Genomic DNA, 113,794 nt, shown 5'->3' on the forward strand with positions numbered 1-113,794 from the left:
GGACAAACACACCAAACATTCAGCACACTGTTGAGTTCTCAAAGGACAACCACACGCGCCTCGCCACGACCGATTCGGTCGAGTTCATCGCGGTGATCCCACCCTACACGATCCACCGTGGTGGACCCGCCGGTAGGGCGACCTCCTAGCTTAGTTGTCCGCAGGACCCGGGGGCAACCCCGTTCTTGCGATGACCAGAACTCTACACACGCCCGAAACCCGCCCTGCACCGGGGGGTCGATCTCCGCGTCGTTGCTGGTCACACCTGGTTCCCGCCCCGGACGGGGCCGAAACCGCCCGTCAGGACCCCACGAGCTCCACGCCGGCGGTGTTGCGCTTGCCCCGCCGGACGACGAGCCAGCGGCCGTGGAGCAGGTCACCGTCGGCCGGCTCCCAGTCCTCGGTCTCGATCTTCGTGTTGTTCACGTAGGCGCCGCCCTCGGCGACGGTGCGCCGCGCCGCGCCCCGGCTGGCGGACAGGCCGCTGCCCACGAGCAGGTCGACGATCGTCGGCTTCTCCGACCGCGTGGCGGTGAACGACGGGATCTCCGCGACGGCCGCCGCGAGCGTCGACGCGTCCAGCGCGGCCAGCTCCCCCCGCCCGAACAGCGCCCGGCTGGCCGCCTCGGCCCGCTCGACCTCGTCCTCGCCGTGCACGAGCGCCGTCACCGACCGGGCCAGCGCCCGCTGCGCCTCGCGCGCCTGCGGCTTCTCCTCGGTGTGGCGCTCGAGCTCGGTGATCTCGTCGTGGGAGAGCCAGGTGAACGCGCGCAGGTAGGTGCCCACCATCGCGTCCTCGGCCTGGATCCAGAACTGGTAGAAGGCGTACGGGCTGGTCAGCTCGCGGTCGAGCCAGACGGTGCCGCTCTCGGTCTTGCCGAACTTGGTGCCGTCGGCCTTCGTGACGAGCGGCGTCCCGAGCGCGTGCAGCGACCGTCCCTCGACGCGGTGGACGAGGTCCGTGCCGGCGGTGAGGTTGCCCCACTGGTCGCTCCCGCCGGTCTGCAACGTGCAGCCGTAGCGGCGGAAGAGCTCGAGGAAGTCGTAGGACTGGAGCAGCTGGTAGGAGAACTCGGCGTAGCTGATGCCCTCCTCGGACTCCATACGCCGGCTCACGGCCTCCTTGGCGAGCATCCGCCCGACCCGGAAGTGCTTGCCGACGTCGCGCAGGAAGTCGAGCGCCGAGAGGCCCTCGGTCCAGTCCAGGTTGTTCACCAGCAGCGCGGCGTTCGGCGTCCCGGACGAGAAGTCGAGGAACGGGCGCAGCTGGGCGCCGAGCTTGTCCACCCAGCCGACGACGACGTCGCGGTCGTTGAGCGTGCGCTCCGACGTCGGCTTCGGGTCGCCGATGAGCCCCGTCGCCCCGCCGACCAGCGCGATCGGGCGGTGGCCCGCCTGCTGGAAGCGGGCGAGCGTGAGCCACTGCAGCAGGTGCCCGATGTGCGCGCTGGGCGCGGTGGGGTCGATCCCGGAATAGAGCGTGACCATCCCCGCGTCGAGGTCCCGGCGCAGCGCGTCGAGGTCGGTGCTCTGGGCGATGAGGCCCCGCCAGGCGAGGTCGTCGAGGATGTGCGGTCCGGTCACGCGTCCAGTCTGCCGAACCCCGTCACCAGTCCGGTCCCTCGGCCCGGGCTCGGCCCGCCTTGTACGGCGTCACGGCCCGGGAGCCGGCGACCCAGAACCGCCACGGCCGCTCCTGACCCGCGGCGACGCCGACCCGCGGGCCGGTGCGGACGTCGTCGTCACCGACCGGCTCCCCCGCCAGCAGCCGCACCGGCGACGACGGGGACAGGACGTCGACGCCGTTGGCCTTCCGGTCGAGCCCGAGCAGCGTGCACAGCCGCGCGGGGCCCCGGGCGAGCTCGGCGTCGCGGCCCCGGGCCGTCGGGCGGCGGGCGTGGGCCGCGCCGGCGTCGGAGAGCACCTCCCCCGCCCGCAGCAGCACCGCACCCGCGACGCCGTCGCGCAGGCAGACGACGTTCGCGCAGAAGTGCATGCCGTAGACGAAGTAGACGTACAGGTGACCCGCCGGGCCCCACATCACCGCGTTGCGGGCGGTCTTCCCGCGGTAGCAGTGCGAGCCGGGGTCGTCGGCGCCGCGGTAGGCCTCCACCTCCACGAGCCGGACGCGGACCTCGCCCTGTGGCGTGTCCGCGGCGATCTCGCAGCCGAGCAGCCGGCGCGCCGCGGGGAGGACGTCGTCGGACAGCGCCGACCGGTCGAGCAGCATCGGCCGCGATCCTGCCCCAGGCGACCCACCGTCACCGCGCGAGGTAGTCGACCGCGCGCACCGGCTCCGCCTCGTCGTACCCGACGGGCAGGTGGACGCGCCCGGCCGTGGTCCGGAAGTAGACCTCCCAGGCGTGGAAGGCCAGGTAGGCGCGCTCGTCGTCCTGCATCACCGCGGCGTAGGCGCGGACGGCGCGGACGTAGCGCTCGTCGTCGTTGTAGCGCTCCAGGGCCCGATCGAGGCCGTCCGCGGTGGCGCCGCCGTTGGCGCGCAGGTAGTTGGCCGCGCCGAGGATCGCGTCGTGCGGGTCGGTGACGTCGCCGCCGAGCCCGTAGCTCGCCCACGTCGCGGGCATGAACTGCATGGGCCCCCGCGCGCCGGCCTCGGAGTGCGAGGCGATGCGGCCCATGCGGCTCTCGACGAGGTTCACCGCCGCAAGCACCGTCCACGGCACCCCGAAGCGCTCCTGGGCCTCGGCGTAGTGCGCCCGCAGGCGCTCGGGCGGCAGCGGCGCGGCGATGCGCCAGGCCGGGAGCATCTCGCCGGGCCCGCGCTTCGCCATCGCGAGGAGGTCGCGCCCGGCGCCGACGATGCGCCCGGTGGCCTCGGCGGTCTCCGGCGACAGGGCCGCGAGCACGGGCGGGAGCCGCTCGGGGTGGAAGGCGAGCTCCTCGTACGCCACCTGGGCCGTGCGCCCCGCGGCCGCCACGTCCTGGGGCGAGCGGGTGGGGTCGGCGACGGTGCGCCGGGCCTCCTCGAGCACGGCGGCCAGGGCGGCGGGCTCGGTGGGGACGCTCGGGCCGTGGGGGCCGATCGGGTCGGACGACGAGATCGACGACGGGGGCGACGACGCCGGCGACGGGGTGGCGGGCGTGCTCGCGGCGGGCGACGGGGGGCCGCTCGCACACCCGCCCAGGGCCGTCAGCACGGCGGCGAGCAGCGCGACGACCCCCACCCACGCACGGCCCCCGCCCACGGGATCCAGCCTAGGCGTCGGGAGATCCCCGAGCTGATCTGCCGGGTGATCCACGTACCGATACGGACGTCCGATGTCAGCGACGCCACTTCGCTGACACGAGCGTCAGCGGCGCTCGATCGGGCGGCCGGCCCAGGCGTGGGCCTCGATCGCGGCGGCGAAGACGCGGTCGAGCTGCTCGGAGACCCGCTTCGGGGCCGTGCCGCCGTGGGCGTCGCGCGAGGCGATCGAGCCGGCGACGGTGAGCACCGCGCGGACGTCCGGGGTCAGCGCCGGGTCGCACGCGGCGAGCTCGTCGTCGGTGAGCTCGTCGAGCCCGACGCCGCGTTCCTCGGCCGCCCGCACGCACGCCCCCGCCGCGGCGTGGGCCCGCCGGAACGGGACGCCCTCCCGCACCAGCCACTCGGCGAGGTCGGTGGCGAGCGTGAAGCCGGCCGGGGCGAGCTCGGCGAGGCGGTCGGTGTGGAAGGTCAGCGTCCTGATCATGCCGGCCATCGCCGGGAGCACCATCGCGAGCTGGGCCGCCGAGTCGAACAGCGGCTCCTTGTCCTCCTGCAGGTCGCGGTTGTACGCGAGCGGGAGGGCCTTGAGCGTCGTCATCAGCCCGGCGAGGTTCCCGACGAGCCGCCCCGCCTTGCCGCGCGCGAGCTCCGCGACGTCCGGGTTCTTCTTCTGCGGCATGATCGACGACCCGGTCGACCAGGCGTCGGCGAGCGTCACGTATCCGAACTCCGCGGTCGCCCAGAGGATGACCTCCTCGGCGATCCGCGAGAGGTCCACCGCGATCTGGGCCAGCACGTACGCGCCCTCGGCGGCGAGGTCGCGCGACGCCGTGCCGTCGATGGAGTTGTCGACGGCGTCGACGAAGCCCAGGTCGCGGGCCACGGCGGCCGGGTCGAGGCCCAGCGAGGTGCCGGCGAGCGCCCCCGACCCGTAGGGCGAGTACGCCAGCCGCCGGTCGAGGTCGCGGCACCGGCCGACGTCGCGCAGCAGGGCCTGGGCGTGCGCCCCGAGGTGGTGGGCCAGCAGCACCGGCTGGGCGTGCTGCAGGTGCGTGCGCCCCGGCATGGCGGCGTCCGGGTGGGCGCGGGCCTGGATGAGCAGCGCGTCGACCACGCCCGCCACGCCCCGCACGACGTCGCGCAGCTCGTCGCGCAGCCACATCCGCAGCTGCGTGGCGATCTGGTCGTTGCGCGAGCGCCCGGCGCGCAGGCGCCCGCCGACGTCCTCGCCCGCCCGCTCGATGAGGCCGCGCTCGAGGGCGGTGTGCACGTCCTCGTCGTCCTCGGCGGGCTGGAACGCGCCGGACTCGACGTCGTCGGCGAGCCGGCGCAGCCCGTCGAGCATGGCCTCGAGCTGGGTGTCGGTGAGCAGCCCCGCGCCGTGGAGGACCCGCGCGTGGGCCCGGGACCCGGCGATGTCGTACGGCGCGAGCACCCAGTCGAACTGGGTCGACTTCGACAGCGCCGCCATCACCGCGTCCGGGCCCGAGGCGAACCGCCCGCCCCAGAGGGCCGAGCCTTCCGGCATTACTTCAGGTCCCGCTTGGCCGCGATCTTCGACGGGAGACCCCAGAGCTGCACGAAGCCCTTGGCCAGCGACTGGTCGAACAGGTCGCCCTCGTCGTAGGTGGCGAGGTTGAAGTCGTAGAGCGACTGCGCGCTGCGCCGGCCCGTCGGGACCGCGCGCCCGCCGTGCAGCGTCATCCGGACCTCGCCGGTGACGTGCTCCTGGGTGGTGTCGACGAAGGCGTCGAGGCTGCGGCGCAGCGGCGAGAACCACAGGCCGTCGTAGACCAGCTCGCCCCAGCGCTGCTCGACCTGGCGCTTGAACCGCGCCTGCTCCCGCTCGACGGTGACGTTCTCGAGCTCCTGGTGCGCGGTGATCAGCGCGATCGCGCCCGGCGCCTCGTAGACCTCGCGGCTCTTGATGCCGACCAGGCGGTCCTCGACCATGTCGAGCCGCCCGATGCCCTGCGCGCCCGCGCGCTGGTTGAGCTGCTCGATGGCCTGCAGCACCGAGACCTTCTGACCGTCGATGGTCACCGGCACGCCGGCCTCGAAGCCGACGACGACCTCGTCGGCGTCACGCGGCTCGGCGGGGTTCGCGGTGTAGGAGTAGACGTCCTCGATGGGCCCGTTCCAGATGTCCTCGAGGAAGCCGGTCTCGACCGCGCGGCCCCAGACGTTCTGGTCGATCGAGTAGGGCGAGCGCTTGCTGACGTCGATGGGCAGCGAGCGCTCCTCGGCCCACTGGATCGCCTTCTCGCGGGTCCAGGCGAAGTCGCGGACCGGGGCGATGACGTCGAGGTCCGGGGCCAGCGCGCCGACGCCGACCTCGAAGCGGACCTGGTCGTTGCCCTTGCCGGTGCACCCGTGGGCGACGGTCGAGGCCCCGTGGGCGCGGGCCGCCTCGGCGAGGTGCTTGACGATCAGCGGCCGCGACAGCGCCGAGACCAGCGGGTAGCGGTCCATGTAGAGCGCGTTGGCGCGCAGCGCCGGGAGGCAGTACTCCTCGGCGAACTCGTCGCGCGCGTCGGCGACCGCGGCCTCGACCGCGCCGCAGTCCAGGGCCCGCTTGCGGATGACCTCGAGGTCCTCCCCGCCCTGGCCCACGTCGACGGCGACCGCGACGACCTCGCGGCCGGTCTCCTCGGCGATCCAGCCGATGGCGACCGAGGTGTCGAGGCCCCCGGAGTACGCCAGCACGATGCGCTCGCTCACTGCTGTCCTTCTTCCGTCTCGTTCTCGTGTGCGGAGGACGACCGCGCCGTCGTCCTGGTGCCCAGGGCCCGCAGGCGGGCTGCGAGCCCGGCCCCGTCGAGGGGCTCGCGGGCGACGACGAGCACCGTGTCGTCGCCGGCGATGGTGCCGACCACCTCGGCCAGCGACGCCCGGTCCAGGGCGCTGGCGAGGTAGTGCGCGCCCCCGGGCGGGGTGCGCAGGACCGCGAGGTTGCCGGAGTGGTCGGCGGAGACCAGCAGCTCGGCGAGCAGCCGGGACAGTCTGTCGGTGCCGCCGGTGATGCCGCGCACCGGGCTCCCGTCGTCGGGGACGACGTAGCGCCCGACGCCGCCGTCGGCGCCGCGCAGCTTCACCGCGCCCAGCTCGTCGAGGTCGCGCGAGAGCGTCGCCTGCGTGACCTCGACGCCCTCCGACGCGAGCAGCGCGGCCAGCTCGGCCTGGCTGTGCACCTCGCGCTCGGTGAGCAGCGCGACGACCCGGGCCTGGCGGGAGGCCCGGCTCGTCACACCCTTCGCGGTCTCGGTCACGAGTGCTCCAGCAGCCACGTGAGCACCGCCTTCTGGGCGTGCAGGCGGTTCTCCGCCTCGTCCCAGACCGCCGACGCCGGGCCGTCGATCACGCCGGCGGTGATCTCCTCGCCGCGGTGGGCGGGCAGGCAGTGCAGCACGGTGACGTCGGACGCCGCCCGCGCGACCGCCTCCTCGTCGAGGCGGAACGGTTCGAGGGTGGCGCGGTCGCGGCCGTCGGACTCCTGGCCCATCGAGGTCCAGGTGTCGGTGACGAGCACGTCCGCGTCCGCGGCGGCCGCGGCGGGGTCGTCGGTGACGACGACCGAGCCGCCGGTCTCCGCGGCCCGCGCCCGGGCGTCCTCGACGACCGACGGGTCGGGCGTGAAGCCCGCCGGCGCGCCGACCCGCACGTGCATCCCGGCGGTCACCCCGCCGAGCAGCAACGAGTGGGCCATGTTGTTGGCGCCGTCGCCGAGGTAGGCGAGCACCTGGCCGGCGGTGCGGCCGCGGCGCTCGACGACGGTCTGCAGGTCGGCGAGGACCTGGCAGGGGTGGAAGCCGTCGGTCAGCGCGTTGACCACCGGGACGGTCGCGTGCGCGGCCATCTCCTGGATGCGCTCCTCGGCGCCCGTGCGCCAGACGATGGCGTCGACGTAGCGCGAGAGCACCCGCGCGGTGTCGGCGATCGTCTCGCCGCGACCGAGCTGGGCGGCCTGGCCGTCGATCATGACCGGGGTGCCGCCGAGCGCGGCGATGCCGACCTCGAACGACACCCGCGTGCGGGTCGAGGCCTTGTCGAACACGACCGCCACCGCCCGCGGCCCGTCCAGCGGGCGGAAGCGGAACGGGTCGGCCTTCATCGTGGCCGCCAGCTCGAGCACCTCGGCCTGCTCGGCCGGGGTGAGGTCGTCGTCGCGCAGGAGGTGGCGGACGCGCGTCTCGGTGCTGGTCACGAGCCCGCCGCCTCGGCGGCCGCGACGCCCTGGTCGAGGATCTCGGGCAGCGCGGTGAGGAAGCCGTCGACCTGCTCGTCGGTCACCACGACCGGCGGGGCGAGCCGGACGCGCTCCGGGACGGCGTTGTTGATGAGGTAGCCGGCCTCGCGGCCCGCGGCGGCGACCTGGGTGGAGACGGGCTCGTTCAACGCGATCCCGATGAGGATGCCGACGGCGTCGACGTGGTCCACGGCGCCGTGGCCCAGGCCCTCGACCCGGGTCGCGACGTCCCGGCCCAGGGCGGTGGCGCGGTCGAGGAGCCCCTCGGACGCGATGGTGTCGAGGACCGCCAGCGCGGCCGCGCAGCACACGGGGTTCCCGCCGAACGTCGTGCCGTGCTGGCCGGGGCCGAGCAGGTCGCCGGCCGCCCCCACGCCGATGCAGGCGCCGATCGGCAGCCCGCCGCCCAGGCCCTTGGCCAGGGTGACGACGTCCGGCACGACGTCGGTGCGCTGGTGGGCGAACCACCGCCCGGTGCGCCCGACCCCGGTCTGGACCTCGTCGAGCACCAGCAGGGCGCCGCGCGCCGTGGTGATGTCGCGGGCGGCGCGCAGGTAGCCGTCGGCCGGGACGATGACGCCGGCCTCGCCCTGCATCGGCTCGAGGAACACCGCGGCCGTGTCGTCGTCGACGGCCGCGCGCAGCGCCTCGACGTCGCCGTAGGGCACGAACTCCACGCCGGGCACGAGCGGCTCGAACGGCGTGCGCTTGGCCGGCTGCCCGGTCAGCGAGAGCGCGCCCATGGTCCGGCCGTGGAACGCGTTCTCCGCCGCCACGACCTTCTGCCGCCCGGTCCGCCGAGTGATCTTGAACGCGGTCTCGTTCGCCTCGGCGCCGGAGTTGCAGAACAGCACCCGGCCCGGGTGGCCGAGGAGGTCCAGCAGGCGCTCGGCGAGCTCGACGGTGAGCGGGTTGATCACGAGGTTGGAGGTGTGCCCGAGGGTCGCGACCTGCCGCGAGACCGCCTCGACCACGGCCGGGTGGGCGTGGCCGAGCAGGTTGACCGCGATGCCGCCGAGCAGGTCGAGGTACTCGCGCCCGTCCGCGTCCCACACCCGCGCGCCCTCGCCGCGCACGAGGCTGATCGGCGGGGTGCCGTAGTTGTCCATCAGCGAGGCGCTCCAGCGGCGGCGGAGGTCCTCACCCGAGATCGTCGTGGTCATCCGTCACGCCTCCTTCCCGTCGGCCGGCACGACCATCGTCCCGACACCGGCACTCGTGAACACCTCGAGCAGCACGGAGTGCGCCACCCGGCCGTCGATGACGTGCGCCCGCGGCACGCCGCCCTGCACGGCCCGCAGGCAGGCCTCCATCTTCGGGATCATGCCGCTGGCCAGCGTCGGCAGGAGCGCGGCGAGCTCGACGTCGTCGATCGTCGAGCGCAGGCTCGAGCGGTCCGGCCAGTCGGTGTAGAGCCCCTCGACGTCGGTGAGGACGACGAGCTTGCGGGCGCCGAGCGCCTCGGCCAGCGCGGCCGCGGCGGTGTCGGCGTTGACGTTGTGCACGACGCCGTCGACGTCGGGGGCGACGGTCGAGACGACGGGGATGCGCCCGCCGGCGACGAGGTCGAGCACGGCGGCCGGGTTGACCTCGACGACGTCGCCGACGAGGCCGACGTCGACCTGCTCGCCGTCGACGGTCGCGGTGCGCCGCGCGGCGGTGAAGAGGCGAGCGTCCTCGCCGGAGAGGCCGACGGCGTAGGGGCCGTGGGCGTTGATCAGGCCGACGAGCTCGCGGCCGACCTGCCCGACGAGCACCATCCGGACGACGTCCATCGTCTCGGGCGTCGTGACCCGCAGGCCGCCGCGGAACTCGCCCTCCATGCCGAGCCGGCCGAGCATGCTCGTGATCTGGGGGCCGCCGCCGTGGACGACGACCGGGCGGATGCCGGCGAGGCGCAGGAAGACCATGTCCTCGGCGAACGCGCGGCGCAACGCGTCGTCGGTCATCGCGTTGCCGCCGTACTTGACGACGACGACCGCGCCCTGGAAGCGCTGCAGCCAGGGCAGGGCCTCGGCCAGGACGCCGGCCTTGGCGGCGGCCTCGTGGTAGCGGTCGGGCACGTCGGCGGGGACGGGGATGCTCGTGAGCGCCTGATCGATGTCGGTCATGTGGAGTACGCGCTGTTCTCCTCGACGTACGCGTGCGAGAGGTCCGTCGTCAGCACCGTGGCCTGCCCGTCGCCGAGCCCGAGGTCGACCTCGACGGTGACCTCGGGCCCCGAGAGGTCGGCCTTGGACCGGTCGCCCACCGCCGTGGCCGCCTCGCAGAGCAGCACGCCGTTGACGGTGACCGACAGGGTCCCGGGCTCGACCGTCGCCTCGCTCGCCCCGACCGCGGCGGCGATCCGGCCCCAGTTCGGGTCGGAGCCGAACAGCGCGGTCTTCACCAGGCTGTCGCGGGCGATCGCGCGGGCGCCGACCAGCGCGTCGTGGTCGTCGCGGGCGCCGGTGACGGTGACCGCGATCCGCTTGGTGACGCCCTCGGCGTCGGCCTGCAGGCCGCGCGCCAGGTCGGCGCACACCTCGGTGACGACCTCGGTGAACGCGTCGGCGTCCGCCTCGACCCCCGAGGCGCCGGAGGCGAGCAGCAGCACCGTGTCGTTGGTGCTGGTGGAGCCGTCGATGTCGAGGCGGTCGAAGGTCCGGGCGGTGGCGTCGCGCAGGGCGGCGTCGGCGGTGCCGGCGTCCACGACCGCGTCCGTCGTCACCACGACCAGCATCGTCGCCAGGCTCGGGGCCATCATCCCGGCGCCCTTGGCGAAGCCGCCGACCGTCCAGCCGTGGCGGCTCGCGGCGGCCTGCTTGTCGACGGTGTCGGTGGTGAGCACCGCGGTGGCGGCGCGCGTGCCCGCCTCCTCTCCGTCGGCGAGCTCACCCGCGGCCGCGTCCACCCCGGCCAGCAGCTTCTCGAGCGGCAGGCGCTCGCCGATGAGGCCGGTGGAGCAGACGGCGACCTCGATGGCGCCGCAGCCCAGGACCTCGGCGACGTGCTCGGCGGTGCGGTGGGTGTCGCCGAACCCGTCGGGCCCGGTGCAGGCGTTGGCGCCGCCGGCGTTGAGGACGACGGCGCGCAGGTCGTGCTCCTGGAGCACCTGCTGCGACCACAGCACGGGCGCGGCCTTGACCTGGTTGCGCGTGAACACGCCGGCCGCGACCTGCTGGGGGCCGTCGTTGACGACGAGGGCGAGGTCGGGGCGCTCTCCGTGGGCGCGCAGGCCGGCGCGGACGCCGGCGGCCCGGAAGCCCTGGGGCGCGGTGACGCTCACGGGTGCAGTCCCGTCGTCGGGAGACCGAGGGTCTCGTCGAGGCCGAGGGCGAGGTTGACCGACTGGAACGCGCCGCCGGCGGTGCCCTTGGTGAGGTTGTCGATGACGGCGGTGACGACCAGCCGGCCGGCGTCGGGGTCGACGGCGACCTGGATCTGCACGCTGTTCGACCCCACGACCGACTTGGTCTGCGGCTGCACGCCGGCCGGGAGCAGGTGCACGAACGGCTCGGGGTCGTAGGCCTTGGCGTAGGCCTCGCGGGCCTGCTCCTCGGTGATCCCGTCGTCGGCCAGCGGGGCGCTCGCGACGGCGAGGATACCGCGCGGCATGGGCGCGAGGACCGGCGTGAACGACACGCGCACGGGCTGCGGGCTCACCGTGGCGAGGTTCTGGGTGATCTCCGGGGTGTGCCGGTGCCCGCCGCCGACGCCGTACGCGGTGGCCGAGCCCATGACCTCGGCGCCGAGCAGGTGCGGCTTCGCGGCCTTGCCCGCGCCGGAGGTCCCGGAGAACGCCACGATGCTGACCTCGGGCGCCACCAGCCCGGCGGCGACGGCCGGGAAGGCGGCCAGGGTGCTCGCCGTCGGGTAGCAGCCGGGGACGGCGATGCGTCGGGCGTCCCGGAGGGCCTCGCGGGCGCCGGGCAGCTCGGGCAGCCCGTAGGGCCACGCCCCGGCGTGCTCGCCGCCGTACCAGCGCTGCCAGGCGGCCGTGTCGGTGAGCCGGTGGTCGGCGCCGCAGTCGACGACGAGCACGTCGTCCGGCAGCTGGGCCGCGAGCTCGGCCGAGCGCCCGTGGGGCAGGGCGAGGAACACGACGTCGTGCCCCGCGAGCTGCTCGGGCGTGGTCTCGGCGATCACGCGATCGGCGAGCGAGGGCAGGTGGGGCTGGTGGGCGCCCAGGGCGGTGCCTGCGGACTCCCCCGCCGTCACCGCCCCGATCTCGACCTCGGGGTGGCCCAGGGCGAGCCGCAGCACCTCACCCCCGACGTACCCGCTGGCTCCGGCGACCGCGACGCGCATACGCATCACTATGCATGTTCACGGAAACCCATGCAACGCGGGGTCGGGTGGGCCCGGTTACTGGCTCGTATCGCTCGGTGGGCGAGCGATACGAGCCAGTAACCGCCGTCAGTTCGTGTCGCGCAGGGAGTGCCGGGGCTTCGTGGTCGACGGGTAGGGCGCGCGGGGGCCAGCGTCGACGCCGGTGCCGGCGCTGCCGCGGGGCGCCGACGGGAACGACGGGTGCGGCTCGCGGAACGCGCCCGACGGCTCCCCGAACGCCAGCGACGGGGTGGGCTCGCGGAAGGGGTCCGACGGCAGGGGCTCGCTGAACGGCTCGCTGAACGGCACGCTGAACGGCTCGCCGAACGGCAGCGACGGGTGCGGCTCGCGGATGCTCTCGAAGCTGCCCGACCGCGTCATCTGCATCGCGGGGATGCCCTGGGAGTCGGTGGCGCTGCCGGTCGGGACGCGGGTCCCGGACGGGGGCGTCGGCGGCACGAACGGCGCGGACGGGACCGACGGCATGCGCCGCGGGCCTGTCACCGACGGGTCGGCGCCCCAGGTCGGCACCACCGGCGTGGCCCCGGTGGGCAGGTCCTCGGCCCCCTCGCCGCGAGTGGCCGGGGCGGGGTCAGGGGCGGCGTCCGGAGCGGCGTCCGCCACGCGCGGCGCCACCGTCGGCGGAGCGTCGGTGTCGGGCAGGGGGGCGGCGTCGCGGCGGCCGACGGCGACGAGGTCGCGGCCGAGGAGCCCGGAGACGACCCAGTCCAGGGCGATGCGCACGGTCCGGTCGGCCGTCGGCACGGCCCACAGGTGGTAGGCGCGGTGCAGCGCGAACGCGGGCCACCCGGTCACGCGCAGCGGGCCGATCTGGGCCGCACCGCGCCGGCGGCCCAGACCGGCCACGGCGCCGGCGTTCTGGTGGCGGTAGCCGCGCAGCAGCCGGCCGGCGAGGAAGGCGTCGACGTTGCGCGCGAGCAGCCGGGCCTGGCGCACGGCGTGCTGGGCGGTCGGGGCGGTGGTCACCGGCTCGCCGTCGCGCGGAACGGGCACGGTCACGTCGGGCACCGCGGCGCAGTCGCCGGCGGTGAAGACGTGGGCGCGGTCGCGGACCTGCAGCGTCGTCGCGCAGCGCACGCGGCCGCGCGGGTCGAGGGGCAGGTCGGTGCGCTCGAGCAGCGGGTTCGGCACGGAGCCGGCGGCGACGACGATGGTGTCGGTGGCGAAGGTCGGCCCGCCGGCGAGCACGACGCGCCCGCCCTCGGCCGACGTGATCTTCGCGCCGACCCGGACCTCGATGCCGCGGCGCAGCAGCTGGGCGTGCACGCGGGCGGCGAGCGCCGGGCTGACCTCGGGCATGATCCGCCCGGCGGCCTCGAGGAGCACCCACTGGATCTCCTCGGCGATGTGCCCGGGCTGGTGCTTCGCGGCGCGGCGCGTCATGTCCTCGAGCTCGCCGAGCACCTCGAGGCCCGCGAAGCCGCCGCCGATCACCGTGAAGGTCAGCAGGCGCCGGCGCTCGGCCGGATCGGTCGTGGACGACGCGGCGTCGAGGCGCGAGAGGACGTGGTCGCGCAGCGCGAGCGCGTCGGTGACCGACCGGAACGGCAGCGCCCGCTCGTCGAGACCCGGGATCGGCAGGCGCCGCGGCGACGTGCCGGGGGCGACGACGAGGACGTCGTAGCCGATCTCGCGGGTGCCGCCGTCGGGCAGGCTCACCACGGCGCGGCGGGAGGCGTCGTCGATCGCGGCGACCGAGCCCGTGATGACGTCGCAGCGGCGCAGGACCCGCCGCAGCGGCACGGTGAGGTGGCGCGGCTCGATGGCGCCGGCGGCGGCCTCGGGCAGGAACGGCTGGTAGGTCATGTGCGCCTGCGGGTCGACGACCGTGATGCCGGCGATGGCGGTCGACGCGTCGCCCGGGCCGAGGTGGCGCCCACCGCGCGTCCCGCCCGGCAGGCGCGCCTGCAGCGCCCGCGCGGCGACGAGACCGGCGTAGCCGCCGCCGACGACGAGCACCCGCGCACCCTCGGCGGCCGCCGCGGCGCTGCGGACGCGCAGCCGCACGAGGAACACCACCGCCACGGCGCACAGGAACCCGCCGAGCGCCGCGGCGCCCCACGCGGGCAGGGCGCCGAACACCCAGAACAGCGCGACGACGACCGGCCCGATGACCAGCAGCACGCCGCGCCCGACCACGAAGTCCGCGGTCGACCAGGTGCCGCCGGCCTCCTCGGCCTCCTCGGACGGGGCCGGGTGCGACGATTCCTGCGGCTCACCGGGCGCGCTGGACATGCGTGAGGGCTCCTCGCGGTACGGGGTCGAGGGGTGCCGGCCCGGGCGAGGGGGGAGCCCCCGGGTCACGACCAGGTCACGGTACGGAGACGGACGACCACGCGGGGCGGAGCTGAGAACGCGGCGCGCCGCCGACCGTCGATCACCCCCTACCGCGCGGTCACCGGTCAGGTGATCGCCCGAACGGGTCAGTGATCGACCGCCGGGCTCTCAGGTCCGCGACGAACGGTCCTCAGGGAAGGCGGGCGTGCGCCCTGGCGACGGCGGCGTCGGTGCGGGTGTCCAGGGCCGTGAACGGCGTGACCTCCAGGCGACCGCGCGGCGCCGTCCACGTCCCCACGACCCGCCCGCGCTGGACGATCGTCGGGCGGAACACCCCGTTGCCGCCGGGGACGATCCGGTCGAACTCGTCGGGGGCGAGCACGTGGCCGCGGTCGGCGTAGCCGAGCACGAACTCGTCGAAGCCGGGCAGCAGGTGCACCCCGAGCGCGGCGCGCCGGTGCGCGGCGAGGCGGTCGGGGACCGCCGGGTCGAGCAGGTGCTCGGTGCCGTCGACGTCCATCGACGCCAGCTCGCGACGGGCGAGCGCGATGCCGGTGTCGACGTCGGCCATCGGGATGCCGGTCCAGCGGGCGAAGTCGGTGCGCGTGGCGGGGCCGTGCGAGCGGAAGTACCGCCGCGCCCACTCCCCCAGCGCCTCGTCGCGCTCGAGCACCCGCGGCGACGGGATCCAGCGCGCGACGTCGACGATCACCGGCTCGCCGTCGCGCAGCGGGCCGAAGCACAGGACGCCGGTGGACGCCAGCTCGGCGAGCAGGTGGTAGCCGCGGCCCTTGACCGGGTCGAGTCCCCCGGCCTCCCACGCGGCGAAGAGCTCCGCGCGCGTGGCGGGGACGGCGGCGAGGGCGAGCTCGCGGGCACGGTCGAGGTCGGCGTCGACCAGGCCCAGCTCGCCGCGCCGGCGTGCCGCCTGGACCCGCGGGCGCGGGGTGCCGAGCGGGAGCATCCAGCCGAGGTCCTCGGCCGGCACGAGGTGCAGCGTCCCGCGCATCGGCCAGCTGCGGACGACCGCCTCGGTGTCGCACGCCGCCGTCACCGCGTCCCGGGAGCGCGACGCCGTGCGCAGCGCCAGCGAGGTCAGCGCGCCCGGGAGCTCCTGGGCCTGCACCGCCCCGAGGTGACGGACGATCGCGGCGACGTCGTCCGTGCGCGGCGCCACGAGCCCCAGCGCGACCAGCCGCAGCAGCCCGACCTCGGAGACCCTCACGCGCCGAGATGCTGCCGGAACCACGCCACGGCGTGGGCGTCGACCTCCGCGGCGTGCGGCGTCTGCGGCGCGGGCGCGAGGCCCGGCTCCTCGGCCAGCGCGTGGCCCATGCCGTCGACCACCACCACGTCGGCGGGCCCGGCGGTCGCGCCCGCGAGGTCCCGGGCCGGCGCGAGGAACGCGCCGGCGTCGTCCTCGGACCCGACGACCAGACGCACCGGCGTCGCGCCCAGCTCCGCGGCGCGCGCCGGGTAGTCCATGCGCGCGGCGACCGCGTCCGACTCCGGCGTCCACGCGTAGTCCACCCCGAAGAGCGTGCCCAGCACCGACACGACCGGCCGCAACTGCACCATCGGGCTCACCGCGACGAGCGCGGCGACGTCCGCGCGGCGCGTCGCCACCTCGAGGGCGACACCGGCGCCGGCCGAGCCGCCGAAGAGCCCGAGGGGACCGGTGAGGCCGCGCTCGCGCAGCGCGGCCAGCACACCGTCGAACTCGTCGGCGGCCTGCGCGTTGACCGGCCCGTGCAGGAGCATGACCGCGTCCTCGTAGCCGCGGCGCATGACCTCGTCCATCCCGCCCTCGGGCAGCCGCGCGCCCGTCATCGGCAGGCCGAGGTAGACCTTCCACGCGTCGAGCCCGGCGAGCGGCAGCGCGGCGGCGAACGCGGCCTCGCTGCGCGGCGCGTCCATGAGGTGCCAGCCGACGAGCACCGGCGCGTCGATCCGCCCGCTCTCGGGCGGCTCCAGCAGGAAGGGCACCCCGGCGACGGTCCCGACCTCGGCGTTCGTGGCGATCACGGCGACTCCTCCCACGGCGAGCTGTACGGTGTACAGCTTACTGGACGCTGTACAGTTCGTCCATGCCCCGCTCCCCCGGTCAGCGTGCCGGACTGACGTCCGAGGCGGTCCTCGCCGCGGCGCGGGAGGTGTTCGCCGAGCGCGGACTGGCCGGGCTCTCGATGCGCGCGGTCGCCGCCGCGCTCGGTGTCGCCCCCAACGCGCTCTACAGCCACGTCGCCGACAAGACGGCGCTGGTGGACGCCCTGCTCGACGACCAGCTCGCCGCCCTCGACCCCCCGCCCCCGGACGCCGAGCCGCTCACGGGGCTGCGCGAGGTCATGCTCGCGACCTACGACCTGCTCGGCCGCCACCCCGACATGGTGCCGCTCTACCTCGCGCGCCAGGGCGCCCGCGGCCCGCGGGCCCGGGCGCTGGGCGCCGCGATGACGGTCCTGCTCGCGCGGCTCGGCGTCGGCGACGACGCCGCGGGACGGGTCGTGCGGGCGCTCATCGTGCACACCCTCGGCTACGCGGCGCTTGCCACCGCGGACGACGCCGACCTCCGCCCGCCCGAGCTGCGCGCCGACCTCGAGGTCACGCTCGACTGGCTGCTGCGCGGGGCGGTCGAGGCTCCGCGGTCCTGAGCGGGGGACGGCGCGCCGCCCGCCGCCGCACGACCAGCGCCGCCACCAGCACCGCGAGCGAGAGCAACGGCAACGGGCCGGTGACCGCGACGCCGAGCACGGTCTCGGCGATCGGCGCGCCGACCGCGAGCGCGAACAGCCACGCCGGCGCGGTCCCGGGGCGCGTGACCCGCGCCGCCCGCCGGGTCCGCCCGCCCGGCTTGGCGATCGAGAGCCACACCTGCACGGCGAACGCCGACGCCATCAGCGTCGCGGCGAGGGCGAGCGCGCCGACGCCCTCGGTGCCACCGGCCTGCACCGTCGCGGGGGCGACGTCCAGACGCGGGGACAGGACGGCGATGCCGAGGTAGAGCTGCCCGGTGGTGAGCACGAGCTTCGTCGCGACCCACCGGTGCAGCCAGAAGCCCCAGCTCGTCGTGGCGGCGAGCAGCAGGCCGGTCGCGGTGGCGATGTTCGCGGAGTACACGAGCACGGTCATGTCGAGGAGCTTCGCCGACTGTGCCGCGCCGACCCGCACGGGGACGGACGCCGGGCCGATCGCGGTGACCAGCAGGACCGCGAGCGCGGCGGCCTGGCTCATCCAGCTCACCGACGACACCACGTGCAGCCACACGAGCAGCTGGCGCCACGACCGACCCGACATCCCCGGACCCCTCTCGACCACCTGGTAGACAGCGTGCCCGCGCGAACGGGGCGCGTCAACCAACTGGTAGACAAGCTCAGGCGCTGAGCAGGGCGACGAGCTGGTCGGCGCCGCCCGTCGCGAGCCCGGGGGGCAGGGGCGTGCGCGTCTGGGCGCCCAGGCAGAACTCCATGAGGAGGCCCGCGGTCGCGTCGGGGTCGAGGTCCGCGCGCAGTTCGCCGACGGCCTGCCCGCGGCGGACGAGGTCGACGAGGTAGCCGCGCCAGGTGTCGAGGAACCGGCCGAACGGGCCCGCGACCTCGTCGGCGTCGCCGTGCCGGAGGATCTCCATCATCGCCGCCGTGCGCTCGTCGTCGCCGTAGCCCGCCACCACGCCGTGCAGCAGGCCGCGCAGCTCGTCGCGTACGGTCGTCGCCGTGGAGCGCTCGACGAGGGGCACGGCGAGGCCCTCGTAGATCAGCTCGCGCAGGACCGCGGTGACGAGGTCGGCCTTGGTCGGGAAGTAGTAGTGCAGGGTCGCGTGGCTGACGCCGACCTCGCGCGCCACCGCCCGCACGCGGACCGCGGGCAGGCCGTCGCGCGCGATCGTGCGCGTCGCCGCCCGCACGATCTCCGCGCGGTGGTCCCCTCCCCCGGTGGCCGCCATGGCTGCGGTGCGCGCGTCAGCGCAGCCGCGCCCCGTGGCGCTCGGCGGCGGTGGCGACGGCGGCGTCGCGGCGCGCCGAGGCCTCCTCGAGGGTCAGCGTCCGGTCGGGGGCGCGCAGGCGCAGGGCGAAGGCCAGCGACCGCTTGCCCTCGCCGACCTGCGGGCCGGTGTAGACGTCGAACAGGCGCACGTCCTCGACGAGGTCGCCGCCGCCGTCGCGCAGCGCCGTCACCACCGACGCGGCCGGCACGTCCTCGTCGAGCACCAGCGCGACGTCGAGCAGCACCGGCGGGAACGACGACACCTCGGGTCGCGGACGGTCCTCGGCGAGCGGGAGCCGGTCGAGCTCGAGCTCCATCGCGGAGGTGCGCGCGGGCAGGCCGAGGGCCTCGAGGACCGTGGGGTGCAGCTCGCCCGCGTGCCCGACGAGCGTGTCCCCGAGCGTCAGCGCCGCGCAGCGTCCCGGGTGCCACGGCGCGTGCCGGTCGGCGGTGACGGTCAGCTCGGCGCCGTACACCCGGCCCACGATCCGCGCGGCCTCGACGGCGTCCGCCCAGTCGGCGGCCCGCCCCGGGCCCCACCAGCCAGCGCGCTCCCAGGCGCCCGCGAGCACCGCGCCGACCCGCAGCGGCTGGCGCGGCAGCCCCGCGAGCACCGACGCGACCGCCGCCTCGTCGGGGCGCGCGTCGACCGGCAGCACCGGCGCCGCCGGCGGCTCCTCCGGACCGGGCCGCACGACCTGGCCGACCTGGTAGAGCGCGAGGTCGCGCAGCCCGCGCGAGACGTTGCGGACCACCGCGTCGAGCAGCCCGGGCAGCAGCGTCGTCGCCATCAGCGAGCGGTCGGCGTCCAGCGGGTTGGCCAGGCGCAGGGCGTTCCGGCGGTCGTCGTCGGCGTCGAGGCCGAAGGCGTCGAACACCGTCGGCGGGATGAACGGCGAGGGCAGCACCTCGTCGTACCCGGCGTCGGCGAGCGCCCGCGACACCTGGCGGCGCCGGCGCTGCGCCAGCGTGAGGCCGGTGCCCGGGTGCGCGGCGGGGAGCTCGGACGGGATGCCGGCGTAGCCCTCGAGGCGCAGGACCTCCTCGACGAGGTCGGCCGGGCGGGTCAGGTCGGGGCGCCACGTCGGCGGCACGGCGAGCAGCCCCGCGCTGCCGCCGTCGCCGGGGTCGGCGCCCGCGACCTCCACCCGGCAGCCGATCTGGCTCAGCCGCCGCACCACCGCGCCACGCTCGTAGCGGGTGCCGGCGACGCGGTCGGGCAGGTCGAGGGCCATGGCCACGGGCTCGGGCGCGGGCACCCCACCCTCGTCGGTGACGCCCGGGTCGACGGTCGCGCCGCCGTAGTTCGCGAGCAGCCAGGCGGCGCGGTCGGTCGCGGCGCGCGCGACGCCCGGGTCGACCTCGCGCTCGAAGCGCCGGGCGGCCTCGCTGGGCAGCCGGTGGCGCCGCGCGGCGCGCGCCACCGACGGCGCGTCCCACGTCGCCGCCTCGAGCAGCACGTCGGCGGTGGCGGGCCCGACCTCGGTGCTCGCGCCGCCCATGACGCCGGCGAGCCCGATCGGGCCGGAGTCGTCGGTGACCACGACGTCGTCGGGGTCGAGCACGCGCTGGGCGTCGTCGAGCGTGGTGATCTTCTCGTCCTGCGAGGCCCGCCGGACCACGACGTCGCCGCGCACCGTCGTCGCGTCGTAGGCGTGCATCGGCTGGCCGAGCTCGAGCATGACGTAGTTGGTGACGTCGACGGCCAGCGAGATCGGGCGCACCCCGCACAGCAGCAGCCGCCGGCGCAGCCACCACGGCGACGGGGCGGTCGGGTCGAGGTCGGTGACGCGGCGGGCGACGAAGCGCCGGCACTGCGAGGACGGGTCCAGGCGCACCGGCCACGCCTCGCCCTGCGGCTCCGGCAGGTCGCGGCCGACGAGGGCCGGGTCGCCGTACGCGACGTCGAGCGCGCAGGCGAGCTCGCGGGCCAGGCCGCGCACCGAGAGGCAGTAGCCGCGGTCGGGCGTGACGGCGATGTCGAGGACCGCGTCGTCGAGCCCGAGCAGCACCGCCGCGTCGTCGCCCGGGTCCGCGGTGCCCGGCGGCAGCACGAGGATGCCGCTGTGGTCGTCACCGAGGCCCAGCTCGTCGAGCGCGCAGATCATGCCGTCGGAGACGTGGCCGTAGGTCGTCCGCGCGGCGATGGCGAAGTCACCGGGCAGCACGGCGCCGGGCAGGGCGACGACGACGAGGTCGCCCTCGGCGAAGTTGGTCGCCCCGCAGACGATCCCACGGGTGCCGGAGTCCTCGTTGTGCTCCGCCCCCACGTCGACCCGGCAGTAGCGGATCGGCTTCTTGTACTCGGTGAGCTCCTCGATCGCGGCGACGCGGCCGACGACGAGCGGGCCGGTCGTGGCCGGGATCGGGAGCACGTCCTCGACCTCGAGCCCGACCCGGATCAGCGCCTCACCGACCGCCTCGGCGCTGAGGGAGTCCGCGGACAGGTCGACGTGCTCGAGGAGCCACGAGACGGGGACGCGCACGGACGAGCCTTTCTGCCTTGCTGACGGGGTGGGTGCCGGGCCGCGGCTACGGCTCGACGGCGAACGCCGAGGTGAACCGGACGTCGCCCTCGACCATGTCACGCATGTCGGGCAGGCCGTTGCGGAACATCAGGGTGCGCTCGAGGCCCATGCCGAAGGCGAACCCGGAGTAGACGTCGGGGTCGACGCCGCACGCGCGCAGGACGTTGGGGTCGACCATGCCGCAGCCGCCCCACTCGACCCAGCCCGCGCCGCCCTTCTTCTGCGGGAACCAGACGTCGGGCTCGGCCGACGGCTCGGTGAACGGGAAGTACGAGGGCCGCAGCCGGATGGTCGACTCCTCGCCGAACATCGCCCGCGCGAAGGCGTCGAGCGTGCCCTTGAGGTGGGCCATGGTCAGGCCCTTGTCGATGGCGAGGCCCTCGATCTGGTGGAAGACCGGGGTGTGCGTCGCGTCGAGCTCGTCGGTGCGGAACGTCCGCCCGGGGCAGACGACGTAGACGGGCAGGTCGCGCTCGAGCAGCGCCCGGATCTGCACCGGCGAGGTGTGGGTGCGCAGCACCTGGCGGGCCGCCGCGGGCTCGACGTGGAAAGTGTCCTGCATCGTGCGCGCCGGGTGGTCGGGCAGGAAGTTCAGGGCGTCGAAGTTGAACCACTCCGACTCGACCTCGGGGCCCTCGGCCACCTCGTAGCCCATGCCGACGAAGATGTCGGCGATCCGCTCGGAGAGCTGCGTCAGTGGGTGCCGGCTGCCGCGCGGGTGCCGGTCGCCGGGCAGCGTGACGTCGACGGCCTCCTCGGCGAGCACCCGCTCGTCGCGCTCCGCGGAGAGCACCGCGTGGCGCTCGTCGTACGCGGCCTGGATCGCGACGCGGACCTCGTTGACCCGCTTCCCGGACGCGGAGCGCGCCTGCGGCGGCAGCGCCCCGATCTCGCGCCGCGCGGTGAGCACCGGCGAGCGGTCGCCCAGGTGCGCGGGCTTCAGCGCGGTCAGCGCGTCGAGCGTCGTGGCCCCCGCGAACGCCGCGCTCGCGTCGGCGCGGGCGGCGTCGAGGGTCTCGGGGTCGAGCGCCGCGACCTGCTTGGGGTCGTAGAGGTCGTTGGTGCCGGACATCGAGGTCGTCTCGCTCCTGCTGCTCTCGGGTGCGCGACGATCCTATCGGAGCAGGTCGAGGGCGTTGCCGACGTGCACCCGGCTCAGGGCTCCGCGCGCCGCTCGTCGAGCGCCGCCAACCGGGCGCGCACCGTCTCGCCGATGGCGGCCAGCGCCTCCAGCTCGGTGGGCGTGAGGTGGTCGACGACGGCCTCGCGGACGTCGGCGACGTGCCTCGGCGCCGCCGCCTCGATGAGGTCGCGGCCGCGGGGGGTGATGGCCACGACCGCCCCGCGCTGGTCGGTCGGGCACCGGTCCCGGGTCACCAGGCCGCGCCGTTCCATCCGGCCCAGGTGCTGCGAGAGCCGGCCCTTCTCCCAGCCCAGGTAGCGCCCGAGGACGAACGGCCGGGCGCACCCCTCCGGCGCCTCCGAGAGGTGGGCCAGCACCTCGTAGTCCGCGCCCGACAGCCCGCACCGGGTCCGGAGACGGCGGTCGAGGAACTCGGCGAGGTCGACCTGCATCGCCATGAGGCCGCGCCAGGCCCGCGCCTCGCGCTCGTCCAGCCACCGCGGCTCGCCCACGACCCGCAGCCTAGCGGACTGGTTGACGTGTGAACCAGGCACGCCTAGCTTTTTGTTCACACCTCAACCAGCGGGGTGCCGACCTCGGGAGGAGACCGGGATGAGGATCGTGACGATCGGGCGCGGGAACATCGGGGGCGGGCTGGCCCGCCTGTGGCGCGAGGCGGGCCACGACGTCGAGGAGCTGGGCCGGGACGGCGGCGACGTCGCCGACGCGGACGTCGTCCTCGTCGCGGTGCCCGGCGACCGGATCTCACCGGCCCTCGGCAAGGTCGCCGGTCTCGCCGGGAAGATTGCGATCGACGCGACGAACGTCTTCGGCGAGCGGGCCGGCGGCGGCCCGTCGAACGCCGAGGAGGTCAAGACCTTCACCGGCGCGCCGGTGGCCAAGGCCTTCAACGCGAACTTCGCGAGCCTGTTCGACCGGGTGCGCGAGCAGCGGGTGCGGCCGAGCAACTGGTACGTGGCCGACGAGGGCGCCGTCGAGGTCACCGAGACCCTCATCCGCGACGCGGGCTACGACCCCGTCCTGGTCGGCGACCTGTCGCGCGCGCGGGACCTCGAGGGCGCCGTCTGGCTGCTCCTCGGCGCTCGGCCGCCCGGCGGTGTCTTCTACCGCGTCGCCATGCCGGGCGAGCTCTGACGGCTGGTCAGCGCTGGGCGCGGGCCGACGCGTAGAGGCACACCGCGGCGGCGGTCGCGAGGTTGAGGCTCTCGGCCCGGCCGTGGATCGGCACGCGGACGCGGTGGTCGGCGAGGCCCGCGGCGTGGTCGTCGAGCCCGTGGGCCTCGCTGCCGAACAGCCACGCCGTCGGGGCGGCCAGCAGCGCGTCGGCGGACGGGTCGAGCACCGTCTCGCCGTCGCCGGCGGCCGCGAGCAGCGTCAGCCCGCGCTCGCGCAGCGCGGTCACGACCGCGTCGACGTCGCGGGACACCGCGAGCGGGAGGTGGAACAGGCTGCCCATCGTCGCCCGCACGCACTTGCCGTTGTGCGGGTCGACCGGCTGGTTGCGGCTGTCCCCGGCGAGCACGACGGCGTCGACGCCGGCCGCGTCGCTGGTGCGGATGACCGTGCCGGCGTTGCCGGGGTCGGCGACGCCGGCGAGCACCGTCACGAGCCGGGGCCGGTCGCCGAGGGCCTCGTCGAGCCCGACGGTGACCGTGGAGCAGACGACGACCACGCCCTGCGGGGTGACGGTGTCGGACAGCCCGGCGGCGGCCTTCTCGGTGACCCGCGCGACACGGATGCCGATCGAGCGCGCCCGGTCCTCCAGCGTGGGGTCCCGGTCGGCGACGGCGTCGGTGAGGAAGAGGTCGTGCACGCGTCGGGCCTGGTCAGACGGGCCGTCCGCGGCCCACGTCAGGGCGTCGTGCACCGGGCGGACGCCCTCGACGAGGAACCGCCCGGCCTCGAGACGCGACGCGCGCCGCAGCAGCTTGCGGGCTGCTGCGACGCGCGGCGTGCGTTCGGTGAGGACCGTGGGCCCAGCGGTCAGGCCGCGTCCTCGCTCTTGCCCTCGTTCTTGCCGGCGGCGTTCTTGTCCGCCGGCACCGCGGCCTTCGCGACCTCGACCAGCGCGGTGAACGCGGCCGGGTCCGAGACGGCGATCTCGGCCAGGTTCTTGCGGTCGACCTCGACGCCCGCGAGCTTGAGGCCCTGCATGAACCGGTTGTAGGTCATGTCGTTGGAGCGCGCGGCCGCGTTGATGCGGGTGATCCACAGCTGCCGGAAGTCGCCCTTGCGCTGCTTGCGGTCGCGGTAGGCGTACGTCAGCGAGTGGAGCGTCTGCTCCTTGGCCTTGCGGTAGAGCCGGGAGCGCTGGCCGCGGTAGCCGCTGGCCATCTCCAGGGTGGTGCGACGCTTCTTCTGCGCGTTGACCGCGCGCTTCACGCGTGCCACGTGGTCCTGCCTTCGATCAGATCAGGGAGCGGAGCGGATCCGGTCCGGATGGGGTCGCGGGGTGGGGCGGGGGCTCAGGCGCGGCCGAGCAGGCGGCGCATGCGCGAGCTGTCCTGCGGCGCGACCTCGTCGTTGCCGGAGAGCGCGCGGGTCTTGTGGCTGGACTTCTTCTCCAGCAGGTGGCGCTTGCCGGCCTTCTCGCGCAGCAGCTTGCCGCTCCCGGTCACCTTGATGCGCTTCTTGGCGCCGCTGTGCGTCTTGTTCTTCGGCATGTCCTGTCCTTGCTCCTCGTGCGGATCGACGTGCTCCGCCGGGGTGGTCGACGCCCGTCCGCCGTCTCGGGACGACGGTACGGGCGCCCGGGAAGCCGGCCGCACCCGGAGGGTGGGTGCGGCCGGTCGTGCTCAGCCCGGTCAGCCCGCCGGCTCGGGGGCCGGCTCCTGCGCCTCCTGCTGGGGGCGCTGGGCCTTCTGCGGCTTCTTGTTCGGCGCCAGGACCATGGTCATGTTCCGGCCGTCCTGCTTCGGCGTCGCCTCGACGTAGCCGAGCTCACCGACGTCCTCGGCGAGGCGCTGCAGGAGGCGGAAGCCCAGCTCCGGGCGCGACTGCTCGCGGCCACGGAACATGATGGTGACCTTGACCTTGTGACCCTGCCCGAGGAAGCGGGTCACGTGACCCTTTTTCGTCTCGTAGTCGTGAGGGTCGATCTTCGGCCGGAGCTTCTGCTCCTTGATCACCGTCTGCTGCTGGTTGCGCCGCGACTCGCGGGCCTTCTGCGCGCTCTCGTACTTGAACTTGCCGTAGTCCATGAGCTTGCAGACCGGCGGGCGGGCCTGGGCGGCCACCTCGACCAGGTCGAGGTCGGCCTCGCGGGCCAGGCGCAGGGCGTCCTCGATGCGGACGATCCCGACCTGCTCGCCGTTGGGGCCGACCAGTCGCACCTCGGGAACGCGGATGCGCTCGTTGATGCGGGTCTCTGTGCTGATGAGCTCTCCTCGGGTCCGTGACACAGTCTCTGCGACCCGGCAGTCGGAGCCCCGATGAACGTCGGGCCCCGCGCCACGCGAGGTGGCGGCAGGGCCCACGGTCGACCGATCCACGTCCCCTCGCGGCAACGCTGCCGCCGGCGGCGCTCGCGCGCCGCGACGGCCGGACCGGGACCCGCTCACCTGTGCGGTGGACGGGTGGGAGCCGGGGCTCCACTTGCCGCTCGACGGACGCAAGACGTTCACCGAGCTGGTCGCTCACCGCACAACGTACCACCGGACCGCGGTGTTCCCGGTCAGCGGCCCCCGCGCCGTCCTTGACGGGCCGGGCCGTCCGGCGACACTTCTCCCACGTCAGGAGTGCTCGTCCGCGCCGTCCCGGGGGTCGCCATGTCGTCGCTCGTCCATCTTCCCGGCGCCGGACGACCGGTCGGGTCCCGCATCCGGATGAAGGTCGAGCCCGGCGACGCCGACGGCTTCGCGGTGTTCGAGTCCGTGCTCCCGCCGGCGTGGGAGGGCCCGCCGCCGCACCGGCACCTCAGCGACGACGCGGCGTTCTACGTCCTCGAGGGCACGGTGGCGTTCGAGCTCGACGGCGTGTCGCACCACTGCGGCCCCGGCTCGGTGGTCTCGGTGCCCCGTGGCTCCGCGCACGCCTTCGCCAACCCGGGCACCGAGCCGGCGCGGATGCTGGTGATCACCACACCGGAGGCGACCCGCCTCGTCGAGGCCGTCCACACCCTCGTCGAGCGGGACCCGGAGCCGGCGCCCCAGATCGTCCGGGCGCTCTACCGCGCCCACCACACCGAGATCACGGGCTGAGCACGTCCCCCGCGGCGCGCGAGGCGCCCGCCGCCTCCGCCTCCCGCTCGAGGAGCGCGAGGAAGCCGTCGCGGTCGACGTACATGGGCCAGTGCGAGGTCGGGACGCGGACGACCCGGTCCGCGGACGCCGCCATGGCCTCCTGCGCGGGTGGGGGCAGGGCGGCGTCGCGCTCGCAGAGCACGTAGGTGGCCGGGTGGGTGGGGTCCGGGGCCGTGGCGACCTCGGTGATCGCCGCGGCCGAGCTGAGGATCCCCATCTGGTGGGCGTGCCACGGCGCCCACTGCTCCGGGGTCATCTCCGCGCAGAAGATCCGGCGGGTGGTCTCCGCGTCGTCGACCGTGCCGGCGGCGAGCCCCGAGGGATGGGCGACGGTCCAGGTCGGCGCCACGCCCCCGAACAGGTCCATCATCGACGCGCCGCGCGGCGGTCGCGCCGCGGCCACGTACACCGACCGCGCGACGCCGGGGTGGTCGGCGAGCTCGGTGAGCACCGCGCCGCCGTAGGAGTGGCCGACGAGGATCACCGGGCCGTCGGCACCGTCGGCGGCGTCGACCAGCCGCCGCACCTCCGCGACGTCGTCCCGGAGCCCGCCGAGCTCCTCGGGCGTGCGCCCGGTGCTCGGCAGCTCGGCGACGAGCGCCCGATGGCCGGCCGCGGTGAGCCCCGCGGCGGTGTCGCCCCAGAAGGAGCCGTCCGTGAATCCTCCGTGCACCAGCACGAACGTCGCCATCTCGCCCTCCGTGTCCTCGGCTCGTGCGCTGCCGAGGACACGGTGACGCGCGGCGTTGCGCGGTCGTTGCGCCGACGCCCGAGGGATCAGCCGGCCTTCTTCGCGCGGCTCTTGCGGACCGGGCCGGCGTCAGGGGTGACCAGGCTCGACAGGAACTGGCCCGTGTAGCTCCCCTCGACCGCCGCGACCTGCTCCGGCGTGCCCTGGGCGACGACGGTGCCGCCGTTGTTGCCGCCCTCCGGGCCCATGTCGACGACCCAGTCGGACACCTTGATCACGTCGAGGTTGTGCTCGATGACGAGGACGGTGTTGCCCTTGTCGACCAGGCCGTTGATGACGCCGAGGAGCTTGCGGATGTCTTCGAAGTGCAGGCCGGTGGTCGGCTCGTCGAGGATGTAGATCGTCCGGCCCATCGAGCGCTTCTGCAGCTCCGAGGCCAGCTTGACGCGCTGCGCCTCGCCGCCCGACAGCGTCGGCGCCGGCTGGCCCAGGCGGACGTAGCCGAGCCCGACCTCGGTGAGCGTCTGCAGGTGGCGGTGGATCGCCCCGATCGGCTTGAAGAACTCCGCGGCCTCCTCGATCGGCATGTCGAGGACCTCGGCCACGTTCTTGCCCTTGTAGTGCACCTCGAGGGTCTCGCGGTTGTACCGCGCGCCCTTGCAGACCTCGCACGGCACGTAGACGTCGGGCAGGAAGTTCATCTCGATCTTGATCGTGCCGTCGCCGGCGCACGCCTCGCAGCGCCCGCCCTTGACGTTGAACGAGAACCGCCCGGGCCCGTAGCCGCGCACCTTCGCCTCGTTGGTGCTGGCGAAGAGCTTGCGCATGTGGTCCCACACGCCGGTGTACGTGGCCGGGTTGGACCGGGGCGTGCGGCCGATCGGCGACTGGTCGACCCGCACGAGCTTGTCGAGGTGCTCGAGGCCCGTGACCCGCGTGTGCCGGCCCGGCACCTGGCGCGCACCGTTGAGCTTGTTGGCGAGGACCGTCGCGAGGATGTCGTTGACCAGCGTCGACTTCCCCGACCCGGACACCCCGGTGATCGAGACGAGGCAGCCCAGCGGGAACGACACGTCGACGTCGTGGAGGTTGTGCTCGCGGGCGCCCACGACCGAGACCTGGCGCTTCTTGTCGATCGGCCGGCGGATCTGCGGCACCGGGATCTGCTCGCGGCCACTCAGGTACGCCCCGGTGAGCGACTCCTCGCTCTCCTCGAGGCCCTCGACCGGCCCCGAGTAGACGACGCGGCCGCCGTGCTCGCCGGCGCCCGGCCCGATGTCGACCACCCAGTCCGACGCCCGGACGGTGTCCTCGTCGTGCTCGACGACGATGAGCGTGTTGCCGAGGTCGCGCAGCCGGGACAGCGTGTCGATGAGCCGCCGGTTGTCGCGCTGGTGGAGCCCGATCGACGGCTCGTCGAGGACGTAGAGCACCCCGACCAGCCCGGAGCCGATCTGCGTCGCGAGGCGGATGCGCTGGGCCTCGCCGCCGGACAGCGTCGCGGCGGCGCGCGCCAGCGACAGGTAGTCGAGCCCGACGTCGAGCAGGAAGCCCAGGCGGGCGTCGATCTCCTTGAGCACCGCGCCCGCGATGACCTGCTCGCGCGTGCCGAGGACCAGGCCCTTCATGAACTCCGCGCAGTCGGCGACCGACAGCGCCGTGAGGTCGGCGATCGAGCGGTCACCCAGCGTCTCGTGCCGCAGCGTCACCGCGAGGATCTCGGGCTTGAGCCGCGTCCCGCCGCAGGCCGGGCACGGGACGTCGCGCATGTAGCCCTCGTAGCGCTCGCGGGCGCTGTCGGACTCCGCCTGGTCGAGTCGGCGCTCCAGGAAGGGCACGACGCCCTCGAACGAGGCGTAGTACGAGCGCTCGCGGCCGTAGCGGTTGCGGTAGCGCACGTGCACCTGGTCGTCCGAGCCGTGCAGCACCGCCTTCTGGACCCGCGCCGGCAGCTTGCGCCACGGCGTGTCCATCCGGAAGCCGACCTGCTCGGACAGCGCGGTGAGCAGGCGCGTGAAGTACTCCGCGGACTGGCCGATCGCCCACGGCGCGATGGCCCCGTCGGCGAGCGAGAGCTCGTCGTCGGGCACCAGCAGCTCGGGGTCGACCTCCTTCTTGATGCCCAGACCCGCACACGTGGGGCAGGCGCCGTAGGGCGAGTTGAAGGAGAAGGCGCGGGGCTCGAGGTCGTCGACCTGGAGCTGGTGGCCGTTCGGGCAGGCCATGCGCTCGGAGAAGCGGCGCTCGCGGTCCGGGTCGTCGTCGGGGAGGTCGACGAAGTCGAGCACCAGGATGCCCTCGGCCAGGCGCAGCGCCGTCTCGACCGAGTCGGTGAGGCGCTGCTTGGCGCTCGACTTCACCGACAGCCGGTCGACGACGACCGCGATGTCGTGCTTCTCCTGCTTCTTCAGCGTCGGCGGCTCGGACAGCGGATACACCGTACCGTCGACGAGCACGCGGGAGTAGCCCTGGCCCTGGAGCTGGCTGAACAGGTCGACGTACTCGCCCTTGCGCCCGCGGATGACCGGCGCGAGCACCTGGAACCGGCGGCCCGGCTCCATCTCGAGCACCTGGTCGACGATCTGCTGCGGCGTCTGCTTCGAGATGATCTCGCCGCAGGTGGGGCAGTGGGGCGTGCCGGCGCGCGCGTAGAGCAGCCGCAGGTAGTCGTAGACCTCGGTGATGGTGCCGACCGTCGACCGCGGGTTGCGGCTGGTCGACTTCTGGTCGATCGACACCGCGGGCGACAGGCCCTCGATGAAGTCGACGTCGGGCTTGTCCATCTGCCCGAGGAACTGGCGCGCGTAGGCCGACAGCGACTCGACGTAGCGGCGCTGGCCCTCGGCGAAGATCGTGTCGAACGCCAGGCTCGACTTGCCCGAGCCCGACAGACCGGTGAAGACGACCAGGCTGTCGCGGGGCAGGTCGAGATCGACGCCCGTGAGGTTGTGCTCACGGGCGCCCTGGACGACGAGACGATCGACCACGTGCGAGGCCTCCAGGCTCCGGGCGAGACGCACCGGGATGGGAACACGCGACGACGAATGTCTCTTCCCCCGGTCCACTCCATGCTAGGGACGACCCCCGACAGCGGCCGTCCCGCCCGGGTCCCGCGCGACCGGGCGAGGGTCCGGGGCGACGACCGGTTGCGCCGTCGGGGTGGTCCGACCGGACGTCAGGTCGCCGGGTAGCGCCGGGCGTACCAGGTGGGCGGTTCACCGAAGAGGTCGGCGAAGTCACGGGAGAGGTGCGCCTGGTCGGCGTAGCCCAGCGTCGCGGCGAGGTCGGCCCAGTCGACCCCTCCCCCGGCCTCGAGGCGCCCGACGACCTCCTGCAGCCGGTAGCGCCGGATCACCCACTTCGGCCCGGGCCCCACGTGCTCGGCGAACAGCCGCTGCAACGTCCGCATGCTGGTGCCGGCGGCCGCGGCGAGCCGGTCGACCCGGGCGATGGTCGGGTCGGCGGCGACGTGCGCGACGAGCTCGGCGGCCTCCCGTGCCGCGCGGGGCGGCCCCCCGGCGGGCAGGTGGGCGCGCAGCCAGGCCGCCAGGTCCCCGGCGAAGGGCGGCGCGCCGGCGAGGCCCGGCACGTCGGGGACGTCCAGCTCGCAGTCGACCAGCTCGGCCACCGGCCGCCCGGCGACCACCCGGAACACCCCGGGCCGGAACGCCGCGCCCACCACCGACCCGCGCCCGGCCAGCACGCGGACCATGTGCCGGCTGCGGGGGCCGACGACCCGGGGGTGGGGAGCGAAGGTCACCCCCGCTGCGTCCGAGGCCGCCGAGGTGACCTTCGCTCCCCCCTCGGCGCGCCCACCGCCGGCGTCGATCACCGACACGTGCACCTGCGGCAGCGGGACGATCTTCTGCCGGTAGGGCTCCGCGTACTCCCACGACGCGGTCCACAGCCGCTCGACCCAGGGCGCGAGGTCGGCGTCGGGCTCGTGCACGGCGATCGTCTGCGCGGTGCGCCAGTGCCCGCCGAGCTCGCGTGGATCCCGCTCCGGCACCTGTCGCGTTCCTCCATGACCCGCTGCGGCGCCCTGGCTAGCGTCCTGGCCCGTGTTCCCCGACTTCACGCCCCGCCCGCACCTCGTCGCCGCCGCGGCCGCCCCGCACGAGGAGCTGGTCGCGGCCGCCGCCGACCACCTCGACGCGCCCGTGCCCTGCGCGGGCTGGACCGTGCGCCACCTCGTCGAGCACATGATGACCTGGACGCCCGTGCTCGCGGGCGCCGGCCGCGGGACCCCGCCCGAGCCCGGCGCGCCGCAGGCCGTCGGCGACTGGCCCGCCGAGCTCGGTGCCGCCCGCGACGACCTCGTCGCCGTGTGGAGCGACCCGGCGTCGTGGGCGGGCACGACCACGATGACGAGCACCGAGCTGCCCGCGGCCGTCGTGGGCACGATGACGTTCTGCGAGCTCGTCCTGCACGGCTGGGACCTCGGCCGCGGGCTCGGGCAGCCGGTGACGTGGGACGACGCGCTCCTCGAGGAGGCGCACGCCGCGCTCGCGCAACTGACCCCGCTGGGTCGGCAGATGGGTGCGTTCGGGCCGGCCGTCGACGTGCCCCACGATGCGCCGCTGCTCGACCGCGTCGTCGCCCTCGCGGGCCGCGATCCGCTCTGGACGCCCTGACGCGGGCACCATGGTCGGCATGGGTGACATCGACCCCGCCGAGCTGAAGAGGCTGCGCGCGCGGCGGACGTGGAGCTCCGCGACCGACGCCGACACGGCCCGTGCCGAGTGCGCCGCCAGCCGCGCCGGGCACCTCGCGGTGGTGATCACGCAGGACGAGCCGCCCCGGTGCGAGCACTGCGGCGAGGTCCTCAGCCCCGATGCGCTGCGCAGGGCCGGCTACAAGCCCGAGCGGCGCTAGTCTTCCGCGCGTGGACCTCCTCGACGACTACACCGGCCACGTCGAGCCCGGCGGCCCCGCCGCGCGGCGCGACCTGCAGGACGTCTCGATCACCAAGGTGTCGGTCGGGCCGATGGACAACAACGCCTACCTGCTCGTCGACCGCGGCACCGGCGAGGCGCTGCTCATCGACGCCGCGAACGAGACCGAGCGCCTGCTCGACACCGTCGACACGGTCGCCGACCGCGGCAAGGTGACGAGCCTCGCGACCACCCACAAGCACTGGGACCACATCCAGTCGCTCGAGGACGCGGTCGCCGCCCTCTCCCCCACCACCTACGCCGGCGAGCGCGACGCCCCCGAGCTGCCCGTGGCGCCGGACCACACGGTCGGCGACGGCGACACCGTCGGCTTCGGCGGCTCGCAGGTGGAGATCATCCACCTCGACGGCCACACCCCCGGCTCGATCGCGCTGCTCTACCGCGACCCCGCCGGCTCCGGGCACCTCTTCACCGGCGACTCCCTCTTCCCCGGCGGCCCCGGCAAGACCGCCGGCCCCGACGAGTTCCGCTCGCTGATGGACGACCTCGAGGCCAAGGTCTTCGGCCGGCTGGACGACGACACCGTCGTCTACCCCGGCCACGGCGACGACACGACGCTGGGCACCGAGCGCCCCAAGCTCGGGGAGTGGCGCGAGCGGGGCTGGTGAGGCCGGCCCGGCATCACCCGTTCGGAGCCGAGATTCGCTAACGCTGCGTCGTGCTGGTGCGATCGAGCCGGTACACGTCGGTCGCGGCCAGCTCGGGGGACCCTCCATGACCAGCACGCAGGATCGCTCCGCCAACGGGAGGACCCGGACGGTCCTCGCCATCGTGGCGGCGGTCGTCATCGTCGTCGTCCTGCTGTTCGCCCTGGCGCTCACGGGCGTCGCGAGCAGCCTGTTCGCGCGGCAGGTCGACCGCACGGTCCGCACCGACGTCGACGCGAGCGGCCTGGTCGCGAGCCTGACCACGTACCGCGACTCCTTCCGCGGCGGCACGCTCGCGGCCGGACGGGTCAACCTCGGGGTGCAGATCGACCAGACCGCCGTCAAGGGCGGCGACCCCGCGGCGCAGCCCGCGACGATCGTCCTGCGCTCCTACAGCTGCCCCGGCGCGAACAGCCCCGCGTCGCCCGCGCGCCTGACGATCACCGGAGCGGACCCCGCGCACGTCCGGGTCCGGCCCGCCGGCGAGGGCGGCGGGGTGGCGCTGACCGGGGCCTTCGAGATCACGGCGGTGCAGCCGATCGCCCCCGGTGTCCCCGAGTGCCGGATCGACCTCGCCGCGCGCTGATCTCTGCCGGACCGTGACCTCGCGACGGATGCGCGCCCACCCCTCGGCACACCAGGCTGAGGCGTCGTCGGAGCCGACGACGACAGGAGCGCGACGATGCGCGAGGACATCTCTTTCGACGCCGAGGGCGTGACGCTGCGCGGGTGGTTCTACCGACCCGACGGCGACGCGAACGGCGGCCACCCCTGCGTGGTCATGGCCCACGGCTTCTCGGCGGTGAAGGAACAGCACCTCGACGACTACGCCGAGGTCTTCGCCGCCGCCGGGCTGGCGTGCGTGGTGTACGACAACCGGGGGTTCGGGGCGTCGGACGCGGCGCCGGGCAAGCCGCGCCAGGAGATCGACCCGTGGGAGCAGGTCCGCGACTACCAGCACGCGATCACCTACGCGCAGGGCCGTGACGACGTCGACGCCGACCGGATCGGCGTGTGGGGCTCGAGCTACTCGGGCGCCCATTCCTACGTGGTCGGCGCGATCGACCGGCGGGTCAAGGCGGTGTCCGGCCAGGTGCCGCTGGTGTCGGGCCGGGACGCGTTCGCGTCGCTCGTGCGCATCGACCAGTGGGGGCCGACGTGGGAGGCGTTCGCCGCCGACCGCCTCGAGCGCGCCCGCGGCGGCGAGCCGGCCATGATGCCGGTGGTGAGCGACGACCCGACGGCGCCCGCGGCCCTGCCGACCCCGGACTCGTACGAGTTCTTCACGCGCACGCAGTCCGACCGGGCACCGTCCTGGCGCAACGAGGTCACCCTCCGGTCGATCGAGCTCTTCCAGGGCTACGAGCCGGGCCGCTTCCTGCCGCTGATCTCACCGACGCCGCTGCAGATGGTCGTCGCCCCGCACGATCGGCTCGTCGCCGGCGAGGCCGCCGCGGCCGCGTACGAGAGCGCGGTGCACCCGAAGAAGCTGGTCATCGTGCCCGGCGGGCACTTCGACGCCTACACCGGCCCGGGTTTCGAGGTCAGCTCCGCCGCCGCGCGCGACTGGTTCGTCGAGCACCTGCACGTCGGCAAGGGGTGAGCCGATCCGTCACGGCTCCACGTCCCCGTCCTCCCGGGGCAGGCGCACGACCACGACCTCCCCGGGGACGAGGCGCACACGCCGGCCGGTGATCTGCTGGGGTCGCAGCCGGACGGTCCAGGGGTGCGGCCCGCGGGCCCACGGTGTCACCCGCCCCTCCGCGGCGCCGGTGGGGTCCTCGACGCCGTACCCGACGGCCGCGACGCTCCACCCCGTGCGCAGAGCCGGCTCGATCCGGTCGGCCTCGACGGTGAGCGGGCGCCCGTCGCGCACCGCGTCGAGCAGGGGCCCGTCGGCCACGCGGAACACCAGGTCGTCCCCGTCGACCCCGACGTTCACCAGCCGGAGCTCGACGTGCCCGTCCGGCTCGGCCCAGGCCAGCCGTCCCACCGGGACCGTGCCCAACAACGCGCGGCACGCCGTCGGGTCGAGGACCTCCAGCCCGTCGTCGCCCGTGTCCATGCGTCGCTCCTCCGCCGGGGTCGGGCGGAGGAGACCGCGACCGAAGCGCCGCCGCCAGGGCCGGTCGGCCCGCGCATCAGGTCAGGATGGCGGACGCTGCGAGGAAGTAGATGACGATCGAGAGCAGGTCCTGGACGACGGTGGCGAGCGGCCCCGAGCCGAAGGCGGGGTCGCGACCGAGGCGGTGCAGCAGGGCGGGCAGGGCCAGCGCCACGACGGTCGCGATCGACGACGCCGCGAACAGGGCCACCGCCACCGCGGCGGCCACCCGGAGGTCGCCCCACAGCAGCAGGACGACCGGGAAGGTGACCGCCGCGAACAGGACACCGAGCAGCGGACCGGTCACCGCCTCGCGGAGGGCGATCCGCCCGGTGCTCACCCCCGCGGCGAGACCCCGGATGACGAGCGCCTCCGTCTGCGTGCCCACCGCGTCGGCGAGGTAGACCACTCCGGGGAGGAAGAAGGCGATGAGGACCTGCTCCTCGAGCTGGTGCTCGAAGGCACCGACGATGCCCGCCGCCACGAACGCGCCGACCAGGCCCAGGAGCAGCCACGGCAGCCGGTGCCACAACCGTCGCCCCACGCTCTCCAGCGCCGCGGACCGCGCCTCGGACGACGAGCCCAGGAACCCGCCGAGCCGGGCGACGTCCTCGTCGTGCTCGGCCAGGAGCACCGCCAGCAGCCGGTCCGGAGGGACCAGCCCACGGAACCTCCCCGCCTCGTCCACGACGGGCAGCGCCGACTCCCCACGGTGCACCGCCCGCCAGGCGGCCTGCTCCTGGTCCGTCGCCGGGGTGACCGTCGGCGGCTCGGCGTCCATGACGTCGCGCACGGGTGTGTCGGCAGCGGCCGCCAGCAGCCGTTCCATGGTGACCATCCCGGTCAGCGTCCCGTCCGCGGCACAGACCGCCACCGTCGACGCGGATTCGAACCGACGCCCCCGCATCCCGTCGAGGACCTCCCGGCACCGCGCGTCCGGGGTGGTGACCGGGACGGCCACCGAGGCGTGGACATCCACCGTCCTCCCCGCGGTCCGTCCGACCGGCGCCGACGTCATCGCGGCGATGTCGGCCCTCCGGGTCGGCACGGCCCCGGCGGCGTGCGGAGCGGCGTGCTCGGACATGGCGGAGGCTCCTCTCGCGCGGGGCGCCTCCCAATCCTCGTGACCCGCCGGGCGACGCCCCAGGGCCGACCGGCTCCCGACCAGGGCCTGCGGTCCCGTCCCGGGCACGCTCAGGTCGCCGACCACCCCGACCACCGGCCGACCTCGACCGTGATCGCCGGGCCCTCCGGCGGGTCCTCGCGGTGCTGGGGGTAGCGCTCCCCCAGCGCCGCGCGGACACGGGCGAGCACCGGCTCGGCGTCGGAGACGCTCGCCGTCCCGTCGGCGCGCACCCACCACAGGGTGCTCCAGTCGTCGTCGTAGTGGTCGACGAGCAGCGAGACCGCCGGGTCGTCGTCGACGTTGCGCAGCCGTTTGAGGTCGCGGTGACGCTTGGGCTTCTGGTCGACGGCCATGAGCACCGTGTCCTGCTCGACCGCGAACACCACGGGGACGAGGTGCGGCTGCCCGTCGCCCGACACCGTGGCCAGACGCGCGACGCGCGCCGCGGCGAACCGGCGGCGCGCGTCGTCGACGTCGAGCGTGGGCATCAGTCGACCAGCGTCGCCAGGTCGTCGAGCTCCTTGAGCACCGTGTCGCGGTCGGCCGAGCTCACGCCGTAGATGGCCCGCTCGAGGCCGATGCGGCGGTAGCCCTCGATCGCCTCCGGCGACGTCTCGGCGCCGAACAGCGACATCGGGATCGGGCCGCGCCCGGCGTCGGCGGCACGCTGCTGGAGGGCGTTCGCGCGCTGCTCGAACTCGCCGATGTTGTCCGGCCCGACGCGCTGGGGCAGCCAGGCGTCGCCGAAGTCGAGGACGCGGTCCTCGACGCCCGGGCCCATGCCGCCGACGTAGACCGGCGGGTGCGGCTCCTGCAGGGGCTTGGGCCATGCCCAGCTGCGCTCGATGTCCACGAACTCGCCGTGGAACTCGGCCTCCTCCTGCGTCCACAGCGCCTTCATCGCCTTGACCTGCTCGCCCATGAGGCGCATGCGGGTCTTCGGGTTGGTGCCGTGGTGGGCCATCTCCTCGCGGTTCCAGCCGCCGCCGATGCCGAACAGGAAGCGCCCGCCCGACAGCCGGTCGAGGCTCGCGACCTCCTTGGCGGTGTGGATGGTGTCGCGCTGGATGACCAGGCAGATGCCGGTGGCGATCTTCAGCGTCGACGTCGCGGCCGCGGCGGCGGTGAGGGCGACGAACGGGTCGTAGGTGTGGACGTACATCCGCGGCAGGTCCCCGCCACCCGGGTACGGCGACTGCCGGCTCGTCGGGATGTGGCTGTGCTCGGGGAACCAGAGCGAGTCGAAGCCCCGGTCCTCCACCTCCTTGGCCAGCGTGGCCGGGTCGATGGCGTAGTCCGTCGGGAACATCATGATGCCGTGGTGCACGTTCACCCGATTATCCCGTCGCCGGGGACGGCACACTGGGCCCCGATGGAGTCCACACGCGTCGACCGCTGGCTCTGGGCGGTGCGGCTGACCAAGACCCGGGCCGACGCCGCCGCGGCGTGCCGGGGCGGTCACGTGCGCGTGAACGACACCCCGGCCAAGCCGGCGACGCCGGTCAGGCCGGGCGACACGGTGCGCACGCGGGTCTACGAGATCCCGCGGATCGTCGAGGTCGCCAAGGTCATCGAGAAGCGCGTGGGCGCCCCGGTGGCCGTGACCTGCTACGTCGACCACACCCCGCCGCCCCCGCCGCCGGAGGAGCGCCCGGCCGCGGTCGCCGTCCGCGACCGCGGTGCCGGGCGACCGACCAAGCGCGACCGCCGGATGATCGACGCGCTGCGGGAGCGCGCCGGCGAGGAGTGAGCGTCAGGGCGCCGGGGCGGGCGTCCCGATGTCGGCGGAGAACGAGCGGGTCGTGAGCCCCCGGCCGCCGATCCACGGCTCGAAGCCGGCCTGCACGCTCGTCATGTACCACTCGGGCTTGGCGACGCCGCGGCGCTGCGCGTCGGCGACGAACTGGTCGAGGGGCAGGTCGCGGACCTCGAGCGTCGGCTGCCGGCGCACGTAGCTGATCGTCGGCAGGTCGATGGCGCCGAGCCAGACGTCCCAGGTGGCGCCGGCGATGGTGACCTCGGCCTTCTTGCTGCCGATGGGCTGGACGCGCGGGGTGTTCTTCAGCCAGATCATGAGCTCGAGCCCGGTCGGGCGCCCGTTGCGCCGCGGCGTCGGGTCCATCCAGAGGTCGTAGGAGACGTTGTAGTCGCCGGTCGGCGGCACCGAGACGGCCCAGGAGGAGCGCAGGCCGGCGAGCTCGGAGACCCGCTTCGGGAACGGCGTGCCCTTCGTGCAGTTGCCGTAGTTGCAGCCCCACACCATCGACGGGTACGAGGCGGGCCCGCTCTCCTTGCGGTGGTCGGCCGGGTCGACGACGAAGCCGGTGTCGAAGGCCGTGATGCACTGCGGGGTGTTCGCGCCCCAGAGGTTGTTCTGGGCCTCGTAGCGCCCGCCGGCCACCGGCGTGGACTCGGTCTTGCCGCACACCCGCTTGCCCTCGACCCGGGGGGTGTCCGGGTCGGTGGCCAGCGCGGGACTGCCCCCCACCAGCATCGCGAGCACGGCGAGGACCGCCACGACCACTCCGCTCATCGCCCGATCCCGACCGTTCATCCGCTGCCGTCCTCGCCCTCGACCGTTCGTCGCGCTGAAACGTACGGTGAGCGTGTGGGTGACGACGAGCCGTCTCCCTCGATCGGGACGGTCAGACCCCGTTCCGGGTGAGCGAGAAGGCGTCGGTGGCGAGGCCCTCGCCGCCGATCCAGGGCTCGAAGCCGGCCTGGATGTTGGTGAGGAACCAGGTCGGCTCGACGACGCCGCGCTGCGTCGCCTCGGTGACGAACTCGCTGATCGGCAGGTCGATCACGGTCGTCGTCGGCTCCGCGCGCACGTAGGAGATGACCGGCGTGCCGTGGTTCTCGCCCGTCCAGACCTCCCAGTCCGCGCCGGCGATCGCGACGGTTGCGCGCTCCGCGCCGATGGGCTGGACGCGGTCGGTGCGGTCGAGCCAGATCATCAGCTCGGCGCCGGTGTTGGCGCCCTCGCGGCGCGGGGTCGGGTCCAGCCAGACGTCGTAGGCGACGTTGAAGTCGCCGCGGCGGGGCACGGTGACCGCCCAGCTCGAGCGGATGTCGCCCATCTCCGCCAGGGGCAGCGGGTACGGCGAGTCGCGGGTGCACGTGCCGTAGTTGCAGCCGACGACGATCGAGGGGTACGCCGCCGGGCCGGAGTCCTTGTCGTGACGCGCGGAGACGACGAAGCCGGTGTCGAACGCGGTCGTGCACTGGGGCGTGTCGGCGCCCCAGGCGTTGTTCTGGACCTCGTAGCGCCCGCCCGCGACCGGCACCGACTCGGTCCTCCCGCAGATCCGCGGGCCCTCCCGCGGGCCCTCCACGGGCAGGGGCGCGAGCACGCCGCGGGCCGGGTCGCCGGTGCCCGCCGGAGCGGCGGCGGTCGGGGTCGCGGGGGCCGTCGGCGGCTCGCCGGTCCCGCCGCACCCGACGGCCACGAGCGCGACCGCGGCCAGGAGTGCGGCGACCAGACGCCGCGATCGTGTGTCCCCCATACGGGCGAGGCTAGCGAGCGTCCGCGGGCGTCCCGAAGCGGGTCGCGCGCACCGCGTCGAGCCCCGTCCCGTGCGCCGCGAGGGCGTCGAGGACGTCGGCGGGCGGCGACTCCCCGCGGATCACGGCGGCGGCGAGTGCGGCGGCCGCCGGCGCGGTCTCGATGCCCGAGCCGCCCTGCCCGGCGTAGAGGTGCAGGCCGGGGTGGTCGGGGCGGTCGCCGACCACGAGGTCGCGGTCGGGCGCGAAGGTGCGCAGGCCCGTCCAGCTCGTCGCCACCGAGCGCAGGCCCAGGGTGGTGACGGCGTTGACGGTCTCCAGCGCGCGGGCGACGTCGAGCTCGTCGGGGCGCGGGTCGCCGGGCTCGGCGGGGGTCTCCTCGGACGGTGAGACGAGCAGGTGCTCGCCCTCGGGCTTGGCGTACCAGTGCTCGCCGACGGAGACGACGAACGGGTCGTCGCGACGGACCGGTGCCCCGTCGGGGATGCGGACCACGGCGATGGTGCGGCGCAGCGGGCGCAGACCGACCGGGGTGATGCCGGCGAGGGCGAGCAGGGTGTCGGTCCAGGCGCCCGCGGCGAGGACGACGGTGGCGGTGACGAGGTGGTCGTCGCGCAGCGTCACCCGCCAGCCCGATCCGTCCCGCCGCAGCGCCGTCACCGGCGTCCCGGTGCGGATCTCCCCGCCGCGGGCGCGCAGGAGCCGGCGGTAGTGCTGGTGCAGGCCGAGCGGGTCGGCGTCCTGGGCGTCCTCGACCACCCCGGCGGCGCGCAGGACGTCGCGGCGCAGCGCGGGCCAGCGGGCGACGGCCTCGTCGGGGGTCAGTTCGTCGACGGCGTCGAGCACCAGCAGCTCCGCGCGCAGCGTCCGTTCCTCGGCCTCGTCGTGGGCGACGTGGAGGACGGGACGCGGGCGCAGGAACGGGTGCCCGGCCTCGTCGGCGAGCGCGGCGAACCGGTCCTTCGACGCGGCGATCAGCGCTCGGGCGGGCGGCGCGCCGTGACCGGGGATGTAGCTGGCGGCCGAGCGCCCGGTGGTGTGCCGGGCGAGCTCGGTCTCCCCCTCGACGAGCAGCACCGACGCGTCCCGGGCGAGCTCCGCCGCCACCGACATCCCGGCGATCCCGCCGCCGACGACCACCACCTCCATGTGCGCGATCTTCCCGGCTATAGCCGGGAATTTCACTCACATGGCGAGGTCCAGGCCCAGGTCGAGGACCGGGGCGGAGTGGGTGAGGGCGCCGACGGCGAGGAAGTCGACGCCGGCGGCGGCGTGGGCGGCCGCCACGTCGAGGGTGAGCCCGCCGGAGACCTCGAGGCCGGTGTCGGGGGCGCGGCGGTCCCGCCGGGCGACCGCCTCGGCCGACTCGGCCGGCGTCACGTTGTCGAGCAGGACGAGCTCGACACCCAGCCCGAGCACCTCGTCCAGCTGCTCCAACGAGTCGACCTCGACCTCGCACGGCAGGTGCGGGGCGATCCTCCGCGCCGCCGCCAGCGCCGCCGTGACCGAGTCCGCCGCCGCGACGTGGTTGTCCTTGATGAGGACCGCGTCGCCCAGCGACATCCGGTGGTTCACCCCGCCGCCGCAGCGCACCGCGTACTTCTGCAGCGCCCGCATCCCCGGCACGGTCTTGCGGGTGTCACGGATGCGCGCGCGGGTGCCGGCGACCGCGTCGACCCAGGCCGCGGTGGCCGTCGCGACCCCGGAGAGCTGCGAGAGCAGGTTGAGCGCGGTCCGCTCGGCGGTCAGGAGGGTCCGCAGCGGCGCGCGGACGGCGAGGGCGACGTCGCCGGGGGCGAGGCGGTCGCCGTCGGCGCGGGCGTCGAGCACCTCCAGCTCCGGCCCGCACACCCGCTCGAGCACCCGCACCGCCACCCCGACGCCCGCGAGCGTCCCGGCGGGCCGCGTGCGGAACTCGCCGACCGCGACCGCGCCCTCGGGCACGCACGCGGCGGTGGTGACGTCGGGGCCGTCGCGCAGGTCCTCGTCGAGGGCGCGGGCGACGACGGCGTCGACCTCGGCGGGGTCGACGCCCGTGGGCAGGGCGAGCGAGGCGGTCACGCGACACCTCCGTGACGGGCGTCGGTGGTCCCGACGTGCAGGCGGTCCCCGGACAGGACCACCGTGGACGAGGCGCGCTGCCAGTGGTCGTCGGTGCGCGGGTGGTCGGCGCGGACGTGGCAGCCGCGGGTCTCGGTGCGCGAGCCGGCGGCGGCGAGCAGGGCGTGGGCGGCCAGGGTCAGGGCGGCGTCCTCGACGTCGGCGCGGGTCCGCGGGGCGCGCACGGTGCTCGCGGCCTCGACGGCGTCCGACGCGGCGGCGAGCCCGGCGGCGTCGCGCCCGATCGCCGCGCCGCGGGTCATGGCGGCCTGCAGGGCGGCGCGGTCGGCGATCGGGACGGGCACCGCCGCCGGCGGGGTCGGCGACGCGAGGCGTCGCGGGCCCGCCAGGGCGCGGGCGACGTCCTCCGCGGCGCGCCGGCCCATGACCAGGCCCTCGAGCAGGCTGTTCGAGGCGAGCCGGTTGGCGCCGTGCAGGCCGGTGCGGGCGACCTCGCCGGCGGCCCAGAGCCCGGGCACCCCCGTGCGCCCGTGGTCGTCGGTGACCACGCCGCCGCACGCGTAGTGCGCGGCCGGGCGGACCGGGACGGGGTCGCGGGCGAGGTCGACGCCGATCGCGGCGCAGGCGGCGGCGACGGTCGGGAAGCGCGCGGCGACGTCGGGGACGCCGGTGGCGTCGAGCCAGACGTGCTCGGCCCCGAGCTCGCCGAGCCGCCGGGTGATCGCGGCGGCGACGACGTCGCGGGGGGCGAGGTCGCCGAGCGGGTGGACGCCGGCGGTCACCGACCGCCCGCCGGTGTCCCGCAGCACCGCGCCCTCGCCGCGCAGCGCCTCGGTGACGAGCGGCGCCCGGCCCTTCCCGGCGTCCGGCACGTGCAGCGCCGTCGGGTGGAACTGCACGAACTCGACGTCGGCGAGCGTCGCCCCGGCGCGCAGGGCGAGCGCCCAGCCGTCGGCGGTGGCGACGGTGGGGTTCGTGGTCGTCTCGTAGAGCGCGCCCACGCCGCCGGTCGCGAGCAGGACCGCGGGCGCGGCGAGGAGGCCCGCGCGCCCGTCCTCGTCGCGCACCTCGAGGCCCTCGACGGCGCCGTCGGGGCCGGTGAGCACGGCGGAGGCGGCGTGGCCGGGCAGCACGACGAGCTCGGCACGCCGCGTCGCCGCGAGCAGCGCGCGCTCGACCTCGGCGCCCGTCGCGTCGCCGCCGGCGTGCACCACCCGCAGCGCGGAGTGCCCGCCCTCGCGGGTGCGCGCGAGGGCGTCGGGCGGGCCGTCGAACACCGCGCCCTCGCCCCGCAGGGCGGCGACGGCCGCGGGGCCGGCGGCGAGGATCGTGCCCGCGGCCCCGGCGTCGACCAGTCCCCCGCCGGCGGCGAGGGTGTCGGCGAGGTGTGCGGCCACGGAGTCGCCCGTGATGTCGCCGAGCACCACCGCGATGCCGCCCTGGGCCCACCGGGTGCTCCCGGCGTCCGGGGCGTCCTTGGTGACGACGACGACCCGCAGCCCGGCCCGCGCCGCGGTGAGCGCCGCGGTGAGCCCGGCGACGCCCGACCCCACGACGACGAGGTCCGCGGTCGTCTCCCAGCGGGTCACTCCCCGCCCCCGGGCTGCCCGATCTCGATCATCCGCTGGACGGCGCCGCGCGCCCGGGCGGCGGTCGCGGTGTCGACGTGCACCTCGTCGCGGCCCTCGCGCAGCGCCCGCGTCAGCGCGCCCGGGGTGATCATCTTCATGTAGCCGCAGGCGGCGCGCTCGTTGACCGGGCGGAAGTCGACGTCGGGGTTGGCGCGGCGCAGCTGGTGGAGCATGCCGACCTCGGTGGCCACGAGGACGCTCTGCTTCGTCGTGTTCTTGGCGGCGTCGAGCATGCCGCCGGTGGAGAGGATGTGGACCTGCTCGGCGGGCACCGCGCCAGCGCCTGCGAGGTAGAGCGCGCTGGTGGCGCAGCCGCACTCGGGGTGCACGAACAGGTCGGCGTCGGGGTCGGCCTGGGCCTGCGCGGTGAGCTCGGCGCCGTTGATGCCGGCGTGGACGTGGCACTCGCCGGCCCAGATGTGCAGGTTCGCCCGGCCGGTGACGCGCCTGACGTGGGCGCCGAGGAACTGGTCGGGCAGGAACAGGACCTCGCGGTCGGCGGGGATGCTCTCGACGACCTCGACGGCGTTGGACGACGTGCAGCAGACGTCGGTCTCGGCCTTCACCGCCGCTGTGGTGTTGACGTAGCTGACGACGACGGCGCCCGGGTGCTCGGCCTTCCACGCGCGCAGCTCGTCGGCGGTGATCGAGTCGGCGAGACTGCAGCCGGCGCGGGCGTCGGGGATGAGGACGGTCTTCTCCGGCGCCAGGATCTTCGCGGTCTCGGCCATGAAGTGGACGCCGCAGAAGACGATCGTGCTCGCGTCGCTGGCCGCAGCGATCCGGGAGAGCGCGAGCGAGTCGCCGGTGTGGTCGGCGACGTCCTGGATCTCGGGGCGCTGGTAGTTGTGCGCGAGCACCACGGCGTCGCGCTCGCGGGCGAGCCGGCGGACCTCGTCGGCCCAGCCGGGACCCGCGTCCCGGGGCTCGACGAGGTCGGTCGGCGGGGCGTGGAGCCCCGTCTCGCCGGTCGTCTCCGTGGCGCTGAGGACGGTCATCGCCGTCTCCTCCCCCGGGCTGCCGCGTCGTCGTCGGCGCGGTCCGGTTCGCTCGACTAGTTTTCGCCTCGTGGTCGAAAACATGGCCGACCGTACCCCCGCACGCCGGGGCGACGCCAGCCCCCGGTCACGCGGGGTGGCGAGCACCACCTGCCCGCTCGCGAGGATGTGGGTTTCCTGGCGTCCAGTGCCAGCGTGGACGCCACGCTCGCACCCCCTACGATCACTCTCCGTGGACGAGGGCGGCGCGGGCGGCGAGGCGGGGACGTTCGCGCACGACGTGCTGGCGGTGGTCCTGCGGATCACCGGGCCGGTGCCGAGCGTCCTGCTCTGGCAGCGCGCCCGCGAGCCGCACCTCGGGCGCTGGGCCCTGCCCGGGGGCCGGCTGGGCGCCGACGAGGACGTCGAGGCGTCGGTGCGCCGGCACCTCGCCGAGAAGGTCGACCTCGCCGAGGTGGCGCACGTCGAGCAGCTCGGCGTGTTCTCCGACCCCCACCGCGGCCCGCCCCCGCGCCGCGTCGCGACGGCGTTCCTCGGGCTCGTGCCCACCGACGCCGACCCCGCCGTCCCCGACGACACCGCCTGGCACCGCGTCGACCGCCTGCCCCCGACGGCCTTCGACCACGGCGCCATCACCCGCGACGGCCTCGACCGCCTGCGCGCCAAGCTCTCCTACACCAACATCGGGTTCGCGCTCGCCCCCGACGCGTTCACCGTCTCCGAGCTGCGCGACCTCTACGCGGCCGCGCTCGGCCACCGCGTCTCGGCGACCAACCTGCAGCGCGTGCTCACCCGCCGCGGCGTGCTCGTCCCCACCGGCGCGACCGCCGCGCCCGGGCCCGCCGGCGGGCGCCCGGCCGCCGTCTTCCGGTTCTCCGAGCACGTGCTGCGCGTGACCGACCCCTTCGCCGCGCTGCGCCCACCGGGCGACACGGGCTGAGCAGGGGGTACGCGTCCACACGGCGGGGTACGCCCCGGAGTCGTAGCGTGGGCGACGTGGTCGAGACGCTGCCCCTGTTCCCCCTGGGGACCGTGCTGCTGCCGGGTGCGTCGCTGCCACTGCACATCTTCGAGCCGCGCTACCGGCAGCTGACCATCGACCTGGTCACCGGCACGCTCCCGGGCAAGCAGTTCGGCGTCGTCGCCGTACGCGAGGGGTGGAGCCCCGACGACGGCCGCGACGGCCTGCACGACGTGGGGTGCACCGCGACGCTGCGCGAGGTCCGCCGCCTGCCCGACGGCCGCTTCGACATCCAGACCACCGGCGACCGGCGCTTCCGGCTCATCGACGTCGACGACACCGCGGCGCCGTACCTCGTCGCGAACGTGGAGTGGCTGCCCGACGACGAGGGCGACGACGCGACCGACCTCGCGCCGCTCGCGATGGCCGCCCGCGCCGCGCACCGCCGCTACTGCACCACCGCCTGGCGCCAGCAGGGCGGCGGCGACGGCGAGATGCCCGCCGAGCTCTCCGAGGAGCCGGCGCCCGACGTCGCCGACCCCGAGCTCGCCCACATCCTGGCCGGCGACTGCCTGCTCCCCCTCACCGACCGGCAGGAGCTGCTCGAGGAGACCTGCCCGATGGAGCGCCTGCAGATCGTCCGGCGGTCGATGACCCGCGAGGCCGTGCTGCTCGGCGAGCTGCGCGCGGTGTGGGCGCCCTCGGTGAAGTACGCCGTCGAGCACAGCCTCAACTAGGCGCCCGGGAGCCCGGTCGATGAGCCTGCCCGTCCCCGGCCTGGAGTTCCTCGCGCACGTCGAGGTCGAGCTCGGCGAGCTGCTCGACCTCGGCACCACCGACGCGGGCCACCGGCGCATCGTCCCCATCGTCGGTGGCACGGTGACCGGTGAGCGCTTCTCCGGGGTCGTCGTCCCGGGCGGCGCCGACTGGCAGGTGGTCCAGGACGACGGCGCGGTGGTCGTCGACACCCGCTACACGCTGCGGGCCGACGACGGCCCGCTGGTGCACATCCGCACCGCCGGGGTGCGCGCCGGCCCGCCCGAGGTCCTCGCCGCGCTGGCCCGCGGCGAGGACGTCGACCCCTCGACGTACTACTTCCGCGTCGCCGCGACGTTCGAGACGTCCGCGCCGCAGTACCGGTGGATGACCCGCGTCCTGACGGTGGCCACGGCCCGGCGCGCCCCCTCCGCCGTGGTCTACGACGCCTACACGGTGGGCTGACCGCGGCCTCAGGTCAGCGCCGCCAGCACCTGCCGGTAGGCCGCGGCCGCCGGGTCGACGAGCCCCGCGGGCGCCCACTCGTCGGTGACGTGGCACTGCTCGGGCTCGCCGGGGCCGCAGACGATCGTGTCGGCGCCCCCGAGCGCACCGGCGAGCACGCTCGCGTCGGTGAAGTAGGTCGCGTACTGCGGCTCACCCCGCCCGCCCCCACCGCCCAGCAGATCCACCGCCCGCGCGACCCGCCCCGGGTCGGTGTCGATGAGCGGCAGCTCGACGAGCCGCTCGGTCTCGACGGGCACCCCGGCCAGGTCGACGACGGTCGCCTCGGCCGCGTCGGCGGTGTCGCCGGGCACGAGGCGCAGGTCGACGGTCAGCGCGGCGCGGTCCGGGACGACGTTGGGCTGGACACCGGCGCGCATCATCCCGACGTTGGCGGTGGTGGCGCCGTGCGTGGAGCTGGTCGGCCAGGCGTCGTGCTCGTGGATGCGCACGGCGGCGCGGGCGAGGTCGACCAGCGCGTTGTGCCCCAGGTCGGGGCGCGATCCGTGCGCCGGCACCCCGCGGGCGTGCAGCACGAGCCAGAGCACGCCCTTGTGCCCGAGCACCACGCGGTTCGCGGTCGGCTCGGCCACCAGCAGCGTGCCCGACGGCCGCAGCGCGTCGGCCGGGATCTCGCGGGCGCCCTCGCAGCCGGTCTCCTCGCCGAAGGTCAGCACCACCTGCACCCCGGTCCCGCCGGCGCGCACGTGCTCGGCGGCCGCGACGACGGCGGCCGCCACCCCGGCCTTCATGTCGCTCGCGCCCCGCCCGCGCAGCCGCCCGTCGACGACGTCGCCGGCGAGCGGGTCGAACGACCACACCGCCTCGTCGGCGGGGACGGTGTCGAGGTGCCCGGTGAGCGTCACCGGGGTCTCGTCGCCGTGGTGGGCGACGAGGTTGGCGCGCCCGGGCCGCGTCTCGTGCATCGCGACGGTGAGCCCGGCGTCCTCGAGACGGTTCGCCGCCAGGTCCGCGGCGACCCGCTCCCCGCTCCCGCGGGTGTCGAGGCGGACCAGCTCGCAGGCCAGGTCGAGCGCGGTGCCCGGGGTCGTCATCCGGTGTCCCTCCCCATGTCCTCGTGGCCGTCGACGATCGCGGCCAGCACGTAGGCCAGTGCCGCGCCCAGGCCCGCGACCAGCGCGATCCACCACGGTCCCGGTGACGGCGGCAGGCTCGTCAGCACCGCGGGCACCGGCGCGCCGGGGACGCCCGCGGTGCCGATCGCGGCGGGGTCGACGAGCACCGGCACCGGCGACGCCGCCCACGCCAGCATCGCGCCGACGCGCCCGCAGAGCCAGCCGCCGAGCAGCGCACCGGCCACCAGCGCCACGAGCACGACCGGGCCCCGCCGGTGGCGGCGGCGCCACGCCACGGCACCGGCGATCACCCCGTACGACGCGACGAGCAGCAGGTGGATCGCGACGGCGTCGAAGGCGTGGTCAGCCTCCCCCGCGGGCGAGCCGCTGCCTCCGCCGGGCAGGGCCACGACGTGCACGACCGGCGCGAGCAGCGCCCACAGCGCGCCGAGCGGGAGCCCGACGACGGCGAGGATCGCGCCCAGGCGCAGGGCCGCGGGCACGTCGTCGCGCAGCTCGGCCCGCTCGAGTCGGCCGGAGGGCTCGGTGGGGAGGAAGTCGTCGTCGACGGCGGTCATCGCCGGAAGCCGTGGGTGCCCGCCGACTCCCCGTGCCGGCTGCAGCGCGCGGTCCAGCCCACCGGGTCGACCTGCACGACCATCCGGCGCGCGCACACCGGGCAGTGCCGCGGCGGGTCGACGGTGGCGAGCCGGCGCTCGCACGCGGTGTGGTCGCCCTCGGCCCGCGCGGCGCCGCACCAGGCACAGAACGGCCGCTCCACGGGGTCCGCGGACGGCTCCACCACGGCGCTCACAACGTGTCGTTCAGGGCCTTGATCGGCATCTTGAGGGTCTCGAGCATGTCGAGGTCCTGCTCGGCCGGGCGCCCCAGGTTGGTCAGGTAGTTGCCGACGATGATCGCGTTGACCCCGCCGAGCATGCCCTGCTCCGCGCCGAGGTCGCCCAGGGTCAGCTCGCGGCCACCGGCGAAGCGCAGCACCGTGCGCGGCAGCGCCAGCCGGAACGCCGCCACGGTCATCAGCGCGTCGGCACCCTGGGGCACCTCGAGGTGCGCGAACGGGGTGCCGGGGTTGGGGATGAGGAAGTTCAGCGGGACCTCGTCGGGCTCGAGCTCGGCGAGCTGCACCGCGAACTCCGCGCGCTGCTCGAGCGTCTCGCCCATGCCGACGATGCCGCCGCAGCAGACCTCCATGCCCGCCGCACGCACCATCTGCAGGGTCTCCCAGCGCTCCTCCCAGGAGTGCGTGGTGACGACCTCGGGGAAGTGGCTCCGCGCGGTCTCGAGGTTGTGGTTGTAGCGGTGCACGCCCATCGCGGCGAGCTCGTCGACCTGCTCCTGGGTCAGCATCCCCAGCGAGCACGCGACGTTGATGTCGACCTCGGCGCGGATCGCGGCGATGCCCGCACGCACCTGCTCCATGAGCTTGGCGTCCGGGCCGCGGACGGCGGCGACGATGCAGAACTCCGTGGCCCCGGTCTTGGCGGTCTGCTTGGCCGCCTCGACCAGCCGGTCCACGTCGAGCCACGCGGCGCGCACGGGCGAGTCGAACAGGCCCGACTGCGAGCAGAAGTGGCAGTCCTCGGGGCACCCGCCGGTCTTGAGCGAGACGATGCCCTCGACCTCGACCTCCGGCCCGCAGTGGCGCATCCGCACCTCGTGGGCCAGCCCGAGGGCCTCCTCCAACCGCTCGGTCGGGAGCTGCAGCACGGCCAGGACCTGCTCCTGCGAGAGGCCCTCGCCCCGCTCGAGCACCTGCTCGCGGGCCACGGCGAGGATGTCCCCACCGGCGTCCTGCGGGGTGGTGCTGGGATCGACGGCCGTCACGCACGGCTCCCTTCGTCGGGCACTCTCGGTCTGGCACGGTCGGGCTCGCCGCAGTGTGCCTCACGGTGCGCGCCGGGGGGACCACCCACCGCCGAGGACGGGACCGAGGCCACAGCGCGCGGCCGCGAGGAGGTCCTCCGGACTCGCCGCCCCGAGGCCCGCCGGCAGCACCCCGAGCAGCGGGGCGGCGGTGACGGTCGGGAGGTCGTCGAGGTTGGTCCGCTCGGCGAGGTCGGGGTGCTCCGGGTAGGCGCCGACGACGGTGCCGGCGAGGGTCAGTCCGCGGCGGGCGAGCGCCTCGGCGGTCAGCGCGGCGGTGTTGAGCACGCCGAGCCCGGCGCTCGCGACGAGCACGACCGGCGCCGCGAGGCCCGCGGCGACGTCGGCGAGGGTCTCGGCGAGGTCGTTGAACCGCACCAGCAGCCCGCCCGCGCCCTCGACGATCACCAGGTCGGCGTCCTGCGCCCGCACCGCGTCGACGACCTCGGCGGCCATCACCGGCGGCGTGCCCGCGCAGCGGGCGGCGGTCGCGGGCGCGAGGGGCTCGGGGTAGCGGGCGAGCTCGACCGCCCCGACGGGACCGGCCAGCCCCGCCACGGCCGCGAGGTCCCCGTCCTCCCCCGGCGCGACCCCGGTCTGGGCCGGCTTCACGACCGTGACCCGCTCCCCCGCCGCCCGGGCCAGCGCGGCGATCGCCGCGACGACGACCGTCTTGCCGACGTCGGTGCCGGTGCCGGTGACGACGAGGATCCGCACGGCGGGCGAGGGTAGACCCGCCTCATGGGCCGCGGTCGGGGCGCGGTCAGACGGTCGCCAGCACCCGCACCGCGCGGCGTCCGGCGTCCTCGTGCACGGCGGCGCAGGTACAGAACGGCCGCAGGTGCGACAGCAGGTCCCCGGTGGACGCCGTGCCGGAGCGCGGCGGGCCGACGACCTCGGCGAACAGCTGACCGGGGCGGGCTCGGACCTCCAGGGTCAGGCCGGCCCCGACGTCGCCGCGGCACCCGAGCACCGCCGCCTCGTGGACGGCGAGCACGGCGGCCCGCACCGCGTCGCCCTCCAGCCCGGCGCGCGCCGCGATCTCGCCGACGCGCCGGCGCAGCTCGGCGAGGTCACCCGTGCCGTCGACGCCGAGCCGCGCCGCCACCGCGCCCCACAGGTCGGCGGGCACGGGGTCGGACGTCGCGGGCGGGCGGAAGTCGGGGTTGTCGGCACGTCCCGTGATCGCGGCGAGGTGCGGGTGGGTGCTGCGCGCGACCGCCACGAGCTCGGGGTCGGCGTCGCGGCGGCAGCAGCAGATCACCGTCAGCGGCAGGTCGCGGCGCACGGCGTTCAGCCCGTCCTCGCCGACGCGGCACGCCGGCGCCGGCATGGCCGCGGGGTACTGGCCGAGGACCGTGGTGCGGCGGCCGGGCCGGACCCAGTCGCGGGCGGCGGCGAGGAAGCCGGGGTCGGACGGCGGGAGCATCGCCGACGGCGGCGGGAACCCGACGCGCGCGGCGTCGTGGCCCAGGGCCTCGCGGAAGGCCCGCACGGTGGCGCGGTCGACGACGAGGAGCACCTCGTCGCCGTCGGCCAGCGCCCGGCGGACCTCGGCGAGCGCGCCGAACACGAGGTCGTCGGGACCGTCGTGGAGCAGCGCGAGGTGGACCAGACCGCCCTCCCGCTCGCTGCCCGTCACGGCCCGTCCTCGCTCTCCCGCACCGAGGCGGGTCGGCCCACCGCGTCGAAGAGCCGGCGCAGGAAGCGCGAGCCGCCGTGCAGGACGACGTGCTGGCCCTCCGGCGCGGAGCGGGCGGCGAGCATGAGGATGTCGGCGCAGGCGACGTCCATGAAGTCGACGGCCGACAGGTCGAGGTGCAGGTCGGGGCCGGTCGCGAGGGCGCGCGCGGCCCGCAGGGCCCCGTGCACCGCCGCCCCGAAGCGGCGGGCGACGTGCGCGTCGAGGTCGCCGCGCGGGCGCCACCGCCCGTAGCCGGCGCTCGCCGACCAGACGTCGTCGACGAGGTCGCGGTGGTGCACGGCGACCGTCTCCCACACCGCCGCCTCGTCCTCGTCGGGCACGCTGAGCTGGCACAGCGTGCGGACCGGGCCCTCGTCGGCGAGGACGTCGAACCCGCCCTCCCACTCGGTGTACGCCGCGAGGACGGCCTCGTCGGCCAGCGGGAGCCCCGGGCTCTCCTGGGTGAACGCGACCGTCGGCCAGGCGTCCGCGACCGCGCGCGCCACCTCGTCGCGGAAGAGCGCGGTCACGCCCTCGGCCGTCGCCCCGGTGCGCTCGACGACGGTCGGGAGGTCGAGGAACTCCATCTGGCCGGACGCGAGCGCGTCCCGGGCCCCGCGCGGGCCCGCGGGCCCGGCGAGCCAGTGCTGGTCGGGACGCTGACCGCCCGGCAGCCAGCCCTTGTAGAAGACCTTGGCCCCGTGCGCGAGCTCGCGCTCGATCCACGACGCCGTGCCGCGCCGGCCCTGCTCGACGCCGTCGGCGACGAGCAGCGTGTGCCGGGACCGGACCTCCTGGAGGCCGGGATCCGCGCGCAGGAGCGTCGCCACGCGACCTCCCTCCGCCCGTCCCGGCTCCGGCCTGCCCCCGGATCGCACCGCGGGGCGAGATGAGTACCCGGGAACCACGATGCGTGAACCTCGGCCACGCTGCGTAGTTCAGAGGAACGCGGACACCACCAATCGGGCGTGCGCGAGGTCCACCAGGAGGGCGGCCACCGTGGACGTCGACCGTGCCCGGCCCCGCGCGAGCGCGTCGTAGGCGTCGAACCCGGTCAGCAGCCAGAGGACGTCGAGGGCCTCCTGTCTCCCGACCGCGAGCAGGCCGGCCTCGTCGAGACGCCCGACCACGGTCCGCAGGAGGGCGAGCCGGCCGTCGTCGTGCCGGGCGACCAGCGCGGCGGCCTCCGGATCCGCGGCGGTGAGACCCAGGACGCGGCGGGCGAGGACCGGGTCGGTGGCCCAGTAGCGGCAGCCGTCGACGACGGTCGCCCGCAGCAGGTCGTCCTGGTCGTGGCCGGCGACGTCGTCACCTCGGCCGTGTTCGGCGCCGCCGCGTTCGCCCAGCCCGCCATCGGCCGCGCCCACCTGCGCGGGGTGGCCGAGGCAGCCGCGATCGACGCCGACGTCTACGGCCTGCCGCTCGTGCTGACCGCGATCACCGGGGTCCTCCTGCTGCTCGCGGGCAGCGTCGCCCTCGGGGTCGCGGTGACCCGGGTGGCTCGGGCGGACGCCGTGCTGCGCGCGGCGGGCGTCGTCTACGCGGTGGCGATGGCCTGCTTCCTCGTCGTGGGCACGGCTGTGCACGTCGTCCAGCCGGTCGCTGCGGCCGTCGCCGCGCTCGCGGCGGTGGTGGTCGCCCTGCGGCTCCCGCGCCTCTGATCAGCGCGGGGCGACGATCGGCCCGAGCACCTTGTGCAGCACCTGGTCGACGAGCGCGAGGTCGTCGGCGGTGAGGTCGGCCCGCGCGGTCAGGCGCAGCCGCGAGGTGCCCGGCGGCACCGACGGCGGGCGGAAGCAGCCGGCGCGCAGCCCGTGCTCGGCACAGCCCGCCGCGGCACCGAGCGCCACCTCGGGGTCGCCGAGCACGACGGGCACCATCGCCGCGGTCGGCACCGGCACGTCGAGCCCGGGCGCGGCGGCGCGCGCGGAGGCCGCCACCGAGGCCGCGGCGGCGTGCAGGGCCGCGACCCGGTCCGGCTCGGCGCGCACGATCTCCAGCGCCGCGAGCGCCGCACCCGCCGCGGCCGGGGCGAGGCCGGTGTCGAAGATGAACGGCCGCGCGGTGTCGACGAGGTGCTCGACCACCGCCCGCTCCGCGAGCACCACCCCGCCCTGGCTGCCGAGCGACTTCGACAGCGTCGCGGTCAGCACCACGTCCGGCGCGCCGGCCAGCCCCGCCTCGGCGAGCGTGCCGCGCCCGCCGGGGCCGCGGATGCCGAGCCCGTGCGCGTCGTCGACGAGCAGCACGGCGTCGCGGGCCCGGCACACCGCGTGCAGCTGCGCGAGCGGCGCGATCCGCCCGTCCACGCTGTCGACGCCGTCGACGACCACGAGCGCGCGGGGCTCCGCCCGGGCCGCGAGCACCTGGTCGACGACCGCGGGATCGGTGCAGCGGGCCACCTCGACCCGCGCCCGCGAGAGCCGGGCGGCGTCGACGAGCGAGGCGTGCGCGGCGACGTCGGAGACCACGAGCGCGCCGCGCCCCGACAGCGCCGTGACCGCCCCGAGGTTCGCGGTGTAGCCCGAGGAGAAGACGAGGGCGGCGTCGCTGCCGGTGAAGGCGGCGAGGGCGTCCTCGAGCTCGCCGTGCAGCCGCGTCGAGCCCGTGACCAGGCGCGATCCGGTCGACCCGGCGCCCCACGCCCGCAGCGCGTCGACCCCGGCCTCGACGACGCGCGGGTCGCGGGCGAGGCCCAGGTAGTCGTTGGAGGCGAGGTCGACGACCGGGTCGGCGACCTCCCGCGGGCGCAGCGTGCGCCGCAGCCCCGCCTCCGCGCGCGACGCCGCCGTCTGCTCCAGCCACGCACCCAGCCAGCCCACGGCGGCCACCCTACGGGCCGCCGACGACGTCCCGGCCTGGGCGACGACACCGGGCTACGTGCGTGATTTTCTGAGCCATAGCTCAGAAGATCACGCACGTACGCGGGTCAGGACGGGTCCACCGCCGGTTGATCGTCACCGAGCGTTCTGATCATCCCCCGTCGAGCGGTGCCCGCGGTCCCTCGTCCGGGTGTGACCCGGCCCTGAGCTGGACATCCCGGTCGACACGACCACGCTCGGTCCGAACCGGGACGCGCCGCCGGCTACCCCACCCGGGTGGATTCGGGCGAATCGGGCGCTCCGGGACGGCGCGTCACACGGCCTCACGCCGGTCTCGTCGTCGTCTCACACGCTCGTCACGCTGCGTTCACGCAGCGGGCGCCGCGGCTCCTCACGCGGCCCGGGCCGCGGCGACCATCGCGGCGCCGATGCGCAGGACGTCGTCGGCGGGCGTGACGTAGGGCGGCATCGCGTAGACGAGGTCGCGGAACGGGCGCAGCCAGACACCGTGCGCCTCGGCGGCGGCCTGCGCGGCGGGGACGTCGACGGGGTGGTCGAGCTGGACGACCCCGATCCCGCCGAGCACGCGCACGTCGACCACCCCGGGGACGTCCCGCGCCGGGGCGAGCCCCTCGCGCAGCCCCGCGCCCAGCGCGGCGACCTCGCCCGCCCAGTCGCGGCGCAGCAGCTCGTCGATGCTCGCCCCCGCCACCGTCGCGGCGAGCGGGTTGGCCATGAACGTCGGCCCGTGCATGAGGCCGCCGGCCTCGCCGCCGCTGATCGCCGTGGCGACGGCCGGCGTGCACAGGGCCGCGGCCATCGTCAGGTAGCCGCCGGTCAGGGCCTTGCCCACGCACAGGACGTCCGGGGCGACCCCGGCCTGCTCGGCGGCGAAGAGGGTGCCGGTGCGCCCGAAGCCGGTGGCGATCTCGTCGAACACCAGCACGAGGTCGTGGGCGTCGGCGATCGCGCGCAGCGCCCGCAGGTGGCGCGGGTCGTGGAAGCGCATCCCGCCCGCCCCCTGGACCACGGGCTCGACGACGATCCCGGCGACCTCGTCGGCGTGGGCGTCGGCCACCGCGCGCAGGTGCTCGTCGTAGGACGCGTCGTAGGACGACGGCGGGCGGTCGGCGAACACCTGCTGGGGCAGGAACCCGCTCCACGCCGCGTGCATCCCGCCCTCGGGGTCGCAGACGCTCATCGCGCCGAAGGTGTCGCCGTGGTAGCCGCCGCGCCAGGTCATCATCCGCGTGCGCCCGGGACGGTCGCGGGCGCGCTGGTACTGCAGGCACATCTTCAGCGCGACCTCGATCGACACCGACCCCGAGTCGGCGAGGAACACGTGCTCGAGCGGCTCCGGGGTCAGCGCGACCAGCCGCTCGGCGAGCGTCACCGCCGGGTCGTGGGTCAGCCCGCCGAACATCACGTGGCTCATCGCGCCGGTCGCCCGGGTCACCGCCGCGTCGAGCGCCGGGTGCCGGTAGCCGTGCACGGCCGCCCACCACGACGACATGCCGTCGACGAGCTCGCGGCCGTCGTCGAGGGTGAGCCGCACGCCGCGCGCCGAGCGCACCACGAGCGGGTCGGTCCGCCCCGGCATCGGGCCGTAGGGGTGCCAGACGTGCGCCCGGTCGCGGTCCCGCAGCGTGGGGGCGGGCGGCAGGGACGCGGTCTCCGGCGACGTCATCCGCGCACCGTAACGGCGTCGGCGGACGCGAGCCCTAGGATCGGGCGTGATGTCCACCCTCGACGAGAGCGCCCCCGACGCACGGCCGGACCCGTTCTCCCGGCGGCGCGAGGTGGCGGCGACCAGCGCGCGCTCGCTGCTGGTCACGGTGCTCGGCGAGCTCGTGCTGCCCCGCGGCACGCCGGTGTGGACGCAGACCGTCGTCGACGTCCTGGGCCTCGTCGGGGTCGAGGAGAAGTCGGCCCGCCAGGCCCTCGCCCGCACCGCCGCCGACGGCATGCTCGTCTCGGAACGGGTCGGCCGGCGGGTCCGCTGGGACCTGACGCCCTGGGGCCGCGACCTGCTCACCGAGGGCGCCGCCCGCATCTACGCGCACGGGCGCACCCGGACGGCGTGGGACGGGCGCTGGCTCGTCGTCGTCGCGAGCGTCCCGGAGCAGCAGCGCGCCCGGCGCCACCGCCTGCGCACCCGGCTGGCGTGGGCGGGCCTCGGCTCCCCCGCGGCCGGCATGTGGGTCTCCCCCGACACGGAGCGCCTCGAGGAGGTCCGCGAGGTGCTGGCCGAGCACGGGCCGGCCGACGCCCACGTCGTCACCGGCGAGTACCACGGCGAGCTCACGGCGGGCGAGCTCGCGACGCGGGCCTGGGACCTCGGCGACCTCGAGGCGCGCTACGAGGAGTTCGTCGACCGCTTCGCCGCCCTCGAGCCCGCCGAGGACCCGGCGACGCTCGCGGCGCAGGTCCGCCTCGTCGACGCGTGGCGGCGCTTCCCGTTCCTCGACCCCGGGCTCCCCGACGCCCTGCTGCCCGCCCCGTGGGTCGGGCACCGGGCGGCCGAGGTGTTCCACGGCCGCCACACCGCCTGGGCCGACGGCGCGCTGCGGGCCGCGACGGCGCTGGGCCTGTAGACCCGGTCGCCCGTCGCCGCCCGCCGGCGCCGCGGCCGGTCAGCTCGTCACTGGATCCAGATGGTCTTCGCGTTGACGAACGACTGCGGCCCGAAGCTCGCCAGCTCGCGCCCGTAGCCGGAGTTCTTCGCGCCGCCGAAGGGCACCTCCGGCGTCGACTCGGTGATCTTGTTGATGTAGACCATGCCCGACTCGACCTCGGTGGCGAAGCGCATCTTCTCGTCCTCGTCGGAGGTCCAGGCGCTGCCGCCGAGGCCGAAGTCGGAGTCGTTGGCGATGCGGATGGCGTCGTCGGCGTCGGTGGCGCGGAAGACCAGCGCGACCGGCCCGAACAGCTCCTCGGAGTACGCCCGCGACTCCTTCGGGATGTCGGTGAGCACCGTCGGCGGGTACCAGTTGCCCGGCTTGTCGATGCGCTCGCCGCCGGTCAGCAGGCGGGCCCCGGCCTTGATCGAGTCCTGGACCTGCTCGTCGAGGTCGGTGACCCCGTTGCCCTGCGACATCGGCCCGAGGTCGGTGTTCTCGTCCATCGGGTCGCCGATCGTCAGCGACTCCATCTTCGCCACGAGCTTCTGCGTGAAGTCGTCGGCGATGTCCTGGTGGACGATGAAGCGCTTGGCGTTGATGCAGCTCTGGCCGTTGTTGAGCATGCGGCTCGACACGGCGGCGTCGACGACCGCGTCGAGGTCCTCGACCGACGGCATGACGATGAACGGGTCGCTGCCGCCGAGCTCGAGCACGCTGGTCTTGACGTTCTGGCCGGCGCGGGCGCCGACCTCGCGGCCGGCGGGCTCGCTGCCGGTCAGCGTCACGGCGCGCACGCGGGGGTCGTCGATGATGCCCTCGATCACCGAGGAGCCGACGAGCAGCGTCTGGAAGGCGCCCTCGGGGAAGCCGGCGCGGTTCAGCACGTCCTCGATGGCCATGGCGACCTGCGGCACGTTCGACGCGTGCTTCAGCAGGCCGACGTTGCCGGCCATCAGCGCGGGCGCGGCGAAGCGCAGGACCTGCCAGAACGGGAAGTTCCACGGCATGATCGCGAGCACCGGGCCCAGCGGCTGGTAGCGGGTGAAGATCCGCGCGTTCTCGGGGGCGTTCTTCGGCTTCGGCCACTCGACGTCGGCGAGGTCCTCGGCGGCGTGGTCGGCGTACCAGCGGCAGCCCAGCGCGCACTTGGCGATCTCCGCCTTCGCCGCGGTGAAGGTCTTGCCCATCTCGAGGGTGGCGAGCTCGGCAAGGCGGTCGGTCTCCGCGTCGAAGATGTCGGCCGCCGCGCGCAGCCAGCCGGCGCGCTGCTCGAACGTCGTGTCGCGATAGCTCTCGAAGGTGTCCCAGGCGCGCTGGAGCTTCTCCTCCAGCTGCTCGGAGGTGAGGGACTCGAACTCCTCGACGGTCTGCCCCGTGGCAGGGTTCGTCGTTGCGATGGCCATGACGGTCGACTACCCCGCCCGCCCCGCCGGGCAATCAGCGACCGGCGCCGACTCCGGCACCGGACGGGCGGCGACCCGCTCGGCCCGGGCGAGGGCGACGGCGAGACCCGCCGCGACGACCCCGGCGACCGCGAGCATCACCCACCCGCCACGCAGCAGCCCGAGCTCGTCGGGCCGTCCCGTCGCGTGCGTGCCGATCACCGACACGAGCAGCGCCACCCCCAGCACCGACCCGACCTGCCGGGCCGTCGTGATCACCGACGACCCGGTGCCCCACCGCTCCGCCGGCAGGGCAGCGCCGACGACCGACGACAGGCCGGGCAGCACGAGACCGACGCCGAGTCCCGTCAGGAGCTGGCCGGGCAGCATGCCGGCGGCGTAGTCGGGGGCGACGCCGAGGCGCAGCGCCCACCACGCCGGGCCCGCCGCGAACAGCAGCGCGCCCACCGCCACGACCGGCCCGATCCCGAAGCGGCCGGTCAGGTGGCCCGTGAGCCGCGAGACCACGACGACCACCAGCGGGCCCACCGCGAGCGCCACCCCCGCCACCGGCGCCGACCAGCCCCACGTGCCGGTGAGGTAGAGGACGTTGACGACGAGCATGCCGGCGAAGCCGGTGGTGAACGCGAGCATCGACAGCGCCGCGAGCCCGACGACCGGGGTGCGCACGACGGTCAGGTCGAGCGCCGGAACGGGGTGACGGCGCGAGCGCAGCACCACGCCGGCCACGCCCAGCACGGCCACGACGAGCCCCGCCACCACCGGGCCCGCCGCCCAGCCCAGGTCGGGCGCCCGCACCAGCGCGTAGGCCAGCGCCCCGACGCCGACGACGAGGCCCACGGCGCCGAGGACGTCGGGCCGGCCGGTCCCGGTCGGGGTGGTGCGCGGCAGGACCCGCAGGCCCGCGACCAGGGCGAGGAGCCCGACCGGCACGTTGACGAGGAAGACCCAGTGCCACGACGCCTCGACCAGCAGCCCGCCCAGCGGGGGCCCGAGCGCGGCCGCGATCGCCCCGATCGACGCCCAGGCGCCGACCGCGTGCGCCCGCCGCTCGGCGGGGAACGCGGCGAGCAGCAGCGTCAGCGACGTCGGCGTCACGAGCGCGGCGCCGAGGGCCTGGACGGCCCGGGCGGCGACGAGCAGCCCCACCGACGGCGCCGCGGCGCACGCCGCCGAGGCGAGGGTGAAGACGGCGAGCCCGACGAGGAACACGCGGCGGTGCCCGACACGGTCGGCGAGGCGCCCGGCGAGGGCGAGGAACGCCGCGAAGACGACCGTGTAGCCGTTGAGGACCCAGGACATCTGGCCGAGGTCGGTGCCCGGGAAGTCGGCGCGGATGTCGGGGAAGGCCAGGTTGACGATGAAGAGGTCGAGGCTCGAGAGGAACGCCGCGGCCGACGTGACGAGCAGGACCGCGCGCGGGCTCGGCGGCGTCACGCCACGGTCCCCGTCCGGTCCTCGACCAGCCGGCGGGCGAGGTCGACGGCGGTGTCGGCGGCGACCCGGCGGTCCAGGCGGTCGCGGTAGGCGGCCTGGAGGTAGAGGCCGTCGACGATCAGCCAGAGCTCCTCGAGCAGCCGCTCGGGGTCGGCGACGCCGAGGCCGGCGACCAGGCCGGCGAGCTCGTCGTGCGTCGCGGCGAGGAAGTCGCGGGCCACGCCGACCGGGGTCGGCGGGCCGTCGGCGTCGCCCGGGTCGGCGTCGTCGGGGAACTCGGTGAGGTAGTTCCGGAAGGCGCAGCCGCGGAAGCCGGGACGCGCCGTCGTGCTCGCGACCTCGGCGACGAGGGCGAGCAGCTGCGCACGCGGGGTGTCGTCCGCCGCCTCCCGGGCGCGGCGGGCGGCCGCCGACCGGATGGCGCGGGCGCGCTCGAGGTAGGCCGCGACCAGGTCGTTCTTCGTGGGGAAGTGGGAGTAGAGCAGGTTCTTCCCGGTGCCGGCCTCGGTGATCACCTGGTTCATCCCGACCGCGCGCACCCCGTGCTCGTAGTACAGGCGGGACGCGGTGGTGAGGATGCGCTCCCGGGTGCCGGGGGCGGGCGTCCGTGCCACGGGGGCTCCCTCCGTCGAGGACCGACCGGTCCCGGACCAGTCGGTCCGTGACAGGACGCTACACCTCGCGCCGGCGGACGGCGAGCGTCAGACGCGGGTCGGCGGCTCGGCCAGGCCGGGGTAGACCGTCAGGGCGTTCCCGCCGAGCAGCCCGTCGGTGAGGTCGTCGCCCAACCCGAGCTCGCGGATCGCGGTGATGTTGCGGGCGACGTCGGCGGACGGCGAGTCGGTGCCGAAGATGCACTTGGCCGCGACCCGCTCGAAGCCGAAGCGCTCGTAGTAGACGGGCAGCTTGCGCGGCGGCAGCCCGGCGACGTCGAGCCACACGTCCTCGCGGGTCAGCGCCAGCGACGCCGCGGCCTCGTAGCTCCAGCCCCGGCCCCCGTGGGCGAGGACGAGCCGCAGGCCCGGGAAGTCGCGCAGGACGTCGTCGAGCAGCACCGGGTCGCCGTGGCGGGCGGTCGCGCCGGGGAAGTTCGACGGGCCGGTGTGCACGATCACCGGCACCCCGCGCTCGAGGCAGCGGGCGTAGGCCGGGTAGAGCTGCGGGTCGTTCGGCGCGATCCCCGCGTGGACCGGGTGCACCTTGAGCGCGACCGCGCCGAGGTCGAGCTGGCGGTCGAGCTCCGCGGCCACCGGGTGGTGCACGTGCGGGTTGACGTTGGCGACGATCCGGAACCGCTCCGCGTCGGCGTCGACCAGCGGCAGCATGTCCTCGATCGTCTGCCACCCGGTGGCCTTCGGCGAGTACTCGCAGAACAGCAGCACCCGGTCGACGCCGGCGCCCGCGAACAGCGCCGCGACCTTCTCGGGGATCGCGGCGCCGTCGCTGTCGTAGCAGGCCGACCACGCCTCCTCGGGCCCGGCCGGCCCGATCCACTGCGCCCACGGCACCTTGAGCCGGGCGAGGTGGGCGACGTGGACGTGGGCGTCGACGATCACCGCGACAGTGTCCCGCAGGTGCGGTGCGCCCGCGTCGGCGCGACCGACTAGTCGAAGAGGTCCGGGTCCGTCCGCACGATCTCGTCCCAGATCGGCTGGAACGCGAACCAGCCGGCGTAGGGCGTGCCGGTCTGCTCGGCGGTGAACTTCGCGTTCACGTGGTCGATCTGCGTCGGCGTGCCCGCGGCCTCGGCGAGGAGCTGGGCCTGGCAGTTGCGCTCGGTGTTGATGAACCACCAGGCGGCCTCGGCGACGGTGTCGCCGACGGTGAAGATGCCGTGGTTCTGGTGGAACACCATCCGGCGGCCCGTCAGCCCCGTCGCCAGCGCGCGCCCGACCTCGGGGTCGAGCACGACGGCGCCGCGTCCCTCGGTGACGACGCCGTGGTTCTCGTAGAGCGTGCAGGCGTCCTGGGTGATGGGGTCGAGCGGCCGGCCCAGCGACGACCAGGCCTTGCCGTACACCGAGTGCGCGTGGGCGGCGGCCACGACCTCCGGGTGCGCGTGGTGCACCGCGGAGTGGATGACGAACCCGGCCTGGTTCACCGGCCTGTTCCCGTGCACGACCCGGCCGTCGTGGCTCACGGCGATGAGGTCGGAGACCCGGATGTGCCGGAAGCTCATGCCGAACGGGTTGACCCAGAACAGGTGCGGGTCCTCCGGGTCGCGCACCGTGATGTGACCGGCGATCCCCTCGCCGAACCCGAAGCGGCCGAAGACGCGGAACGCGCCGGCGAGCTGCTGCTTGCGGTGCAGCCGCTCCTCCGCACTCGTCGCGAACCTCGGCGGCTGGGGCATCTCGATGCCCTCCTGCGACGGGCGGAAGCCCGTCATCTCGGTCTCGGGGCTGGGCGTGTCCTGCGTGGGGGCGGCCATGCCTCGACCGTGCGCCGCGTCACGTCCCCGGGTCAAGGGATCGTGACCTGTCGGCGAGCGGGACGAACCGGCACAGCTTCCCGGTCTGCGGGTCGCGGTCCAGCGCCACACCGCGGGTCACGGCGACCTCCGGGCGGGCCAGGCCCGCGGCGGCGAGCGCGTCGGCGAGCCGCTCGGCCAGCACGTCCTCGTCGACACGGCCGCCGGCCTCCGCGGGGACGACCGTGACGGCGATCCCGGTCGGGGTCTGGCGCACCTGGTACTCCGCGACCTCCGGGCTCCGGACCAGCACCGACCGGACGACGTGCGGGTGCAGCGCCGTCCCCGGGTAGCGGAAGACCTCGTCGCGGCGTCCCCGCACCAGGGCGCGCAGGTGGCCCCGGCGCGGCGGTGCGGCGGTCAGCACGTCGGTGAGCTCGTAGCGGATCAACGGCTGGAGGTGGTTCTCGAGGTTGGTGACGAGCACCGCCGCCGAGGGGGTCCCGGGCGGCACGGGGCGGTGGTGCTCGTCGACCACCTCCACGATGCAGCCGTCCTCGGCGAACACGACGTCCTCGTCGTCCGGGGCGCTCGTGCCCACGAGGCCCTCGGTGGAGCCGAAGGTGTTGACGATCGGCACGCCGAAGCCCTCGCGGATGGCGGCGCGCAGCTCGGGCGTCAGGGTCTCGCTCGTGCTCGTCACCGTCATCGGCCGGATCCGCAGTCGGCCCGCCCGCTGCTCCGCGGCCAGGCGCGCGAGCACCGAGGGGTAGCCGTAGAGGAGGGGCGCCTGCAGCGCGTTGAGGCGGTCCACGAGGTGGGGCAGCGGCGCGGTGGCCGGGACGGGCAGGAAGTGGAACGGGAGCGGGCCGCCGGCGAGGTGGATGGCGCCGCCGGTCGGGTGCACCGCCGACCCGGCCGCCACGATCGCGACGGGGAGGCCGCCCGGGGGCGGGCCCCCCATCTGCTCGATCCGGGCCACGAGGTTGCGGCACAGCGAGCCGACGAACTGGACCACCGCGGGGACGTCGAGCACGAACACCCCGCGTCGTCCCGAGCTGCCACCCGAGGCGAAGGCCACGTACTCGTCGAGGATCGGCCGGGGCTCGGTGTCGGTGCGGGCGAGCGTGCCCTCGACCAGGTCGGCGGTCAGCCGGCGGTCGGTGACGACCTCGTCGAAGCGGTCCACCACGTCGGCCTTCGTCATCGTCGGGAGCGCCGACAGGTCGCGCGGATCGACGCGGTCCGGGTCGACGCCCGCCAACCGCCGGCCGTGGAAGGGCGAGCGCTCGACCGCGTCCGCGAGCAGGGTGCGCAGCCGGGCGCGCTGGTGGGCGACGATCTCGTCCCGGTCCCACGCCGTCCGGGCGATCAGCTCGGGCATCGCGGCGACGACGGCGGGCTGCACGCGGTCGCGGTAGGCGGTCAGGCGGGACGGCGGGGCGGTGGTGGCGGGCATGGCGTGTCCTCGGTGCGGGTGTTCCTACAGGGGCTCGACGAGCCGGGCGACGAGGTCGACCACGACGTCGACCTCCAGCTGGGCGGTGCCGGCGGCGCGCTCGAGCACGCGCCCGGCGTCGAGGCAGAAGATCAGCTCGGCGAGCACGCGCGGGGAGTACGACGGGACGAGGCCGCCCCGGTCCAGGAGGGCCGCCACGGTCGCGCCGAACTCCTCCAGGGCACGGACGTGCAGCGCGGCGTAACGGGCGTTGAGCTCCGGGTCGCGCGCCGCGGCCACCCGGAACTCGACGACCAGCTGTGTCCACCCGGGGCCCTCCTCCGAGCGCTGCGCGTTCGCCAGCAGCAGCGCGCGCAGGCCCGCGAGCCCGGCCCGCCCCGCCGCGAGGTCCTCGTTCTCCGCGGCCCGCTCGGCGATGCGCTGCTCGAGGAGGGCGAGGAACAGCTCGGCCTTGCCCGCGAACTGCGAGTACACGACGCCCTTGGAGAAGCCGGCCTCCTCGGCGATCACATCGAGGCGGGCGCCCGCGTAGCCGCGCGCGAGGAAGACCCGCCGGGCGGCCGCGAGCACCAGGTCGCGGTTGCGCTCGGTCTGCTCCGCACGGGTCATCCGGGTGGTCACACGAGCATGGAATACCCGAGGTATTCGAGTGTCAACGGTATCCGAATACCGCCGGTATCACGATCCGGACGCGGTCTCCCACAGGCCGATGACGTTGCCCTCGGGGTCGCGGAAGTAGGCGGCGAAGCCCATCTCGCCGACGGGCTGCTTCGCCGAGAGCACCGTGCCGCCGTAGCGGGTGACGTGCTCGAGCGTCTCGTCGATGTCCCCGACGTCGACGACGATCACGGGGCTGCGGGGCTCGTCGTCGCCGCGGCGGAACATGCCGCCGTTGATGTAGCCGGGGTCGGCGGGCGCCCCGTCCTCGGTGACCGGCCCGGTCAGGGCGATCGTGTAGTCCATCCCGGGCATGTCCTGCAGCGTCCACCGGAACACCGCGCCGTAGAACGCCCGCGCCCGCTCGCCGTCGTCGAACGGGACCTCGAAGTGGACGACCCGACCGCTCATGACCGTGCTCCTCCCGGTGCCTGCTCAGCCGCGACGGCTCAGCCCAGGCAGCGTGGCCCGAGCAGCGCCTTGAGGTCACCCATCAGCGCGCCCGAGTTCTGGACCTTCAGCCCGTCGTCGAGCCGCAGCACGTGGCTCGCCCCGTTGGCGGCGAGCAGCGTCAGGTGGACCTCGCTCGGGCCCGGGTGCGCGACCAGGACCTCCTTGAGTCTCCCGACCCGCTCCGGCGTGCACCGCGCGCTCTCGATGACGACCTTGACAGGCGCGCCGCCGACCCCGCCCGACAGGTCGGGCACCGCGAGGTCCTCGACGAACAGGCTCACCCGGTCGTCCCGCTTGTTGACCTTGCCCTTGACCAGCACGATCGCGTCCTCGGCGACGTCGATCGACACCGCGGCGTAGGTGCGCGGGAAGAACAGCACCTCGATGCCGCCGGCGAGGTCCTCGATCTGGGCCGACGCCCAGGGCTCGCCCTTCTTGTTCACCCGCCGCGTGACGCTCGCGAGGATGCCGCCGACCGTCACCGCGGCACCCTCGGCGACGTCGCCCTCGAGGATCTTGGTGATCGGGGTGTCGGCGCGGCTCGCGAGCACCTGCTCGATGCCGTTGAGCGGGTGGCCCGAGACGTAGAGGCCGAGCATCTCCCGCTCCAGGGCGAGCCGGTGCTTGGGCTCCCACTCCCCCTCGGGCACCTTGACGTCGAACATGCCCGTGGTGTCGGCGGACTCCTCGGCGCCGTCCCCGCCGTCGGCGTCGAAGCTGCCGAACAGGTCGAACTGGCCGTCGGCCTCGGCCTTCTTCGTGGTCATCACCGCGTCGACGGCCTCGGCGTGCACCAGCGCGAGGCCCTTGCGCGGGTGGCCCAGCGAGTCGAAGGCACCGGCCTTGATCAGCGACTCGACCGTCTTCTTGTTGCACACCTGCTGGGGGACCTTGCGCAGGAAGTCGGAGAAGTCGGTGAACCCGCCCTTCTCGCGCCGGGTCTCCACGATCGCGTCGACGACGTTGGTGCCGACGTTGCGGATCGCGCCCAGGCCGAAGCGGATGTCCTTGCCGACCGGGGCGAAGTCGCGCACCGAGTCGTTGACGTCGGGCGGGAGCACCGTGATGCCGATCTTGCGGCACTCGGCGAGGTAGACCGCCGCCTTGTCCTTGTCGTCGCGCACGCTGGTGAGCAGCGCGGCCATGTACTCGGCGGGGTAGTTCGCCTTGAGGTACGCCGTCCAGTAGGAGACCAGCCCGTAGCCGGCGGTGTGGGCGCGGTTGAAGGCGTAGTCGGAGAACGGGACGAGGATGTCCCACAGGGTCTGGATCGACTGCTGCGAGTAGCCGTTGGCCTTCATGCCGTCGGAGAACGGCACGAACTCCTTGTCGAGGATCTCCTTCTTCTTCTTGCCCATCGCGCGGCGGAGCAGGTCGGCGGTGCCGAGCGAGTAGCCCGCGAGCTGCTGGGCGATCGCCATGACCTGCTCCTGGTAGACGATCAGACCGAACGTCTCGCCCAGGATCTCGGCCAGCGGCTCCGCCAGCTCCGGGTGGATCGGCTTGACCTCCTGCCGGCCGTTCTTGCGGTCGGCGTAGTCGTTGTGCGCGTTGGCGCCCATCGGGCCGGGGCGGTAGAGCGCGAGGACGGCGGAGATGTCCTCGAACGTCGTGGGCTCCATGCGGCGCAGCAGGTCGCGCATCGGGCCGCCGTCGAGCTGGAAGACGCCGAGCGTGTCGCCGCGGGCCAGCAGCTTGTAGGCCTCGGGGTCGTCGAGCTCGAGGTTGTCGAGGTCGAGCGCCGGCTTGCCGTTGAGCGTGATGTTGTGCAGCGCGTCGTCGATGACCGTGAGGTTGCGCAGCCCCAGGAAGTCCATCTTCAGCAGGCCGAGCGTCTCGCAGACACCCATGTCGAACTGCGTGATGATCGCGCCGTCGGCCTCGCGGCGCTGGATCGGGATGACGTCGATCAGCGGCGTCGACGACATGATGACGCCGGCGGCGTGCACGCCCCACTGGCGCTTGAGGCCCTCGAGGTCGCGCGCGGTGTCGACGATCTCCTTGACCTGCGGGTCCGCCTCGTAGAGGGCGCGGACCTCGGTGGCCTCCGAGTAGCGCTTGTGGCTCGGGTCGAAGATGCCCGAGAGCGGGATGTCCTTGCCCATGACGGCCGGGGGCATCGCCTTGGAGATGCGGTCGGCCACGGCGTAGCCCGGCTGGCCGTAGAGCACCCGCGCCGAGTCCTTGATCGCGGCCTTCGCCTTGATCGTGGAGTAGGTGATGATCTGGGCGATCCGGGCCTCGCCGTACTTCTCGGTGACGTACCGGATCATCTCGCCGCGCCGGCGCTCGTCGAAGTCGAGGTCGATGTCGGGCATCGACTTGCGCTCGGGGTTGAGGAACCGCTCGAAGATCAGGTTGTGCTTGACCGGGTCGAGGTCGGTGATGCCCAGCGCGTAGGCGATGAGGCAGCCGGCGGCCGAGCCACGGCCGGGTCCGACGCGGATGCCGACCGACTTCGCGTGCTGGACGAGGTCGGCCGTCACCAGGAAGTAGCCGGGGTAGCCCTTCTGCACGATGACGTCGATCTCGTAGGCGGCCTGCTTGCGGTGGCCCTTGGGGACCTGGCCGCCGAACCGCTGGTTGAGGCCCCGCTCGACCTCCTTGACCAGCCACGACGCCTCGGTCTCGCCCTCGGGCACCGGGGCGCCGGGCATGAGGTCGCGACCCTCGACGAACTCGACGTTCACCCGCTCGGCGATCGCGAGGGTGTTGTCGCAGGCCTCGGGGAACACGCCGTCCCACTGGGCGCGCATCTCCTGCGCGCTCTTGAGGTAGAAGTCCTGCGCGTCGAACCGGAAGCGGTTCGGGTCGTTCATCGTCTTGCCGGTCTGCACGCAGAGCAGCACCTCGTGCGGCTTCGCGTCCTTGGCGTACGTGTAGTGCAGGTCGTTGGTCGCGAGGCCGGGCAGGTCGAGCTTCTTCTTGAGGTCGTAGAGGTCGTCGCGGACCCGGCGCTCGATCTCGATGCCGTGGTCCATGAGCTCGCAGAAGAAGTTGTCCGCGCCGAAGATGTCGCGGTAGTCGCTCGCGGCCTGGCAGGCGCCGTCGAAGTCGCCCTGCTGCAGGTAGCGCGCCACCTCGCCCGACGGGCAGCCGGTGGTGGCGATGATCCCCTTGCCGTAGGTCTCGAGCAGCTCGCGGTCCATGCGCGGCTTGTAGTAGTACCCCTCGAGGCTGGCGAGGCTCGAGAGCCGGAAGAGGTTGTGCATCCCCTCCGTGTTCTCGGCCAGCAGCGTCATGTGGGTGTACATCTGGCCCGGGTTGTCGTCCGAGATGACCTGCCCGCCGAGCGTGGCCCGCTTGCGCTCGTGCCGGCTGCCGGGCGCGAGGTAGCCCTCCATGCCGATGATCGGCTTGACCCCGTGGGCCTGCGACTTCTTCCAGAACTCGTAGGCGCCGAAGGTGTTGCCGTGGTCGGTCATCGCCAGGGCAGGCATGCCCATGCGCGCGGCCTCGGCGAACAGGTCGTCCAGCCGCGCGGCACCGTCGAGCATCGAGAACTCGGTGTGCGTGTGGAGGTGGACGAACGAGTCGCCGGTCACGTCGCGGGACCTCCCTGGGGCGCCGGGCACGGGGTGCCGTCGACCGGCCCCGGGGTGCGGGACGTGGTCGGCGGGAGCCACCCCAGAGTAGACGCGCCCCCCGACAGCGCCGCCCCTCCCCGCACCCCGCGGCCGTCGTCGCTGCTCACCTCCGCCGGCCCGGCGTGTCGCCCGGATCCGGGGCCGTCACAGGCGTCACAGCCGTCCCATGCCGCGGTGCTCGTCGGCCAGCAGGAGGTCATCGGACCCCCGATCGGCCCCGCCCGCCCCGACGGCCACCACCGCCGCCAGCACCTGGATCCGCGCGACCAGGACGTCGTCGGGGACCCGGAGGAAGGGGGTGTGCAGCGCCTCCCCCGTCGTCGGGCCGAGCGCGCGGACGGCGTCGTCGATCGCGGGACCGTGCTCGCCGAGCGTGCCGACGACCCAGGCGGCCGCCCGGGCCGGCAGGTCGGGCTGCGGGTGGCGCCGGCGGGCCTTCGCCAGCCACGCGCCGACGACGACGCCGAGCAGGATCCGGTCGCCCCGGGCGACGAGGGCCCCGGCGGCGCCTCGGTCGCGGTGCTCGACGGTGGCGATGACGGCCGCGCGGAGGGCGTCCTGGACCGCGCCGACCACGTCGGGCAGGTCGTCGTCCTCGTCGGCGGCGTCGAGGTCGTCGTCCGCGTCCCAGGGGTCGAGGTCCTCCTCCCACACGTCGTCGTCGGCGTCGTCATCGGCGGCGTCGTCGAACGCGTGGGGGAACTGCTCGAGGAGCTCGCAGTCGCTCAGCATCGGCGCGCCGACCCGCTCGACGGCCGCCTCCACGGGGCGCGGGCCGCGCGGCGGGCGCGTCACCGGCGGCCGCGAGCGCCGCCTCCGCCGTGCCTCGACCGCCGCCCGCCGCCGACCGTCGTGCCTGCGCCCACCCATGGCTCCTCCTCGCGTCGTCCCGAGGGCGAGCATGCCTCCGACCCCCGACAGTGCCGGGGCGCGCGGAGATCACCAGGCGGAAAGGCACCGCGGAGGTGGCCCGGGACGGGCGTTTCCGCCTGCTGATCACGGAGCGGGCAGCAGCCCGACCCCCGCCAGCGCCCCGCGGACGACCTCGCGCTCGTGGTCGTCGGCCTCGACGAGCGGGAGGCGCAGGCCGCCGGCCCGGAGGCCGAGGAGCTCGAGCGCTGCCTTGACCGGGATGGGGTTGGTCGTCACCCCGAGGGCGTCGAAGACCGGCTTGAGCGAGGCCTCGATCTCGGCGCGCTGGTCGGGCTCGTCGACCATGCGGCGCATCTGGTCCCCGACGACGTGGCTGGCGACGAGGATGCCGCCGCAGCCGCCCATCTCGAGCACCGAGCCGAACAGGTCGTCGTTGCCGGCGTAGATCCCGAGGCCGTCGACGGGCGCGAGGTTCGCGTTGTTGGCCTGCTTGACGTACTCGATCCGCTCGATCTGCGCGAGCTCGGCGAGCAGGTCGTTGGGCAGGTCGATGACCACCCGCGAGGGGATGTTGTAGAGCACGACGGGCTTGTCGGTGGCCCGCGCGACCTCGCCGAAGTGCGCGAGCACCCCGCGCCGGTTCGGCTTGTTGTAGTACGGGGTCACCGAGAGGATCGCGTCGGCGCCCAGCTCGGTGGCCCGCTCGGTCATCTCGCAGGCGTGGCGGGTGTCGTTCGAGCCGGTGGAGGCGATCACCGTCGCGCCCGCGGGCCGGTGCTCCAGGGCGAGCTCGACGAGGCGCAGGTGCTCCTCGGTGGACAGCGTCGACGCCTCGCCGGTGGTCCCGCACACCACGAGGCCGTCGGAGCCGTGGGCGTACAGGTGCGCCATCAGGTCCACGAACGCCTTCTCGTCGACCGAGCCGTCGGCGGCGAAGGGGGTCACGATGGCGGTGAGGACGGCTCCGAGGCTCATGACCTCAGGTTGCCCCACCGGCCGGGCAGAGGTCTATGGCGGGGTCAGGCCGGGTCGGGCCCGTCGACGTTCACCGTCGGCGGGCCGTCGCCGGCGCGGCCGATGACGGCCGTCGAGCGCTCGGCCGTGGGGTTGGACTCGCGGTGCACGGTGTGCGGCGGCACCCGCAGGAAGTCGCCGGGCCCGGCCTCGACGGCGTCGGCGCCACCGGGGCCGAACTCCAGGCGCATCGCCCCGCGGACCACGTAGAGGCTGGTCTCGTGGTCGCCGTGGTGGTGCCAGCCGGACGAGGCGCCGGGCTCGGTGTGCACGAGCCCGGCCCACAGCCCCCGGCCCTCCTCGCGCCGGCCCTCGAAGGCCACCTGACGCCGCATCCCGGGCGTCGGGTCGCCCTCGGTCAGCTCGTCGCCGCGGAAGACCTCGACCGGTTCGCTGCTCACCCGCGACAGCGTGTCAGACGGCGGGTGTCAGACGAGACCCAGCTTCTGGACCGCCTCGCGCTCCTCGACGAGCTCGTTGACCGACGCGTCGATGCGCTCGCGGGAGAAGTCGCTGATCTCCAGGCCCTGGACGATCTCGAACTTCCCGTTCGACGCCGTGACGGGGAACGACGACACGAGGCCCTCGGGCACGCCGTAGGAGCCGTCGGAGACGATCGCCGCCGAGGTCCAGTCGCCCTCGCGGGTGCCGTTGACCCAGGTGTGGACGTGGTCGATGGCCGCCGCGGCCGCGGACGCCGCCGACGAGGCCCCGCGCACCTCGATGATCTCCGCGCCGCGCTTGGCCACGCGCGGGATGAACTCCTCGGTCAGCCAGGAGCGGTCGACCTCGGAGCCGATGGGCTTGCCGTCGATCTCGGTGTAGGTGACGTCGGGGTACTGGGTGGCCGAGTGGTTGCCCCAGATCGTCACCTTGGAGACCTGGCCGACCCGCACCCCGTACTTGGTGGCGAGCTGGCCGAGCGCGCGGTTGTGGTCCAGGCGCGTCATGGCCGTGAAACGGTCGGCGGGCACGTCGGAGTTCGACTGCGCGATGAGGGCGTTGGTGTTGGCCGGGTTGCCCACGACCAGCACCTTCACGTCGTCGGCCGCGCCGTTGAGGGCCTCGCCCTGCGGCTTGAAGATCCCGCCGTTGGCCTCGAGCAGGTCGGCGCGCTCCATGCCCTTGCTGCGGGGCTTGGCGCCGACGAGCAGGCCGACGTTGGTGCCGTCGAAGGCCTGCGCGGCGTCGTCGTAGACGTCGATGCCGTCGAGCAGCTCGAACGCGCTGTCGTTGAGCTCGAGCGCGGTGCCCTCGGCGGCCTTGACGGCCTGCGGGATCTCCAGCAGCCGCAGCCGGACCGGCACGCCCTCCCCCAGCAGGTCGCCGGCGGCGATGCGGAAGAGCAGCGCGTAGCCGATCTGTCCGGCCGCGCCGGTGACGGTGACGTTGACGGGGGTGGGCGCCATGCCTTCGCTCCTGCTTCTCTCGTCCGGGGTCGTTCGGGGGCGGAGCCTCGCACGTCGGCGCCGGCCCTGCGCACTCAGCCCGGGTCGTCGCCGACGACGATCTGCCCGCGGCGCTGCGCGAGGTACCGGAAGGCGAGCCCGAGCGTGACGAACACGCGGTTGCGGTTGCCCAGCAGCGCGAAGATGTGCACGAACATCCACACGAGCCACGCGAGGACGCCGACGAGCTTGGGTCCGTGGGCGATGTCGGCGACGGCCGAGGCCCGCCCGATCGTCGCCATCGTGCCCTTGTCCTTGTAGTGGAACCGCTCCGTGGACTCGCCCGCGAGCAGCCGCGTGATCGTGCGGCCGGCGTGCTGGCCGGTCTGGATCGCGGGCTGCGCGAGCTGGGGCAGCGGGTCGTCGTCGATGACCCCGATGTCGCCCACCACGAAGATCTCGGGGTGCTCGGGCACGCGCAGGTCGCCGCCGACGACGATGCGCCCGCCGCGGCCCTGCGTCAGGCCCCAGCTCTTCACCCGGTCGTGCGCGGCCACGCCCGTCGCCCACACGGTCATGTGCGCGTCGAGCTCCGTGCCGTCGGCGAGCAGCACCGAGTCGGGCCGGACCTCCTTGACCGCGGCCTCGAGGCGCAGCTCGACGCCGCGCCGGCGCAGCTGCTCGGCGGCGTAGTCACGCAGCCGCGGGGCGAACGGCGGGAGGATCTTGTCGGTCATCTCGACCAGCACGACGTGGACCTCGTCCGGGTCCAGCTCCGGGTACCGGTCGGGCAGCACGGTGTTGCGCAGCTCGGCGAGCGTCCCGGCCATCTCGACACCGGTGGCGCCGCCGCCGACGACGACCACCGTGGCGCCGCGGGCCTCGCCCGTCGCCGCGATGTGGTCGAGGTAGCCGGTCATGCGGTCGCGCACGGCGAGGGCCTCGGCGCGTGTGTAGATCGGGAACGCGTGCTCGGCCGCGCCCGGGACCCCGAAGTAGTTCGTGGTCACGCCGTTGGCGATGACCAGGTAGTCGTAGCGCAGGTCCGGCCCGACGTCGAGGGAGACCGTGCGGGTCTCCGGGTCGATCGTCGTCACCTCGCCCTTGCGGAACGACGCGCCGGTGTGGGCCGCGAAGCCGCGGGCGCCGTAGGTGATGTCGCCGGGGTTCAGCGCACCCGTCGCCACCTGGTAGAGCAGGGGCTGGAAGGTGCTGTAGCTGTGCCGGTCCACGAGCGTCACACGGACCGGGGCCTTGCGCAGGCTGCGGACCGCGGCGAGGCCCGCGAAGCCCGCACCGAGGACGACGACGTGCGGCCGCGTATCGACGTCCTCGATCGACCTCCCCGGCTGCTGCCGGGGCGACGGATCGGCGGTCATGGCTGCCGCTCTCCTCTCGCGGGGTGCCCGTCGGTGCTGGCCGTGACGATTCAGGACCGGCCGGCGAGCGGTTCACTCTGGCTCTACCCGTCATGGTCCTCCGCCACGCCGCGCCGGTCCGTCCGACGGCGCTGCGTCACCTGTCGGCCCGCTCACAGCCACGTGGGGTAGCGATCAGGGCGGTGGGACGGGGCCGTCGTCGGGGACCGGGCCGACGACGCCGGTCTGCTCGGGCAGCAGCGGCGACACCGAGAGCGCACCGATCCGGGCGCCGGCGGGCGCCACCTCGACCGCCCGCACCCCCGGCCGGGCGGCCAGCGCGGGCGCCGCGGCGGGGTCGATCTCGACGACGAGCGCGAGGACGCACGCGCACCCCGCCGCCAGCCGCGCCGACTCCGTGGCCGCCACCGCCGCCGCCCGTCCCGACGCCGAGCGCGCCTGCTCCCCCGCCCGGTTCGCGGCCTGGGCCTCGGCCAGGCGCAGGGCGGCGACGGGGTCGACGGTGCCCGAGTCGTCGAGCCGGACCTGGCGCAGCGCGGTCTGCACGCGCGGCAGGGGCACGCGCAGGACGACCTCGCGCGCCGGCACGCCCCCGACCGCCGCGGCCGCCGCGCCCACGTCCTGCTCCGTGGCCAGCGTGACCAGGGCCGGGCGCGGTCCGGGCGGTCCGGGCGGTCCGGGCGGCGCGGTGCGCACGCGGTCGAGATACCCGGCGACGGTCTCGCCCGCCGTCGGCCCGAGCCGCGTCGCGTCGGTGCTGCCGGGGACGCCGCCCGGGCCGGGACGGCTCCCGGACCCGGCCGCCCACGCCGTCACCAGCACCACGACGAGGACGACGGCGAGCACGATCGCGACGGTCGGCCACCGCAGGCGCGGCTCGTCGTGCCCGTCCCGCTCGTCGTGCTCGTTGCCGGGCGTGCTCAGCTCGCCGCCCGGAGCGTGTCGAGGGCGCGGGCGAGGTCGGGCGGGGGCTCGCTGGTGAACTCCACCCACCGGCCGTCGGCGGGGTGGTGGAAGCCGAGGCGGTGGGCGTGCAGCCACTGCCGCGTCAGGTCCAGCGTGCGCGCGAGCACCGGGTCGGCGCCGTAGGTGATGTCGCCGACGCACGGGTGGCGCACGGCGGCGAAGTGCACGCGGATCTGGTGGGTCCGCCCGGTCTCCAGCTCGACCTCGAGCAGCGAGGCGGCCCGGAACGCCTCGAGCGTGCGGTAGTGGGTCACGCTGGGCCGCCCGTCGCGCATCACCGCGAACTTCCAGTCGTGCTTCGGGTGCCGGTCGATGGGCGCGTCGATGGTGCCCTCGCTCGGGTCCGGGTGGCCCTGCACCGTCGCGAGGTAGACCTTCGACACCGTGCGCTCGCGGAAGGCCTCCTTGAGCACCGAGTAGGCCCGCTCGGACTTCGCCACCACCATCACCCCGGTGGTGCCGGCGTCGAGGCGGTGCACGACGCCCTGGCGCTCGGCGGCGCCGCTGGTGGCGATGCGGATGCCGAGCGCGGCGAGCCCCGCGACGACGGTCGGGCCGGTCCAGCCGGGGCTCGGGTGCACGGCGACGCCGACGGGCTTGTCGACGACGACGATCTCGGCGTCCTCGTGCAGCACGACCAGGCCCTCGACGGCCTCCGCGGTGACCACCGGCGTCGCCTCGGCGGGCTCGGGCAGCTCGACCTCGAGCCAGGCGCCGGCCACGAGCCGCTCGGACTTGCCCACCACCGATCCGTCGACGCGCACCGCGCCGTCGGCGGCGAGCTCGGCGACCACCGTGCGCGACAACCCGAGCATGCGGGCGAGACCGGCGTCGAGGCGCATGCCGTCCAGGCCGTCGGGGACGGGCAGCGTGCGCAGGCTCATGCCCGCTCCCCCGTGTCCCCCGGGTCGCCCGCCCCGGCCCGGGTGCCGTCGAGGTCGCGCCCGAGCAGCGCCAGCAGCACGAGCGTCACGCCGCCGACCGTGATGGCCGAGTCGGCCACGTTGAACACCGGGAACCAGCCGACCGAGACGAAGTCGACGACGTGGCCCTGCAGCGGGCCGGGGCCGCGGAAGAAGCGGTCCACGAGGTTGCCCAGGGCGCCGCCGAGCACCAGCCCGAGCGCGAGCGCCCACCCCCGCGAGCGCAGCCGCCGCGCGAACCGCACGATGCCGACGACCACCGCGAGCGCCACCAGCGTCAGCACCCACGTCAAGCCCGTGGCCAGCGAGAACGCCGCGCCCGGGTTGCGGACGAGCGTGAACGAGACGAGGTCGCCCACCAGCGGCACCCGCTCGCCGTCGGCCAGCCACGACACCATGAGGACCTTGGTGACGAGGTCGAGGACGACGATCGCCGCCGTGATCGCCACCAGCATCCCGATCCGCTTCGGGGGCTGTTCCCCCGGCGCCTCGGGCGCGCTGTCCGGCTCGGTGGGTGCGCTGCTCACCGGTCCATCGTCCCAGGACCCGTCCCGCCGCCCGGCGGGGTGGCGCGCCGGCCCCGCGTACCGCCGTCGTCACGCCCGCCGCGCAGGTCCGGCGTGCCCCCGGTGTCCCCGCGCCAGCGGGCCAGGCGGCCGGACCGGTCGACCGAGCGCAGGCGCTGCTCGGCGGCGTCGCGGGCGGTCTCGGTGGTGACGACGAGCAGCTGGTCGCCCTCCTGGAGGCGGCTCGCGCCTTGCGGGGTGAAGCTCGCGCCGTCCCGGACGACGAGGCTCAGCCCGGAGCCCTCGGGCAGCCGCAGCTCGCGGACGTAGACGCCGTGCAGCCGCGAGCCGACGGGCACGGTCATCTGCAGGAGGTCGGCGCGCAGGGTGTCCAGGGGCGCGGCGTCGACCTCGATCTCCTCGACCCGCGAGTCGCCGGCGAGCCCGAGCCACCGGGCGACCAGCGGCAGCGTCGTGCCCTGGACGAGGACGAGCACGACCACCAGCACGAACACGGCGTCGACGAGCGGCTGGGCGCCGGGCACGCCCTCGGTGAGCGGGATGAGGGCGAGCACGATGGGCACCGCACCGCGCAGGCCCGCCCACGACAGGAAGGCCTGCTCGCGCCAGGGCACCCGGAAGCCGATCGACGCGGCCGCCACCGACAGCGGCCGCGCCGCGACCACGAGCACCGCACCGGCGATGAGCGCCGGCACCACGGCGTCGACGAGCCGCCCGGGCGAGACGTAGAGCCCGAGGAGCACGAACAGCCCGATCTGGGCGAGCCAGCCCAGGCCCTCGGCGAACGACCGGGAGCCCTCGCGGTGGGGCAGCGTGGAGTTGCCGAGGACGAGCGCGGCCACGTAGGTCGCGAGCAGCCCGGACGCGTGCAGCAGCTGCGCCGAGGCGAAGGCGAGGATGCAGACCGCGAGCGTGGCGAGCGGGTAGAGCCCGGTGGCGGGCAGGGCCGCGCGGCGCAGGCCGAGGGCGCCGAGCCGCCCGAGCGCGCCGCCGAGCAGCCCGCCCAGGACCAGCTCGTAGACGACGAGCAGCGGGTCGAGCCAGCTCAGTGCCGCCGTCGAGGACAGGATGACGACGGCCAGGAAGACGGGCGCGTCGTTGAGCCCGGACTCGAGCTCGAGGGCACCGGTGAGCCGCCCGGGCAGGCCGAGGTTGCGCAGGACGCTGAAGACCGCGGCGGCGTCGGTGGACGACAGCACCGCGCCCCACAGGAACGCGATCCGCAGGTCGAGCCCGAGCAGCGCCCACAGCGCGAGGCCGGTGACGCCGATGCTGACCGCGACGGCGACCGTCGAGAGCGCGAGCCCCAGCCCGAGGGCCGGGCGCACCGTCGTCCAGCGGGTGGACAGGCCGCCGTCGGCGAGGATGAGCACGAGCGCCGCGACCCCGAGGGCCTGCGTGAGCGCGGCGTCGTCGAAGCTGATGCCCAGCCCCGACTCGCCGAGCGCCACCCCGATCGCGAGGTAGATCAGCAGCGAGGGCAGCCCGACGCGCGTGGAGACCCGCACCGCGAGCACGGACACGAGCACCACGCCCGCGCCGATCCCGAGCAGGAGGGGCAGTTGGTCCACGCCTCGTCCACCCTCCTCTCGCGGAGGGGACGACAGTAGCGAGCAGGCAGGGCCCGGACCGGCCCGGATCTCCGGTCGGTGAGGCGGTTCACCGCGGCGGCGGTGATCTCCGTGTCCCGGTGGGGGTCAGCGGCGGCTGTCGGCGCTCACGCCGGTGAGCGACGCGACCGGCGTGCACCACGAGCATCCCGTGAACCCGAGCTCGACCGCCTCGGACGCGGGCAGTGGGATGACCTCGCGGCCGTAGAGGTAGCTGCACCGGCCGAGGTGGAACAGCGGCTCCTCGTCGATGACGAGGACCTCCTCGTCGATGCCCGCCACCGCCCGGCGGGCGGCGTCGTCGACGACCTCCTCCTCCGGCTGCGCGGCCGGCGGCGGGGGCGGGGGGGCCGCCCCGGGCGGCGGGCCACCCGGGGGACGTCCGCCGGGGCCACCCTGCCCGGCAGGCCCACCCGGTGCTCCTGGGCCCTGACCCATCGGCGGCTGGCCGCCCTGGCCGGGACCCTGACCGCTCTGACCCGGCGTCTGACCGGCCGGCGGGCGGCTCGGGGCGCCGTTGGCGCCGGCACCGGCCGCCGCGGCCGCACCGGGCGCTCCCCCGTCGGGCGGGGCCTGGCGCGCCCGGGAGATGTCGTTCATGTCGATGCGCGTGGTCGCCGCGTCGTCGCCCCCGCCCGCGCGGCCCGCGGGCGCGCCGGTCGGGGCGCCGGGAGCCGCGGTGGCGGCCGACGCCCCATCGAGGCGGGCCTCGGCCGGCGTCCCGGGCATGGGCAGCATGCCGAGCACGCGCGCGCCGGACGGGGCGCCCGGCACGCGGGACGGCTCGGCGCCCGGGCGGGCGTTCGTGGTGGCCCAGCGGGCCGAGGGGCCGGGGCGTCCGGCCGGACCCTGCGGACCCGCCTGACCAGGTCGGCCCTGACCCTGCTGGCCCGCCCCACCGGGTCGTCCACCGGGTCCCGAGGAGCCGGGTCCCGACGCTCCGGGTCCCGACGAGCCGGAGCCGCCCGCCGCGACGGCTCCGGCAGCGCCCGCGGCGCCCGCGGCACCGGCGAGTCCGGCCGCGGCGGCGCCGGAGCGCTCGCCACCCGGTCGTTCACGCCCGTCGCGCTCGGCGGAGCCGCCCGGGGCGGAGGCACCGGGAGGGCCGGCCCGGTCCTGCGGGCCGCTCGCCGCGCCGTCCTGATCGCGCTGACCGGGACCCTGCTGACCCGGACCCTGCGGGCCGGCCGGGGCGCCGGCGTACTGCGGGCCGCTCTGCGGCCCCGGGCCTTGTCCCCCCGGTCCGCCCGGTCCGCCCTGCCCGCCCGCGGCCACCGGACCGGAACCCGGACCGACCGCCGTCGGCGCCGCCGCCTCCGAGGAGCCCTGTCCCGGGCCCGAGGAGTGCACGCCCGGGGCGAACCCGGAGGGCGACGAGGTCGACGCGGCCGGTGCCGCGGGTGCGGCCGACGTGGCGGAGGAACGGCGGCCGTCGCGCTCGCGCCGACGTCGGCGGACGACGTCGGCGATGAGGAGCGCGGCCGCCAGCACGCTGGCGACGACCGAGCCCCAGGCCCAGGTGGCCACCGAGGTGACCACCGCGACCACGAGGAGCCCGAAGGCCACCAGCACGCAGAGCAGGACGAGGAGCAGCACGATCGGACCCCCGACTCAGGGCCACGAGCCCGCGCGCCTCGTGGCGCGCGGGCCGGCGGCGGCCGTCAGCTGCCGGCTTCGGCTCGCGAGCCGTAGCCGCTGGTCGCGTACCCGCCGCTGCCGTTGCGCCCGTTGTCGGGTGCTGCGGAGCCCCGGCCGTCGAGGTCGCGCAGCTGCGACTCGAGGTAGGTCTTCAGGCGGGTGCGGTACTCACGCTCGAAGGTGCGCAGCTCGTCGATCTTCTTCTCGAGCCCGCCCTTCTGCTGCTCGATGAGGCTGATCGTCTCGTTGTGCTTGCGCTGGGCGTCGCGCTCGAGCGTCGACGCCTTGTCGCGCGCCTGCCGCTCGAGCGTCTCGGCACGGGTGCGCGCGTCGTTGAGCATGGTCTCGGCCCGGGTGCGGGCCTCGTTGACCATGCTGTCCGACTTGGTGCGCGCCTCGGAGAGGAGCTGCTCGGACTTGGTGCGCGCGTCGGCGAGCATCCCGTCGGCCTCGGACTTGGCCTCGGCGGTCAGCCGGTCGGCCATCTCCTGGGCCAGGCCGAGGACCTTCGCGGCCTGCACGTGGTGGTCGCCCCCACCGGCGGCGGCGCCACCGCCCTGCTGCTCCGACATCCCGAACGGCGGCGGCACGACGGCCTGCTGCGTCGGGGCCATCGGCGGCTGCTGGGGCTGCTGCGGCGGCATGGGCTGCTGCACCGTGCGCGGCGCGTCCTCGACGGGACGGCTCGGCGGCGGGGCCGAGACCTGCGTCGCCGGCCCGGAGCTGCTCGGGGCGGCACTCGCCTTGCTGCGTGCGTCGTCCAGATCGGCGTGGGCGGACGAGAGCTGCTGCTCGAGCTGCTCGACCTGCTCGCGGAGGTCGTTGTTCTCCTCGAGCAGACGGCCGAGCTCGGCCTCGACCAGGTCGAGGAATGCGTCGACCTCGTCCTCGTTGTAGCCCCTCTTACCGATCGGCGGCTTGCTGAACGCGACGTTGTGGACGTCGGCGGGGGTCAGCGGCATCGGATCTCCTCAAGCACTCCTCGGCTGCGGAACCCCAGGTACCTCGGGCTCTTCGAGCTCCGCCACCCGCAGAGTATGACCTCCGCGAGCGACAGAACCATAATGGACGGGTCCAGTGACGCGCTGCCCTCGCCGCCCAAATGGTGACGCAGAGCCACGAGAGGCCGGTCGGGAACCCACAGACCTACCGATTCCCGGGTCGAGCGGCGATCCGCCGGTCGGGTCGTGACGGTTCGTGTCCCTCTACGTGCGGTGACAGGAGGGCTGGGCGGGTCGGCCGGGCTCTCCGTCACCACAGGGGCACGCTCGGCGCACGGGACGGGCCATCCGGCGCCCCACACGCTGCGTCGCCCGATCGGCCGCGTGGCGGGCCGGGACACGCGGATGTCGGCACCGTACTCACTGATCGCCACCACGCCCACGGTCGTCACCCCCGTGGCCGTGTCCGCCGCGGGCGCGGCGTCAGGAGGCCCTGGCGTCAGGAGGTCGTGGCGTCAGGAGGTCGTGGCGTAGTTCGACTCGGCCAGCTTCCGGCGGTCCGCGGCCGAGACCTCGACGTTCGGCGGTGAGAGCAGGAACACGCGGTTGGTGACCTTCTCGATCGACCCGCGCAGGGCGAACGCGAGGCCCGCGGCGAAGTCGACGAGCCGCTTGGCGGCGGCGTCGTCCATCTCGGTCAAGTTCATGATCACCGGAATGCCGTCGCGGTAGCGCTCGCCGATCACGCGCGCCTCGTTGTAGCTCTTCGGCTGCAGCGACGTGATCTCGGTCGGCCCGCTCTGCGGGTCGGGCTCCGGCTCGGGCTTCGCCGCCGCCCGCACCGAGGCCGTCGGGGCCGTGCTCGCCGGCGGCGCCGGGGCCGCCGCGAGCGGGGTCGGCGGCGTGGCGGACGACGTCCCGACCGCGTTGCCCGTCGAGCCCGCCCCCGCCGTCGACGCAGCGGACGACGGCGAGGAGAGCGACGGCGGCGTGCGGTGGGTCGTCGGGCGCACCGAGGTGTGGCTCGGGCCGGTGTTCGCGGCCCAGCTGCGCCCGCGGCCGGCGCGCGGCACCGACTCGGTGGCGGCGTCGTCCTCGCGGCGCACCTCGGTGTGCTCGGGGTCGCGCGGGCGGGGCGTGCGGCGCTCGCGGGAGTCCTCGTAGCGGTCGCCACGATCGGCGCGGTCGAACCGGTCGTAGCGGTCGTCGCGCTCGGCGCGGTCCGCCCGGTCGTCGGTGCGCCCGCGTCCGTACCACCCGCCGTCGTAGCCGTCGCCGCGGCTGTCGTAGCGGTCGTCGTACCGGTCGTCGTAGCGATCGGTGCCGTAGCGGTGGCGGTCGCCGGAGTGGCGCTCGGCCGGCCGGCGGTCCCGCGCGTCGTAGCGGTCGTCGTCGTAGCCGTCGTAGTCGTCCAGCTCGTCGGCCGGGACCATGCCGAAGTACGCCTTCACCCGGTGCAGAGTGGTCATGGCCTCTCCCTGTCCGACGAGACCCCGCACCATCCGGCCCGTGAGTCACATCCGTGTCGTTCACTCACACGGAACGCTAGCTACCGACGGCCGAGCAACGCCGTTCCGACACGCACGCAGGTCGACCCGTGTGCCACGGCGGCCTCGAGATCCCCGGACATCCCCGCCGACAGTGCGGTCGCGTGCGGGTGCGCCGCGCGTACCCGCGCCGCGAGATCCGACACCGTGGCGAACGCCTCCTCCGGCGCCACGTCCTGCGGGGCGACGGTCATGAGGCCGCCGAGGTGCAGGTGCGCGCAGCCGGCGACCCGGTCGGCGAGCTCGGGGACCTCCGCCACGGGTGCGCCGCCGCGGGTGGGGTCGGCGTCGACGCTGACCTGGACCAGCACCTCGAGCGGTCCCTCCCGCTCCCCCGCGTCCAGGGCCTTCGCCGCGGCGGACTCCAGCGCGTCGACGAGGCGCGCGGAGTCGACGGAGTCCACCGCGTGGGCCCACCGCACGAGGCTGCGCGCCTTGTTGCGCTGCAGGCGCCCGACGATGTGCCAGCGCGGCGCCGCTTCGGGGCGCAGCTCGGCGAGCTCGGCGGCCTTCGCCGCCCCCTCCTGCTCCTTGTTCTCCCCGAACGCCGTGAGGCCGAGGTCGGTGAGCAGGGCGACGTCCTGCGCCGGCCAGGTCTTGGTGACCGCGAGGAGGCCGACCTCGCCGGGGTCGCGCCCGGCGGCGCGCGCGGCGTCGGCCACCCGCGCCCGCACGGCGGCGAGCGCGTCCTCGAGCTCTGCCCGGCGGGTGCCGGGGTCCGACGACGGTGCCGAGGGCAGGTCCGAGGACGAGGACGGGACCGTCACGGCCGCGCGTACTCCCACCACGTCACGCCCGCGAGGCGTCCCGTCGGCTGGGCGCGGCGATGGCTGAAGAGCTGGTCGTCCTCGAAGGTGCAGCGCGCGTCGACGTCCACGCGCGTGATGCCCAGGTCGTCGAGGCGCCGGCGCAGGCCCGCCCGCAGGTCCAGCGACGGCGTGCCGATGCGCGTGGTCGCCGCGCTGCCGGGCAGGACGGCCTCGACCTCGTCGCGCATGGCGGCCGGCACCTCGTAGTCCTGCCCGCAGATCGCCGGGCCGAGGAGCACCTCGACCCGCGGGGTCTCGGCGCCGAGCGCGGCCATCGCCTCGAGCGTGCGCTCGAGGATCCCGGCCTCGGCGCCGCGCCGGCCGGCGTGCGCGGCGGCGACGACACCGGCCGCCGGGTCGGCGAGCAGGACCGGCACGCAGTCGGCGACGACGACGGCGAGCGCCAGGCGCGGCCGGTCGGTGACCAGCGCGTCGGCGGTGGGCGTCTCCCCGCCCGGGGCGGTGACGGTGACGACGTCGGTGCCGTGCACCTGGTGCATCCACACCACGCGCTCCGGCCCGAGGCCGATCCCCTCGCCCAGGCGCCGGCGGTTCGCGGCCACGGCGGCCGGGTCGTCGCCGACGTGGTCGCCGAGGTTGAACCGGTCGTAGGGCGGCGCCGACCGGCCCCCGGCCCGGGTGGTCAGGACGCGCCGGACGCGGACCGAGGGGCCCGCGTCGGGCGCGGCGGAGGACCGGGAGCCGGAAGGGGCAGCCACGTCCTCAGCGTCTCATGAACGACGGGACGTCGACCTCGTCCTCGTCGGTGCTGCGGGCGGCCGGCGCCTCCGGGGCGGGGGTCGACGACGCCGCGGTCCCGGTGCTCGGTGCCTCCGGGGCGGCGGGGGTGGCCGGCGCGGCCGGCGCGGCGCTCGTCGGGGCGGCGGCGGGCGTGCTCGCGGCCGGTCGCTCCACCGCGCTGCGGTCGACGGCCGGGGCGGCCGGGATGGTCGGCGCCGCGGACACGGCCGGGGTGGGGCCGCCGACGTTGGCCGCGCCGTTGCCGTGACCGGCGCCGTGCCCGGCGCCGTGCCCGCTGCCGTGGCCCGCGCCGTTGGCGCCGGGTCGTTGGACCTGGCCGGCCTGGGCGGACACCGTCGAGCTCGCCGAGGCGGAGCCGAGCGCCTGGGGCTCGAGCTTCTTGTGGGTCGGCGTGCCGGAGTCGAAGCCCGCGGCGATGACGGTGACGCGCACCTCGTCGCCGAGCGAGTCGTCGATGACCGTCCCGAAGATGATGTTCGCCTCGGGGTGCGCGGCCTCCTGGACCAGTGACGCCGCCTCGTTGATCTCGAACAGGCCGAGGTCGGAGCCGCCGGCGATCGAGAGCAGCACGCCGTACGCGCCGTCCATGCTGGCCTCGAGCAGCGGGGAGTTGATGGCCTTGCCGGCCGCCTCCACCGAGCGGTTCTCGCCGCGGGAGGAGCCGATGCCCATGAGGGCGCTGCCCGCCCCGGACATGACGCTCTTGACGTCGGCGAAGTCGAGGTTGATCAGACCCGGCGTGGTGATCAGGTCGGTGATGCCCTGGACACCGGAGAGCAGGACCTCGTCCGCGCTGCGGAAGGCGTCCATGAGCGAGAGGCCCACGTCGCCGAGCTGCAGGAGCCGGTCGTTGGGGATGACGATGAGCGTGTCGCACTCGTTGCGCAGCTCGGTGATGCCGTTCTCGGCCTGCGTCGCGCGGCGCTTGCCCTCGAAGTTGAAGGGGCGGGTGACGACGCCGATCGTCAGCGCGCCCAGCTTGCGGGCGATGCTCGCCACGACGGGCGCGCCGCCGGTGCCGGTGCCGCCGCCCTCGCCGGCGGTCACGAAGACCATGTCGGCCCCCTTGAGGACCTCCTCGATCTCCTCGCGGTGGTCCTCGGCGGCGCGGCGGCCGACGTCGGGCGCCGCGCCCGCGCCCAGCCCGCGGGTGAGCTCGCGGCCGACGTCGAGCTTGACGTCGGCGTCGGACATGAGGAGCGCCTGCGCGTCGGTGTTCACCGCGATGAACTCGACGCCCTTGAGGCCGACCTCGATCATGCGGTTGACGGCGTTGACGCCGCCACCACCGATGCCGACCACCTTGATCACGGCCAGGTAGTTGTGCGGGGGCGTCATGCGATCCGCCTTTCGTGCTGGGTCTGGCGACGGTCCTCGTCCGGGTCCGGCGTGTCGCAACCCTCGACCTCGAGTGGAGGTTTACGGTGAGGGCTTCTCGGCGACGTGCGCACGGTAGGCAGGCGGAGCAGCGCATTTCCACGAGGCGCGCCGGGCGTGTCCCGACCTCGGGACACCCGTTCGCCGGGTGGTCGTCACCCAGGCGCGAAGTCTCGACCAGCGCTCGAGGGTCAGCGGACGACGGCGAGGTCCGGGGTGGAGACGTCGTAGACCGTGCCGGGGCGGGTGAGCAGGGCGCCCAGCACCGCGGCCTTGCGCTCGTTGTCCGCGTCGGCGCCCCAGCGGACCTCGCGGCCCCCGGTGAGCACGAACCCGACGTCGTAGGGCCCCGTGGCCCGTACCTCGACGAGGTCGGTGCGCAGCGACACGGGCAGGGCGACGACGACGTCGGCGGCGGCGCGGGTGCCCGGCTCGTCGGGCGAGGGCAGGATCCCGGGCGGGAGCACCAGCGCCGGGACGCCCTCCGGGCGCTCGGACATCGTGCGGTAGCCGAAGCCCGTGGCGTCGACGAGCACGACCCCGCCGCCCGGGGCCGGCGTGGCGAGCACCGGCTCGCGCTCGGCGACGGTGACGACGAGGGTGCCGGGCCAGTCGCGGGACACGTCCACCGACGCCGTGCGGGGCAGGATGCGCACGCGCTGGGCGACGTCGTCGCCGTCGAGCCAGAGCAGCGAGGTGCCGGGAGCCACGGCCGCGGCGGTGCGCACGGCCTCGACCTGGTCGTCCGCGGCGCCGACGACCTGTACCTCGCGGACGTCGAGCAGCGGCGAGAAGACCGTCAGCCACACCAGCGCCGCGACCACCAGCAGGCCCGCGGCCACGCCCGCCCACACCCCGCGGCGGCGCCGGGCCGTCGCGGCGACCGGCGTCCGCGGCCGGCGGGTCCGTCCCGGCGAACCGGCGGCCGGGCCCTCCGGGCGCGCTCCGGCGGCCCCGGTGCGGCGTTCGGCGCGGGCGCCCGACGCCGTGCGACCAGCCCGTCCCGCCCGCCCCGACCGGCTCGCCCGGCCGGTGCGGCCGGGACGTCCGGTGGGTCGGGCGGAGCCGCTCACCGTGACCCGGCTCCCGGGCTGTCGGGCTGCTCGGAGGCCGCGGCCTGGGCCACCCGGCGCTCGAGCTCGCTGAGCACCTCGGGGCCGAGGACGGTGATGTCGCCGGCCCCCATGGTCACGACGAGGTCGCCGGGGCGGGCGAGGTCGGCGAGCAGCGCCGGCACCTGGCCCCAGGACGGCTCGTAGTGCACCTGCTCGGGCGGCAGCGTCAGCTGGCGGGCGATGAGCTCGCCGTTGACGCCGGGCTCGGGCTGCTCGCGGGCGCCGTACACGTCGAGCACCACGACCTCGTCGGCGAGTGAGAGCGCGGCCCCGAACTCCGCGGCGAAGTCCCGGGTGCGCGAGTAGAGGTGCGGCTGGAAGGCGACGACGAGCCGTCCGCTCTCCCCCAGCACCGGGCGCGCGGCCCGCAGCTGCGCGGCGACCTTGGTGGGCGCGTGGGCGTAGTCGTCGTACACCCGCACCCCGGCTGCCGTGCCGCGGTACTCGAAGCGCCGGCGCACCCCGTCGAACCCGGCGAGGCCGGCGAGCAGGCCGTCGAGCGGCGCGCCGAGGTCGAGGCCCGCGAGCAGGGCGGCGCAGGCGTTGAGGGCCTGGTGCTCGCCGGGGACGCCGAGGCGCAGCTCGTGCTCCTGCCCGGCGAGCGCGAACCGCAGCACCCCGGCCGAGCCCTCGGCGCGGTAGTCGAGCACGTGGAGGTCCTCGCGCCCGGTGGCGGCGCGGCCGTAGCGGCGCACCCGGACCCCGCCCTGCCCGGCGCGGTCGCCCAGCGAGGCGGCGCCCGGGTCGTCGGCGCACACCACCAGCGCGCCGCCCGGCTCGACGCGCGCGGCGAAGGCGTCGAAGACGGCCATGTAGGCCTCGGCGGTGCCGTGGTGGTCGAGGTGGTCGGGCTCGACGTTGGTGACGATCGCGACGGCCGGCGAGTAGGCGAGGAACGAGCCGTCGCTCTCGTCGGCCTCGGCGACGAAGACGTCGCCCAGCCCGTGGTGGGCGCTCGAGCCGGAGGCCAGCAGGTCGCCGCCGATCATGAACGACGGGTCCTCGCCGCACGCCTGCAGCGCCACGACGAGCATCGAGGTGGTCGACGTCTTGCCGGCGCTGCCCGAGACGCAGGCCGCGCGGTGGTCGGCCATGAGCTCGGCGAGCACCGAGGACCGGTGCAGTACCGGGATGCCGCGCGCCGCGGCCTCGAGGAGCTCGGGGTTGTCCGGGTCGGCCTGGTGCACGGCCTTCGTCGTCACCAGCGCCGTCGGGCCGCCGGGCAGCAGGTCGAGGTTGTGCGCGTCGTGGCCGACGGTCACCTCGGCGCCGAGGGTGCGCAGCGCCAGCACCGCCCGGGAGTCCTTGGCGTCGGACCCCGACACCATCGCCCCGCGCGCGAGCAGGATGCGCGCGATGCCGCTCATCGCGGCGCCGCCCGCCCCGATGAAGTGCACCCGCGAGAGCAGGCGGGGCAAGGGCGGCACGACGGAGTCCGCCGCGACGTGCTGCTCCTGCTCCACCTGCTCGGTCATGCCCGCCTCCCGCTCGCGGTCGCGCGACGACCCGCCCGTCCTCCGGGGGCCGCCACCTCCAGCACCGTCCGCGCCAGTGTCTCGTCCGCCCCCGCGTGCCCCGAACGCCGGGCTGCCGCCGCGGTCTCGGCGAGCCGGTCGGGGTCCGTCGCGAGGCCCGTGACCAGCGACGCGACCTTCTCCCCGGTCAGCTCCGCGTCCGGCACCAGCACCCCGCCGCCGGCGTCGACGACGGGTCGCGCGTTGAGCGCCTGCTCGCCGTTGCCGTGCGGGAGCGGCACGTAGATCGCGGGCAGGCCGACCGTCGACACCTCCGCCACCGTCATCGCGCCGGCCCGGCACAGGGCGACGTCCGCGGCGGCGTAGGCGAGGTCCATCCGCTCGAGGTAGGGCACGGGGACGTAGCCGGGCGCCTCGACGGTGGGCTCGTGCGTCGGGCCGTGCGCGTGGAGCACCCACACCCCGGCCGCGGTGAGCGTGGGCACCGCGGCGGACACCGCCTCGTTCAGCGAGCGGGCCCCCTGCGAGCCGCCGAACACGAGCAGCACCGGCGCCTGCGGGTCCAGCCCGAAGTGCTCGCGGGCCTGCGCGCGCAGCCCGGCGCGGTCGAGGTCGGCGATGGCGCGGCGCAGCGGGATGCCGATGACGCGCGCGCCGGCGAGCCCGCTGCCCGGTACGGCGGCGACGACCTCGCGCGCGAACCGCGCCCCGACCTTGTTCGCGATCCCCGCCCGCGCGTTCGCCTCGTGCACGACGATCGGCAGGCGCATCGAGGCCGCCGCGAGGTAGGCGGGCAGCGCGACGTAGCCGCCGAACCCGACGACGACGTCGGCGCCGACCTCGCGCAGCACCTGCCGCGTGCGGCGCACCGAGCGGACGACGCGGTAGGGCAGGCGCGCGAGGTCGGCGCCCGGCTTGCGGGGCAGCGGCACCGGCGGGATGAGCTCGAGCGGGTAGCCGCGCGCGGGGATCAGGCGCGTGTCGAGGCCCTTCTCCGTGCCGAGCGCGGTCACCAGGGCGTCGGGGCGCAGGCGGCGCACGGCGTCGGCGGTGGCGAGGGCGGGCTCGACGTGCCCGGCGCTGCCACCGCCGGCGACGACGACGGAGAGCGGGTGGTCCATCCGCCCATCGTCCGGGTCCGGGGTGCCGGCGTTCACCGGCCCCCTCCCCGCGACCCGTCGCGCGGGCCGGGCCGCGCGGCGACCTCGGGCTCGGGCAGGCGCAGGGTGCGCGCGAGCCGGCCCTGGCCGTGGGCGCGCAGCACCCGCGCGGCCTCGGGCTCGTGGCGCGCGAAGTTGGCCAGCAGGCCGCCCGAGAGCAGGGCGAGCGCGAGCGACGTGCCGCCCGAGGACACCAGCGGCAGCGGGATGCCGGTGACCGGCAGCAGGCCGACGACGTAGCCGATGTTGATGCAGGCCTGGGCCACCAGCCACACCGTCAGCGTCGCCGCGACGACGCGGATCCACGGGTCGACGCTGCGCGCGGCGATCCGCAGGCCCACGTAGGCCAGGGTGGCGAACAGGGCGATGACCGCGCCGGCGCCGACGAACCCCAGCTCCTCGCCGATGATCGCGAAGATGAAGTCGTTGTCGGCGTTGGGCAGGTAGTCCCACTTCGCACGGCCCTGCCCGAGCCCGGCGCCGAACAGCCCGCCGTCGGCGAGCGAGTAGAGCGCCTGGCGGGCCTGGTAGGCCGGGCCGAGGGGGTCGGCGGTGTCCGGGTTGAGGAACGCGGTGATGCGGCTCTGCCGGTAGGTGGCGACGACGCCGAGCACCACCGCGGCGACGACGCCGCTGGAGACGATGAACGCCATCAGCCCCAGCGGCGCGCACGCGAACCACAGCAGGGCGAAGACGATGATCATCAAGGAGACGGTGGTGCCGAGGTCGGGCTGGAGGAGCACCAGCACGAGCACCAGCAGCGACACCGGCAGCAGTGGCATCAGCGCGGCGCGCCAGGTCCGCGGGTGCGGGCGGTGGCGCACGAGGACGTGCGCGCCCCACAGCGCGAGCGCGATCTTCGTCAGCTCCGAGGGCTGCAGCGACAGCCCGGCCACCCGGAACCAGCTCCGCGACCCGTTGACCATCGCCCCCAGGCCGGGGACGAGCACGAGCACGAGCAGGACGAGGCAGCCCGCGAGCAGCCACGGGCTGGCGGCGCGCAGCCGGCGCGGCGGCACCCGCAGGCCCAGCCAGAACAGGCCGAGCCCGATGAGCGCGAAGACGGACTGGCGGAAGAACACGCCGTACGACGAGCCGCCCGCCGCGTAGGCCGAGACCGCCGACGCCGAGAGCACCATGACGAGGCCCAGCGCGGTGAGCAGCCCGAACACCGCGAGCACGAGGTGCAGCGAGGTCAGCGGGCGCTCGAGCCACTGGTGCAGCGCGGAGCGGGCGGAGGCGAGGACACCGGGGCGCCCGCCCCGACCCGACCCGCGCGATCCCGCTCCCCGCCGGGTCGGCGCGCTCACGCCGCGCCGCCGCCGGGGGTGCCGGGCGTGCCGGACGGACCGGGCGTGTCCGGCGGGCCGTCCGGGACCGTCGCCGCGCCGTGCGGGCCGACCCCGCCGGCGACGGCGCGCGCCGCGGCCGCGAAGGCGTCCCCGCGCGCGGCGTAGTCGCGGAACATGTCCATCGACGCCGCCGCGGGCGCGAGCAGCACGGTGTCGCCCGGCCGGGCGAGCTCCGCCGCGGCGCGCGCCGCCCGGAGCATGCCCTCGTCCCCGGTGTCGTCCATGCCGCCAACCATGCCGCCATCGTCGCCCCCGCCCACGTCCCGGACGGGGACATCCGGGGCGTGTCGCGCGAGCGCGGCGGCCACGAGGGCGCGGTCGCGGCCCAGCACCACCGCCCCGGCGAGCCGCCCGCGGTGGGCGACGACCACGTCGGCGACGTCGGCACCCTTGAGCAGCCCGCCCGCGACCCACACCACGCGGTCGTGGGCGGCCAGCGACGCGGCGGCGGCGTGCGGGTTCGTGGCCTTCGAGTCGTCGACCCACCGGATCCCGCCGGCCTCGGCGACCACGGCGCCCCGGTGCGCGCCCGGCGCGACGGACCGCAGGCCCGCGGCGACGGCCTCCGACGGCACCCCGTGCGCGCGCGCCAGGGCGGCGGCGGCCAGCGCGTTCGCCTCGCCGGGTGGGCCGGGCGGGGCGATGTCGACGACGTCGGCGAGCCCGGTGCCGTGGCGGTCGCGCTCGCCGAAGGCGCGGTCGACGAGCGTGCCGTCGACGATCCCCAGCTCCCCCGGACCGGGCCGTCCCCGGGTGAAGCCGACGTGCACCGGCGCCGGCGCGGCCACGAGCAGCCCGGCCGCCGCGCGGTCGTCGATGCCCGCGACGGCGATCTCCCCGCGCAGCACCCGGGCCTTCGCGGCGGCGTAGGCGGCCATCGTCCCGTGCCAGTCGAGGTGGTCCTCGGCGAGGTTGAGCACCGCCCCGGCGTACGGGCGCACCGACGGCGACCACTCCAGCTGGAAGCTCGAGAGCTCGACGGCCAGCACCCGGTGCCCGGCGCGCAGCGCGTCGACCACCGGCAGGCCGATGTTGCCGCAGGCGACGGTGTCCTCCCCCGCCGCGCGCAGGATCGCCTCGAGCATCGTCGTCGTGGTGGTCTTGCCGTTGGTGCCGGTGACCGCGAGCCAGCGCGGCGGGCCGTCCGGGCACACGGCCGGGTCGTCGCCGAGCCACCACGCGAGCTCGGGCTCGCCGACCATCGGCACCCCGGCGGCGCGGGCCGCGAGCGCGAGCGGGGCGTCGGTGCGGAAGCCCGGGCTGGTGACGACGAGGTCGACACCGTCGGGCAGGGCGGTCAGGTCCCGGGTGCGCGTGACGTCCCGGTCGCCCAGCGCGTCGAGCTGGGCGGGGTCGCCGTCGCCGACGGTGACCCGGGCGCCGAGGTCGAGCAGCACGTCGACCACCGAGACCCCGGTCCGGCGCGCCCCGGCGACGAGGACGTGGCGGTCACGCCACTCAACCACCCGACGCCGCCAACCATTCGCTGTAGAACAGCCCGAGACCCAGGGCGCAGCAGATCGCCGCGAGCAGCCAGAACCGGATGATCACCGTCGTCTCGGCCCAGCCGGCGAGCTCGAAGTGGTGGTGGAACGGGGCCATGCGGAACGGCCGCCGTCGCGTCGTCCGGAAGACCGCCACCTGGATGACCACCGACAGCGCCTCGACGACGAAGACCCCGCCGAGCACGACCAGCAGCAGCTCGGTGCGCGTGACCATGGCCAGGCCGGCGAACAGCCCGCCGAGCGCGAGCGAGCCCGTGTCGCCCATGAAGATCCGGGCGGGCGCGGCGTTCCACCACAGGAACCCGATGCACGCCCCCATGGCCGCGGCCGCCACCAACGTGATGTCGAGGGGATCCCGGACCTGGTAGCAGCCCGCCTCGATCTGCACGCCGCACGCGTTGCGGAACTGCCAGAACGAGACGATCAGGTAGGTCGCGAGCACCATCGCCGACGTCCCCGCGGCGAGGCCGTCGAGCCCGTCGGTGAGGTTCACGGCGTTCGAGGCGGCCGTGACGATGAGGTAGCAGAACAGCACGAAGCCGATGGCGCCGAAGCCGACGACGGCGATGTCCCGGACGAACGAGAGGTTCGTCGAGACCGGTCTCAGGCCCTGTTCGTCGGGGAACTGCATCGCGAGCACGGCGAAGACCACCGCGCTGACGAACTGCCCGACGAGCTTGGCCGTCTTGTTCAGGCCGAGGTTCCGCTGCCGGCGGATCTTGATGAAGTCGTCGAGGAAGCCGACGACCCCCAGCGCCGTCATCAGCATCAGCACCAGCAGGGCCGACGCCGAGATGGCGACGTCGCCGACCAGGTGCGCGGCCAGGTAGCCGACCCAGACCGCGGTGAGGATCGCGACGCCGCCCATGGTCGGCGTCCCGCGCTTGCCGCGGTGGCTCTGCGGCCCCTCCTCGCGGATCTCCTGGCCGAACCCCTGGCGGATGAACAGCCGGATCACGTACGGGGTCAGGAGGATCGACACGGCCAGCGCGACCCCCGCCGCCACCAGCACGCCCCTCATGGAGCTCCTCCCCCGTCTGCGGTCGGTGCCGACCCAGCGTCGACGAGCACGTCGGCGACGCGCTCCAGACCCGCCGACCGGGAGGCCTTGATGAGCACCACGTCACCCGGCGCCACGCCCGCGCGGACGAGCTCGGCGGCGGCCGCGGCGTCGGGCACGAGCTGCGAGTCGACACCCGCCGAGGCCGCCGCCTCGTGCAGCGGGCGCGCCCCGTCCCCGACGACCACCAGGCGCGCCACGCCGGTGCGGGCCACCTCGCGCCCGATCTCGGTGTGCGCGCGGGCCGTGTCGTCGCCGAGCTCGGCCATGACGCCGAGCACCGCGGTGTGCCGTCCACCCATCGCGCCCAGGGTGGCCAGCGCGGCGCGCATCGACTCGGGGTTGGCGTTGTAGGCGTCGTTGAGCACCCGCACGCCGTCGGGGCGCTCGGTGAGCTCCATGCGCCAGCGCGAGCGCGGCGCGGCGGTGGCGAGGCGCTCGGCGACGGTCGCGACGTCCATGCCGGCCTCGAGCGCGATCGCCGCGGCGGCCAGGGCGTTGTCGACGTGGTGGGCGCCGTGCAGGCCCAGGCGCACCGGGGCCTCGCCGATGGGCGTGACCAGGCGGAACGTCGCGCGCCCGGTGTCGTCGACCACGACGTCGGCGGCGCGGACCGTGGCCTCCGGCGCGCGGCCGGTGTGCACGACGCGGGCCACGGTGCGCTCCCGCATCGCCGCGACGACCGGGTCGTCGGCGCCGAGCACGGCCACGCCGTCCGCCGGGAGGGCCTCGACCAGCTCGCCCTTGGCCTGGGCGATCGCCTCGCGCGAGCCGAACTCGCCGAGGTGCGCCGAGCCGACGTTGAGCACCGCCCCGATCCGCGGGGGCGCCACCCGGCACAGCGCGGCGACGTGCCCGCGGTTGCGGGCCGAGAGCTCGAGGACGAGGTGGCGGGTCGAGCGCGTGGCGCGCAGCGCGGTCCAGGGGTGGCCGAGCTCGTTGTTGAACGAGCCGGGCGGGGCGACGGTCTCGCCCAGCCCCTCGAGGAGGTGCGCGGTGAGGTCCTTGGTCGACGTCTTGCCCGACGAGCCGGTGATCCCGACGACGAGCAGCCCGCTGCCGGTCCGGGGGTCGGTGAGGACGTCGACGACGTGGCGCGCCAGCAGGGCCAGCGCCGCGAGCACACCGGCGCCCGCACCGCCGGCGTCGGCGGCGAGGACGTAGGAGCCCGAGACCTCGTGCACCGACGGCACGATCACCGCCGGCGCGTCGACCCCGCGGGCGGCGAGCACGCCGGCCGCACCGGCCGCCACCGCGGCGTCGACGAAGTCGTGGCCGTCGACGCGCTCGCCGGGCAGGGCGACGAACAGCCCTCCGGCGGTGACCGCCCGGCTGTCGAACTCGACGGTGCCGGTGACGCGCTCGTCACCGGTGGCCTGGTGCAGCCGCCCGCCGGTGGCCCGGGCGACGTCGGCGAGGGTCAGCTCGATCACGCCGGACCACCGGCGCGCAGCGCCCGCTCCAGCTCCTCGACGTCGGAGAACGGGAGCTTCTCGTCCCCCACCTGCTGCCCGGTCTCGTGCCCCTTGCCCGCGACGACGACGACGTCGCCCGGCTGCGCGGCCGCGACGGCGGCACCGATGGCCGCGCGCCGGTCGCCGATCTCGTCGACGGCGGCGTCGGCGACCTCGCGGGCGCCCTCGAGCACCGCGGCACGGATGGCGGCCGGGTCCTCGCTGCGCGGGTTGTCGTCGGTGACCCAGAGGTGGTCGGAGAGCTGGGCGGCCAGCCGGCCCATCACCGGGCGCTTGGCGCGGTCGCGGTCCCCGCCGCAGCCCAGCACCGTCAGTACCCGGCCCTCGGTCTGCGCGCGCAGCGTCTCGAGCAGGGCGGCGACGGCGGCGGGCTTGTGCGCGTAGTCCACGACGGCCAGGAACGGCTGGCCCGCCTCGACCCGCTGCATCCGGCCCGGCACGCGGACCTCGGCGAGGCCCCGGACGAGGACCTCCGGGTCGTGGCCGGCGGCGCGCCCGCAGGCCAGCGCGAGCAGGGCGTTGGTGACGTTGAAGGCGCCGGGCAGCCGCAGCGTCGCCGGCAGCACGAGGCCGTCGGGGCCGTGGACGGTGAAGCGCTGAGTGCCGTCGGGCAGGGCGACGACGTCCTCGGCGCGCCAGTCGGCGTCGGGCGCGCCGACGGTCACGGTGTGCTCCCGGACCAGGCGGCGCCCCCACGGCGAGTCGGTGCAGACCACCTCGGCCGCCGAGCGCCCGTCGAAGAGCTTCGCCTTGGCGGCGAAGTAGTCCTCCATGTCGGCGTGGAAGTCGAGGTGCTCGGCCGAGAGGTTGGTGAACGCGCCGACCGCGAACCGGGTGCCGGCGACCCGGCCGAGCGCGAGGGCGTGGCTGGAGACCTCCATCGCCACGTGCGTCGCGCCCTCGTCGGCCATGCGGGCGAGCAGGGCCTGCAGGTCGGGTGCCTCGGGCGTCGTGAACGCGCTGGGCAGGCGCCGCCCGGCGAGGCGGGTCTCGACGGTGCCGATGAGCCCGGTGCGGGCGCCGGCCGCCGCGAGCGCGGCCTCGAGCAGGTAGACGGTGGTCGTCTTGCCGCTGGTCCCGGTCACGCCGAGGACGTCGAGGCGCGTCGAGGGGTCGCCGTAGACGAAGGCCGAGGCCGGGCCGAGGGCACCCCGCGGGTCGGCGTGGACGAGCACGGGGACGCCCGCGGCGCGCAGGGCCGGGCGGGCGGCGCCGTCGGCGTCGGTGAGGACCGCCGCGGCTCCCCGCTCGAGGGCCTGGTCGGCGAAGTCGGCGCCGTGCGCGCGGGACCCCGGCAAGGCGGCGAACAGGTCGCCCGGGCGCACCTCGTGGGCCCGCAGCGTCGCGCCGGTGACGCGCACGCCGGCGTCCCCGACGATCTCCACCGGGGCCTGGACGGGCAGCGCCCCGGCGATCCGGTCGGCCACCTCGGTGATCACCACGGGGACCGTCCGCGCGGGCCGCAGGGGGCCGTGGTCGTCGCCGGAGGAGCCGCCGTCGACGGCCCGCCCCCGGACGGGTCCGGCGGCGTCGTCGGTGGTCCTCGGTGGTGCGGCGGGCACGAGCGCGAAGGCTACTCACCGTCCCCGCGAGTCCCACGCAGCCCCTGTGGCCTGCGGTGCTCCCCGGCGCCCCGCGTCAGGGCAGCGTGAGCGGCACCTGGCGCGGCGGCGCGGTCGACACGGGCACCGCGCCGTGCTGGGCGAGGTACGCGCCGATCTCGTGGAACAGCGGTGCGGCGGAGTCCCCGCCCGGCGGCCGGTCGAGCATGAGCGCGACGACGTAGCGCGGGTCCTGCGCCGGGAACATGCCGGCGAACGTGATCCAGTAGTTCGACTGCGAGTAGCAGCCGCAGCCCGGGTCGACCTGCTGGGCGGTGCCCGTCTTGCCCGCGACCGGGTAGCCCGCGATCGCGGCCTGCGGCCCGGTGCCGCGGTTGCCGCCGCGGCCGTCCTGGGTCACCGACTGCAGCATGTCCCGCATCGTCCGCGCGGTCTCCGGGCTCATCGCCCGCACGCCCTCGGGTGCCGCGGACGGGATGCGGACCCCGTCCGCGCCGACCTCGGCCTCGACCAGCCGCGGCGGCACGCGCACGCCGTCGTTGGCCACCGCCTGGTACATGCTCGCCATCTGCAGGGTCGTCATCGACAGGCCCTGGCCGATCGGCAGGTTGCCGAACGTCGAGCCCGACCAGTCCTCGCGCGCCGGCACCGACCCCGAGCTCTCGCCGGGCAGCTCGATGCCGGTCCGGGTGCCGACGCCGAGCGCCCGCAGCATGTCGGCGAACCGGTCGGGGCCGACCCGCTGGGCGGTCATCAGCGTGCCGACGTTCGACGAGCGCCCGAGCACCCCGTTCAGCGTCAGGTTGATCGTGCCGTGCGACCAGGCGTCGCCGATGGTGCGGTCGGCGACGCGGATGCTGCCCGGCACCTGGAGGACGTCCTCGGGGCGGGCGACACCGGCCTCGATCGCGGCGGCCATCGTCACGAGCTTGTTGACCGACCCCGGCTCGAACGGCGAGGTGACCGCCGGGTTCGACAGCTGCGCGCCCGGCGCTCCGGGCGCCGCGGGGTTGAAGCCCCCGGAGCTGGCCATCGACAGGACCTGGCCGGTGCGGGCGTCGAGGACGACCGCGCTGCCGTTGCTGGCGCCGACCCGCGCGGTGTACTCGCGCAGCCGCTGCTCGACGGCGTACTGCAGGTCGGTGTCGAGGGTGAGGACGACGTCGCGGCCCGCCTGCGCCGGCTGCTCGGCGCGCGTGGTGCCGGGGATGACGGCGTCGCTGCCCTCGGCGGTGTCGACGACGCGGAAGCCGTCGGTGCCGGCGAGGGTGGTGTCGAGCGCGCTCTCCAGGCCGATGGAGCCGCGGATCTTCTGGCGGTCCATGTTCCACGAGGCGCTGCCGACGACGGTCGCGGCGACGTCGCCCGCCGGGTACTGGCGGGACTCGCGGTCCTCCTCGGCGATCTCGGGGAACGCCTCGCGGACCTGCCGCGCGGCGCCGGGGTCGACCAGGGGGGCGAGCACGACGTAGCTGCGGTCGGAGGTCAGCGCGGCGAAGATCGGGCCGGGGTCGAGGCCGAGGATGCGGCCCATGCCGAGGGCGATGGCCGACTTGCGCTGGTCCGGCGTCGGCGAGCCGGGCTGGGAGCGGACGGCCGGGTCGTTCCAGTCCTGGCTGATCCGGCGCGGGTTGGCGACGAGCGCCTTGGCCTCGACGCTGAACGCCAGCGGGGTGCCGTAGCGGTCGAGGATCGCGCCGCGCTCGGCGGGCACGGTGAGGCGCGTGGTGCGCTGCTGCGCGGCGTCGGCGGACAGCTCCCCCGCCCGCAGGCCCTGGACCTCGACCAGCTTCAGCGTGCACAGCAGCAGGACGGCCACGAGGATCACGCGGCCGACCCGCAGGCGCCGGCGCGGGTCCGGCGGGCGCGACGCGGGGCGACGGGCCGGGCGGCGCGGCGGGGGCGGCGGCGGGGCCGGACGCCGGCCGCTCGGGGCCCGGCCGCGGGGTGCGCGCGCCGGCGGGCGGCTCAGCGTCGCCGGGCTCCGGGCCATCAGCGGCCGGCCTCGGTGACCGCGGCGTCGTCCTGCGGGGTCTCGCCGTCCGGGTCCTGCTGGGGCTGTGCCTGCTGGGGCTGTGCCTGCTGGGGCTGTGCCTGCTGGGGCTGTGCCTGCTCCGGCTGGTCCTGACCGCTCGGCACCGCGACGAGGCGGTCCTCGGCGGCCGCGGCGCCGGCGGGGGCCGGGGCCTGCTGGCCGTCGGTGGCGGCCTGCGCGCCGGTGGTGCCGGCGGCGCCCGGAGCCGGCGGGACCGGGGCGGGGGTGGGCGCGGGCGGGGCGGTCGGCTGGGCGGGGCGGGCGTCGCCGATCACCTGCGAGGTCCCGTCCGGCGCGACGAGGAGGACCGCCGGATCCCCGGCCGGCACCATCCCCTGCGCGCGGGCGGCGGCGGCGAGCGCCGGGGCCGACTGGGCGGCCTCGACGTCGCGGTGCAGGCGCTCGGACTGCTCGGAGAGGTCGCGCGCCACCTGGCGGGCCTCGTCGAGGCGGTAGGAGTCGGCGGCCGCGGCCGTGGACAGCCACAGCGTCGCCACCAGGCCGCCGGTGAGCAGCACCATGATCAGGAGCACGAACGGCGCGGTGCCCGACGACGCGGGCGGCGCGACCGGGGTCGTCCTGGCCGGGCTCGGACGCGGCGCGCTCGTCGTCGTCCCGCGAGGCGGGGCGGCGGGCCGCGGGGTGCTGCGGGTGCCCGTCCTGGTGCGGGGCTCCGACAGGGTCGCCGTGCTCATGCTGCCCTCCGCACCGTCGTCGCGGCAGTCCTGTCCCGGGTCATGCCGCCTCCCGCACTCGCTCCGCGGCCCGGAGCCGCACCGACGCCGCCCGGGGGTTGGCGGCGATCTCGTCGTCGTCGGCCTTCTCGGCGCCGCGGGTGAGCAGGCGCAGGTCGGGCTCGTCCTCGGGGCGCACGACCGGCATGTCCGGCGGCGCCTTCGAGCGGGTGTGCTCGGCGAGCACGCGCTTGACGATCCGGTCCTCGAGGGACTGGTAGGACATGACGACCACCCGGCCGCCCACCGCGAGCGCGCGCACCGCCGCCGGGACGGCCGCGGACACCGCGTCGAGCTCGCCGTTGACCTCCACCCGCAGCGCCTGGAACGTGCGCTTCGCGGGGTGGCCGCCCGTCCGGCGGGCGGCGGCCGGGATCGCGTCCTCGAGGAGGGCGACGAGCTCCGCGCTGGTGCGCAACGGAGCCCGTCGCCGGGCACGCACGACGGCCTCGACGATGCGTCGGGCCGCTCGCTCCTCGCCGTAGTCGTGGAGCACCCGGATCAGGTCGCCGGGTGCGTAGGTGTTGAGGACGTCGGCGGCCGTCGGGCCCGTCGAGGGGTCCATGCGCATGTCGAGGGGCGCGTCGCGGGCGTAGGAGAAGCCGCGCTCGTCCTCGTCGAGCTGCATGGAGGAGACGCCGAGGTCGAACAGGACGCCCTGGACGCGCTCGCGGCCGAGGTCGTCGAGCACCTCGGGCAGCGCGTCGAAGACGGCGTGCACGAGGTGCGTCCGCTCGGCGTAGGGCGCGAGGCGCGTTCGGGCAAGTCGCAGCGCCGACTCGTCTCTATCAACACCTACAAGAGTGAGTCTGGAGTGCCGAGAAAGGAGCGCGGCGGAGTGGCCGGCAGCCCCCAGGGTGGCGTCGACGAGCACCGCGTCGCGGTCGGCGAGGGCCGGCTCGAAGAGGGCGAGGACGCGGTCGAGCAGGACCGGGACGTGCCGCTGGCCGTCGGCGCCCGGCGCCTCCGGCCCCGCCCCGTGCTCGTCCACCGACGCCTCCACACCGACTCGTCGACCGGGCCGGGCGGCCCGCCGTCTCGCTCGGACAGCGAACCGGTCGCGGTCCCTGTCCTCCAGGGTCCGGTGCCGTCACGTCCCGGCCCGCAGATCGACGGACCTGGCGCCGGGGAAGGTGCGCCAGGGCCGTCGCCCTGCGGACCGAGGCCTCACGGCACCGGACCGTGCGCCCCGTGGGGGCGCCGCCTGTTCGCTTGTCGTCGGTGCGGTCGGCGTCAGAAGACGCCGGGCAGCACTTCCTGCTGAGCCTGCGCGTAGTCGTCCTCGTGGGCGTCCTGGTACTGCTGCCACCGGGCGCTGTCCCAGATCTCGAGGCGGCTGACCGCCCCGATGACGGTGCACTCACGGTCCAGCCCGGCGTAGCGACGCAGTTCGGCCGTGATCGGGATGCGGCCCTGGGAGTCGGGACGCTGCTCGTCGGTGCCGGCGAACAGGTAGCGCTGGTACGCGCGCACCCGCTCGTCGGTGAACGGCGCCTCGGCCACCTTGCGGGCCATCTGCTCGAACTCGTCGCGGGGGAACACGTAGAGGCAGTGGTCCTGGCCCTTCGTGATCATCAACCCCCCTGCGAGCTCGTCCCGGAACTTCGCGGGCAGGGTCAACCTGCCCTTGTCGTCCAATCGCGGGGTGTGGGTGCCGAGGAACACGGCTCCACCTCCCCGGTGAGGCCCCGTTCGCCCCACTGCTCACCACCATACCCCACCTTGCCCCACAGCCAAACCATCCTGTGGGTGTCGCGCGCCCCGTTCGGGGGAGTCGTGCCTGGTCAGCGCCGGTGGGGCGAGGTGGGGGGAGCTCGCCTGACCATGACGGGCGCGGGGCGCCCAGGGCTCGCCGACACGCCGTTCCGGGCGTTCTCGGGTCGTTCCGGGGGGTCGCGAGGCGTGGTGGCGGGCGGGCGGGGGCCCGGTGGGGCGAGGTGGGGCGGCCCGTGGGGCGAGGTGGAGCGGCCCGGTGGGGCGAGGTGGGGCTGGCCGGAGATCAGCAGGTCGAAGAGCACCCCGCGAGGGGTCTCGGAGGTGCTATTCCGCCTGCTGATCACCAACAGCGCGCCGGGGCCGCTGGTTCGGCGACCGGGTGGGGCGAGGTGGGGCGACCCGGTGGGGCGAGGTGGGGCGGGTGGAGCGAACGCGCTGTTCGCTGCTTCTACGCGCGCAAAGTCCCCGTTCGTTCCGGGCTTGGGGCGGAGTGGGGGGCAGCGGGCGACGGGGTCGCTGCGAGCGGCACGTCCAGCAGGCCGCGAGGGCGGTCGATCATGCGGGACGTGCCCTCGCCGACCGACGTCGGAGCGGACGACGACGCGCCGCCGACCCGGAGGTCGACGGCGCGTCGGGGACGTCGGTGGTGCGGGGGCTACTCCTGCTCGAAGCGGCGGCGGAAGCGCTCCTCCATGCGGGAGGTGAAGCGGCTGCGCTCCTTCTCCGAGGCGCCGGCGGCGGGGGCCTCGCCCCCGGCGGCGGCCTCCTTCTTCCGGGCGCCGAACGAGGTGATCGCGAGGACGGCACCGCCGAACATCGCGAGGAAGCCGACCACGCTGACGGCGATGCCGATCGTGGACGAACTGAAGACGACCCCGAGCACCAGCATCACGACGCCGATCACGAAGAGCGCGACGCCCTGGATGCGCCGGCGACGCGACGGGCGTCGGAGCTTGCCTCCCCGAACCGTGGACGCGAACTTCGGGTCCTCGTCGTAGAGAGCGCGCTCGATCTGCTCGAGCAGACGCTGCTCGTGCTCGGAGAGCGGCATGGTTCTCCTCCGGCACCGAAAGGGAATTCGCCCGACCCGTGGGGGTCCGGCGGGCATCGTCCTGATGACCTGTGCACCATCGTACGAGTCCGCCGTCGTCCCCACTACCCGGACCGGCGTGTTGCCGTCTCGATCATCCGTTCGGCTCCGGTCGGGATCCCGCTCGGCATGCATCCGGATGCTGTCGGTGACGACCGCGCGCCGGATCTCCGGCCTCGGACGGTGATCGCGCACGCTGCGGATCGGGATCGCCGAGCAGGCTCGCCGGGCGGACCGCCGCGACGCCGAACCGGGAACGGGCCTGGTCAGCGGCGCGCTCCGCGTCGGACCACCCGTGCTCGGGCTCGCCGAGGACGATCTGCTCGGGCGCGCGGTCGGCGTCGACGAGCCCTTCGCCGCGCACGCCGAGCAGCCGGACGGGCGGGACCTCCCCCAGCGCGTCGTGGAGCTCGACCGCGACGGCGTGGAGATCGCGGGCGAGATCCGTCGGTGCCGGCAGCGTCCGCGCGCGTGTGATCGTCGTGAAGTCGTCGAAGCGGACCTTGAGCGCGACCGTCCGCGCGCGCACGCCCCGCTGCCGCAACATCCGCGCGGTGCGGTCGGCGAGGCGCAGCAGTTCGCGCCGGCGGAGGGCCGGGTCGACGAGGTCCCGGTCGAACGTCTCCTCGGCCCCGGCGGACTTCTCGCGGCCGTGCGGGTCCACGCGGCGCTCGTCGATCCCGTGCGCGAGCGCGAGCAGGTGCGCGGCGTGCGCCTCCCCCACCGCGCGGCGCAGCGTCGACGGCCCGGCCGCCGCGACGTCGGCGACGGTGCTGATGCCGTGGCGCCCGAGCACCTCCTCGGTCTTCGCGCCGACGCCCCACAGCGCACCCACGGGCAGCGGGTCGAGGAACGCGCGGACGCCGTCGGCCGGGACGAGGTGCACCCCGTCGGGCTTCGCGACCCGCGAGGCGAGCTTGGCGACGAACATCGTCGACGCGACGCCGACCGAGCACGTGATCCCCTGCGACGCCGCCACCTCCTCGCGGATCGAGGCGGCGACGCCGAGCGGGGTGGTGCCGAGCCGGCGCAGCGCACCCGACACGTCGAGGAACGCCTCGTCGAGGCTCAGCGGCTGGACCAGCGGCGTCACCGACCGGAACACCGCCATGACGGCGCGGGAGACCTCGGCGTAGGTGGTGAAGTCGGGACGCAGGAAGACCGCCTGCGGGCAGAGCCGGTGGGCGCGCGCCGACGGCATGGCCGAGCGGACGCCGAACGCGCGCGCCTCGTAGCTGGCCGAGAGCACCACGCCGCGCTCGGGCCCGCCCCCGACCACCACCGGGCGGCCCCGCAGCTCGGGCCGCGAGCGGATCTCCACCGCCGCGTAGAAGGCGTCCATGTCGACGTGCAGGACGCCGCAGCCGGCGTCGCGCCCCTCGGGCGGAGGGGTCGGGCGGGTGGCGCTCAGTCCGGCCGCCGGGCGAGGACGTGCAGCTTCGAGGCCATGTCGCGCAACGGCGGGGTGCCGGCGGCGACGTCCTCGAGCTCGGCGAGCGCGTCGGGAGACGGGCCACCGTGCTCCAGGACACCGTCGGGGACGAGGTCGGCGAGCACCCGGTGGCCCTGCACCCGCTCGACCGCGAGCTGCCCGCCGGCCTCGACCAGCGTGCGGATCTCCTCGACGTCCATGCGCCGCCGCAACGGGTCGCCCTCGCCCCAGCGCCCGCACGGGTCGACGAGCACCTGGCGCGCCTCGGTGAGCCGGCCGGCGACCACCCGCGAGAGCACCGCGGCGAACCGGCCCGCGACCAGGAGCGACACCGCCCCACCGGGCGCGGCCGCGCGTGCGATGGCCCGGCAGGCCTCGGCCGGGTCGTCCACGTACTCGAGCAGGCCGTGACCGAGCACCAGGTCGGCCTCGGTGTCGCCGACCGCGTCGGCCAGCGCGTCGACGTCGCCCTGGACCGCCCGCACCCCGGCCGCCACGCCCGACTCGCGCGCGCGGCTGCGCAGCACCGCCAGGGCGTTGGCGCTCGAGTCGACGACGGTGACCTCGCAGCCGTCCGCGGCCAGGGGCACCGCCCAGGTGCCGCTCCCCCCGCCCACGTCCAGCACCCGGGGTGCCGCACCGCCGCGCCGGGCCCGGGCGGCGGTGAGCTCGACCCGCAGGGTGCGCGCGACGACGTCGAGCGTGGCGAACGACGCGGCTCGGGTCACCGAGACACCGTAGAACGTGTGACGGACGCACGGGGCCACCAGTGTCGTCCGGCCGGTAGGTTCCCCCCGTGCACGTCACGGCGGTGCTGAGCCTCAAGGGCGGTGTCGGCAAGACGACGGTCGTCCTGGGGCTGGCCGGGTCGGCCCTGCGCGCCGGGCTGCGCACGCTCGTCGTCGACCTCGATCCCCAGGGGAACGCGACGACGGCGCTGGAGCCCGGGGCGACCGAGACGACGATCGCGCAGGCGATGGAGCGCCCGTCGGCGGCGCTGCTCGCCTCGTCGATCGCGCCGAGTGCCTGGGGCGAGGACGTCGACGTGCTCGTCGGCTCCGAGGACATCGAGCGCCACAACCACCCCGACCCCGGCTCGCAGCGCCTCGGGCGGCTCGCCCACCTGCTCGCCTCCCTCCCCCGCGACGGCCACGACGACACCGACCTCGGCCTCGCGGGCTACGACCTCGTGCTCATCGACTGCCCGCCCTCGCTGGGGCAGCTGACCCGCTCGGCCCTGGTCGCCGTCGACCGCGCGGTGCTCGTGACCGAGCCGACGATCTTCGCGGTCTCCGGTGTCCAGCGCGCCTTCGAGGCCGTCCAGGCCGAGCGGGAGCACAACCCGGACCTCCAGCCGCTGGGCGTGCTGGTCAACAAGTACCGGTCGCGCTCGTCGGAGCACGAGTTCCGCGTGAACGAACTGCGCGAGCTCTTCGGCCCGCTGGTGCTCTCCGGCGCGCTGCCCGACCGCAGCGCCGTGCAGCAGGCCCAGGGCGCCGGGGTGCCGATCCAGCGGTGGGACACCCCGGGCGCCCGGGAGATCGCGAGCCAGTTCGACTCGCTGCTCGGCCGGATCGTCCGCGCGCGCTCGGGCCGGTCGCTCCGCGCCCGGGCGCGTCAGGGCCCGGACGCCTAGAGCACGCCGGGCTCAGCGTCCCCGGCCCGCCACCGTGCGGGTGACGAGGGCGAGGAACAGGTCGGCCTGGCGCACCATGTCGTCGGCGTCGCGCTGGGACACCCGTCCCCGCACGCCGGCCTCGATGGCCGAGCGCGTGGCCGAGTGGGCCGCGAAGAACGCCGCCCACTCGCCGTACTCGGGCGCGACGGACGCGAGCAGCGTCCAGGCGTCGGTGGGCCGGGACGACCGCCTCGCGCGGGCCCGCAGCGCGAGCACTGCCGCGGCGGCCCGCAGCGCCCCGAGGTGGGCGGAGCGGAAGCGCTCGGCCGGGTCGTCCTCGGCCTGGGCGGCCCGGAGCTCGTCGCGGGCGGCCCCGAGCAGCTGCACCACCGTGCGCGAGGGCGGCGGCGAGGGCGGGGCGGCCGGGCTCGTGGACCGGGCCGTCGTGCCGCGCACGGCGGAGCGCGGCACGTCGCGCGCCCCCTGGTCCGGGACGGGCGGGTCGGTGTCGGCGGACGTGGTGTCGAACAGTCCGGGCATGGCGAGTGCGCTGGTCACGGTGGTCCTCCTCCGAGCAGGAGCGGGCGGGAGCGGGCAGGGGTCAGGCGCCGGCCCAGCGCAGGTCCCACACGCCGGGGCCGGAGCGCATGCGCAGGACGAACTCGCCGGGCGGCAGGTGCGGCTCGTCCGACCGGCGGGCGAGCACCCGCCAGCACCGGCACCGGTCTCCCCCGACCGGCATGGCCGAGAGGAACGGCCACCGGGACTCCTCGATCCAGCGTTCCTGCACCTCGGTGACCAGGTAGTGGCTGTCGCGCCGGTTGGGGCGACGATGGAACTCGACGGGGTCACCGTCCGCGCAGCGGACCTGGACCGGCGAGGGACTGCGAACCACGATGCGTCCTCCACGGCGGCTCGTGCTCGTCGGCCCGTGGCTCGGGCCGAGCGGGGTGCCTGCCACCGTGGGGAGCCGGCGGCACTCCCGGACGGCGGGGCGCTTCCCCCGCCCCGCCGTCCGAGCGATCGAACATGTGTTCGATGCAGACCAGTGAACCCGTTCGACCCGACGCCGTCAAGTCGCCCCGACGGGCGCGCCGCGTGTCCCGGGAACACCCCGGGGACGCGCCCGGGAACACCCCGGGACCGCCCCCGCGGCGACGGTCCCGAAGCCCCGTCACACCCCGGCGCACGACGGACGGGTGGCCCCGGGACGCGCACGTGGTGAGATGACGGCGTGCCCCACCCCGCCGCCTCCGCAGGCCCGGGGGCCGGACGGTGACCGCCGCGCCCGCCCAGGCCTCCGTCGTCGATCTGACCCCCGACGACCTGGCGGCCCGGCTCGACGAGGCCCTGACCGTCTACGTGCGCGCCATGGCCTACCCGCCGGGCACCGTGCGCCAGCGCCGGCCCATGTGGGTCGAGCACTCCCGGCGCGCCGGCTGGCACGCGGTCGGCGCGATCGGCCCGGACCGGTCGCTGTGGGGCATCGCCTACGGCTATCCGGGGGCGCGGGGCCAGTGGTGGTTCGAGGAGGTCCGCCGCGGCCTGCTCGCCGCCGGGCCGCGGGGCCGTGAGCTGGCCGACTCGGTCCTCGGCGACTACTTCGAGCTCACCGAGCTGCACGTGCGCCCCGACGTCCAGGGCGGCGGCATCGGCGAGGCGCTGGCCCGCCGCCTGCTCTCCCACCCCGCGGACCGCAACGTCCTGCTGTCCACCCCGGAGGCCGACGACCCGACCCGCGCCTGGTCGCTGTACCGGCGCCTCGGGTTCCGCGACGTGCTGCGCCACCACCGCTTCACCAGCGACCCGCGCCCGTTCGCGGTGCTCGGGCGCACCCTGCCCCTGGACCCGCCCGACGCGCGCCCGGCCGGGGACGCCGATCCGGGACGCACCTGACCGACGCCGTCGGGGCCGCCTGGCACCATGCGCGGGTGCCCGACGCCGCCCCCGCCCCGCCCAGCACCCCGACCAGGACCCGCCGCAGCCTCGTCCTGCTCGCCGTGCTGCTGGCCCTGGTCGGGGTGCTGGGCGCCGGCTGCGTGCGGGTCCGCGCGGGCCTGGCGGTCTCCCCCGACGACCGGGTCTCGGGCGTCGTCGACATCGCGACACCGGACGGGTCGCCGGGCGGGCAGGGTCCGCCGCTGCAGGTGCCCGACGACCTCAGCGGCGACGTGTCGGTCGAGCGCTACGAGCAGGACGGCTACATCGGCTCGCGGCTGCAGTTCGACGACCTGTCGTTCGACGACGTCACGCGGGTCCTGCCGGCGATCAGCCCGTCGACCGGCACGGCGGTCCGGGTGCAGATGCGCCGCGCGGGCGACCGGGTGGTCGTCTCGGGGCAGGTCGACCTCACCCGCGTGTCGCCGGAGAGCTCGGACGTGCAGCTCAAGATGGCGTTCCCCGGCACCATCCGCCAGACCGACGGCACGGCGTCGCAGGGCGTCATCAGCTGGACCTTCCAGCCCGGCGCGGTGACCGACGTCAACGCGGTGGTCGAGTACCCGGACCCGAACGCGCCGTCCTGGATCCTCTGGTCGCTGCTGCTCTTCGCCGTCGTCGCGGTGGCCGTGGCGATCGTGGTGCTGCTGGCGATGTCCAGCCGCACCCACCTGCGCACCCGCGCCCGCCGCTGACCACCGGCCGGGCCGGCGGCGGGGCGCGGGGCGGGCGTCAGGCGCCCGGGCGCGCGGCGATCCCGAGGCGCTGCACCACGTCCATCACCGCGGGCGACCGGTTCATGCTGATGTAGTGGATGTTGGTGACGCCCTCGTCGAACATCCGCTGCGAGAGCTCGACGCAGAGGTCGATGCCCGCGTCGCGGTACCCGACCTTGTCCTCGACCAGCGGCTCGAGACGCTCGAGCATCGCCGCGGGCAGCGGCGCGCCGGCGAAGTCCGCGCCGCGCTCGGCCGACTTCGGCGTGGTCACCGGCATGAGGCCGGGCATGATCGGGATGTCGCAGCCCGCCGCCGCGATGCGGTCGCGCATCCGGAGGAACTGGTCGGCGTCGTAGAACATCTGGGTGATCGCGAACTCGGCGCCCGCCTTCACCTTCTGGATGAAGAAGCGGGTGTCGGAGTCCTCGTCGACCGACCGCGGGTGCAGGTACGGGAACGCGGCGACGCCGACGCAGAAGCCCCCGAGGCGGCGCACCATGTGCACCAGCTCCTCGGTGTAGCTCAGGCCCGCGGGGTGCGGCACCCAGTCGGCGTCCTTGTCCCCGGGAGGGTCACCGCGGATGGCGAGCACGTTGCTGATCCCGGCGGCCGCGTACGACCCGATCACCTGGCGCAGGTCCTCGAGGGACGCGTCCACGGCGGTGAGGTGGGCCATCGCGGTGAGCGTGGTGTCGGTGGCGATCCGTCCGGTGGTACGGACGGTGCGGTCCCGGCTGGAACCGCCCGCGCCGTAGGTCACCGACACGAACGCCGGGTCGAGGGGCTCGAGGTCACGGATGGTGCGCCAGAGGGTCGCCTCACCCTCGTCGTCCTTGGGCGGGAAGAACTCCGCCGAGAACGTGGGCACCCCGCGCTGGATGCGCTCCGTCACAGTTGCCATCCGCCGACCCTACGGTGACGGGGCGTCCACAAGGAGGTCCCTTGTGACCGGGACCGCCCGATCAGCCGGTTCCGCCGTCCGCCCCTACGCTCGGTGCCGGAGGTGGCAACCGTCGGAAGGGAAGAGCGCGCATGACGGCTACCGGGGCCTCGACGACACTGGGGTCCGGGCCCGGGGACCCGGTCGGGCCGGCTCCGCTGGACGGCCACGGGGGCACCCGGGACGGCGTGAACGGCGGGAGGGCCGCTGCCGCAGGTCGCGACGACCTCGCGGCCATCGAGGCCGACCTGCCCGCCGCCGTCACCGCGGAGCTCGCCGACTACCTCGCGGGCCGGCGCAAGGGCACGCTCGACGTCGCCGAGGAGTTCGCCGAGGCCACCGACGACCTCGCCCGCTTCGTCCTCGACGGCGGCAAGCGGCTGCGGCCCACGTTCGCGTGGTGGGGCTGGCGCGCCGCCGGCGGGCTCGAGCACCCCGGCCCGGTGCTGCGCGCGGTGAGCGCCCTCGAGCTCATCCAGGGCTGCGCGCTCGTGCACGACGACCTCATCGACGACTCCGCGACCCGTCGCGGGCAGCCGACCGTGCACGCGCGGTGGACCTCGCGCCACGTCGACGCCGCCTGGGCCGGCGACCCCGGGCGCTTCGGGGCCGCCGTCGCCATCCTGCTCGGCGACGTGGCGCTGGCCTGGGCCGACGACATGCTCCACGAGTCGGGCCTCGACCCCGCCGTCCTCGCCCGCGGGCGCCCGGTGTGGCAGGCGATGCGCACCGAGGTGCTCGGCGGCCAGTTCCTCGACGTCCAGGGGCACGCCTCGTCGGACTCCTCGCCGGAGACCGCGCTGCGCATCAGCCGCTACAAGACGGCCGCCTACACCGTCGAGCGCCCGCTGCACCTCGGCGCCGCGCTCGCCGGGGCCGACGACGCGACGGTCCGGGCCCTGCGTCACTACGGCCGCGACCTCGGCATCGCCTTCCAGCTGCGTGACGACCTGCTGGGCGTGTTCGGCGACCCGGCCGTCACCGGCAAGCCCGCGGGCGACGACCTGCGCGAGGGCAAGCTGACCCTGCTCGTCGCGCTCGCCCGCGCCCACCCCGACCGGGAGACCGCCGCGGTCGTCGAGCGCGCCGTCGGCGACCCGGACCTCGACGCCGACGCCGTGGCCGCCGCCCGCGAGGCGCTGGTCGCCCTCGGCGTCGTCGACGACGTCGAGCGGCGCATCACCGAGCTCACCGCGTCGGCCCTCGACGCCGTCCGGGGCAGCGGCGACGCCCAGGCCCCGGTCCTCGCCCCGCCCGCCCCCGAGCGACTTGCCGACCTCGCCGTCGCGGCCACCCGCCGTGTGCGCTGAGCGCGACCCCCAGGAGCACCACCGCATGAGGATCGCCGCATGACCCGCACCGTCCGGTCCCCCACGGACCACGTCGTCGTCGTGGGCGCCGGCCTCGCCGGCCTCGCCACGGCCCTGCACCTGCTCGGCGCGGGACGCCGGGTCACCGTCGTCGAGCGCGACCCCACCCCGGGCGGGCGCGCCGGACGCCTCGACCTCGCCCACGGGGACGGCAGCTTCCGCCTCGACACCGGCCCGACCGTCATCACGATGCCCGAGCTGATCGAGGAGGCCCTGGCCGCGGTCGGGGAGAAGATCGGCGACCGCCTCGAGATGGTCGACCTGCACCCCGCCTACCACGCGCGGTTCGCCGACGGGTCCGCGATCGACGTGCACACCGACCCGGGGGCGATGGAGCAGGAGATCCGCGAGAAGGTCTCGGCCGCCGACGCCGAGGGCTACCGGCGGCTGCGCGCCTGGCTCACCGAGCTCTACCGGGTGCAGATGGCGACGTTCATCGACGCCAACTTCGACTCCCCGCTCGACGTCCTGTCCCCCGAGCTCGCCCGCCTCGGCACGCTCGGCGGCTTCGGGCGGCTGGGCCCGCGGATCGCGAAGTACCTGCACGACGAGCGGCTGCGGCGCATCTTCTCCTTCCAGGCGCTCTACGCCGGGGTCCCGCCGGCCCGGGCGCTCGCCGCCTACGCCGTGATCGCCTACATGGACACGATCGCCGGCGTCTCCTTCCCCATGGGTGGGGTCCGGGCGCTCCCCCAGGCGCTCGCGGACGCCGCGGCCGACGCCGGCGCGGAGTTCCGCTACGGCACCACCGTCACCGGCCTCGAGCGCGCGGGCGGGCGGGTGCGGGGCCTGCGGACCGTCGCCACCGACGACCCGACCGCCGACGGCGACCGCCTCGACGCCGACGCCGTCGTCCTGAGCTGCGACCTGCCCGCCGCCTACGCGCTCATCGGGCGCACCCCGCGGCGCGCGGTGCCGACGCGATGGTCGCCCTCGGCGTACGTGTGGCACGCGGGCGTCCCGGCGGGCACCGGGCAGCTGGATGGATTGGGCCACCACACGATCTCGTTCGGCGACGCCTGGGCGAGCACGTTCGACGAGATCATCACCGAGGGCCGGCTGATGAGCGACCCGTCGCTGCTGGTCACGCACCCGACCGCGACCGACCCCTCGCTCGCCCCCGCGGGCCACGAGCTGGTCAGCGTGCTCGCGCCGAGCCCGAACACCGAGGTCGCGCCGATGGACTGGGCGCGCGTCGGGCCCCGCTACCGTGACGAGCTGCGCGGGGTGCTCGCCGGCCGCGGGATCGAGCTCGGCGAGCCGGTGGCCGAGCACGTCATCACCCCGGACGACTGGGCGGCGCTCGGCCTCGCCGCGGGCACCCCGTTCTCCGCGGCGCACACGTTCTCCCAGACCGGACCGTTCCGCGCCGGCAACCTCGTGCGCGGCGAGGGCAACGTCGTGCTCGCCGGCTGCGGCACGACGCCGGGGGTCGGGGTCCCGACGGTGCTGGTGTCGGGGAAGCTCGCGGCCGCGCGGATCACCGGTTGAGCACGGCATGAGCACCACCGAGCTCGACGCCGCGGGCATCACCGACCCGGCGCTGCGCACGGCGTACGCGCGGTGCCGGGCGCTCAACGCCGTGCACGGACGCACGTACTTCCTGGCCACCCGCCTGCTCGCCCCCGCCCAACGGCCCGCGATCCACGCCCTCTACGGCTTCGCGCGGATGGCCGACAACGTCGTCGACGACCGGGACGCCGACGCCTCGCCGGCCGCCGTCGCCGCGCGGCTGGAGCAGGTCCGCGGCCGCATGCGCCGGGGGCTCGACGGCACCGACCCGCGCACGCTGGTCGCGGAGGGCGAGCCGGTGGTGGCGGCGCTGGCGGACACGGTGGCGCGCTACGCGATCGACCACCGCCACCTCGAGGACTTCATGGACGCCATGGCCATGGACCTCACGGTCACCGACTACGCCACCTTCGACGACCTCGCCCGCTACGTGCACGGCTCGGCCGCGGTGATCGGGCTGCAGGTGCTGCCCGTGCTCGGCACCGTCGGGCCCCGCGAGGAGGCCGCGCCGTACGCCGCCGACCTCGGTGTCGCGTTCCAGGTCACGAACTTCCTGCGCGACGTGGCCGAGGACCTCGACCGCGGGCGCGTCTACCTCCCGCGCGACGAGCTCGCGGCCTTCGGCGTCGACCGCGAACTGCTCGACCACTGCCGGGCCGCGGGGCGCACCGAGCCCCGCGTCCGCCGGGCGCTGGCGCACCTCGTCGCCCGCACCAGGGCGGTCTACCGGCGCGCCGAGCGCGGGATCCCGATGCTCCACCCCGTCTCGCGGCCCTGCGTGCGCACCGCGTACGTGCTCTACGGCGGCATCCTCGACGAGATCGTGGCCGCCGACTACGACGTGTTCGACCGCCGCGTGGCCGTCGGCAACGCCCGCCGCGCCGCCGTCGCCCTGCCCCACCTGGCCCGCGCGGTCGGCACGCGCCTCGTCCGCAGGCCTGACACCCTTCCCGTGTGACCGAGCTCGTCCTCGCGTTCGACGCCGCCTGCGCGCGGTGCCGGGCGGTCGCGGCGGCCGTCGCCGGGACGGGCCTCGAGGTGCTGCCGCTGGGCGACTACCGGGTGCGGGCGTGGTGCGCCGAGGCCGGCGTGGCCGGGGACGCGCCGACGCTGGTGGAGGTCACGCCGACCGACGGTAACGACCGCGTGCGGGCGTGGACCGGCGCGGCACTGGCGCCCGCGCTGCTGCGCCGGCTCGGGCCCCGGCGCTCGGCGCGGCTCCTGGGCGCGCTGCGCACCCACGGGGTGCTGGGCGACGCCGTCCGCGCCGGCCTGCCCGGTCCGCTCAGAACGCCATCGCCTGGGCGCGGCGCTTGACCTCGCGCCCGCGGTCCGAGCGCAAGGCATCGATCGGCATGCCGGGCAGCGACTCGTCGTCGGCGAAGAGCCACCGCAGGATCTCGCCGTCGGCGTAGCCGCCGTCGCGCAGCACCTGGATGGTGCCGGGCAGGCCCTTGACCACCCCGTCGGCGACGAGGAACGCGGCGGGCACCAGCCACCGGTCGTCCTCGCGGATCCCGAGCAGCTGGCCCTGCTTGATCATCTGGCTGACCCGCGTACGGGGCACGCCGAGGCGCTCGGCGACCTGGGCGAGCGTGACGACCTCGATGTCGTGGCCCACGATGGCGGTGACGGCGGACTCGGACACGCGCGTCACTGTGCCAGAGGAGGGCGTCGGCGCGGAGCCCGAAACGCGCTCACACCAGGGCTGCGACCAGTCCGTCCGGGTTCGCGAGCGCCAGCAGGTGACCGCCGGGGACGAGGACCGGCTCGACCCCGGCGCGCTCGCGGGCCAGGCGGACCTGGAAGTCGGCGGGGAAGAAGCGGTCGTCGGCACCGACGACCACCGTCACCGGGACCTGCGGCCACGCCCGCAGCGCCCAGCCGTCGGCGAACGGGCCGTCGGTCTGCTCGCGCTGGTGCTCGGCGCCCGCGGCCGCGACGTCGGGCGGCACGTCGTGGAGGAACTCCCAGTGCTCGTCGAAGCCCGCGTCCTCGCGGCCCGCGGCGCGGACGGCGGCCTCCTTGGCCTCCTGGTGGCCCGACGCCGTCCACCAGTCGCCCGGCGACTCGCCGACCGCCGGGATCATGGCGTTGACGAACACGAGCCGCCGGACGGGGATCCGCCGGGCGATCTCGGCCGCGCTCGGCCCGCCCAGCGACTGGCCCACCACCACGACGTCGGACCGGTCCCCCAGCGCCGCGAGCGCGACCTCGACGTACTGCGGGATGCCCGCGGCCGGGTCGTCGGCGGGCAGGTCCGGGGCGACGACGTCGTCGCCCCGCGCCCGCAGCCGCTCCGCCACCAGGTGCCAGTACCAGCCCGCGCCGCCGGCGCCGGGCAGCAGCAGCCACGTCGTCACCGCGCCGAGGGTAGGGCCCTCGTCACCCGTCAGGGACCGCGCGTCGCATCCGAGGATCCCCGCAGGTCACCGCCCTCCTCGTAGCATCGGCGCCATGGCCGCACCCACCGCCCACCCCGAGGGGACGGTGCTGGAAGGGCGGTACCGGGTGGACGGGGTGCTCGCGCGCGGCGGCATGTCGGTGGTCCACCGGGGCGTCGACCTGCGGCTGGAGCGCCCGGTGGCGATCAAGGTCCTGGACGGCGCGCTCGCCGGCGAGCCCGCGTTCATCCGCCGCTTCGAGCGTGAGGCCCGGGCCGCCGCCCGCCTCGCGCACCCCGGGATCGTGGCGGTCCACGACCAGGGGCGCGACCCCGACGGCACCGTCTTCCTCGTCCTCGAGCTCGTGGAGGGCGGGACGCTGCGCGACGTGCTGCGCGAGCAGGGGCGCCTGCACCCGGCGGCGGCGCTGACGGTCGCCGAGCAGGTGGTCACCGCGCTGCAGGTCGCCCACGACCGGGGCCTCGTGCATCGCGACGTCAAGCCGGAGAACGTGCTGGTCGGCCGGGACGGGGCGGTCAAGGTCGCCGACTTCGGGCTGGTCGCCGCCGCGTGGGAGGCCGGCACCGACGACCCGGACGACCCCGAGGGGTCCGGCGAGGTCGTCCTGGGCACGGTCGCGTACCTCGCGCCCGAGCAGGTCACCGACGGCCGCGCCGACGCCCGCACCGACCTCTACGCCACCGGCGTGGTGCTGTTCGAGCTGCTCACCGGCGTCCCGCCCCACGGCGGCGACGGCGGCGACGACCCGGTGGCCGTCGCGCGCCGGCACGTGACCGAGGACGTGCCGCCGCCCTCGGCCGTGGTCGGCGGCGTCCCGCGCGCCCTCGACCGCCTCGTCCTGGCCGCGACGAGCCGCGACCCCGAGACGCGCATCGCCGACGCCGACGCCTTCCTCGCCGCCGCCCGCGGTGTGCGGATCGACGCGGACCTGCCGTTCCACCCGGTGCCCCCGCCGCGCCGGCGCGCCGCCGCCGGCTCCCGCCCGCTGCGCGGCACGCGGCTGCTCGACCTCGACGCCGACCGCCCCGCCCCGCCGCCGGTCGAGGAGGCGGACGACGACGCCGACGGGGGCTGGGACGCCTGGGACGAGGACGACGACCTCGACGACCGGGACGACGAGCCCGACGACGACCCCCCGCCCACCCGCCGCCGCGGCCCCGACGACCGCGTCGACGACATCGACGTCGCCATCGAGCGCATCGAGCGCCGCCGGGCCCGGGCCCGCTCCCGCCGGCTGCTCGCCGCCTGGCTCCTGCTCGAGGCGATCGCCGTCGTCGCGGCGGGCGCGGCCGGCTGGGGGCTCGGGCTGCCGGGCTGAGCCGCCGGGGTCAGCCCCGGAGCATCTCCGCGACGAGGAACGCCAGCTCGAGCGACTGCTGGGTGTTCAGCCGCGGGTCGCAGGCGGTCTCGTAGCGGCCGGCGAGGTCGGTGTCCGAGATGTCCTGGGCGCCGCCCAGGCACTCGGTGACGTCCTCGCCGGTGAGCTCGACGTGGATGCCGCCCGGGTGGGTGCCCAGGCGCTGGTGGACCTCGAAGAAGCCCTGCACCTCGTCGACGACCTGGTCGAAGTGCCGCGTCTTGTAGCCGGTGGACGCCTCGACGGTGTTGCCGTGCATCGGGTCGCACTGCCAGATGACCTGGTGCCCCGACGCCGTGACCTTCTCGACGATGCCCGGCAGCACGTCGCGGACCTTGCCCGCGCCCATCCGCGAGATCAGCGTCAGGCGGCCCGGCTGGTGGTGGGGGTCGAGGCGCTCGACGTACTCGACGGCCTGCTCCGGCGTCGTCGACGGCCCGATCTTGAGGCCGATCGGGTTCGCGAGCAGCTCGGCGAAGGCGATGTGCGCGCCGTCGAGGGCGCGGGTGCGCTCGCCGATCCAGAGGAAGTGCGCGCCGAGGGAGAACAGGCGGGCGTCCTCGCGGCTCGTCGCCTCGACGCGGGAGTCCAGCCGCAGCAGGGCCCGCTCGTAGTCGAGGACCAGCGCCTCGTGGCTGGCGAAGATCTCGGTGCCGCGCAGCGAGTGGTCGGTGACGCCGGCGGCGTTCATGAACCGCAGCGCCCGGTCGATCTCCGCCGCCACCGCCTCGTAGCGCTCGCCGGCTGCGGACGTGCGCACGAACTCACGGTTCCACTCGTGGACCTCGTGCAGGTCCGCCATGCCGCCCGAGGTCAGCGCGCGGACCAGGTTCATCGCCGCGCCGGAGTTCGCATAGGCGCGGATCATGCGGCCGGGGTCGGGCACGCGGCGCTCGGCGTGCGCGGCCAGCGAGTTGACCATGTCACCGCGGTAGCTCGGCAGACCGAGGGCGTCGGTGCCCGACGAGCGCGGCTTGGCGTACTGCCCCGCGATCCGGCCGATCTTGACCACGGGCATCGACGCGCCGTAGGTCAGCACCACGGCCATCTGCAGCAGCGTGCGGATGTTGCCGCGCAGGTGG

The 113,794-nt window shown here is 75.5% G+C and carries 113 protein-coding genes (1 of these 113 cut by a window edge); 22 read left to right on the plus strand and 91 right to left on the minus strand.

The genetic code is table 11. The features are described 5' to 3' along the window. Window positions 1-300 precede the first annotated feature (300 nt). From tyrS to PH190_RS10265, 14 genes are all read right to left on the minus strand, one after another. Complete coding sequence (tyrS, locus tag PH190_RS10200; protein ID WP_274231397.1) at window positions 301-1,584, minus strand: tyrosine--tRNA ligase; 1,284 nt, start codon at window positions 1,582-1,584, stop codon at window positions 301-303. A gap of 22 nt (window positions 1,585-1,606) precedes the next feature. Then, on the minus strand, window positions 1,607-2,230 hold the full coding sequence (locus PH190_RS10205) for a DNA-3-methyladenine glycosylase (RefSeq protein WP_274231398.1): 624 nt from the start codon (window positions 2,228-2,230) through the stop codon (window positions 1,607-1,609). A gap of 31 nt (window positions 2,231-2,261) precedes the next feature. Continuing rightward, window positions 2,262-3,206 carry a lytic transglycosylase domain-containing protein gene (locus PH190_RS10210; protein ID WP_274231399.1) on the minus strand — a complete coding sequence of 315 codons (945 nt, stop codon included), beginning with the start codon at window positions 3,204-3,206 and terminating at the stop codon, window positions 2,262-2,264. Between the two features lie 105 nt (window positions 3,207-3,311). Continuing rightward, complete coding sequence (gene argH, locus PH190_RS10215) at window positions 3,312-4,736, minus strand: argininosuccinate lyase (RefSeq protein WP_274231400.1); 1,425 nt, start codon at window positions 4,734-4,736, stop codon at window positions 3,312-3,314. Further along, window positions 4,736-5,929, minus strand: coding sequence for an argininosuccinate synthase (locus tag PH190_RS10220; protein ID WP_274231401.1), 1,194 nt, complete (start codon window positions 5,927-5,929; stop codon window positions 4,736-4,738). Before PH190_RS10220 ends, argH begins: the two co-directional genes overlap by 1 nt. Beyond that, on the minus strand, window positions 5,926-6,477 hold the full coding sequence (locus PH190_RS10225) for an arginine repressor (RefSeq protein ID WP_274231402.1): 552 nt from the start codon (window positions 6,475-6,477) through the stop codon (window positions 5,926-5,928). The genes PH190_RS10220 and PH190_RS10225 overlap by 4 nt, the downstream gene beginning before the upstream one ends. Then, window positions 6,474-7,412 carry an ornithine carbamoyltransferase gene (argF, locus tag PH190_RS10230; protein WP_274231403.1) on the minus strand — a complete coding sequence of 313 codons (939 nt, stop codon included), beginning with the start codon at window positions 7,410-7,412 and terminating at the stop codon, window positions 6,474-6,476. Before argF ends, PH190_RS10225 begins: the two co-directional genes overlap by 4 nt. Next, window positions 7,409-8,617, minus strand: a complete 1,209-nt coding sequence (locus PH190_RS10235; RefSeq protein WP_274231404.1) for an acetylornithine transaminase — start codon at window positions 8,615-8,617, stop codon at window positions 7,409-7,411. Before PH190_RS10235 ends, argF begins: the two co-directional genes overlap by 4 nt. Before the next feature lie 3 nt (window positions 8,618-8,620). After that, window positions 8,621-9,565, minus strand: coding sequence for an acetylglutamate kinase (gene argB / locus PH190_RS10240; RefSeq protein WP_274231405.1), 945 nt, complete (start codon window positions 9,563-9,565; stop codon window positions 8,621-8,623). Further along, window positions 9,562-10,722 carry a bifunctional glutamate N-acetyltransferase/amino-acid acetyltransferase ArgJ gene (argJ, locus tag PH190_RS10245; RefSeq protein ID WP_274231406.1) on the minus strand — a complete coding sequence of 387 codons (1,161 nt, stop codon included), beginning with the start codon at window positions 10,720-10,722 and terminating at the stop codon, window positions 9,562-9,564. The genes argB and argJ overlap by 4 nt, the downstream gene beginning before the upstream one ends. Then, window positions 10,719-11,750 carry an N-acetyl-gamma-glutamyl-phosphate reductase gene (gene argC / locus PH190_RS10250; RefSeq protein WP_274231407.1) on the minus strand — a complete coding sequence of 344 codons (1,032 nt, stop codon included), beginning with the start codon at window positions 11,748-11,750 and terminating at the stop codon, window positions 10,719-10,721. Before argC ends, argJ begins: the two co-directional genes overlap by 4 nt. A gap of 102 nt (window positions 11,751-11,852) precedes the next feature. Continuing rightward, window positions 11,853-14,021, minus strand: a complete 2,169-nt coding sequence (locus PH190_RS10255; protein WP_274231408.1) for an NAD(P)/FAD-dependent oxidoreductase — start codon at window positions 14,019-14,021, stop codon at window positions 11,853-11,855. 232 nt (window positions 14,022-14,253) lie between these two features. Next, entirely contained in the window at window positions 14,254-15,288 is a 1,035-nt protein-coding gene (locus tag PH190_RS10260; RefSeq protein WP_274231409.1) for a winged helix DNA-binding domain-containing protein, read from the minus strand. Continuing rightward, window positions 15,285-16,088, minus strand: coding sequence for an alpha/beta hydrolase family protein (locus PH190_RS10265; RefSeq protein WP_274231410.1), 804 nt, complete (start codon window positions 16,086-16,088; stop codon window positions 15,285-15,287). Before PH190_RS10265 ends, PH190_RS10260 begins: the two co-directional genes overlap by 4 nt. A 62-nt stretch (window positions 16,089-16,150) precedes the next feature. Between PH190_RS10265 and PH190_RS10270 the strand changes: the two genes are divergently transcribed. Next, window positions 16,151-16,714 carry a TetR/AcrR family transcriptional regulator gene (locus PH190_RS10270; RefSeq protein ID WP_274231411.1) on the plus strand — a complete coding sequence of 188 codons (564 nt, stop codon included), beginning with the start codon at window positions 16,151-16,153 and terminating at the stop codon, window positions 16,712-16,714. On the opposite strand, the gene PH190_RS10275 is transcribed toward PH190_RS10270, so the two are convergent. From PH190_RS10275 to PH190_RS10295, 5 genes are all read right to left on the minus strand, one after another. Further along, window positions 16,665-17,357 carry a hypothetical protein gene (locus tag PH190_RS10275; RefSeq protein ID WP_274231412.1) on the minus strand — a complete coding sequence of 231 codons (693 nt, stop codon included), beginning with the start codon at window positions 17,355-17,357 and terminating at the stop codon, window positions 16,665-16,667. The two genes, PH190_RS10270 and PH190_RS10275, sit on opposite strands and share 50 nt — an antisense overlap. Window positions 17,358-17,433: 76 nt before the next feature. Then, on the minus strand, window positions 17,434-18,003 hold the full coding sequence (locus tag PH190_RS10280; protein ID WP_274231413.1) for a TetR/AcrR family transcriptional regulator: 570 nt from the start codon (window positions 18,001-18,003) through the stop codon (window positions 17,434-17,436). A gap of 16 nt (window positions 18,004-18,019) precedes the next feature. After that, window positions 18,020-20,530, minus strand: a complete 2,511-nt coding sequence (pheT, locus tag PH190_RS10285) for a phenylalanine--tRNA ligase subunit beta (protein WP_274231414.1) — start codon at window positions 20,528-20,530, stop codon at window positions 18,020-18,022. A gap of 46 nt (window positions 20,531-20,576) precedes the next feature. Beyond that, window positions 20,577-21,644, minus strand: a complete 1,068-nt coding sequence (pheS, locus tag PH190_RS10290) for a phenylalanine--tRNA ligase subunit alpha (protein WP_274231415.1) — start codon at window positions 21,642-21,644, stop codon at window positions 20,577-20,579. A gap of 83 nt (window positions 21,645-21,727) precedes the next feature. Then, window positions 21,728-22,207: a MarR family winged helix-turn-helix transcriptional regulator gene (locus tag PH190_RS10295; RefSeq protein WP_274231416.1), complete on the minus strand. Its 480-nt coding sequence runs from the start codon at window positions 22,205-22,207 to the stop codon at window positions 21,728-21,730. A 100-nt stretch (window positions 22,208-22,307) separates the two neighbouring features. On the opposite strand from PH190_RS10295, the gene PH190_RS10300 reads away from it, so the two are divergent. After that, on the plus strand, window positions 22,308-22,850 hold the full coding sequence (locus tag PH190_RS10300; protein WP_274231417.1) for an NADPH-dependent F420 reductase: 543 nt from the start codon (window positions 22,308-22,310) through the stop codon (window positions 22,848-22,850). Window positions 22,851-22,857: 7 nt separating this feature from the next. On the opposite strand, the gene PH190_RS10305 is transcribed toward PH190_RS10300, so the two are convergent. From PH190_RS10305 to infC, 4 genes are all read right to left on the minus strand, one after another. Continuing rightward, window positions 22,858-23,703: a TrmH family RNA methyltransferase gene (locus PH190_RS10305; RefSeq protein ID WP_274231642.1), complete on the minus strand. Its 846-nt coding sequence runs from the start codon at window positions 23,701-23,703 to the stop codon at window positions 22,858-22,860. Then, window positions 23,700-24,107, minus strand: a complete 408-nt coding sequence (rplT, locus tag PH190_RS10310; protein WP_274231418.1) for a 50S ribosomal protein L20 — start codon at window positions 24,105-24,107, stop codon at window positions 23,700-23,702. The genes PH190_RS10305 and rplT overlap by 4 nt, the downstream gene beginning before the upstream one ends. A gap of 74 nt (window positions 24,108-24,181) precedes the next feature. Then, a complete protein-coding gene (rpmI, locus tag PH190_RS10315; protein WP_274203414.1) occupies window positions 24,182-24,379 on the minus strand; it encodes a 50S ribosomal protein L35 in 198 nt (65 codons plus the stop codon). Between the two features lie 141 nt (window positions 24,380-24,520). After that, the gene (infC, locus tag PH190_RS10320; protein WP_274231419.1) at window positions 24,521-25,117 is read right to left on the minus strand and encodes a translation initiation factor IF-3; all 597 of its coding nucleotides are present in this window, start codon (window positions 25,115-25,117) and stop codon (window positions 24,521-24,523) included. A gap of 423 nt (window positions 25,118-25,540) precedes the next feature. Here infC and PH190_RS10325 point away from each other — a divergent pair, with 423 nt between their 5' ends. After that, entirely contained in the window at window positions 25,541-25,915 is a 375-nt protein-coding gene (locus tag PH190_RS10325) for a cupin domain-containing protein (RefSeq protein ID WP_274231420.1), read from the plus strand. On the opposite strand, the gene PH190_RS10330 is transcribed toward PH190_RS10325, so the two are convergent. From PH190_RS10330 to PH190_RS10340, 3 genes are all read right to left on the minus strand, one after another. Beyond that, window positions 25,905-26,648, minus strand: a complete 744-nt coding sequence (locus PH190_RS10330; RefSeq protein WP_274231421.1) for an alpha/beta fold hydrolase — start codon at window positions 26,646-26,648, stop codon at window positions 25,905-25,907. The genes PH190_RS10325 and PH190_RS10330 overlap by 11 nt on opposite strands. An 86-nt stretch (window positions 26,649-26,734) precedes the next feature. After that, a complete protein-coding gene (gene uvrA, locus PH190_RS10335; RefSeq protein WP_274231422.1) occupies window positions 26,735-29,635 on the minus strand; it encodes an excinuclease ABC subunit UvrA in 2,901 nt (966 codons plus the stop codon). 188 nt (window positions 29,636-29,823) lie between these two features. Next, entirely contained in the window at window positions 29,824-30,657 is an 834-nt protein-coding gene (locus tag PH190_RS10340) for a helix-turn-helix domain-containing protein (RefSeq protein ID WP_274231423.1), read from the minus strand. A 52-nt stretch (window positions 30,658-30,709) separates the two neighbouring features. On the opposite strand from PH190_RS10340, the gene PH190_RS10345 reads away from it, so the two are divergent. The 5 genes from PH190_RS10345 (at window position 30,710) to PH190_RS10365 (ending at window position 33,853) form a co-directional block, all read left to right on the plus strand. Next, complete coding sequence (locus PH190_RS10345) at window positions 30,710-31,282, plus strand: TIGR03086 family metal-binding protein (protein WP_274231424.1); 573 nt, start codon at window positions 30,710-30,712, stop codon at window positions 31,280-31,282. 19 nt (window positions 31,283-31,301) lie between these two features. Further along, window positions 31,302-31,523, plus strand: coding sequence for a hypothetical protein (locus tag PH190_RS10350; RefSeq protein WP_274231425.1), 222 nt, complete (start codon window positions 31,302-31,304; stop codon window positions 31,521-31,523). Between the two features lie 10 nt (window positions 31,524-31,533). Then, window positions 31,534-32,211, plus strand: coding sequence for an MBL fold metallo-hydrolase (locus PH190_RS10355; protein ID WP_274231426.1), 678 nt, complete (start codon window positions 31,534-31,536; stop codon window positions 32,209-32,211). Window positions 32,212-32,317: 106 nt separating this feature from the next. Further along, a complete protein-coding gene (locus PH190_RS10360; RefSeq protein ID WP_274231427.1) occupies window positions 32,318-32,836 on the plus strand; it encodes a hypothetical protein in 519 nt (172 codons plus the stop codon). A 96-nt stretch (window positions 32,837-32,932) separates the two neighbouring features. Next, on the plus strand, window positions 32,933-33,853 hold the full coding sequence (locus PH190_RS10365) for an alpha/beta hydrolase (protein ID WP_274231428.1): 921 nt from the start codon (window positions 32,933-32,935) through the stop codon (window positions 33,851-33,853). 9 nt (window positions 33,854-33,862) lie between these two features. On the opposite strand, the gene PH190_RS10370 is transcribed toward PH190_RS10365, so the two are convergent. The 4 genes from PH190_RS10370 to PH190_RS10385 form a co-directional block, all read right to left on the minus strand. Further along, the gene (locus tag PH190_RS10370; protein ID WP_274231429.1) at window positions 33,863-34,315 is read right to left on the minus strand and encodes a pyridoxamine 5'-phosphate oxidase family protein; all 453 of its coding nucleotides are present in this window, start codon (window positions 34,313-34,315) and stop codon (window positions 33,863-33,865) included. Window positions 34,316-34,391: 76 nt separating this feature from the next. Then, window positions 34,392-35,438 carry a magnesium transporter gene (locus PH190_RS10375; protein WP_274231430.1) on the minus strand — a complete coding sequence of 349 codons (1,047 nt, stop codon included), beginning with the start codon at window positions 35,436-35,438 and terminating at the stop codon, window positions 34,392-34,394. 110 nt (window positions 35,439-35,548) lie between these two features. Beyond that, a complete protein-coding gene (locus PH190_RS10380) occupies window positions 35,549-35,968 on the minus strand; it encodes a TIGR03668 family PPOX class F420-dependent oxidoreductase (RefSeq protein WP_274231431.1) in 420 nt (139 codons plus the stop codon). Further along, window positions 35,968-36,813 carry an LLM class F420-dependent oxidoreductase gene (locus tag PH190_RS10385; protein WP_274231432.1) on the minus strand — a complete coding sequence of 282 codons (846 nt, stop codon included), beginning with the start codon at window positions 36,811-36,813 and terminating at the stop codon, window positions 35,968-35,970. Before PH190_RS10385 ends, PH190_RS10380 begins: the two co-directional genes overlap by 1 nt. A gap of 39 nt (window positions 36,814-36,852) precedes the next feature. On the opposite strand from PH190_RS10385, the gene PH190_RS10390 reads away from it, so the two are divergent. Then, window positions 36,853-37,230 carry an RNA-binding S4 domain-containing protein gene (locus PH190_RS10390; RefSeq protein WP_274231433.1) on the plus strand — a complete coding sequence of 126 codons (378 nt, stop codon included), beginning with the start codon at window positions 36,853-36,855 and terminating at the stop codon, window positions 37,228-37,230. Between the two features lie 3 nt (window positions 37,231-37,233). Here PH190_RS10390 and PH190_RS10395 read toward each other — a convergent pair whose 3' ends face one another. From PH190_RS10395 to nadA, 6 genes are all read right to left on the minus strand, one after another. Further along, window positions 37,234-38,013, minus strand: coding sequence for a GH12 family glycosyl hydrolase domain-containing protein (locus PH190_RS10395; protein WP_274231434.1), 780 nt, complete (start codon window positions 38,011-38,013; stop codon window positions 37,234-37,236). A gap of 112 nt (window positions 38,014-38,125) precedes the next feature. Then, window positions 38,126-38,986 carry a GH12 family glycosyl hydrolase domain-containing protein gene (locus PH190_RS10400; RefSeq protein ID WP_274231435.1) on the minus strand — a complete coding sequence of 287 codons (861 nt, stop codon included), beginning with the start codon at window positions 38,984-38,986 and terminating at the stop codon, window positions 38,126-38,128. A 10-nt stretch (window positions 38,987-38,996) separates the two neighbouring features. Continuing rightward, window positions 38,997-40,133, minus strand: a complete 1,137-nt coding sequence (locus PH190_RS10405; RefSeq protein WP_274231436.1) for an NAD(P)/FAD-dependent oxidoreductase — start codon at window positions 40,131-40,133, stop codon at window positions 38,997-38,999. 36 nt (window positions 40,134-40,169) lie between these two features. Beyond that, window positions 40,170-41,045, minus strand: a complete 876-nt coding sequence (gene nadC, locus PH190_RS10410; RefSeq protein WP_274231437.1) for a carboxylating nicotinate-nucleotide diphosphorylase — start codon at window positions 41,043-41,045, stop codon at window positions 40,170-40,172. Continuing rightward, window positions 41,042-42,634 carry an L-aspartate oxidase gene (locus PH190_RS10415; protein ID WP_274231438.1) on the minus strand — a complete coding sequence of 531 codons (1,593 nt, stop codon included), beginning with the start codon at window positions 42,632-42,634 and terminating at the stop codon, window positions 41,042-41,044. The genes nadC and PH190_RS10415 overlap by 4 nt, the downstream gene beginning before the upstream one ends. Continuing rightward, complete coding sequence (gene nadA, locus PH190_RS10420) at window positions 42,631-43,674, minus strand: quinolinate synthase NadA (RefSeq protein ID WP_274231439.1); 1,044 nt, start codon at window positions 43,672-43,674, stop codon at window positions 42,631-42,633. The genes PH190_RS10415 and nadA overlap by 4 nt, the downstream gene beginning before the upstream one ends. A 232-nt stretch (window positions 43,675-43,906) precedes the next feature. Between nadA and PH190_RS10425 the strand changes: the two genes are divergently transcribed. The 3 genes from PH190_RS10425 to PH190_RS10435 are packed head-to-tail and all read left to right on the plus strand — an operon-like array spanning window position 43,907 to window position 45,856. Beyond that, window positions 43,907-44,614, plus strand: a complete 708-nt coding sequence (locus tag PH190_RS10425; protein WP_420791622.1) for an NUDIX hydrolase — start codon at window positions 43,907-43,909, stop codon at window positions 44,612-44,614. A 56-nt stretch (window positions 44,615-44,670) separates the two neighbouring features. Next, the gene (locus PH190_RS10430; RefSeq protein WP_274231440.1) at window positions 44,671-45,372 is read left to right on the plus strand and encodes an LON peptidase substrate-binding domain-containing protein; all 702 of its coding nucleotides are present in this window, start codon (window positions 44,671-44,673) and stop codon (window positions 45,370-45,372) included. A gap of 19 nt (window positions 45,373-45,391) precedes the next feature. Continuing rightward, entirely contained in the window at window positions 45,392-45,856 is a 465-nt protein-coding gene (locus PH190_RS10435) for a DUF3237 domain-containing protein (protein ID WP_274231441.1), read from the plus strand. 8 nt (window positions 45,857-45,864) lie between these two features. On the opposite strand, the gene PH190_RS10440 is transcribed toward PH190_RS10435, so the two are convergent. The 8 genes from PH190_RS10440 to PH190_RS10475 all read right to left on the minus strand — a co-directional run bounded on the left by PH190_RS10440 (window position 45,865) and on the right by PH190_RS10475 (window position 51,906). Then, window positions 45,865-46,950: a M20 family metallopeptidase gene (locus tag PH190_RS10440; protein ID WP_274231442.1), complete on the minus strand. Its 1,086-nt coding sequence runs from the start codon at window positions 46,948-46,950 to the stop codon at window positions 45,865-45,867. Then, window positions 46,947-47,549 (minus strand): DUF2567 domain-containing protein, encoded by a 603-nt coding sequence (locus PH190_RS10445; protein ID WP_274231443.1) that lies wholly within the window; start codon window positions 47,547-47,549, stop codon window positions 46,947-46,949. The genes PH190_RS10440 and PH190_RS10445 overlap by 4 nt, the downstream gene beginning before the upstream one ends. Further along, a complete protein-coding gene (gene bsaP / locus PH190_RS10450; RefSeq protein ID WP_274231444.1) occupies window positions 47,546-47,785 on the minus strand; it encodes a biotin synthase auxiliary protein BsaP in 240 nt (79 codons plus the stop codon). The genes PH190_RS10445 and bsaP overlap by 4 nt, the downstream gene beginning before the upstream one ends. Next, window positions 47,782-48,816, minus strand: coding sequence for a biotin synthase BioB (bioB, locus tag PH190_RS10455; protein WP_274231445.1), 1,035 nt, complete (start codon window positions 48,814-48,816; stop codon window positions 47,782-47,784). The genes bsaP and bioB overlap by 4 nt, the downstream gene beginning before the upstream one ends. Before the next feature lie 60 nt (window positions 48,817-48,876). Then, window positions 48,877-49,572 (minus strand): dethiobiotin synthase, encoded by a 696-nt coding sequence (bioD, locus tag PH190_RS10460; protein ID WP_274231446.1) that lies wholly within the window; start codon window positions 49,570-49,572, stop codon window positions 48,877-48,879. A gap of 46 nt (window positions 49,573-49,618) precedes the next feature. Next, window positions 49,619-50,497: a P-loop NTPase family protein gene (locus PH190_RS10465; protein ID WP_274231447.1), complete on the minus strand. Its 879-nt coding sequence runs from the start codon at window positions 50,495-50,497 to the stop codon at window positions 49,619-49,621. Further along, window positions 50,494-51,369 carry an STAS domain-containing protein gene (locus PH190_RS10470; protein ID WP_274231448.1) on the minus strand — a complete coding sequence of 292 codons (876 nt, stop codon included), beginning with the start codon at window positions 51,367-51,369 and terminating at the stop codon, window positions 50,494-50,496. Before PH190_RS10470 ends, PH190_RS10465 begins: the two co-directional genes overlap by 4 nt. 108 nt (window positions 51,370-51,477) lie before the next feature. Further along, entirely contained in the window at window positions 51,478-51,906 is a 429-nt protein-coding gene (locus PH190_RS10475; RefSeq protein ID WP_274231449.1) for a hypothetical protein, read from the minus strand. Window positions 51,907-51,915: 9 nt separating this feature from the next. On the opposite strand from PH190_RS10475, the gene PH190_RS10480 reads away from it, so the two are divergent. After that, window positions 51,916-52,200: a hypothetical protein gene (locus tag PH190_RS10480; RefSeq protein WP_274231450.1), complete on the plus strand. Its 285-nt coding sequence runs from the start codon at window positions 51,916-51,918 to the stop codon at window positions 52,198-52,200. Here the strand turns inward: PH190_RS10480 and PH190_RS10485 are convergent, their stop codons facing one another. Both PH190_RS10485 and PH190_RS10490 read right to left on the minus strand, forming a co-directional pair. Then, window positions 52,201-53,361, minus strand: coding sequence for an 8-amino-7-oxononanoate synthase (locus PH190_RS10485; RefSeq protein ID WP_420791623.1), 1,161 nt, complete (start codon window positions 53,359-53,361; stop codon window positions 52,201-52,203). A 391-nt stretch (window positions 53,362-53,752) separates the two neighbouring features. Further along, the gene (locus PH190_RS10490) at window positions 53,753-55,048 is read right to left on the minus strand and encodes an adenosylmethionine--8-amino-7-oxononanoate transaminase (RefSeq protein ID WP_274231451.1); all 1,296 of its coding nucleotides are present in this window, start codon (window positions 55,046-55,048) and stop codon (window positions 53,753-53,755) included. Between the two features lie 49 nt (window positions 55,049-55,097). On the opposite strand from PH190_RS10490, the gene PH190_RS10495 reads away from it, so the two are divergent. Continuing rightward, window positions 55,098-55,955, plus strand: a complete 858-nt coding sequence (locus PH190_RS10495) for a PaaX family transcriptional regulator (protein ID WP_274231452.1) — start codon at window positions 55,098-55,100, stop codon at window positions 55,953-55,955. 47 nt (window positions 55,956-56,002) lie between these two features. Here PH190_RS10495 and PH190_RS10500 read toward each other — a convergent pair whose 3' ends face one another. The 39 genes from PH190_RS10500 to PH190_RS10690 all read right to left on the minus strand — a co-directional run bounded on the left by PH190_RS10500 (window position 56,003) and on the right by PH190_RS10690 (window position 101,581). After that, window positions 56,003-57,385: an NAD-dependent succinate-semialdehyde dehydrogenase gene (locus PH190_RS10500; protein ID WP_274231453.1), complete on the minus strand. Its 1,383-nt coding sequence runs from the start codon at window positions 57,383-57,385 to the stop codon at window positions 56,003-56,005. 9 nt (window positions 57,386-57,394) lie between these two features. Further along, window positions 57,395-58,822, minus strand: coding sequence for an MFS transporter (locus PH190_RS10505; RefSeq protein WP_274231454.1), 1,428 nt, complete (start codon window positions 58,820-58,822; stop codon window positions 57,395-57,397). After that, complete coding sequence (locus tag PH190_RS10510; RefSeq protein WP_274231455.1) at window positions 58,819-59,436, minus strand: TetR/AcrR family transcriptional regulator; 618 nt, start codon at window positions 59,434-59,436, stop codon at window positions 58,819-58,821. The genes PH190_RS10505 and PH190_RS10510 overlap by 4 nt, the downstream gene beginning before the upstream one ends. Before the next feature lie 87 nt (window positions 59,437-59,523). Further along, window positions 59,524-60,378 carry an amidohydrolase family protein gene (locus PH190_RS10515; RefSeq protein WP_274231456.1) on the minus strand — a complete coding sequence of 285 codons (855 nt, stop codon included), beginning with the start codon at window positions 60,376-60,378 and terminating at the stop codon, window positions 59,524-59,526. 47 nt (window positions 60,379-60,425) lie between these two features. Further along, window positions 60,426-61,253: a class II aldolase/adducin family protein gene (locus tag PH190_RS10520; RefSeq protein ID WP_274231457.1), complete on the minus strand. Its 828-nt coding sequence runs from the start codon at window positions 61,251-61,253 to the stop codon at window positions 60,426-60,428. Between the two features lie 19 nt (window positions 61,254-61,272). After that, window positions 61,273-62,691, minus strand: coding sequence for a phenylacetate--CoA ligase family protein (locus PH190_RS10525; protein WP_274231458.1), 1,419 nt, complete (start codon window positions 62,689-62,691; stop codon window positions 61,273-61,275). A gap of 24 nt (window positions 62,692-62,715) precedes the next feature. After that, window positions 62,716-63,312, minus strand: a complete 597-nt coding sequence (locus tag PH190_RS10530; protein ID WP_274231459.1) for a TetR/AcrR family transcriptional regulator — start codon at window positions 63,310-63,312, stop codon at window positions 62,716-62,718. 57 nt (window positions 63,313-63,369) lie between these two features. Continuing rightward, on the minus strand, window positions 63,370-63,759 hold the full coding sequence (locus PH190_RS10535; protein ID WP_274231460.1) for a VOC family protein: 390 nt from the start codon (window positions 63,757-63,759) through the stop codon (window positions 63,370-63,372). A 38-nt stretch (window positions 63,760-63,797) separates the two neighbouring features. Continuing rightward, entirely contained in the window at window positions 63,798-67,346 is a 3,549-nt protein-coding gene (gene dnaE / locus PH190_RS10540; RefSeq protein ID WP_274231461.1) for a DNA polymerase III subunit alpha, read from the minus strand. Window positions 67,347-67,541: 195 nt separating this feature from the next. Beyond that, complete coding sequence (locus tag PH190_RS10545) at window positions 67,542-68,258, minus strand: hypothetical protein (protein WP_274231462.1); 717 nt, start codon at window positions 68,256-68,258, stop codon at window positions 67,542-67,544. 126 nt (window positions 68,259-68,384) lie between these two features. After that, window positions 68,385-69,236: a 4-hydroxy-tetrahydrodipicolinate synthase gene (gene dapA / locus PH190_RS10550; protein WP_274231463.1), complete on the minus strand. Its 852-nt coding sequence runs from the start codon at window positions 69,234-69,236 to the stop codon at window positions 68,385-68,387. A 44-nt stretch (window positions 69,237-69,280) separates the two neighbouring features. Further along, window positions 69,281-69,676, minus strand: a complete 396-nt coding sequence (locus PH190_RS10555) for a cupin domain-containing protein (protein ID WP_274231464.1) — start codon at window positions 69,674-69,676, stop codon at window positions 69,281-69,283. A gap of 27 nt (window positions 69,677-69,703) precedes the next feature. Further along, complete coding sequence (locus PH190_RS10560; RefSeq protein ID WP_274231465.1) at window positions 69,704-70,684, minus strand: malate dehydrogenase; 981 nt, start codon at window positions 70,682-70,684, stop codon at window positions 69,704-69,706. Window positions 70,685-70,758: 74 nt separating this feature from the next. Beyond that, the gene (locus PH190_RS10565) at window positions 70,759-72,042 is read right to left on the minus strand and encodes an NAD(P)/FAD-dependent oxidoreductase (RefSeq protein ID WP_274231466.1); all 1,284 of its coding nucleotides are present in this window, start codon (window positions 72,040-72,042) and stop codon (window positions 70,759-70,761) included. A gap of 174 nt (window positions 72,043-72,216) precedes the next feature. Then, on the minus strand, window positions 72,217-72,888 hold the full coding sequence (locus PH190_RS10570) for a hypothetical protein (protein ID WP_274231467.1): 672 nt from the start codon (window positions 72,886-72,888) through the stop codon (window positions 72,217-72,219). A gap of 74 nt (window positions 72,889-72,962) precedes the next feature. Then, window positions 72,963-73,892, minus strand: a complete 930-nt coding sequence (locus PH190_RS10575; RefSeq protein ID WP_274231468.1) for an RluA family pseudouridine synthase — start codon at window positions 73,890-73,892, stop codon at window positions 72,963-72,965. After that, a complete protein-coding gene (gene lspA, locus PH190_RS10580; protein ID WP_274231469.1) occupies window positions 73,889-74,458 on the minus strand; it encodes a signal peptidase II in 570 nt (189 codons plus the stop codon). Before lspA ends, PH190_RS10575 begins: the two co-directional genes overlap by 4 nt. Next, window positions 74,455-76,029 (minus strand): potassium/proton antiporter, encoded by a 1,575-nt coding sequence (locus PH190_RS10585; protein ID WP_274231470.1) that lies wholly within the window; start codon window positions 76,027-76,029, stop codon window positions 74,455-74,457. Before PH190_RS10585 ends, lspA begins: the two co-directional genes overlap by 4 nt. 126 nt (window positions 76,030-76,155) lie before the next feature. Further along, window positions 76,156-77,664 (minus strand): hypothetical protein, encoded by a 1,509-nt coding sequence (locus tag PH190_RS10590; RefSeq protein ID WP_274231471.1) that lies wholly within the window; start codon window positions 77,662-77,664, stop codon window positions 76,156-76,158. A gap of 65 nt (window positions 77,665-77,729) precedes the next feature. Beyond that, complete coding sequence (wag31, locus tag PH190_RS10595; protein WP_274231472.1) at window positions 77,730-78,668, minus strand: DivIVA-like cell division protein Wag31; 939 nt, start codon at window positions 78,666-78,668, stop codon at window positions 77,730-77,732. Between the two features lie 494 nt (window positions 78,669-79,162). Continuing rightward, entirely contained in the window at window positions 79,163-79,753 is a 591-nt protein-coding gene (locus PH190_RS30770) for a cell division protein SepF (protein ID WP_420791628.1), read from the minus strand. Between the two features lie 443 nt (window positions 79,754-80,196). After that, a complete protein-coding gene (locus PH190_RS10605; protein WP_420791624.1) occupies window positions 80,197-80,961 on the minus strand; it encodes a YggS family pyridoxal phosphate-dependent enzyme in 765 nt (254 codons plus the stop codon). Continuing rightward, window positions 80,958-81,722 carry a peptidoglycan editing factor PgeF gene (gene pgeF / locus PH190_RS10610; protein WP_274231473.1) on the minus strand — a complete coding sequence of 255 codons (765 nt, stop codon included), beginning with the start codon at window positions 81,720-81,722 and terminating at the stop codon, window positions 80,958-80,960. Before pgeF ends, PH190_RS10605 begins: the two co-directional genes overlap by 4 nt. Before the next feature lie 4 nt (window positions 81,723-81,726). Next, on the minus strand, window positions 81,727-83,103 hold the full coding sequence (ftsZ, locus tag PH190_RS10615) for a cell division protein FtsZ (RefSeq protein ID WP_274231474.1): 1,377 nt from the start codon (window positions 83,101-83,103) through the stop codon (window positions 81,727-81,729). A 230-nt stretch (window positions 83,104-83,333) separates the two neighbouring features. Then, on the minus strand, window positions 83,334-84,215 hold the full coding sequence (locus PH190_RS10620; RefSeq protein ID WP_274231475.1) for an FtsQ-type POTRA domain-containing protein: 882 nt from the start codon (window positions 84,213-84,215) through the stop codon (window positions 83,334-83,336). Next, entirely contained in the window at window positions 84,212-85,624 is a 1,413-nt protein-coding gene (gene murC, locus PH190_RS10625) for a UDP-N-acetylmuramate--L-alanine ligase (RefSeq protein WP_420791630.1), read from the minus strand. Before murC ends, PH190_RS10620 begins: the two co-directional genes overlap by 4 nt. A gap of 104 nt (window positions 85,625-85,728) precedes the next feature. After that, complete coding sequence (gene murG / locus PH190_RS10630; protein ID WP_274231477.1) at window positions 85,729-86,853, minus strand: undecaprenyldiphospho-muramoylpentapeptide beta-N-acetylglucosaminyltransferase; 1,125 nt, start codon at window positions 86,851-86,853, stop codon at window positions 85,729-85,731. 32 nt (window positions 86,854-86,885) lie between these two features. Further along, complete coding sequence (gene ftsW, locus PH190_RS10635; protein WP_274231478.1) at window positions 86,886-88,202, minus strand: putative lipid II flippase FtsW; 1,317 nt, start codon at window positions 88,200-88,202, stop codon at window positions 86,886-86,888. Further along, window positions 88,199-89,710, minus strand: a complete 1,512-nt coding sequence (gene murD / locus PH190_RS10640; RefSeq protein WP_274231479.1) for a UDP-N-acetylmuramoyl-L-alanine--D-glutamate ligase — start codon at window positions 89,708-89,710, stop codon at window positions 88,199-88,201. The genes ftsW and murD overlap by 4 nt, the downstream gene beginning before the upstream one ends. After that, window positions 89,703-90,770, minus strand: a complete 1,068-nt coding sequence (gene mraY / locus PH190_RS10645) for a phospho-N-acetylmuramoyl-pentapeptide-transferase (protein WP_274231480.1) — start codon at window positions 90,768-90,770, stop codon at window positions 89,703-89,705. The genes murD and mraY overlap by 8 nt, the downstream gene beginning before the upstream one ends. Continuing rightward, window positions 90,767-92,242, minus strand: a complete 1,476-nt coding sequence (locus tag PH190_RS10650) for a UDP-N-acetylmuramoyl-tripeptide--D-alanyl-D-alanine ligase (RefSeq protein WP_274231481.1) — start codon at window positions 92,240-92,242, stop codon at window positions 90,767-90,769. The genes mraY and PH190_RS10650 overlap by 4 nt, the downstream gene beginning before the upstream one ends. Further along, window positions 92,239-93,699 carry a UDP-N-acetylmuramoyl-L-alanyl-D-glutamate--2,6-diaminopimelate ligase gene (locus PH190_RS10655; RefSeq protein ID WP_274231646.1) on the minus strand — a complete coding sequence of 487 codons (1,461 nt, stop codon included), beginning with the start codon at window positions 93,697-93,699 and terminating at the stop codon, window positions 92,239-92,241. The genes PH190_RS10650 and PH190_RS10655 overlap by 4 nt, the downstream gene beginning before the upstream one ends. A gap of 223 nt (window positions 93,700-93,922) precedes the next feature. Then, on the minus strand, window positions 93,923-95,839 hold the full coding sequence (locus tag PH190_RS10660) for a peptidoglycan D,D-transpeptidase FtsI family protein (protein ID WP_274231482.1): 1,917 nt from the start codon (window positions 95,837-95,839) through the stop codon (window positions 93,923-93,925). Then, window positions 95,839-96,576 carry a cell division protein FtsL gene (gene ftsL / locus PH190_RS10665; RefSeq protein ID WP_274231483.1) on the minus strand — a complete coding sequence of 246 codons (738 nt, stop codon included), beginning with the start codon at window positions 96,574-96,576 and terminating at the stop codon, window positions 95,839-95,841. The genes PH190_RS10660 and ftsL overlap by 1 nt, the downstream gene beginning before the upstream one ends. A gap of 40 nt (window positions 96,577-96,616) precedes the next feature. Then, window positions 96,617-97,606 (minus strand): 16S rRNA (cytosine(1402)-N(4))-methyltransferase RsmH, encoded by a 990-nt coding sequence (gene rsmH / locus PH190_RS10670; RefSeq protein WP_274231484.1) that lies wholly within the window; start codon window positions 97,604-97,606, stop codon window positions 96,617-96,619. Between the two features lie 242 nt (window positions 97,607-97,848). Beyond that, on the minus strand, window positions 97,849-98,280 hold the full coding sequence (mraZ, locus tag PH190_RS10675; protein ID WP_274231485.1) for a division/cell wall cluster transcriptional repressor MraZ: 432 nt from the start codon (window positions 98,278-98,280) through the stop codon (window positions 97,849-97,851). Window positions 98,281-98,986: 706 nt separating this feature from the next. Further along, window positions 98,987-99,382: a DUF3040 domain-containing protein gene (locus PH190_RS10680; RefSeq protein WP_274231486.1), complete on the minus strand. Its 396-nt coding sequence runs from the start codon at window positions 99,380-99,382 to the stop codon at window positions 98,987-98,989. A 133-nt stretch (window positions 99,383-99,515) separates the two neighbouring features. Then, the gene (dinB, locus tag PH190_RS10685; RefSeq protein ID WP_274231647.1) at window positions 99,516-100,832 is read right to left on the minus strand and encodes a DNA polymerase IV; all 1,317 of its coding nucleotides are present in this window, start codon (window positions 100,830-100,832) and stop codon (window positions 99,516-99,518) included. Beyond that, complete coding sequence (locus tag PH190_RS10690; RefSeq protein ID WP_274231487.1) at window positions 100,829-101,581, minus strand: class I SAM-dependent methyltransferase; 753 nt, start codon at window positions 101,579-101,581, stop codon at window positions 100,829-100,831. The genes dinB and PH190_RS10690 overlap by 4 nt, the downstream gene beginning before the upstream one ends. Window positions 101,582-101,649: 68 nt before the next feature. On the opposite strand from PH190_RS10690, the gene PH190_RS10695 reads away from it, so the two are divergent. Then, on the plus strand, window positions 101,650-102,489 hold the full coding sequence (locus tag PH190_RS10695) for a ParA family protein (RefSeq protein ID WP_274231488.1): 840 nt from the start codon (window positions 101,650-101,652) through the stop codon (window positions 102,487-102,489). A gap of 12 nt (window positions 102,490-102,501) precedes the next feature. Here PH190_RS10695 and PH190_RS10700 read toward each other — a convergent pair whose 3' ends face one another. Both PH190_RS10700 and PH190_RS10705 read right to left on the minus strand, forming a co-directional pair. Continuing rightward, window positions 102,502-103,029 (minus strand): SAV_6107 family HEPN domain-containing protein, encoded by a 528-nt coding sequence (locus PH190_RS10700; protein WP_274231489.1) that lies wholly within the window; start codon window positions 103,027-103,029, stop codon window positions 102,502-102,504. 43 nt (window positions 103,030-103,072) lie between these two features. Beyond that, window positions 103,073-103,366, minus strand: coding sequence for a hypothetical protein (locus tag PH190_RS10705; protein WP_274202675.1), 294 nt, complete (start codon window positions 103,364-103,366; stop codon window positions 103,073-103,075). Window positions 103,367-103,746: 380 nt separating this feature from the next. Between PH190_RS10705 and PH190_RS10710 the strand changes: the two genes are divergently transcribed. Both PH190_RS10710 and PH190_RS10715 read left to right on the plus strand, forming a co-directional pair. Further along, window positions 103,747-104,367, plus strand: coding sequence for a GNAT family N-acetyltransferase (locus tag PH190_RS10710; RefSeq protein ID WP_274231490.1), 621 nt, complete (start codon window positions 103,747-103,749; stop codon window positions 104,365-104,367). Between the two features lie 35 nt (window positions 104,368-104,402). Further along, window positions 104,403-105,104 (plus strand): LppM family (lipo)protein, encoded by a 702-nt coding sequence (locus tag PH190_RS10715; RefSeq protein ID WP_274231491.1) that lies wholly within the window; start codon window positions 104,403-104,405, stop codon window positions 105,102-105,104. Between the two features lie 37 nt (window positions 105,105-105,141). On the opposite strand, the gene PH190_RS10720 is transcribed toward PH190_RS10715, so the two are convergent. Beyond that, a complete protein-coding gene (locus PH190_RS10720) occupies window positions 105,142-106,029 on the minus strand; it encodes a methylenetetrahydrofolate reductase (protein ID WP_274231492.1) in 888 nt (295 codons plus the stop codon). 227 nt (window positions 106,030-106,256) lie between these two features. Between PH190_RS10720 and PH190_RS10725 the strand changes: the two genes are divergently transcribed. From PH190_RS10725 to PH190_RS10740, 4 genes are read left to right on the plus strand one after another with little or no spacing between them, the layout of a single operon-like run. Beyond that, complete coding sequence (locus PH190_RS10725; protein ID WP_274231493.1) at window positions 106,257-107,378, plus strand: polyprenyl synthetase family protein; 1,122 nt, start codon at window positions 106,257-106,259, stop codon at window positions 107,376-107,378. Between the two features lie 39 nt (window positions 107,379-107,417). Then, the gene (gene crtI / locus PH190_RS10730; RefSeq protein ID WP_274231494.1) at window positions 107,418-108,929 is read left to right on the plus strand and encodes a phytoene desaturase family protein; all 1,512 of its coding nucleotides are present in this window, start codon (window positions 107,418-107,420) and stop codon (window positions 108,927-108,929) included. Window positions 108,930-108,936: 7 nt separating this feature from the next. Then, complete coding sequence (locus PH190_RS10735) at window positions 108,937-109,908, plus strand: phytoene/squalene synthase family protein (RefSeq protein WP_274231495.1); 972 nt, start codon at window positions 108,937-108,939, stop codon at window positions 109,906-109,908. Further along, entirely contained in the window at window positions 109,905-110,267 is a 363-nt protein-coding gene (locus PH190_RS10740) for a hypothetical protein (protein ID WP_274231496.1), read from the plus strand. The genes PH190_RS10735 and PH190_RS10740 overlap by 4 nt, the downstream gene beginning before the upstream one ends. On the opposite strand, the gene PH190_RS10745 is transcribed toward PH190_RS10740, so the two are convergent. Beyond that, the gene (locus tag PH190_RS10745; protein WP_274231497.1) at window positions 110,236-110,598 is read right to left on the minus strand and encodes an Rv2175c family DNA-binding protein; all 363 of its coding nucleotides are present in this window, start codon (window positions 110,596-110,598) and stop codon (window positions 110,236-110,238) included. The two genes, PH190_RS10740 and PH190_RS10745, sit on opposite strands and share 32 nt — an antisense overlap. Window positions 110,599-110,647: 49 nt before the next feature. After that, entirely contained in the window at window positions 110,648-111,313 is a 666-nt protein-coding gene (locus PH190_RS10750; RefSeq protein ID WP_274231498.1) for an alpha/beta fold hydrolase, read from the minus strand. 94 nt (window positions 111,314-111,407) lie between these two features. On the opposite strand from PH190_RS10750, the gene PH190_RS10755 reads away from it, so the two are divergent. Further along, the gene (locus tag PH190_RS10755) at window positions 111,408-112,673 is read left to right on the plus strand and encodes a protein kinase domain-containing protein (RefSeq protein WP_337993806.1); all 1,266 of its coding nucleotides are present in this window, start codon (window positions 111,408-111,410) and stop codon (window positions 112,671-112,673) included. Between the two features lie 10 nt (window positions 112,674-112,683). Here the strand turns inward: PH190_RS10755 and PH190_RS10760 are convergent, their stop codons facing one another. Beyond that, a protein-coding gene (locus PH190_RS10760; protein WP_274231499.1) for a class II 3-deoxy-7-phosphoheptulonate synthase crosses the window boundary here: on the minus strand, window positions 112,684-113,794 show its 3' portion. The gene runs 290 nt beyond the window's last position; the window shows 1,111 of its 1,401 coding nt (coding positions 291-1,401); the start codon falls outside the window, past its right edge; it ends in the stop codon at window positions 112,684-112,686.

It is taken from the genome of Actinomycetospora straminea (genome assembly GCF_028737255.1).
Classification (GTDB): domain Bacteria; phylum Actinomycetota; class Actinomycetes; order Mycobacteriales; family Pseudonocardiaceae; genus Actinomycetospora; species Actinomycetospora straminea.

Bases quoted from the DNA above. Each gene is read 5' to 3' on its own strand.
- argB (WP_274231405.1), bottom strand. From the start codon at position 9,565: ATGACCGACATCGATCAGGCGCTCACGAGCATCCCCGTCCCCGCCGAC.
- PH190_RS10395 (WP_274231434.1), bottom strand. From the start codon at position 38,013: ATGAGCGGAGTGGTCGTGGCGGTCCTCGCCGTGCTCGCGATGCTGGTG.
- PH190_RS10440 (WP_274231442.1), bottom strand. From the start codon at position 46,950: ATGACGACCCCGGGCACCGCGCTCGACCTGGCCTGCGAGCTGGTCCGC.
- PH190_RS10270 (WP_274231411.1), top strand. From the start codon at position 16,151: ATGCCCCGCTCCCCCGGTCAGCGTGCCGGACTGACGTCCGAGGCGGTC.
- murC (WP_420791630.1), bottom strand. From the start codon at position 85,624: ATGAGCGGCATCGCGCGCATCCTGCTCGCGCGCGGGGCGATGGTGTCG.
- PH190_RS10660 (WP_274231482.1), bottom strand. From the start codon at position 95,839: ATGGCCCGGAGCCCGGCGACGCTGAGCCGCCCGCCGGCGCGCGCACCC.
- PH190_RS10405 (WP_274231436.1), bottom strand. From the start codon at position 40,133: ATGGAGGTGGTGGTCGTCGGCGGCGGGATCGCCGGGATGTCGGTGGCG.
- PH190_RS10755 (WP_337993806.1), top strand. From the start codon at position 111,408: ATGGCCGCACCCACCGCCCACCCCGAGGGGACGGTGCTGGAAGGGCGG.
- dapA (WP_274231463.1), bottom strand. From the start codon at position 69,236: ATGAGCCTCGGAGCCGTCCTCACCGCCATCGTGACCCCCTTCGCCGCC.
- PH190_RS10500 (WP_274231453.1), bottom strand. From the start codon at position 57,385: ATGGCCATCGCAACGACGAACCCTGCCACGGGGCAGACCGTCGAGGAG.
- PH190_RS10435 (WP_274231441.1), top strand. From the start codon at position 45,392: ATGAGCCTGCCCGTCCCCGGCCTGGAGTTCCTCGCGCACGTCGAGGTC.
- PH190_RS10360 (WP_274231427.1), top strand. From the start codon at position 32,318: ATGACCAGCACGCAGGATCGCTCCGCCAACGGGAGGACCCGGACGGTC.
- PH190_RS10720 (WP_274231492.1), bottom strand. From the start codon at position 106,029: ATGGCAACTGTGACGGAGCGCATCCAGCGCGGGGTGCCCACGTTCTCG.
- PH190_RS10495 (WP_274231452.1), top strand. From the start codon at position 55,098: ATGTCCACCCTCGACGAGAGCGCCCCCGACGCACGGCCGGACCCGTTC.
- PH190_RS10400 (WP_274231435.1), bottom strand. From the start codon at position 38,986: ATGGGGGACACACGATCGCGGCGTCTGGTCGCCGCACTCCTGGCCGCG.
- ftsZ (WP_274231474.1), bottom strand. From the start codon at position 83,103: ATGACGCCCCCGCACAACTACCTGGCCGTGATCAAGGTGGTCGGCATC.
- PH190_RS10375 (WP_274231430.1), bottom strand. From the start codon at position 35,438: ATGTCCGAGCACGCCGCTCCGCACGCCGCCGGGGCCGTGCCGACCCGG.
- argC (WP_274231407.1), bottom strand. From the start codon at position 11,750: ATGCGTATGCGCGTCGCGGTCGCCGGAGCCAGCGGGTACGTCGGGGGT.
- PH190_RS10300 (WP_274231417.1), top strand. From the start codon at position 22,308: ATGAGGATCGTGACGATCGGGCGCGGGAACATCGGGGGCGGGCTGGCC.
- PH190_RS10680 (WP_274231486.1), bottom strand. From the start codon at position 99,382: ATGCCGCTCTCCGAGCACGAGCAGCGTCTGCTCGAGCAGATCGAGCGC.
- PH190_RS10365 (WP_274231428.1), top strand. From the start codon at position 32,933: ATGCGCGAGGACATCTCTTTCGACGCCGAGGGCGTGACGCTGCGCGGG.
- ftsL (WP_274231483.1), bottom strand. From the start codon at position 96,576: ATGAGCACGGCGACCCTGTCGGAGCCCCGCACCAGGACGGGCACCCGC.
- PH190_RS10535 (WP_274231460.1), bottom strand. From the start codon at position 63,759: ATGAGCGGTCGGGTCGTCCACTTCGAGGTCCCGTTCGACGACGGCGAG.
- murG (WP_274231477.1), bottom strand. From the start codon at position 86,853: ATGGACCACCCGCTCTCCGTCGTCGTCGCCGGCGGTGGCAGCGCCGGG.
- PH190_RS10490 (WP_274231451.1), bottom strand. From the start codon at position 55,048: ATGACGTCGCCGGAGACCGCGTCCCTGCCGCCCGCCCCCACGCTGCGG.
- PH190_RS10525 (WP_274231458.1), bottom strand. From the start codon at position 62,691: ATGCCCGCCACCACCGCCCCGCCGTCCCGCCTGACCGCCTACCGCGAC.
- mraY (WP_274231480.1), bottom strand. From the start codon at position 90,770: ATGAGGGGCGTGCTGGTGGCGGCGGGGGTCGCGCTGGCCGTGTCGATC.
- PH190_RS10255 (WP_274231408.1), bottom strand. From the start codon at position 14,021: ATGTCCAGCGCGCCCGGTGAGCCGCAGGAATCGTCGCACCCGGCCCCG.
- PH190_RS10205 (WP_274231398.1), bottom strand. From the start codon at position 2,230: ATGCTGCTCGACCGGTCGGCGCTGTCCGACGACGTCCTCCCCGCGGCG.
- PH190_RS10370 (WP_274231429.1), bottom strand. From the start codon at position 34,315: ATGGACACGGGCGACGACGGGCTGGAGGTCCTCGACCCGACGGCGTGC.
- PH190_RS10445 (WP_274231443.1), bottom strand. From the start codon at position 47,549: ATGACCGCCGTCGACGACGACTTCCTCCCCACCGAGCCCTCCGGCCGA.
- PH190_RS10565 (WP_274231466.1), bottom strand. From the start codon at position 72,042: ATGACCGCCGATCCGTCGCCCCGGCAGCAGCCGGGGAGGTCGATCGAG.
- PH190_RS10575 (WP_274231468.1), bottom strand. From the start codon at position 73,892: ATGAGCCTGCGCACGCTGCCCGTCCCCGACGGCCTGGACGGCATGCGC.
- PH190_RS10325 (WP_274231420.1), top strand. From the start codon at position 25,541: ATGAAGGTCGAGCCCGGCGACGCCGACGGCTTCGCGGTGTTCGAGTCC.
- rpmI (WP_274203414.1), bottom strand. From the start codon at position 24,379: ATGCCGAAGAACAAGACGCACAGCGGCGCCAAGAAGCGCATCAAGGTG.
- PH190_RS10520 (WP_274231457.1), bottom strand. From the start codon at position 61,253: ATGGCCGCCCCCACGCAGGACACGCCCAGCCCCGAGACCGAGATGACG.
- pheS (WP_274231415.1), bottom strand. From the start codon at position 21,644: ATGTCCGGCACCAACGACCTCTACGACCCCAAGCAGGTCGCGGCGCTC.
- argH (WP_274231400.1), bottom strand. From the start codon at position 4,736: ATGCCGGAAGGCTCGGCCCTCTGGGGCGGGCGGTTCGCCTCGGGCCCG.
- PH190_RS10560 (WP_274231465.1), bottom strand. From the start codon at position 70,684: ATGGCGCCCACCCCCGTCAACGTCACCGTCACCGGCGCGGCCGGACAG.
- PH190_RS10350 (WP_274231425.1), top strand. From the start codon at position 31,302: ATGGGTGACATCGACCCCGCCGAGCTGAAGAGGCTGCGCGCGCGGCGG.
- PH190_RS10380 (WP_274231431.1), bottom strand. From the start codon at position 35,968: ATGCCCACGCTCGACGTCGACGACGCGCGCCGCCGGTTCGCCGCGGCG.
- PH190_RS10280 (WP_274231413.1), bottom strand. From the start codon at position 18,003: ATGGCGGCCACCGGGGGAGGGGACCACCGCGCGGAGATCGTGCGGGCG.
- crtI (WP_274231494.1), top strand. From the start codon at position 107,418: ATGACCCGCACCGTCCGGTCCCCCACGGACCACGTCGTCGTCGTGGGC.
- PH190_RS10275 (WP_274231412.1), bottom strand. From the start codon at position 17,357: ATGTCGGGTCGGTCGTGGCGCCAGCTGCTCGTGTGGCTGCACGTGGTG.
- wag31 (WP_274231472.1), bottom strand. From the start codon at position 78,668: ATGCCGCTGACCCCCGCCGACGTCCACAACGTCGCGTTCAGCAAGCCG.
- PH190_RS10390 (WP_274231433.1), top strand. From the start codon at position 36,853: ATGGAGTCCACACGCGTCGACCGCTGGCTCTGGGCGGTGCGGCTGACC.
- nadA (WP_274231439.1), bottom strand. From the start codon at position 43,674: ATGACCGTCCTCAGCGCCACGGAGACGACCGGCGAGACGGGGCTCCAC.
- PH190_RS10735 (WP_274231495.1), top strand. From the start codon at position 108,937: ATGAGCACCACCGAGCTCGACGCCGCGGGCATCACCGACCCGGCGCTG.
- PH190_RS10545 (WP_274231462.1), bottom strand. From the start codon at position 68,258: ATGGGTGGGCGCAGGCACGACGGTCGGCGGCGGGCGGCGGTCGAGGCA.
- PH190_RS10330 (WP_274231421.1), bottom strand. From the start codon at position 26,648: ATGGCGACGTTCGTGCTGGTGCACGGAGGATTCACGGACGGCTCCTTC.
- PH190_RS10235 (WP_274231404.1), bottom strand. From the start codon at position 8,617: ATGACCACGACGATCTCGGGTGAGGACCTCCGCCGCCGCTGGAGCGCC.